The 111569-nt window shown below is 64.7% G+C and carries 107 protein-coding genes and 1 tRNA gene (2 of these 108 cut by a window edge); 47 read left to right on the forward strand and 61 right to left on the reverse strand.

Annotation, left to right across the window (positions count from 1 at the left end; all coding sequences use genetic code 11):
• Positions 1–1372 carry the 5' portion of a transglycosylase domain-containing protein gene (locus C7449_RS04125; RefSeq protein WP_108001529.1) on the reverse strand. The gene continues 857 nt to the left of window position 1, outside the view, so 1372 of the gene's 2229 nt are visible here — the first part of the coding sequence; it begins with the start codon at positions 1370–1372; the stop codon falls past the left edge of the window.
• Between the two features lie 307 nt (positions 1373–1679).
• Positions 1680–2714 (reverse strand): acyltransferase family protein, encoded by a 1035-nt coding sequence (locus tag C7449_RS04130; protein ID WP_170115792.1) that lies wholly within the window; start codon positions 2712–2714, stop codon positions 1680–1682.
• Positions 2715–2956: 242 nt separating this feature from the next.
• Between C7449_RS04130 and C7449_RS22325 the strand changes: the two genes are divergently transcribed.
• Complete coding sequence (locus C7449_RS22325) at positions 2957–3091, forward strand: hypothetical protein (protein WP_280952455.1); 135 nt, start codon at positions 2957–2959, stop codon at positions 3089–3091.
• 42 nt (positions 3092–3133) lie between these two features.
• On the opposite strand, the gene C7449_RS04135 is transcribed toward C7449_RS22325, so the two are convergent.
• The 3 genes from C7449_RS04135 to C7449_RS04145 all read right to left on the reverse strand — a co-directional run bounded on the left by C7449_RS04135 (position 3134) and on the right by C7449_RS04145 (position 6265).
• Complete coding sequence (locus tag C7449_RS04135) at positions 3134–3598, reverse strand: BA14K family protein (RefSeq protein ID WP_108001531.1); 465 nt, start codon at positions 3596–3598, stop codon at positions 3134–3136.
• An 83-nt stretch (positions 3599–3681) separates the two neighbouring features.
• Entirely contained in the window at positions 3682–4629 is a 948-nt protein-coding gene (locus C7449_RS04140; protein ID WP_108001532.1) for a lysylphosphatidylglycerol synthase transmembrane domain-containing protein, read from the reverse strand.
• A gap of 244 nt (positions 4630–4873) precedes the next feature.
• Positions 4874–6265 carry a dipeptidase gene (locus tag C7449_RS04145; RefSeq protein ID WP_108001533.1) on the reverse strand — a complete coding sequence of 464 codons (1392 nt, stop codon included), beginning with the start codon at positions 6263–6265 and terminating at the stop codon, positions 4874–4876.
• 434 nt (positions 6266–6699) lie between these two features.
• On the opposite strand from C7449_RS04145, the gene polA reads away from it, so the two are divergent.
• The 3 genes from polA to C7449_RS04160 all read left to right on the forward strand — a co-directional run bounded on the left by polA (position 6700) and on the right by C7449_RS04160 (position 12189).
• The gene (polA, locus tag C7449_RS04150) at positions 6700–9678 is read left to right on the forward strand and encodes a DNA polymerase I (RefSeq protein WP_108001534.1); all 2979 of its coding nucleotides are present in this window, start codon (positions 6700–6702) and stop codon (positions 9676–9678) included.
• 209 nt (positions 9679–9887) lie between these two features.
• Positions 9888–11120, forward strand: a complete 1233-nt coding sequence (locus C7449_RS04155) for a glycosyltransferase family 4 protein (RefSeq protein ID WP_108001535.1) — start codon at positions 9888–9890, stop codon at positions 11118–11120.
• Positions 11121–11193: 73 nt separating this feature from the next.
• Positions 11194–12189, forward strand: coding sequence for a glycoside hydrolase family 5 protein (locus tag C7449_RS04160; RefSeq protein WP_374828163.1), 996 nt, complete (start codon positions 11194–11196; stop codon positions 12187–12189).
• 4 nt (positions 12190–12193) lie between these two features.
• Here C7449_RS04160 and C7449_RS04165 read toward each other — a convergent pair whose 3' ends face one another.
• Positions 12194–13546, reverse strand: coding sequence for a UDP-phosphate alpha N-acetylglucosaminyltransferase (locus C7449_RS04165; RefSeq protein ID WP_146165043.1), 1353 nt, complete (start codon positions 13544–13546; stop codon positions 12194–12196).
• Positions 13547–13558: 12 nt separating this feature from the next.
• Positions 13559–15598, reverse strand: a complete 2040-nt coding sequence (locus tag C7449_RS04170; protein WP_108001538.1) for a GumC family protein — start codon at positions 15596–15598, stop codon at positions 13559–13561.
• A gap of 304 nt (positions 15599–15902) precedes the next feature.
• Between C7449_RS04170 and C7449_RS04175 the strand changes: the two genes are divergently transcribed.
• The 5 genes from C7449_RS04175 to C7449_RS04195 are packed head-to-tail and all read left to right on the forward strand — an operon-like array spanning position 15903 to position 21699.
• Positions 15903–16157 (forward strand): acyl carrier protein, encoded by a 255-nt coding sequence (locus tag C7449_RS04175; protein ID WP_108001539.1) that lies wholly within the window; start codon positions 15903–15905, stop codon positions 16155–16157.
• A complete protein-coding gene (locus tag C7449_RS04180; RefSeq protein WP_108001540.1) occupies positions 16154–17326 on the forward strand; it encodes an acyl-CoA dehydrogenase family protein in 1173 nt (390 codons plus the stop codon). Before C7449_RS04175 ends, C7449_RS04180 begins: the two co-directional genes overlap by 4 nt.
• A gap of 5 nt (positions 17327–17331) precedes the next feature.
• On the forward strand, positions 17332–18243 hold the full coding sequence (locus C7449_RS04185) for an amino acid--[acyl-carrier-protein] ligase (protein WP_108001541.1): 912 nt from the start codon (positions 17332–17334) through the stop codon (positions 18241–18243).
• Complete coding sequence (locus C7449_RS04190; RefSeq protein WP_108001542.1) at positions 18240–19220, forward strand: DUF1839 family protein; 981 nt, start codon at positions 18240–18242, stop codon at positions 19218–19220. Before C7449_RS04185 ends, C7449_RS04190 begins: the two co-directional genes overlap by 4 nt.
• Positions 19221–19233: 13 nt before the next feature.
• Positions 19234–21699, forward strand: a complete 2466-nt coding sequence (locus tag C7449_RS04195) for a glycoside hydrolase family 2 protein (protein WP_108001543.1) — start codon at positions 19234–19236, stop codon at positions 21697–21699.
• Between the two features lie 49 nt (positions 21700–21748).
• Here C7449_RS04195 and C7449_RS04200 read toward each other — a convergent pair whose 3' ends face one another.
• Positions 21749–23518, reverse strand: a complete 1770-nt coding sequence (locus C7449_RS04200) for an alpha/beta hydrolase (RefSeq protein WP_108001544.1) — start codon at positions 23516–23518, stop codon at positions 21749–21751.
• Positions 23508–24383 (reverse strand): glycosyltransferase family 2 protein, encoded by an 876-nt coding sequence (locus C7449_RS04205; protein WP_170115793.1) that lies wholly within the window; start codon positions 24381–24383, stop codon positions 23508–23510. Before C7449_RS04205 ends, C7449_RS04200 begins: the two co-directional genes overlap by 11 nt.
• Before the next feature lie 209 nt (positions 24384–24592).
• Between C7449_RS04205 and recF the strand changes: the two genes are divergently transcribed.
• Positions 24593–25717: a DNA replication/repair protein RecF gene (gene recF, locus C7449_RS04210; protein ID WP_108001546.1), complete on the forward strand. Its 1125-nt coding sequence runs from the start codon at positions 24593–24595 to the stop codon at positions 25715–25717.
• Positions 25718–25739: 22 nt separating this feature from the next.
• Positions 25740–26507, forward strand: a complete 768-nt coding sequence (gene moeB / locus C7449_RS04215; RefSeq protein WP_245414287.1) for a molybdopterin-synthase adenylyltransferase MoeB — start codon at positions 25740–25742, stop codon at positions 26505–26507.
• 40 nt (positions 26508–26547) lie between these two features.
• On the opposite strand, the gene C7449_RS04220 is transcribed toward moeB, so the two are convergent.
• Complete coding sequence (locus C7449_RS04220; RefSeq protein WP_108001548.1) at positions 26548–27552, reverse strand: 2-hydroxyacid dehydrogenase; 1005 nt, start codon at positions 27550–27552, stop codon at positions 26548–26550.
• Between the two features lie 176 nt (positions 27553–27728).
• On the opposite strand from C7449_RS04220, the gene C7449_RS04225 reads away from it, so the two are divergent.
• The gene (locus C7449_RS04225; protein WP_108001549.1) at positions 27729–28262 is read left to right on the forward strand and encodes an SH3 domain-containing protein; all 534 of its coding nucleotides are present in this window, start codon (positions 27729–27731) and stop codon (positions 28260–28262) included.
• A 7-nt stretch (positions 28263–28269) separates the two neighbouring features.
• On the opposite strand, the gene C7449_RS04230 is transcribed toward C7449_RS04225, so the two are convergent.
• Complete coding sequence (locus C7449_RS04230; protein ID WP_108001550.1) at positions 28270–29262, reverse strand: adenosine kinase; 993 nt, start codon at positions 29260–29262, stop codon at positions 28270–28272.
• A 72-nt stretch (positions 29263–29334) separates the two neighbouring features.
• A complete protein-coding gene (efp, locus tag C7449_RS04235; RefSeq protein ID WP_108001551.1) occupies positions 29335–29904 on the reverse strand; it encodes an elongation factor P in 570 nt (189 codons plus the stop codon).
• Between the two features lie 142 nt (positions 29905–30046).
• On the opposite strand from efp, the gene epmA reads away from it, so the two are divergent.
• Positions 30047–31111: an EF-P lysine aminoacylase EpmA gene (gene epmA, locus C7449_RS04240; protein ID WP_108001552.1), complete on the forward strand. Its 1065-nt coding sequence runs from the start codon at positions 30047–30049 to the stop codon at positions 31109–31111.
• Positions 31108–32190 carry a lysine-2,3-aminomutase-like protein gene (locus tag C7449_RS04245; protein ID WP_108001553.1) on the forward strand — a complete coding sequence of 361 codons (1083 nt, stop codon included), beginning with the start codon at positions 31108–31110 and terminating at the stop codon, positions 32188–32190. The genes epmA and C7449_RS04245 overlap by 4 nt, the downstream gene beginning before the upstream one ends.
• Before the next feature lie 20 nt (positions 32191–32210).
• On the opposite strand, the gene C7449_RS04250 is transcribed toward C7449_RS04245, so the two are convergent.
• Positions 32211–34277, reverse strand: a complete 2067-nt coding sequence (locus C7449_RS04250; RefSeq protein ID WP_108001554.1) for a HAMP domain-containing methyl-accepting chemotaxis protein — start codon at positions 34275–34277, stop codon at positions 32211–32213.
• Between the two features lie 146 nt (positions 34278–34423).
• On the opposite strand from C7449_RS04250, the gene C7449_RS04255 reads away from it, so the two are divergent.
• Positions 34424–35137: a sulfate transporter family protein gene (locus C7449_RS04255; RefSeq protein WP_108001555.1), complete on the forward strand. Its 714-nt coding sequence runs from the start codon at positions 34424–34426 to the stop codon at positions 35135–35137.
• Between the two features lie 7 nt (positions 35138–35144).
• On the opposite strand, the gene C7449_RS04260 is transcribed toward C7449_RS04255, so the two are convergent.
• The gene (locus C7449_RS04260; RefSeq protein WP_108001556.1) at positions 35145–35570 is read right to left on the reverse strand and encodes a VOC family protein; all 426 of its coding nucleotides are present in this window, start codon (positions 35568–35570) and stop codon (positions 35145–35147) included.
• Between the two features lie 84 nt (positions 35571–35654).
• On the opposite strand from C7449_RS04260, the gene C7449_RS04265 reads away from it, so the two are divergent.
• The gene (locus C7449_RS04265; protein ID WP_108001557.1) at positions 35655–36227 is read left to right on the forward strand and encodes a TetR family transcriptional regulator; all 573 of its coding nucleotides are present in this window, start codon (positions 35655–35657) and stop codon (positions 36225–36227) included.
• Positions 36228–36251: 24 nt separating this feature from the next.
• Here C7449_RS04265 and nth read toward each other — a convergent pair whose 3' ends face one another.
• Positions 36252–37022, reverse strand: coding sequence for an endonuclease III (nth, locus tag C7449_RS04270; protein WP_108001558.1), 771 nt, complete (start codon positions 37020–37022; stop codon positions 36252–36254).
• Between the two features lie 22 nt (positions 37023–37044).
• Here nth and C7449_RS04275 point away from each other — a divergent pair, with 22 nt between their 5' ends.
• Together C7449_RS04275 and C7449_RS04280 are read left to right on the forward strand one after the other, a co-directional pair.
• Positions 37045–37545, forward strand: coding sequence for a DUF2244 domain-containing protein (locus C7449_RS04275; protein WP_108002047.1), 501 nt, complete (start codon positions 37045–37047; stop codon positions 37543–37545).
• A 69-nt stretch (positions 37546–37614) separates the two neighbouring features.
• Positions 37615–38487, forward strand: coding sequence for a methylated-DNA--[protein]-cysteine S-methyltransferase (locus C7449_RS04280; RefSeq protein ID WP_108001559.1), 873 nt, complete (start codon positions 37615–37617; stop codon positions 38485–38487).
• Positions 38488–38537: 50 nt separating this feature from the next.
• Here the strand turns inward: C7449_RS04280 and C7449_RS04285 are convergent, their stop codons facing one another.
• The 5 genes from C7449_RS04285 to mepA form a co-directional block, all read right to left on the reverse strand.
• On the reverse strand, positions 38538–39173 hold the full coding sequence (locus C7449_RS04285) for a 2,3-bisphosphoglycerate-dependent phosphoglycerate mutase (RefSeq protein WP_108001560.1): 636 nt from the start codon (positions 39171–39173) through the stop codon (positions 38538–38540).
• Between the two features lie 27 nt (positions 39174–39200).
• On the reverse strand, positions 39201–40019 hold the full coding sequence (gene dapB, locus C7449_RS04290) for a 4-hydroxy-tetrahydrodipicolinate reductase (RefSeq protein ID WP_108001561.1): 819 nt from the start codon (positions 40017–40019) through the stop codon (positions 39201–39203).
• Positions 40016–41827, reverse strand: coding sequence for an ABC transporter ATP-binding protein (locus tag C7449_RS04295; protein ID WP_108001562.1), 1812 nt, complete (start codon positions 41825–41827; stop codon positions 40016–40018). Before C7449_RS04295 ends, dapB begins: the two co-directional genes overlap by 4 nt.
• Positions 41828–41939: 112 nt before the next feature.
• The gene (locus C7449_RS04300) at positions 41940–42965 is read right to left on the reverse strand and encodes a glucokinase (RefSeq protein ID WP_108001563.1); all 1026 of its coding nucleotides are present in this window, start codon (positions 42963–42965) and stop codon (positions 41940–41942) included.
• A gap of 242 nt (positions 42966–43207) precedes the next feature.
• On the reverse strand, positions 43208–44266 hold the full coding sequence (mepA, locus tag C7449_RS04305; protein ID WP_108001564.1) for a penicillin-insensitive murein endopeptidase: 1059 nt from the start codon (positions 44264–44266) through the stop codon (positions 43208–43210).
• Positions 44267–44451: 185 nt separating this feature from the next.
• Between mepA and C7449_RS04310 the strand changes: the two genes are divergently transcribed.
• From C7449_RS04310 to C7449_RS04330, 5 genes are all read left to right on the forward strand, one after another.
• Positions 44452–46305: an extracellular solute-binding protein gene (locus C7449_RS04310; protein ID WP_108001565.1), complete on the forward strand. Its 1854-nt coding sequence runs from the start codon at positions 44452–44454 to the stop codon at positions 46303–46305.
• A gap of 148 nt (positions 46306–46453) precedes the next feature.
• Positions 46454–47536 (forward strand): microcin C ABC transporter permease YejB, encoded by a 1083-nt coding sequence (locus tag C7449_RS04315; protein WP_108001566.1) that lies wholly within the window; start codon positions 46454–46456, stop codon positions 47534–47536.
• On the forward strand, positions 47536–48681 hold the full coding sequence (locus tag C7449_RS04320; RefSeq protein WP_108001567.1) for an ABC transporter permease: 1146 nt from the start codon (positions 47536–47538) through the stop codon (positions 48679–48681). The genes C7449_RS04315 and C7449_RS04320 overlap by 1 nt, the downstream gene beginning before the upstream one ends.
• An 8-nt stretch (positions 48682–48689) precedes the next feature.
• The gene (locus tag C7449_RS04325) at positions 48690–50330 is read left to right on the forward strand and encodes an ABC transporter ATP-binding protein (protein ID WP_108001568.1); all 1641 of its coding nucleotides are present in this window, start codon (positions 48690–48692) and stop codon (positions 50328–50330) included.
• Between the two features lie 27 nt (positions 50331–50357).
• Positions 50358–51317: a 2-hydroxyacid dehydrogenase gene (locus tag C7449_RS04330; protein WP_108002048.1), complete on the forward strand. Its 960-nt coding sequence runs from the start codon at positions 50358–50360 to the stop codon at positions 51315–51317.
• A 164-nt stretch (positions 51318–51481) separates the two neighbouring features.
• Here the strand turns inward: C7449_RS04330 and C7449_RS04335 are convergent, their stop codons facing one another.
• The 3 genes from C7449_RS04335 to C7449_RS04345 all read right to left on the reverse strand — a co-directional run bounded on the left by C7449_RS04335 (position 51482) and on the right by C7449_RS04345 (position 54197).
• A complete protein-coding gene (locus tag C7449_RS04335; RefSeq protein ID WP_108001569.1) occupies positions 51482–52336 on the reverse strand; it encodes a C40 family peptidase in 855 nt (284 codons plus the stop codon).
• Between the two features lie 7 nt (positions 52337–52343).
• Positions 52344–52694, reverse strand: a complete 351-nt coding sequence (locus C7449_RS04340; protein ID WP_108001570.1) for a MarR family transcriptional regulator — start codon at positions 52692–52694, stop codon at positions 52344–52346.
• Positions 52695–52805: 111 nt separating this feature from the next.
• Entirely contained in the window at positions 52806–54197 is a 1392-nt protein-coding gene (locus C7449_RS04345; protein ID WP_108001571.1) for a leucyl aminopeptidase family protein, read from the reverse strand.
• 180 nt (positions 54198–54377) lie between these two features.
• On the opposite strand from C7449_RS04345, the gene C7449_RS04350 reads away from it, so the two are divergent.
• Positions 54378–55157 carry a tetratricopeptide repeat protein gene (locus tag C7449_RS04350; protein ID WP_108002049.1) on the forward strand — a complete coding sequence of 260 codons (780 nt, stop codon included), beginning with the start codon at positions 54378–54380 and terminating at the stop codon, positions 55155–55157.
• A gap of 72 nt (positions 55158–55229) precedes the next feature.
• The gene (locus C7449_RS04355) at positions 55230–55787 is read left to right on the forward strand and encodes a fused DSP-PTPase phosphatase/NAD kinase-like protein (RefSeq protein ID WP_108001572.1); all 558 of its coding nucleotides are present in this window, start codon (positions 55230–55232) and stop codon (positions 55785–55787) included.
• A 4-nt stretch (positions 55788–55791) separates the two neighbouring features.
• On the opposite strand, the gene C7449_RS04360 is transcribed toward C7449_RS04355, so the two are convergent.
• From C7449_RS04360 to C7449_RS04400, 9 genes are all read right to left on the reverse strand, one after another.
• Positions 55792–56775 carry a type II secretion system F family protein gene (locus C7449_RS04360; RefSeq protein WP_374828145.1) on the reverse strand — a complete coding sequence of 328 codons (984 nt, stop codon included), beginning with the start codon at positions 56773–56775 and terminating at the stop codon, positions 55792–55794.
• A 9-nt stretch (positions 56776–56784) separates the two neighbouring features.
• Positions 56785–57795: a type II secretion system F family protein gene (locus C7449_RS04365; protein WP_108001573.1), complete on the reverse strand. Its 1011-nt coding sequence runs from the start codon at positions 57793–57795 to the stop codon at positions 56785–56787.
• Positions 57796–57805: 10 nt separating this feature from the next.
• Complete coding sequence (locus tag C7449_RS04370; RefSeq protein WP_108001574.1) at positions 57806–59281, reverse strand: CpaF family protein; 1476 nt, start codon at positions 59279–59281, stop codon at positions 57806–57808.
• Between the two features lie 38 nt (positions 59282–59319).
• Positions 59320–60609: an AAA family ATPase gene (locus C7449_RS04375; protein ID WP_108001575.1), complete on the reverse strand. Its 1290-nt coding sequence runs from the start codon at positions 60607–60609 to the stop codon at positions 59320–59322.
• 49 nt (positions 60610–60658) lie between these two features.
• Entirely contained in the window at positions 60659–61357 is a 699-nt protein-coding gene (locus C7449_RS04380) for a CpaD family pilus assembly protein (RefSeq protein WP_108001576.1), read from the reverse strand.
• A 14-nt stretch (positions 61358–61371) separates the two neighbouring features.
• Positions 61372–62928: a type II and III secretion system protein family protein gene (locus tag C7449_RS04385; RefSeq protein WP_170115795.1), complete on the reverse strand. Its 1557-nt coding sequence runs from the start codon at positions 62926–62928 to the stop codon at positions 61372–61374.
• A gap of 14 nt (positions 62929–62942) precedes the next feature.
• Positions 62943–63752, reverse strand: coding sequence for a Flp pilus assembly protein CpaB (gene cpaB / locus C7449_RS04390; protein WP_108001578.1), 810 nt, complete (start codon positions 63750–63752; stop codon positions 62943–62945).
• A gap of 156 nt (positions 63753–63908) precedes the next feature.
• Positions 63909–64421 carry an A24 family peptidase gene (locus C7449_RS04395; RefSeq protein ID WP_108001579.1) on the reverse strand — a complete coding sequence of 171 codons (513 nt, stop codon included), beginning with the start codon at positions 64419–64421 and terminating at the stop codon, positions 63909–63911.
• Positions 64422–64535: 114 nt separating this feature from the next.
• On the reverse strand, positions 64536–64712 hold the full coding sequence (locus C7449_RS04400) for a Flp family type IVb pilin (RefSeq protein WP_108001580.1): 177 nt from the start codon (positions 64710–64712) through the stop codon (positions 64536–64538).
• Positions 64713–65188: 476 nt separating this feature from the next.
• Here C7449_RS04400 and C7449_RS04405 point away from each other — a divergent pair, with 476 nt between their 5' ends.
• The 7 genes from C7449_RS04405 (at position 65189) to C7449_RS04435 (ending at position 70721) form a co-directional block, all read left to right on the forward strand.
• A complete protein-coding gene (locus tag C7449_RS04405) occupies positions 65189–65554 on the forward strand; it encodes a pilus assembly protein N-terminal domain-containing protein (RefSeq protein WP_245414303.1) in 366 nt (121 codons plus the stop codon).
• Between the two features lie 142 nt (positions 65555–65696).
• Positions 65697–66308 (forward strand): TadE/TadG family type IV pilus assembly protein, encoded by a 612-nt coding sequence (locus tag C7449_RS04410; RefSeq protein WP_108001582.1) that lies wholly within the window; start codon positions 65697–65699, stop codon positions 66306–66308.
• Positions 66305–66907, forward strand: coding sequence for a TadE/TadG family type IV pilus assembly protein (locus tag C7449_RS04415; protein WP_108001583.1), 603 nt, complete (start codon positions 66305–66307; stop codon positions 66905–66907). Before C7449_RS04410 ends, C7449_RS04415 begins: the two co-directional genes overlap by 4 nt.
• Positions 66908–67086: 179 nt before the next feature.
• Positions 67087–68316: a phosphopentomutase gene (locus C7449_RS04420; RefSeq protein WP_108001584.1), complete on the forward strand. Its 1230-nt coding sequence runs from the start codon at positions 67087–67089 to the stop codon at positions 68314–68316.
• Positions 68313–69281, forward strand: coding sequence for an adenosine deaminase (locus C7449_RS04425; protein ID WP_108001585.1), 969 nt, complete (start codon positions 68313–68315; stop codon positions 69279–69281). Before C7449_RS04420 ends, C7449_RS04425 begins: the two co-directional genes overlap by 4 nt.
• A 155-nt stretch (positions 69282–69436) precedes the next feature.
• Positions 69437–70066 (forward strand): uracil phosphoribosyltransferase, encoded by a 630-nt coding sequence (upp, locus tag C7449_RS04430; protein WP_108001586.1) that lies wholly within the window; start codon positions 69437–69439, stop codon positions 70064–70066.
• 127 nt (positions 70067–70193) lie between these two features.
• Positions 70194–70721 carry a TIGR02281 family clan AA aspartic protease gene (locus C7449_RS04435; protein ID WP_108001587.1) on the forward strand — a complete coding sequence of 176 codons (528 nt, stop codon included), beginning with the start codon at positions 70194–70196 and terminating at the stop codon, positions 70719–70721.
• Here C7449_RS04435 and deoA read toward each other — a convergent pair.
• From deoA to C7449_RS04470, 7 genes are read right to left on the reverse strand one after another with little or no spacing between them, the layout of a single operon-like run.
• Complete coding sequence (gene deoA / locus C7449_RS04440) at positions 70711–72030, reverse strand: thymidine phosphorylase (RefSeq protein ID WP_108001588.1); 1320 nt, start codon at positions 72028–72030, stop codon at positions 70711–70713. The genes C7449_RS04435 and deoA overlap by 11 nt on opposite strands.
• Positions 72027–72800 carry a deoxyribose-phosphate aldolase gene (gene deoC, locus C7449_RS04445; RefSeq protein ID WP_108001589.1) on the reverse strand — a complete coding sequence of 258 codons (774 nt, stop codon included), beginning with the start codon at positions 72798–72800 and terminating at the stop codon, positions 72027–72029. The genes deoA and deoC overlap by 4 nt, the downstream gene beginning before the upstream one ends.
• The gene (locus C7449_RS04450) at positions 72793–73602 is read right to left on the reverse strand and encodes a purine-nucleoside phosphorylase (RefSeq protein ID WP_108001590.1); all 810 of its coding nucleotides are present in this window, start codon (positions 73600–73602) and stop codon (positions 72793–72795) included. Before C7449_RS04450 ends, deoC begins: the two co-directional genes overlap by 8 nt.
• On the reverse strand, positions 73599–73991 hold the full coding sequence (locus tag C7449_RS04455; protein ID WP_108001591.1) for a cytidine deaminase: 393 nt from the start codon (positions 73989–73991) through the stop codon (positions 73599–73601). The genes C7449_RS04450 and C7449_RS04455 overlap by 4 nt, the downstream gene beginning before the upstream one ends.
• 2 nt (positions 73992–73993) lie before the next feature.
• Entirely contained in the window at positions 73994–74965 is a 972-nt protein-coding gene (locus tag C7449_RS04460) for an ABC transporter permease (protein ID WP_108001592.1), read from the reverse strand.
• Positions 74966–74968: 3 nt separating this feature from the next.
• A complete protein-coding gene (locus C7449_RS04465) occupies positions 74969–76102 on the reverse strand; it encodes an ABC transporter permease (protein WP_108001593.1) in 1134 nt (377 codons plus the stop codon).
• The gene (locus C7449_RS04470) at positions 76099–77634 is read right to left on the reverse strand and encodes an ABC transporter ATP-binding protein (RefSeq protein ID WP_108001594.1); all 1536 of its coding nucleotides are present in this window, start codon (positions 77632–77634) and stop codon (positions 76099–76101) included. Before C7449_RS04470 ends, C7449_RS04465 begins: the two co-directional genes overlap by 4 nt.
• A 170-nt stretch (positions 77635–77804) precedes the next feature.
• Here C7449_RS04470 and C7449_RS04475 point away from each other — a divergent pair, with 170 nt between their 5' ends.
• Positions 77805–78035, forward strand: a complete 231-nt coding sequence (locus C7449_RS04475) for a SlyX family protein (protein WP_108001595.1) — start codon at positions 77805–77807, stop codon at positions 78033–78035.
• Positions 78036–78102: 67 nt separating this feature from the next.
• Here C7449_RS04475 and C7449_RS04480 read toward each other — a convergent pair whose 3' ends face one another.
• From C7449_RS04480 to C7449_RS04490, 3 genes are all read right to left on the reverse strand, one after another.
• On the reverse strand, positions 78103–79095 hold the full coding sequence (locus tag C7449_RS04480) for a BMP family lipoprotein (RefSeq protein WP_108001596.1): 993 nt from the start codon (positions 79093–79095) through the stop codon (positions 78103–78105).
• 212 nt (positions 79096–79307) lie between these two features.
• Entirely contained in the window at positions 79308–79958 is a 651-nt protein-coding gene (gene msrA, locus C7449_RS04485) for a peptide-methionine (S)-S-oxide reductase MsrA (RefSeq protein WP_108001597.1), read from the reverse strand.
• Between the two features lie 36 nt (positions 79959–79994).
• Positions 79995–80315, reverse strand: coding sequence for a hypothetical protein (locus C7449_RS04490; protein WP_210204697.1), 321 nt, complete (start codon positions 80313–80315; stop codon positions 79995–79997).
• A gap of 225 nt (positions 80316–80540) precedes the next feature.
• Between C7449_RS04490 and C7449_RS04495 the strand changes: the two genes are divergently transcribed.
• A tRNA-Ser gene (locus C7449_RS04495) sits at positions 80541–80630 on the forward strand.
• A gap of 59 nt (positions 80631–80689) precedes the next feature.
• On the opposite strand, the gene C7449_RS04500 is transcribed toward C7449_RS04495, so the two are convergent.
• The 6 genes from C7449_RS04500 to C7449_RS04525 form a co-directional block, all read right to left on the reverse strand.
• Positions 80690–81661, reverse strand: coding sequence for a hypothetical protein (locus C7449_RS04500; RefSeq protein WP_108001598.1), 972 nt, complete (start codon positions 81659–81661; stop codon positions 80690–80692).
• A gap of 54 nt (positions 81662–81715) precedes the next feature.
• Positions 81716–81973 (reverse strand): helix-turn-helix transcriptional regulator, encoded by a 258-nt coding sequence (locus C7449_RS04505; RefSeq protein WP_108001599.1) that lies wholly within the window; start codon positions 81971–81973, stop codon positions 81716–81718.
• Positions 81974–82081: 108 nt separating this feature from the next.
• The gene (locus tag C7449_RS04510) at positions 82082–82813 is read right to left on the reverse strand and encodes a hypothetical protein (RefSeq protein WP_108001600.1); all 732 of its coding nucleotides are present in this window, start codon (positions 82811–82813) and stop codon (positions 82082–82084) included.
• A complete protein-coding gene (locus C7449_RS04515; RefSeq protein WP_108001601.1) occupies positions 82810–84132 on the reverse strand; it encodes a tyrosine-type recombinase/integrase in 1323 nt (440 codons plus the stop codon). The genes C7449_RS04510 and C7449_RS04515 overlap by 4 nt, the downstream gene beginning before the upstream one ends.
• A gap of 456 nt (positions 84133–84588) precedes the next feature.
• Positions 84589–84945, reverse strand: coding sequence for a response regulator (locus tag C7449_RS04520; RefSeq protein WP_108001602.1), 357 nt, complete (start codon positions 84943–84945; stop codon positions 84589–84591).
• An 18-nt stretch (positions 84946–84963) separates the two neighbouring features.
• On the reverse strand, positions 84964–86490 hold the full coding sequence (locus C7449_RS04525) for a sensor histidine kinase (protein ID WP_146165044.1): 1527 nt from the start codon (positions 86488–86490) through the stop codon (positions 84964–84966).
• A 227-nt stretch (positions 86491–86717) separates the two neighbouring features.
• Between C7449_RS04525 and C7449_RS04530 the strand changes: the two genes are divergently transcribed.
• On the forward strand, positions 86718–86972 hold the full coding sequence (locus C7449_RS04530; protein ID WP_170115796.1) for a DUF982 domain-containing protein: 255 nt from the start codon (positions 86718–86720) through the stop codon (positions 86970–86972).
• 72 nt (positions 86973–87044) lie between these two features.
• Here C7449_RS04530 and C7449_RS04535 read toward each other — a convergent pair whose 3' ends face one another.
• On the reverse strand, positions 87045–87941 hold the full coding sequence (locus C7449_RS04535) for a glycoside hydrolase family protein (protein WP_108001605.1): 897 nt from the start codon (positions 87939–87941) through the stop codon (positions 87045–87047).
• Between the two features lie 228 nt (positions 87942–88169).
• Between C7449_RS04535 and C7449_RS04540 the strand changes: the two genes are divergently transcribed.
• The 4 genes from C7449_RS04540 (at position 88170) to C7449_RS04555 (ending at position 92877) form a co-directional block, all read left to right on the forward strand.
• Positions 88170–89372, forward strand: a complete 1203-nt coding sequence (locus C7449_RS04540) for a glycosyltransferase (protein ID WP_108001606.1) — start codon at positions 88170–88172, stop codon at positions 89370–89372.
• Complete coding sequence (gene glf, locus C7449_RS04545) at positions 89365–90507, forward strand: UDP-galactopyranose mutase (RefSeq protein WP_108001607.1); 1143 nt, start codon at positions 89365–89367, stop codon at positions 90505–90507. The genes C7449_RS04540 and glf overlap by 8 nt, the downstream gene beginning before the upstream one ends.
• Positions 90465–91889, forward strand: coding sequence for a family 1 glycosylhydrolase (locus C7449_RS04550; protein ID WP_108001608.1), 1425 nt, complete (start codon positions 90465–90467; stop codon positions 91887–91889). Before glf ends, C7449_RS04550 begins: the two co-directional genes overlap by 43 nt.
• A gap of 406 nt (positions 91890–92295) precedes the next feature.
• The gene (locus C7449_RS04555) at positions 92296–92877 is read left to right on the forward strand and encodes a hypothetical protein (protein ID WP_108001609.1); all 582 of its coding nucleotides are present in this window, start codon (positions 92296–92298) and stop codon (positions 92875–92877) included.
• Between the two features lie 204 nt (positions 92878–93081).
• Here C7449_RS04555 and C7449_RS04560 read toward each other — a convergent pair whose 3' ends face one another.
• Entirely contained in the window at positions 93082–93462 is a 381-nt protein-coding gene (locus C7449_RS04560; RefSeq protein WP_108001610.1) for a hypothetical protein, read from the reverse strand.
• A gap of 161 nt (positions 93463–93623) precedes the next feature.
• Between C7449_RS04560 and C7449_RS04565 the strand changes: the two genes are divergently transcribed.
• From C7449_RS04565 to C7449_RS04575, 3 genes are all read left to right on the forward strand, one after another.
• Positions 93624–94136: a ferritin-like domain-containing protein gene (locus C7449_RS04565; RefSeq protein ID WP_108001611.1), complete on the forward strand. Its 513-nt coding sequence runs from the start codon at positions 93624–93626 to the stop codon at positions 94134–94136.
• Positions 94137–94234: 98 nt separating this feature from the next.
• On the forward strand, positions 94235–94588 hold the full coding sequence (locus C7449_RS04570) for a hypothetical protein (protein ID WP_108001612.1): 354 nt from the start codon (positions 94235–94237) through the stop codon (positions 94586–94588).
• A 268-nt stretch (positions 94589–94856) separates the two neighbouring features.
• Complete coding sequence (locus C7449_RS04575) at positions 94857–95675, forward strand: c-type cytochrome (RefSeq protein WP_245414304.1); 819 nt, start codon at positions 94857–94859, stop codon at positions 95673–95675.
• On the opposite strand, the gene C7449_RS04580 is transcribed toward C7449_RS04575, so the two are convergent.
• From C7449_RS04580 to C7449_RS04615, 8 genes are read right to left on the reverse strand one after another with little or no spacing between them, the layout of a single operon-like run.
• Entirely contained in the window at positions 95676–96026 is a 351-nt protein-coding gene (locus C7449_RS04580; RefSeq protein WP_374828164.1) for a c-type cytochrome, read from the reverse strand.
• Between the two features lie 34 nt (positions 96027–96060).
• Positions 96061–96954 carry a cytochrome c oxidase assembly protein gene (locus tag C7449_RS04585; protein ID WP_108001615.1) on the reverse strand — a complete coding sequence of 298 codons (894 nt, stop codon included), beginning with the start codon at positions 96952–96954 and terminating at the stop codon, positions 96061–96063.
• On the reverse strand, positions 96942–97253 hold the full coding sequence (locus C7449_RS04590; RefSeq protein WP_108001616.1) for a hypothetical protein: 312 nt from the start codon (positions 97251–97253) through the stop codon (positions 96942–96944). Before C7449_RS04590 ends, C7449_RS04585 begins: the two co-directional genes overlap by 13 nt.
• Entirely contained in the window at positions 97250–97804 is a 555-nt protein-coding gene (locus tag C7449_RS04595; RefSeq protein WP_374828165.1) for a cytochrome c oxidase subunit 3, read from the reverse strand. The genes C7449_RS04590 and C7449_RS04595 overlap by 4 nt, the downstream gene beginning before the upstream one ends.
• Positions 97805–97848: 44 nt before the next feature.
• Positions 97849–99762 (reverse strand): cytochrome c oxidase subunit I, encoded by a 1914-nt coding sequence (gene ctaD / locus C7449_RS04600; protein WP_108001618.1) that lies wholly within the window; start codon positions 99760–99762, stop codon positions 97849–97851.
• Positions 99759–100745, reverse strand: a complete 987-nt coding sequence (gene coxB, locus C7449_RS04605; protein WP_108001619.1) for a cytochrome c oxidase subunit II — start codon at positions 100743–100745, stop codon at positions 99759–99761. Before coxB ends, ctaD begins: the two co-directional genes overlap by 4 nt.
• Entirely contained in the window at positions 100745–101314 is a 570-nt protein-coding gene (locus C7449_RS04610; protein WP_245414306.1) for a c-type cytochrome, read from the reverse strand. Before C7449_RS04610 ends, coxB begins: the two co-directional genes overlap by 1 nt.
• A gap of 51 nt (positions 101315–101365) precedes the next feature.
• Entirely contained in the window at positions 101366–103765 is a 2400-nt protein-coding gene (locus tag C7449_RS04615) for an FdhF/YdeP family oxidoreductase (RefSeq protein WP_108001621.1), read from the reverse strand.
• A 210-nt stretch (positions 103766–103975) separates the two neighbouring features.
• Here C7449_RS04615 and C7449_RS04620 point away from each other — a divergent pair, with 210 nt between their 5' ends.
• Together C7449_RS04620 and C7449_RS04625 are read left to right on the forward strand one after the other, a co-directional pair.
• Positions 103976–104503: a DUF4142 domain-containing protein gene (locus C7449_RS04620; protein ID WP_108001622.1), complete on the forward strand. Its 528-nt coding sequence runs from the start codon at positions 103976–103978 to the stop codon at positions 104501–104503.
• Between the two features lie 361 nt (positions 104504–104864).
• Entirely contained in the window at positions 104865–105989 is a 1125-nt protein-coding gene (locus C7449_RS04625; protein ID WP_108001623.1) for a site-2 protease family protein, read from the forward strand.
• A 95-nt stretch (positions 105990–106084) separates the two neighbouring features.
• Here the strand turns inward: C7449_RS04625 and C7449_RS04630 are convergent, their stop codons facing one another.
• Positions 106085–106915: a universal stress protein gene (locus tag C7449_RS04630; RefSeq protein WP_108001624.1), complete on the reverse strand. Its 831-nt coding sequence runs from the start codon at positions 106913–106915 to the stop codon at positions 106085–106087.
• A gap of 583 nt (positions 106916–107498) precedes the next feature.
• Here C7449_RS04630 and C7449_RS04635 point away from each other — a divergent pair.
• Positions 107499–108338 carry a universal stress protein gene (locus C7449_RS04635; protein ID WP_108001625.1) on the forward strand — a complete coding sequence of 280 codons (840 nt, stop codon included), beginning with the start codon at positions 107499–107501 and terminating at the stop codon, positions 108336–108338.
• 45 nt (positions 108339–108383) lie between these two features.
• On the forward strand, positions 108384–109367 hold the full coding sequence (locus tag C7449_RS04640; RefSeq protein WP_108001626.1) for a zinc-dependent alcohol dehydrogenase family protein: 984 nt from the start codon (positions 108384–108386) through the stop codon (positions 109365–109367).
• A gap of 60 nt (positions 109368–109427) precedes the next feature.
• Here C7449_RS04640 and C7449_RS04645 read toward each other — a convergent pair whose 3' ends face one another.
• Entirely contained in the window at positions 109428–109901 is a 474-nt protein-coding gene (locus C7449_RS04645) for a YbhB/YbcL family Raf kinase inhibitor-like protein (RefSeq protein ID WP_108001627.1), read from the reverse strand.
• 16 nt (positions 109902–109917) lie between these two features.
• Positions 109918–110595 carry a phosphoribosyltransferase gene (locus C7449_RS04650; protein WP_108001628.1) on the reverse strand — a complete coding sequence of 226 codons (678 nt, stop codon included), beginning with the start codon at positions 110593–110595 and terminating at the stop codon, positions 109918–109920.
• A 477-nt stretch (positions 110596–111072) separates the two neighbouring features.
• Between C7449_RS04650 and arcD the strand changes: the two genes are divergently transcribed.
• Positions 111073–111569, forward strand: partial view of an arginine-ornithine antiporter gene (gene arcD / locus C7449_RS04655; protein WP_108001629.1) — the start only. 979 nt of this gene lie beyond the right edge of the window; 497 of the gene's 1476 nt are visible here — the first part of the coding sequence; it begins with the start codon at positions 111073–111075; the stop codon falls past the right edge of the window.

The raw sequence follows: 111569 nt of genomic DNA on the forward strand, positions 1-111569 counted from the left end.
TTTGATCGTAGTTCTCCGGTGTCCACTTCCCGATCCGCACCGGCGCGTCGTTTCGGACAGAGAGCGGCGAGCGTCCCATCTCCAGCGCCGCGGCAAAGACGAACGGCTTGAAGGCCGAGCCGGGCTGGCGCTTCGCCTTCGCGGCGCGGTCGAACTGGCTCGTGGCATAGTCGCGCCCGCCGACCAGTGCGCGGATCGCGCCGGTGCCGTCCACCGAGACCAGGGCCGCCTGCGAGGCGTTGAGTTTTGCCCCCTCGGTATCGAGGACGGCGGTGATCGCCTCGTCCGCCTTCTTTTCGAGGTCGAGGTCGATGGTCGTTTCGACGACAAGGTCCTCGGTGATGTCGCCGACGAGCTTCGGCACCTGGTCCATCACCAGGTCGGCGGCGTAGTGCTCGGCGCCGGACCAGTAACTCTTGGCGCGCGTCGGCGGCTGCGACATCGCGGTGGTGATTTCCCGGTCGGTGACGAAGCCCTCGTCGCGCATGGCGGCAAGGACGACCTGCGCCCGCTCTTCGGCCGCTTCCGGATCGCGGGCCGGCGACAGCCGGGACGGCGCCTTCAGCAGTCCTGCCAGCACCGCCGCCTCGCCGAGGTTCACGTCGCGTGCCGATTTGTGGAAGTAGCGGCGGGACGCCGCCTCGACGCCGTAGGCGTTAGAGCCGAAGAACACCCGGTTCAGGTACATCGCAAGGATCTCGTCCTTCGAGTACTTGTGCTCGAGCCAGAAGGCGAGAAGCACCTCCTGGACCTTGCGCTCCAGGGTGCGCTCGGGCGAGAGGAACAGGTTCTTGGCAAGCTGCTGGGTGAGCGTGGAGCCGCCCTGCACCATGCGGCCGGTCGCCACGTTGGTGATCATCGCGCGGGCCAGGCCGAGCGGGTCGATGCCGAAATGCGAATAGAAGCGGCGATCCTCGATCGCGATCACCGCCTGGGGAATGTAGGGCGACATCTGCTCGAGCGACAGCGCCTCGCCGCCCGTGGTGCCGCGGTTCGCGATCGGGCTGCCGTCGCGAGCGACGATCTTGACGTTCGGCGGGCGGGCGGGAATGGACCAGGTCCGGGCGCTCGGCATCTGCGCGCCGTAATAGAGCACCAGGGCCCCGATTCCCATGCCGCCCCAGATGCCCAGCACGATGCACCAGTAGCCGACAAAACGGACCAGCCCGAAGAAGCCGCCCCCTTGGGACCGCCGGCGCGACGGTGTCTTTCTGCGGGGTGCCGCCTTCGTTTTCCGCGCGGCGGAATTCGCCTTGCGCTTGGCCGGCCGGGTCACGCGATCATCCTCGTCGAGGCGCAGGTCATCGTCGTCGTAATCGTCGTCGCCTTCGAACGAGGGCTCGATCCGCTGTGATTTGCGCCGTCCTGCCATACCTTCGGGAATGTGCCTTGTGTGAGCGTCGCCGAGGTGGACTGTAAATACGGCGATTTAAGGGGGCGTTAAGAGGTGGCCAGATGAAGTTACGGGTTTTCAAGAGGTTAGACCGCCCGTACTCGGTCCAAAGCTGCTGATCGGGCCTGACTGTCTTTCCGGGCAAAACCGTTCACACGCCTCTCCAGCCGCCGATGCAACAATCCCGATGTCGCTATGACAGCAGTCACATCAAGAGCTCATTTGCGGCTGCCGTGTGCATCTTCGGAACGGCTGCAGGACCGAGCCGCCTGATTCATGGTGGAACTCACTGCACACGTTGAGAACGCCGTTGGCGGAGATCTGCATACCAATCGCGAATGGCGGCGCGGCAGGGGTTTTCAATCTTGTTGTTGGCAAGCCATGCTGCAAGCATCGTTGATGAAAACAGGAGTATCGTCAGCGGGATGCCTTTCAATCCGAGGTATCCAGCTTGCTGCCATAAAAACATTACGATTCTGTGTAGCAAGTATATGCCAAACGACATCTCACCAAGCTGATGCGCAATTTTGCTCGACAATATCTTTCCGGTCGTTGAGGTGGGATTTGCTACCGAAGTTAAAACTAGAACTCCGCAAACCAAGCACAATAAAAGGTCCTCGTATACATCATTTTGATCGTATAGGATAGGAATAAAAAAGTATGAGGCTATGAAGTAGGAAATTGATACCGGCAGCGCAACGCTTGATGCCGTCGCAACAACGGTCGGGTAACGTCTCCAGGCGATGGATGCTATAACGCCGATTAGAAATATATGAGCGTACCGCAAGAATGCTATTCGCCCATCTGGATAACCGGCTGCAATTACATAAATTGTACAGGCTGCAAATAGAGAAAGGATTATTTGGTCAGCCCAGTCCGGCACACGTGAGACTGCCCACCAAACCAAAACAAAAGCCGCGTAAAACTGGAACTCGACACTTATGGTCCAGATCGTCGCGCCAGATCCGGCCATCAAGAAATGTTCGGGCACGCGTTCAAAAGTCATTCCAAATGGTCCAACTCCCTTCTTGGCAAGAAGCGAAAGTATGGCCGCCAAGCAAACGACGAATATGAACAGCGGATATATTCTTGCAATCCGCGCAATCGCGTACATCAGTCCGCGCTCAACCGTGAAGCGTTCCCGTAGGTAGATGTGCCCCATCAAAAAGCCGCTGAGCACAAAGAAGAGCACCACACCTATCGAGGTCGCCAGTTGCGGGTCTGGAAATTTCGTTTGACCGCGAAAATGGCCGAACAATACAGCAAGCGCAGCGAGCCCCCGCAATCCGTGCAGCGGGGCAATGTGGACATGATCGCGCATTTTACTTTCCGATTTCACTGCGACGGGCGCTAACATATGCGCCACGATAAGTGCAACAAGGCACATCCGTTCGTCTTGAAATCGCTGGTCAAACCTGTGAACCGGAATCGCCGTTCAGGCCAAGGCAGGTCAGCAAATGCGAACGCCAGTCGCTCAGCCTACGAGCGGAAGACGGGTTCTTCCCGCACGCGCTGAGCGTGTGCCGACGTTGCGAGCTTTTGCAAACGGTCACGGAGACGATCATGAAGCGCACTCTCGTAGTCGCCTGCGCGCTTGGCCTGTCCGCTCCGATGGAATTCGCCGATTGCGCCTATCACCAGGCCAGTTCGATAGGTTGCCAGAATTCCGCCGGCGCCAGCACCACCTCACCGGCTTGACGGCTGCAGCGAAGGGGCGGCCGCGAGGCCGCCCCTTGCATCTCAGTAGTACGGCGACAGGCACTGCTGGCGCGGCCCGCTATAGGGCTGGAACGTGTTGTCGAAGGCCCGGTACGAGCGGTATCGTGCCGCGCACCAATCGAAATGGCGCGGATTAACGGCGCTGTTGGAATAGCGCGGCGGCGGGGGCGCGGCGATTGCGCCGCCGATGATCGCGCCGGCGGTGAAGGCTGCCAGCGGATACCAGTAGCCGTCGCTATAGCGCCGATAGCCATCGCGATAGTGAAGAGAGCCACGATAGCCGCGATAGTACCCGCGGCCGTGAGAGTGGCGGTCTCTACCGCGGTAGTGGCGGCGGCCGTCACGATAGTCGACGTTCTCGATGTTGCTGGGAGCGGTAACGCCGGCACGCGGCATCGCGGATGCCTCGGCAGCCGGCAGCATGCCGGTGGTGAGCGTGGCTGCGGTCAAAGTGGCCGCCATGAGACCGCGGACGATCTTTTTCATCTGTCTACTCCATTCTGACTACTCGGAACACGATGCGGATCATGAACCATCGAGACTGAACGGACGATGAACCATTTCGTACACTACCCCTGGTCGTCCTTGCCGGTGCTTGCCTCTACATAGCGCGAGTGCTCGAACACGAGCACGGCGCCCAGTCCGAGCACGAACGGCACAAGCAGGTAGAACACACGGAAGACGGCGAGCGCCGCAAGGACGTCAGCGGGATCGAGCTCGGGCAGGGCGGCGATGAAGATGAGTTCGAGCACGCCGATTCCGCCCGGCGCATGCGAAAGAAGGGCGGCCGTAAACGAGGCCAGGAAAATGCCGAGCACGACAAGATAGCCCGGATTTTCCGCCGGCAGCACGAAATAGATGATTGCGGCGGCGGCAAGCAGTTCGACGGGAGCAATGAGCAACTGCCGCAGGGCGACTGACGGGCGCGGATATTCCAGATTCAGCCAGCGGGTGCGAATCGGCCGGAAGCCGACGAGGCTGCCGATTACATAAAGTGCGACCAGCAAGAGGATGACGATGCCGGTGGAAAAGGCCGCCTCGATCGGCAGGAAGCTGGCGAACCGCTCGATGATTTCCGGCTCGATGATCAGCACAAATCCGAACAGGACTGCGGTGCCGAGCGCGAAAGTGAAGGAGCAGAAGGCGACGAGTATGCCCACCTCGGTTGCCGACAATCCCTTTGACGTATAGGCGCGATAACGCACCACCGCTCCGGAAAAAACCGACGCGCCGATATTGTGCGCCAGGGCGTAGGCGGTGAACGAGGCAACGGTGATGAACCACAGCGAGACGCGGCGGCCCAGGTGCTCGAGCGCGAGGTGATCGTAGGCGGCGAGCGCGGCATAGGCGGCGATCGTTGCGGCTCCGGACAGCAGCCAGCCCGAGGGCGGGATCGCAAGCAGGCTTTGCCGGAATTCGTGGAAGGACATGCCCCTCAGTTCGTGATACAGGATCCAGAGGGAAAAGATGATCGCCGCAGCGCCAATCAGCGGCCAGACAAGGTTGTGAAGCTTCATGCGTCCGACGTCCGTACGCAGCGGTCCAGGCAGCTCAAACCCGAACGTAACAGGCATTCCGGACCGTAGTTCATCCGATGGGTCCCACCTCACATTTTCTCAGCCCAACCGTGTCGAACGGGCCTTCATCCGGCTTGTTTCGGATGAAGGTAACGCCATCGCCTGACCGGGACAATCGCAGCCGTTCCCGCCCGCGCAGGTTTGATCGATCGTGATCGCAGCTGCGCGGGGCGGGCGGCGTCATTCAGCGCGCCGCAAGCGCGGCCAGGATGCGAACCCAGGAACGGATACCCTTTTCAAAGGAACGCAGCTCGTATTTCTCGTTCGGCGAATGGATGCGATCGTCCGACAGGCCGAAGCCGACGAGCAGCGATTCCATGCCCAGCATCTTCTGGAAGTCGCCGACGATCGGGATCGAGCCACCCATGCCGATCATGACGGCCGGATTCGGCCACTCGTCCGACAGCGCTTCCTTCGCCTTGTTGAGCAGCGGCGAATCGTAGGGAAGCTGAATGGCCGGCGAGCCGCCATGAGCGTGAAACGTCACCGAGCAGTCCGCCGGAATTTTTGAGCGTACATAATCGCGGAACGTGTCGCGGATCTTCGCCGGGTCCTGCTTGCCGACCAGGCGGAAGGACACCTTGGCGCTGGCCTCCGCGGCAATCACGGTCTTGAAGCCGTCGCCCGTGTAGCCGCCGGTGATGCCATTGACCTCGGCTGTGGGCCGGGCCCAGGTCAGTTCCAGGACCGAGCGATTCTTCTCGCCCGCGGGGATCGAAAGGCCGATCTCGCCCAAGAATTTGTCCGCCGTCTGGCCGAGCTTGTCCCAGGTCGCCTTCACGTCGTCCGGGGTCTCCTCGACGCCGTCATAGAAGCCGTCCAGCCTCACGCGGCCGGTCTCGTCGTGCAGGCCGGCGAGGATGTCGGCGAGGATGTGGATGGGGTTGGCGGCGGCGCCGCCGAAATATCCGGAGTGCAGGTCACGGTCGGCGGCCTTGACGACGATCTCCTCGCCGACCAGACCGCGCAAGCCCGCCGAAATCGCCGGCGTGTCCGCGTCCCACATGTTCGTATCGCAGACCAGCGCATAATCGGCCTTGAGCTCGGCGGCATTGGCCTCGAGGAAGGGCTTGAGCGAAGGCGAGCCGGATTCCTCCTCGCCCTCGAACAGGATCGTCACCTTGCAGGGAAGCTCGCCGGCGGTCTCCTTGAAGGCGCGGCAGGCCTCGACGAAGGTCATCAGCTGGCCTTTGTCGTCCGATGTGCCGCGGCCTGTGATGATCCGCCGCCCGCCGCCGATGTCGCGCACCGCCGGCTCGAACGGGTCGTTCTCCCAAAGCTCGAGCGGGTCGACCGGCTGGACGTCGTAGTGACCATAGAACAAGACGTGCGGTGCGTCGGCGGTTGCGCCCTCATGGTGGGCGACCACCATCGGATGGCCAGCCGTATCGCGCACGGTTGCGTCGAAGCCGAGTGCGCGCAGCTCCGTCACCAGCCATTCCGCGCCGCGCCGAACCTCCGCCTTGTAGGCAGGGTCGGTGGAGATCGATTTGATGCGGACAAGCTCGAACAGGCGCTCCAGGCTGGCCGGAACGTTGGCGGCGGCGCGATCGAGTACGGGTAACAGATTGGTCATGGTCGAATCCCTCTTTGCCGGCGGACCTTAGCGCATGGCCCCGCAGTTCGGAATCAATTTCGAACAGAACAGCATCGGTACGCAGGCCACGACCGCCCTGAAAGGAGATGCATGAGAAAGAGAAAGCCGTTGCGGACGGGAGGCGCGTCCGCAACGGCTTTTGCGAATTGTGGACAAAGGCCCGGAGAGGGGGGATAAGGCCTTTGTCCTATAGTCTGGCGCGGCGGGGGACAGGCCGGGATGCCAGACCACGGCTTGATCAGGTGCCGATGGGAAACATTTGGGCCCGGGAATATGGCTTTTCAAGGGAGCCCGGACAGGGCCAGAATTACAAATTGGTAACGTTTGTGTGAGGCTTTCAACCCGGTAGAGAGGCAGCGCTAACCGGCAACGGACGATGGACGCCGGCACCTCGGCGCGCTATCCATGGCGCCATGAAAAACGGTGATCATCTCTTCCTCGTCGACGGTTCGGGCTTTATCTTTCGCGCCTTCCATGCGATCCCGCCGCTCAACCGCAAGTCGGACGGCCTGCCCGTCAATGCCGTGTCCGGCTTCTGCAACATGCTGTGGAAGCTGCTCAAGGACGCGCGCAGCACCGATGTCGGCGTGACGCCCACCCACTTCGCGGTCATCTTCGACTACTCTTCGAAGACCTTCCGCAACGAACTGTACGACCAGTACAAGGCCAACCGCACCGCGCCGCCCGACGATCTCATCCCGCAGTTCGGACTGATCCGCCATGCGACGCGTGCCTTCAACCTGCCCTGCATCGAGAAGGAGGGCTACGAGGCCGACGACCTGATCGCGACCTATGCCCGACTCGCCGAGGAGGCCGGCGCAGACGTCACCATCATCTCTTCCGACAAGGACCTCATGCAGCTCGTGACCTCAAAGGTCTCGATGTACGACAGCATGAAGGACAAGCAGATCGCCATTCCCGAGGTCGTCGAGAAATGGGGCGTCACCCCGGACAAGATGATCGATCTGCAGGCGATGACCGGCGATTCGACCGACAATATCCCCGGCATCCCGGGGATCGGACCGAAGACGGCGGCCCAGCTCCTGCAGGAGTTCGGCGACCTCGACACGTTGCTGGCGCGGGCCGATGAGATCAAGCAGCAGAAGCGTCGCGAAAACATCATTGCCAACCGCGAGCAGGCGCTGCTGTCGCGCCAACTGGTTACGCTGAAGACCGACACGCCGCTCGACACCCCGCTGGATGAGCTGCAGCTCGAGCCGCAGGACGGCCCGAGGCTGATCGCCTTCCTGAAGGCGATGGAGTTCAATGCGCTGACCCGGCGCGTCGCCGAGGCGTGCAACTGCGACGCATCGGCGATCGAGCCGGCTTTCGTTCCTGTCGAATGGGGCACCGATGCGCACGGTCCGGATCTCGACATCGTAGCCGGCCGACCACTCACCGACGACGCGCTGAGCGCAGCGCAAGCGGCCGGGACGTTGTTGCCGGACGCCTCTCCGGACGCGCCGACCCCGGCCGCCCTGGCAAAGGCGCGCGCCGCTTTCTTCTCCGGCCGGCCGTTCGACCGCTCGGCCTATGTGACGATCCGCGACCTTGCAACCCTCGACCTCTGGCTCGCCGCTGCGCGTGAAACAGGTCTTGTCGGCTTCGCCGCCGCGACCACGACGGCCGACGCCATGCAGGCAGAACTGTGCGGCTTCTCGCTGGCGATCGCCGACAACGCCAAGGATCCGGCCGGCGCGTCCATCCGGGCCGCCTACGTTCCAATGCAGCACAGGACCGGCGACGGTGACCTGCTCGGCGGCGGACTTGCGGAAGGGCAGATCCCCATTGGCGAGTCGCTGGCGCGGCTGAGGCAGCTGGTCGAGGATCCTTCCATCCTGAAGGTCGCACAGAACCTCAAGTTCGATTACCTGGTGCTGAAGCGGCACGGGATGGCCATCCAGAGCTTCGACGACGCCATGCTGATCTCCTATGCGCTCGACGCCGGCGCAGCCGCCCATGGCATCGACTCGCTTTCGGAGCGCTGGCTCGCCCACAAGCCGATCGCCCTGAAGGACGTGGCCGGCAGCGGCAAGGGGGCGCAGAGCTTCGATCTGGTCGACATCGACCGCGCGACCGCCTTTGTGGCCGAAGACGCCGACATCACGCTGCGCCTCTGGCACGTGCTCAAGCCGCGGCTTGCGGCCGAAGGGCTGACGACCGTCTACGAGCGGCTGGAGCGGCCGCTGGTGCCCGTGCTCGCCCGCATGGAGGAGCGCGGCATCACGATCGACCGGCAGGTGCTGTCGCGCCTTTCGGGCGAGTTGGGCCAGGGCGCAGCCGCGCTCGAGGACGAGATCTACCAGTTGGCAGGCGAGCGCTTCACCATCGGCTCGCCCAAGCAGCTCGGTGACATCCTGTTCGGCAAGATGGGGCTGCCCGGCGGCGCCAAGACGAAGACCGGCCAGTGGTCGACATCGGCGCAGGTGCTGGAGGATCTCGCCGCCGAAGGCGTGCCGCTGCCGCGCAAGATCGTCGACTGGCGCCAGCTGACGAAGCTGAAATCCACCTATACGGACGCGCTGCCCGGCTACGTTCATCCGCAGACCCGGCGCGTTCATACCTGCTATTCGCTGGCATCGACGACGACGGGACGGCTTTCCTCGACCGAGCCGAACCTTCAGAACATCCCGATCCGCACTGGCGAGGGGCGCAAGATCCGGGCTGCCTTCATCGCCTCGCCGGGACACAAGCTCGTTTCGGCCGACTACAGCCAGATCGAGTTGCGCGTGCTGGCGCATGTCGCCGACATTCCGCAACTGCGGCAGGCCTTCGCCGAGGGGATCGACATTCACGCCATGACGGCGTCGGAAATGTTCGGCGTGCCGGTCGAGGGCATGCCGGCGGAGGTGCGCCGCCGCGCCAAGGCCATCAACTTCGGCATCATCTACGGCATTTCGGCCTTCGGTCTCGCCAATCAGCTCTCCATCGAGCGCTCCGAGGCGGGCGACTACATCAAGCGCTACTTTGAGCGTTTCCCCGGCATCCGGGACTACATGGAGTCGACCAAGGCCTTTGCCCGTGAAAACGGCTATGTCGAGACGATCTTCGGCCGCCGCGCCCATTACCCGGAGATCAGGTCGTCCAATCCCTCCGTTCGGGCCTTCAACGAGCGCGCCGCAATCAACGCCCCCATCCAGGGCTCGGCCGCCGACATCATCCGCCGGGCCATGATCAAGATGGAACCGGCGCTCGAGGCCGGAAAGCTCTCCGCCCGCATGCTCCTGCAGGTGCACGACGAACTGGTGTTCGAGGTCGAGGAGACCGAGGTCGAGCGCACTCTGCCGGTCATCGTCGAAGTGATGGAGAATGCGGCGATGCCCGCACTCGCCATGAAGGTCCCGCTGAAAGTGGATGCGCGGGCGGCCGACAACTGGGACGAGGCGCACTGAGCCGGCGGCCGCCTTCTCCCGATCCGTTGCGGGACCGTTTACCACGCCGGGACCTTTTGAAAGGCGCGATCGTGCGATCCGTCGCGCCTTAACCCGCCCTTAAACCCCTGACTGCCTACCTGCGGGGACGCTTGGGGCGTGCTCTGCCGATCGACGGCCGCGCCTGAAACGATGCGGGTTTCCCGCGATCAAGCGGCACGGACGATCGCATGGATGCAATTCGACCACTCAGCCCTTCCACCAATACGGCCCGGCGCGCGCCGCTGGTCGTGCAGGTGGTCCGCCAATACGCCCCCAGCCGGGGCGGGCTGGAGGACGTCGTCGCCAACCTGTCGCGACGGCTCCATCATCACGGCTACCGGGTGCGGGTCGTCACGCTCGACCGCGTCTTCACGGCACTCGACCGGACCTTGCCGACCAGCGAGACGATCGACGGGATCGAGGTTGTTCGAATACCCTTCAGGGGCAGCACGCGCTATCCGCTGGCACCCGCGGTGTTCCAGCATATTCGGGATGCCGACCTCGTGCATGTTCACGCCATCGACTTTTTCTTCGATGCGCTGGCCTGGGGCAAGCTCCTGCATCGCAAGCCGATGGTCGCGACCACCCATGGCGGCTTCTTTCACACGCCAAGGCACGCGACGGTCAAACTGGCCTGGTTCAACGTGCTGACGCGCCTGTCGGCCCTTGCCTATCACCGGCTGATCGGCTGCAGCGCGCAGGATGCGCGGCGCTTCCGCAGCATCGCAGGCCGTCGTGTGGTGGAGATCGACAACGGGGCCAATGTCGAAAAATTCCGGGACGCCGGCTCGAAGAAGCCGCTCCGGCGGATCGTCACGATCGGCCGCTTCTCCTCCAACAAGCGGCTGGAGCGCCTGCTTGACGCCCTGTCGCGACTTGTCGTGCACGAGCCGGACTGGCGGCTTGCGATCGTCGGCGTGCCCGGCGACCAGTCCGAGGCCGCACTGTATCGGATGATCGGCGAGCGGGCGCTCGAGGACCATGTCGATGTTCACATCGGGCTTTCCGACGGCGCCATCCGTGACCTGCTCGGCCAATGCTCGCTGTTTGCCTCGGCCTCGGAATATGAAGGTTTCGGTCTCGTTGCCGTCGAGGCGATGAGTGCCGGCCTCATGCCTTTGCTGCATCCCAATCCGGCCTATCGGGATCTGGCATCCAGGCACTGCGAGGTGCGTCTCTGCGACTTCGAGAACGCCGAGATGGCGGCCCGAACGATCAACTCGGCCTTTCTGTCGCTGGCGAGCGATGTGGCAGGCCACCGCGTTGCGGCGATGCGCGCGTCGGAGCCTTACTCGTGGGACCACGTCGCCGGGCGCTACGCAGAGATCTACGAAGACATTCTTGGCGTCGCGGCGCCGGTTGCCGAGGATCAGCCGGTCAAGAGCGGTATGCGGAATGAAATCGCGGTTGGCGGTCGATAGGCACGTGCCCCACGGCAATCGCTCGCCCCGGCGCAAGGCGCTGCCGGCGGCTCTGCTGGCGGTTGTCCTCGCGATGCCCGGCGAACTCTCCGCCGCCTGCCTGCGCGGCATCAATCTCGCCGGCGCCGAATTCGGGACGCGGTCCGGCACTCATGGCCAGGACTACATCTTCCCCGCCGACGAGACGATCGGTTACTTCGCCGCTAAGGGCTTCAACGCCGTGCGCCTGCCGTTTCGCTGGGAGCGGCTGCAGCCGCGCCTCAGTGGAGCCTTTGATCCCGCCGAGCTCAACCGGCTGGTCGATGCGGTCGATCGCCTGCGTGGCGCAGGCCTGGCCGTTGTCCTCGATCCGCACAATTATGCCTACTACGACGACGGGCGGATCGGTTCGCCCGAGGTGCCGGTCGAAGCGTTTGCCGATTTCTGGCGGCGCTTGGCAGCCGAGTTCAAGGACGATTCCGGGATATACTTCGGACTGATGAACGAGCCGCACGATGTCGCGGCAGCCGATTGGCTGACGGCGGTCAACGCGGCGATTTCCGCCATACGCGGTGCCGGCGCCGGCAACCTGGTCTACGTCCCTGGAACGGCCTGGACCGGAGCGCACAGCTGGGAAGCTGACCGGCCGGGCGGAGCAAACGGCGCGGTGATGCTGGGGGTGGTCGATCCCACCCGCAACTACGCCTATGAGGTGCACCAGTATCTCGACGAGGATTTCTCCGGCACCCATGCGAGCTGCGAGGGCGCCGATGCCGCCGTGGCGGCGCTGCAGCGGTTCACCGCCTGGCTGCGCCAGCACAACGAGCGCGGTTTCCTGGGCGAGTTCGGCGCTCCGGCCACGCCGGTGTGCCTGGCTGGGCTGACACGCATGGTGGCGGTGATCCGTGCGGCGCCGGATGTCTGGACCGGGTGGACCTACTGGGCCGCCGGCGAATGGTGGCCCGAGACCGAGCCGCTCAATATCCAGCCGACCGCAAGCGGGGACCGGCCGCAGCTGAAGGCCCTGCAACTCGAAAGCGCCGGGGCCGAATCGCGGGGCAGATCCTGCCCGGCCCTCGAAGGCGGATGAGCAATCACGAGCGCCCGATCGCTCCGCGACGGCTGCCGAGCACCTCCGCCGGCGCTCGTGCCCCGACGCTCTCGGCGGGCTGAAGTCGCCGCGACTGCGCCGCGGTCCGGCACGCGCCGGCGGTGCCGACCAGGAACCACATCAGCGCGGCCGTCTTGATCGAATAGAACGAGTCGCTGATCAGCATCAGAAGCAGCAGGTAGACGATCATCATCGAATGGAACAGCCAGGCCCGCGCCTCGGCAAGCGGCGCATGGACGAAGACCGTCCAGAGCGCGACGAAGCCGAAGATGCCGAAAGCGGTGAGCGAATAGGCGAGGCCGGAATCGGCGGTGAACTGGTCGGTGGTCCCGATGCCCAGCACGACGCTGAGATCGAGCCGGGTCAGGATATGCGCCGTCACGGCAAATCGGCCGGCAAGGTCGTTGGGTCCCCCTTCCGAAAGCGAGGTAATGCCCCAGCTTGCCAGAACGGCAAGCAGGAAGAAGGGCAGGACGGTCCAGACGATCCGGGGCAGGAACCTGTAGAACGGATACAGAAGGGTGATCACCACGCAGGTGTAGAGGCCGAACCGCGCATCGGCGAGCGCGATGACGGTAAACGCCAGGGCGACCGCCAGCCACCGCCCGGCAAAGTCCCGGCCGCGGAACAGCGCCCAAGCATAGACGATCACGGCGAAGTTGCCCATCGACACCGGCTCCAGGAATACCGACGAGACCCGGTGCTGGCCGAGGAAGGGCAGGATGGTGCGCGGTTCCGGGCGCTGGCCGGAAATGAACAGGCCCTTCGTCTGCCCGAACACCTGGTCGAGCGTGACCGTTCCGCGTGCGAGGTAGTAGCCGATGACGTTGAAGTAGTCGAGGAACGTATCGAGCGCCAAATACTCGAAAAACCCGAAGCCGACGACGATCAGGGCACTTGCAAGCACCAGCCGGTCCGCAAGCCTGATATCGGCAAGCCGTATGGCCATGAAGTAGAAGGCGAGCGGGACGAGGATGTCGCGCACCGCCTTCGGATTGACCTGCCCGCGCAGCATGAATAGCATCAGCATGTAGCTCACGAACACCGCGACGAACACATAGAGCGCGGGCTTGCGCGTCATTGCCGCGAGAAAGGCGCACCCGACGATTGCCATTTCGGTAAGGATGACGTGCCGGTCGGCAGTGCCCATGAAACGGGTGTTTACCAGGCAGAGGAAAGCGTTGAAGACCAGCGCGCCGATCACCGTGGCGATCGCAAGAAGCCGGACATGGGTGGCGCAAGGGGCGGCCGCCTCCACTTCGGGTACAGGGCGGCCATCCCAAGTCCCGCTTCTAGGGGGGATGCCGCCAGGTACGGTCGATGCGCTCCGGGCCATCGCAAGCCTCCCTTATGGGGCCCGCCCGCAAAGGAGCGCGCTTCCCACCAGCTTGTCCCGCCAGGGACCGATGTCGGTCATGAGGATGTCGAGCGCGTCGCCGTGCGTGACGCCGGCGGCGGCGACGATAACGATGCCATCGACGTGCTTCAGAACGGCAGGCAAGACGGTGCGGGCCGGGGTGTCGCCGCAATCGACAATGCGGAAGTCCGGCGCCGCCAGTTGGAGCGCTGTGCTGACGCGTGAGGAGGAGAGCGCCGAAATCCGCTCCAGGATGCCGGAACCGATCCGTTCGAAATGCAGGACGTCCTCGATCGTCTCGGCCCGGGAGCGCGCCTGAGAGCCATGCAGCGGGATCGCGCCCTCGGTCCTGATGCGGACTGTCGGCGGCTTCGCCCCCCGCCGCAGGTCGCCGCCAGAGTAGAGCACTTCCTCGCCGAGCAGCCCCATTTCGCGGCCGAGTTCCGCCGCGATACCGTCGCTATCCCTGCTGTCGGGCGACAGGATGGCGATCGTCGCCGGCCGGGCCGCACCGAACTCAGCCTGCAGAAGCTGCGCGAGGCGGCGGATGCCCGTTGCGCGCGGCATCGCCTGTTGTTCTGGCCGCCTGGCCAGGGGGAAGAAACGGGATAGCCGTTGTGAGAGGGCCCGCTCGACGACCTTTTCCGCATCGCCTTGCATGGTGACCAGCACCGGCACGCCGGTCTTGGCCACAAGCATCCGTTCGAGACGGGTGACGCCGCCGAACAGTTCCCGGGCGACCGCGAGACTTGCACCGGCGGCAGCGCCGAACAGGATGGCGGCGATCAGGACCAGCATCCTCGGCGCCCGGACGGGCTTTTCGGACGGAACGGCCTCGGAGATGACGCGCGAGTTGCCGCTTGCCAGCCCCTGCTGGCGGCTGAGTTCCTCCGAGCGGGTCAAGAACGCCTTGTAGACGGCGTCGATCGCCTCCGCCTCGCTGACGAGCTGCGCCAGCTGGAAACGGACCGTGCCGTCGTCCTTGACCGAGGCCGCCTGCGAATCGAAGCGCTTTTCGAGCGATGCCAGGTTCGTCTTGGCCCGTTCGTAGGTGTTGGCGGTCAACTGCCGGATACGGCCGAGCTCCTTTTCGATCGCGCTGCGGACGCTGGCGATCTGCGAGCGCGCGGCGCGCATCTGCGGATGGCCACTGCCGAGGTTGGCGGAGAGCTCTGCCTGTCGGTCCAGCGCCTGGGCGTAGCGGCTGCGCAGCCCCGATAGCGTCGCGGAATTCAGCGCTTCTGGAATCGCGCCGGCCTCGACGTCGGATACGTTCAACTGCCGGGCCTGGTCATAGATCGTCCGCTGCTGCTCCACCTGCTGCTGTGCCGTGAGCAGCTGCTGGTTCAGGCCGACGAGCTGCTGGTCGGCGATCAGACCCTGGTCGCCGACGCTGATCAGACCATTGTCGGAACGGAACTTTTCCACCGCCGCCTGCGCGTCAAGAACCCGCTTGCGCAGTTCCTCGGCCTGCTCTGCGATTGTGTGCGTGGTCCGCATGTTGAGGTCGAGCCTCGCCTTGTCGGCGATGCGCAGATAGCTCTCGGCGAGCGCATTGGCGATCTTCGCGGCCATCGCGCTGTCGCCGTGTCTGGCGGTGATGGTGAAGACGAAGCTGTCGCCGTTGCGCTCGACGACGAGGTTCTGAAGCAGCGCATCGACGACGGCATCGGTCGCGTCCGCGGTGCTCGCGGCGCGGCCGAGAAGGCGTGCCGCCAGGCCGGGCGGCCGGTTGAAGTACGGATCCTTCACGAGGTCGAGCTTCTGCACGACGTCGCGCAGCACGTCCCGGGACTGGATCAGGTAGAGCTGGCTGCCGAGCAGCTGCTGCATGTTGAGCGTGGCGCCCGTGTCGTTTCCGACAACCGGACCGCGCCCGATGTCGACGAACAGTTCCGCAGTCGAGCGATAGAACGGCTTCTGGGTCAGCACAAAGCCGAGCGCCAGGACGGCGCAGGCGAGGGAAGCGAGAACCACGTAGTGGAGTCTCTTCCTCACGATCCCCGGCAGCTGAAATACGTCTATGTCCATCAAATGTCCGCCCCCGTCATGCGGCGCCCTGACTTGCACATGCAGCGCCCTCCGGCCGAGGGACTTGACCGGCTCTGGTCTGCGCAACCTCTCAGATCATGGTTAACAACGTCTCAACCCGACTCCGGAAAATTCGCAAGGCACGAGGACGAGGCACTCGCGACGGCGGCTGGTTTGCCCTTCACCGAATCTTATCCATTTCCCTTCAACCGTTCTTATCTCCCCTCCTGTATCCCTCTGGTTGAATTTGGCGCGATGCGGTTTTCCGCGTCGCGAGGAAGCAAGACGAGCTGGAGAGAATGCTATGAAACAGAAGATCCGTGAGCTGCTGGCCAAGCATGGCGGCCTGGCCGTCGCTGCCGACCAGATTGCCGACGATGCCGATCTCTACGCGGCAGGCATGTCGTCCTTCGCATCGGTCCAGATCATGCTGGCAATCGAGGAGGCCTTCGACCTCGAATTTCCGGACAGCCTTCTCAATCGCAAGTCGTTCCAGAGCGTTGCTGCGATCACGCGCACCGTGGAGGGGCTCGTGAGCGGGGCGGAGGCGGCCGAATGAACGTTTCCACCGGCACAAGCCTGGCGGAACGGGTGGCCCGCGTTGCCGCCGTAGCGGAGGCCCATGCCGATGAGGTCGACGTAAAGGGCCGCTTTCCGGCGGAAGCGGTCGCAGCCATGCGCGCTGAGCGGCTGCTGTCGATCCAAATCGCGCCGGAGCTCGGTGGCGAGGGCGCGGCACTTGCCGAGATCGCGGAGGTCTGTTCGCGCATCGGCCAGGCCTGCTCGTCCGCCGCCATGGTCTTCGCCATGCACCAGATCAAGGCATCGAGCCTCGTCTCCCATGGCGGGGACAGCCCCTGGCATCGCGCCTTCATGGAGCGGATCTCTGCCGAACAGCTCCTGCTCGGTTCGGCAACGACGGAAGGTGGCATCGGCGGCAACCTCAGGAACAGCATCTGCGCCATTGAGGTCGAGGGCGGCCGCTGCCGGCTCGAGAAGGACGCAACCGTCATCTCCTATGGCGCCAACGCCGATGCGATCCTGATCACCTCGCGCAGCCGTCCGGACGCCGCTTCGACCGACCAGGTAATGACGGTGTTCACCAGCGACCAGTACACGCTCGAGCGCACCCATGTCTGGGATACGCTCGGCATGCGCGGCACCTGTTCGGACGGCTACCTGTTCAGGGGCGAAGCGCCGGCGGAGCAGATCCTGCCGAAGCCGTTCGCCGAGATCGCCGCCCAGTCAATGCTGGCGACCTCGCATCTGCTCTGGAGTGCGGTCTGGTACGGCATTGCGGTCAACGCGATGGCCCGTGCGCAGGCCTTCGTCCGGACCGCTGCGCGCAAGACGCCCGGCCAGACACCACCCGGCGCGCTGCGGCTGGCGGAGGCTTCCAATCTCCTGCAGCTGCTCAGATCCAATGTGGTCGCGGGCCTGAAGGAGTTCGGGGCCGCCAAGACCGAGCCCGACAGGCTTTCGTCGATGGGTTTCGCTGTCGCCATGAACAATCTGAAGGTCGGCTCGTCGGAGACGATCCTGACGATCATCAACCACGCCATGCTGATCTGCGGCATCATGGGCTACAAGAACGGCACGCCCTACAGCCTCGGCCGACACCTGCGCGACGCGCATTCGGCTCAGTTGATGATCTCCAACGACCGGATCCTCGGCAACACGTCAAATCTCCTGCTCGTCCACAAGCAGGACACCAGCCTCCTGGGGTGAGCAACATGGACATGCAGACATCGTTTCTCGACCGGCTTTTCGATGCCGGCCTGCTGATCGATACCGGTGTTGACGGGCTCTACGGCCGCGGCGGCCGGTTTGAGGACGTGATCGTCGCCTTCGAGCGGCTCATCGACCGGGTCGGCGGCGCCGACGGCGCGGAAGCCATGCGCTTTCCGCCGGGCATGAACCGCGCCTTCTTCGAGAAGAGCGGCTACATGAAGAGCTTCCCGCAGCTTGCCGGCACCGTGCATTCCTTCTGCGGCAACGAGCTCAACCACATGAGCCTGCTGAAATGCATGGAGGTCGGCGAGGAGGACTGGACGAAGGGCCAGAAGGCGACCGACATCGTGCTGACGCCGGCAGCCTGCTACCCGCTCTATCCGACGGTGGCCCGGCGCGGCCGGATCCCAATGGACGGCGCGCTCTTCGACCTTCAGTCCTACTGCTTCCGCCACGAGCCGTCGCAGGACCCGGCCCGCCAGCAGCTGTTCCGGATGCGCGAATATGTCTGCATGGGCACCGAACAGCACGTCACCGACTTCCGCCAGCGCTGGATGGATCGCGGCGTGAAGATGATGCAGGACGTTGGGCTGGACGTTACGATCGATGTTGCCAACGACCCGTTCTTCGGCCGGGCCGGCAAGATGCTTGCCAACAACCAGCGCGACCAGAACCTGAAGTTCGAGCTGCTGATTCCGATCACCTCCGTCGCCCGGCCGACCGCCTGCATGAGCTTCAACTATCATCAGGACGCCTTCGGCGCGAAATGGGGCCTCCATCTGGAAGACGGCCGCGTCGCACACACCGCCTGCGTCGGCTTTGGCCTAGAGCGCATCGCGCTGGCGCTGTTCCATACTCACGGCCTGGACGTCGCCGCCTGGCCGGCTGACGTCCGCAACACGCTGTGGGGATGACATTGCCGGTGCGTTCCGTCATTTCCGGGCTCGATCCAGCCAGCTATCGGCCACATCCGCTCCACGACAGCGAGCGGATGTGGCCGGAGACTAATTGCTACGTGGACCTGTGGATCGAGGTCCTCAATGCGCTAGGACTGCCGCCCGAAGCGATGCTCGGCTTCACGCTGACGCAGGATTTCGAAGGCGACCAGTTCACCTTCTTCAAGGTGCCGCTGGAAGACCTCGAAGCGCTGTATGGCATTCGCTGCACCGAGCTTGCGATCTACGATCGCGTCGAGCGGCATGTTGCCGAGCAGATCGACCGCGGGCGGCTGTGCCTCATCGAGGTGGACAGCTTCTACCTGCCCGACACGCGCGGCGTCTCCTATCGGCTGGAACACGGCAAGACGACGGTCGCGATCAACAGGCTGGACCTCGATAGCCGCACCATGGACTATTTCCACAATGCCGGCTTCTTCCGGCTGGAAGGCGAGGATTTCGACGGGCTCTTCCACCTGCACGATGCGCAGGGTGCGCCGCCGTTCCTGCCCTACGCGGAGTTCGCGAAGTTTCCGCATGCCTACCCGTCCGAGGCGCACATGCGCGTCGAGGCCCGACGCCTGCTGCGCTTCCATCTCGGCCGGCGACCCAGGGAGAACCCGATCGCCGCCTTCGCCGCCGCCTTTCCGGCTCAGGTCGAACAGGTGGCGGAGCGGCCATTCGGCTTCTTCCACAAATACGCCTTCAACACGCTGCGCCAGCTCGGCGCGAATTTCGAGCTGGCGGCCAGCCATTTGGACTGGATCGCACCGGACGGTGCGCTGTCGGAGGCCGCCGCCGCGGCGAGCCGCATTGCCGAGGTCGCCAAGTCGGTCCAGTTCCAGCTCGCCCGCGCGGTAACCCGCAAGCGCTTTGATCCGCTCGCCACCTCCCTCGACCCGGCCGTCGAGGCCTGGGATGAAATGATGCGGATGCTTGCCGCCCGCATCGATTGAGGCCGGAGGGGCCATGGATCATACGGACGAGACTGGTCTGCGGCACAGCAGGAGACTGGATCGCGGCTGGCGCCTCTGCCTGACGGAAGCCGGTGCCTGGACGGACCCGACGATGCGCTCCGACGATGTCGAGGTGCTGGACGCGCCCGTGCCCGGTACGGTGGCGGGCGCACTTGAGCGGGCCGGCCGCTTCGACCGCGCCGACCCCCGGCCGCTGAACGATCTCGATGCCTGGTATTTCCTTGACCTCGCCGGTGAGGAACCCGGCCCGGCGGTGCTGCTTCTCGAAGGCCTGGCGACGATCGCGGAAGTCTACTGGAATGGCGAGAAGCGGCTCGTCTCCGATTCGATGTTCGTCGCCCATGATCTGGACGTCGTCCTCACCGGCAGCGATCGGCTCGCCATCTGCTTCCGCGCGCTTGCACCGCATCTGGCGCAGCGGGGCCCGCGGGCCCGTTGGCGGCCGGGAATGATCGTCCCGCAGGGACTGCGGCTCGTCCGCACGACGTTGCTCGGACACATGCCCGGCTGGTGTCCGCCCGTGCATGCCGTCGGCCCCTATCGCCCGCTGCGGCTGGAAAGGCCGAAGCAGGCCGTGCCGGGCGACGTGGCGATCCGTGCGACCCTCGATCCGGACGGCACCGGCCGGCTGGCCGTCTCGTTTCGTGCAGATGCGCTTGAAGGACCGGCCGAACTCCATTGCGCCGGAGCCAGCGTCAGGCTGGCACGGGCGGGCGACGGCCGCTGGAGCGCCGACCTCGCGATCGCTGGTGTGGAGCCGTGGTGGCCGCACACGCACGGCAAGCCGGCCCTGCATCAGGTCGAGGTTCGCGCCGGCGGGCAGGTCCATGTAATCGGCCGCACCGGCTTCCGGCACCTGCAGGTCGATCGCGGCCGGGATGGCAACGATTTTTCGCTGCAGGTGAACGGTATTCCGGTCTTCTGCCGCGGCGCAGTCTGGACGAGCGCCGACATCGTCGACCTGCCGGGGGAGCGTGAGCGATACGAGCCGCTGCTGCAACTCGCCGTCGAAGCCGGGATGAACATGCTGCGCATCGGCGGCACGATGACCTACGAGGCAAGCCCCTTCTACGAGCTGTGCGACGAGCTCGGCATTCTCGTCTGGCAGGATTTCATGCTAGCGAACTTCGACTATCCGGCTGCCGACCCGGAATTCGCCGCGCTTGTGCGGACGGAAGCCGAACAATTTCTCCGCCGCACCGCCGCCTCTCCGTCGCTCGCCGTGCTCTGCGGCGGCAGCGAAATGTTCCAGCAGGCTGCGATGCTCGGCCTGCCGCAGGCGAGCTGGAGCGGAACGCTGACGGATGCCGTCCTGCCCGAGGCCGTCACGGCCCTGCGCCCCGATGTGCCCTACGTCCCGAATTCGCCGTTTGGCGGGGCCATGCCGTTTTCGCCGAATGCCGGGGTGACGCATTACTACGGCGTCGGTGCTTATTGCCGTCCCATCGAGGATGCGCGCCGGGCGGGCGTGCGCTTCGCCGCCGAATGTCTCGCCTTCGCCAATGTGCCCGAACGGGCGACGCTCGACGCGCACCTGCCGGTTCCCGCCGTTCACGATCCGCGTTGGAAGGCGCGGGTTCCCCGCGACCGCGGCGCCTCCTGGGACTTCGAGGACGTTCGCGATAATTATCTGGAATTGCTTTATGGCTGCGACCCCACCCGGCTGCGACGCGAGGATGCTGCGCGCTATCTCGATCTGTCGCGCGCGGCGATCGCCGAGGTGATGGAGGAGACCTTCGCCGAATGGCGGCGGCCGCAATCGAGCTGCAACGGCGCACTGGTCTGGACATTCCTGGACCTGCTGCCGGGCGCCGGCTGGGGCCTAATCGATTCCACCGGACTGCCGAAATCGGCCTGGCACGCCCTTCGTCGCGCCTTCCGGCCGATCCAGGTTCTCCTGTCGGACCAGGGCACGAACGGGCTGGACGTCCACGTCCTCAACGAGAACGGCACTGCCCGGGATCTGGTTCTCGAACTGGCGTGCCTGCGTGACGGGCGGCAGCCGGTCGTCAGCGGACGGCGCACGCTGTCGCTCGGCGCGCGGCAGAACGTGACGATCGCCGCCACCGATCTGTTCGGCGCCTTCTTCGACACGACCTACGCTTTCCGCTTCGGTCCGGCCCCGCACGACGTGACGGTGGCGACGCTGCGTGAAGCCGGGACGACCTCTATGGTCGCGCAAGCCTTCCACTTTCCGCTCGGGCGTGACGGGGCGATGCAGCGCGGCAACGCCAGCGTGGCGCTGGAAGGGTCGGATGTTCGTTGGGCGCTGCGGATCGCCGCCGATCGGGTGCTGCAGTCGGTGCACATTGACTGCCCGGGGTTTCTGCCGTCGGACAACTGGTTTCATCTCGCGCCCGGCGAGGCGCGTGTGGTGGATCTGGTTCGGACAGACGGCCCGGAACGGCCGGCGGGCGAGGTGAACGCGCTCAACCTGGCTGCGCCCGCAAGCTTCTGACACTGCTGTCGGTTCGACAGCAGGCGTCATTCGGCACGAGACGGCCGCATCAATCGCCGGGACGTGCGTGCAGCGCCGCCTCGAGAACCCTCTGCCGCAACGCTTCTCGCGCGTGCGGCGGCGACATGTTGTGGTCGGCATCCGCTACGATCTCGACGGACACGTTCGGAAATTTCCGCATCCCCGAGCCGTCGACGCCGAAATAGGCGTGGTAACGCTCGAGGCCAACGTCGCCGTGGCTGTAGATCAGCCGCATCGGCACGCCGCGTTCGCAGAGCGAGCTGAAGGCGGCATGCACCGCATGCCTGAGGCGTCCGTCCTTGGTCAGACGCCCGAGCGTGCCGGGTGCAGCAAGCGCGATGCGGCGGCCTAGCTGCTTGCCGATGCTCCCGGCCGCACGCCGCAGGTCGATCTGGCCGGATGCCAGCCGACGGAAGGTTTCGAGCCGGAATGCGCGGCGGCGGTAGTCTTCCAGCGAGCGCGGATTGTGCCGCAGTGCCTCGTCCACGCTCATGTCTTTGTCCCACACGAAGGTGAAGGGATTGACGGAGACGACGCCCCGGCATCGGTGATCGTTGACCGCGGCCTGGAACGCCAGGTAGGCGCCGCTGCAGCGGCCGGCCAGCACCGCGGGCGCTAGTCCCCGCTCCGCAAGCAGGTCGAGCGCTGCGCGCACGTCGTCCTGTTGGCTTTCAGAGAACAGAACCTGACGGGGCGCTCCTGCAACCGGCGGACTGTCGCCGACATTGGCGCCATCGAAACGCAGTGACGCGACACCCTCGCTGGCGAGATAGCGCGCGGTCTCGACCGTCGAGCGGGCCCAGCCGGCCTGTCGATCATAGGCGGTGCCGAGCAGGATGACGCTTGCGCCGCGCCGCGCACCGCGCGGGCTGCAGAGCACCCCGAAAAGTCGGTTTCCGGGGCCGAAGCGCAGCGCCTCTTCGCTGAAACGTTCACCCTGCAACACCGCGGATACTGTTGTGGATGCGCTGCGAGCCTTTGGCCCCGGTTGCAGGGCGATCGACCCGACCCATTGCACGACGGCGTCGATGGCCACGTCCGGCTGGACGGCGATGGTCGGGTTCGACACCAACTCGTCGTAGCCAGCATAGGGCTCGTAAGCGATCCGTGCGCCGAGGTCTTTCAGGTGCTGCGCGAATTGGGTCTCCCTGTCGCGTGCCGGCCGGCCGACGACGAGTATGGACGCCGCCGGTGCCGTCGCGATGCCCATGAGATCGATCTTCCGCACCGCAGCGGCGACCGCCTCCGGCATCACCAGACCGGCAACGGAAACGACCGAGGCGAGACGCTGGTCTTCGGCGAGGCCGAGGCCGGCGTCGACCATCTTCGACCAGGCGGCCGTCTCGCGCAGGTAGGACCGACCGGTGATTACCGGGGCCATCAGCACGATGCCGTCGACGGCTCCCGCCAGAGCGGCATATTGCGCGGCAAAGGTGGCGCCCAGGCCATGGCCGACCAGGATCAGGCGCGATGCGCCCGACAGCTGGCGAAGCTCGGCGGCGGCGGCCGCGATGGCCGCTTCCCAGACCGGCAGCCCACCGGAAAAATCCATCCTGTCCAGGGAATCGCCTGTTCCGGGATAGTCGAAGCGCAGGCTGGCCACGCCACGTAAGGCGAAGCGTTCGGCCAGCTCGCGCCAGAGCTTGCGCGTGCACATTTCCTCAAAGCCCCAGGGGCTGAGGAACAACACCGCGGTGGCCGATGTGCCGGTGCCCTGTTCGGGCGCCGTGTAGAGGCCGATGGTCCGGCCGAAGGCGACCGGCTGCGCCGCGGATCCGGCAATCCAGTCAAGCGGCATCGGTAGCCTCGCGCCAGCCTTCCCAGCGTCCGAGCAGAATCTGGTGCGAGCGCCGCGCCATTCCGGGCCGTCCCGTCAGGGCATAGAAGCCGATCCCGGCGATCGGGCGGAGCAGGCGCGGCAGAAAGGCGCCAAAGCTGAAGCCGTGCTTGCGCATGACGTAGCCGAGCCCTGAGCTGTAGATCCGCATCTTTGCGATCTTGGCCGTCGTGGTCTGGTCGGCGATGTCTTTGGGATGATGGCCAACCAGCGCCGGATCGTAGTATCCGGAGCTGCCGCGCGCGACCAGCGCCAGGGCGAGGTCCTGGACCTCGTAGGCGCCCCGGCGCGTGCCGGAGCCCGGCCCGATGCTCTCGTCGAAGCCGCCGACGGCCTCGAATGCGGTGCGCCGCACCAGCAGCATCCATTCGACCAGCGTCGTCCAGACGTTGTCGCGCCCGATGTGCACCGGTGCCGCTTCGAACTTGCCCATGATCGTCCTGCCGCCCTCGTCGGCGGCGCGGCCGCAATAGAAGTCGCCGGCTCTGTTCTCCGTCATCTCCTGATAACGAGCCAGGAGGCCGGCCGGGTACCAGCAGTCGTCGTCCGGAAACATCAGCCAGTCGCCGCGCGCCTGCGACGCACCGAGATTGCGCGCGCGGCACACGCCCTTCAGCGGCGTTCTCAGATGATGGATCTCCAGCGTGCCGCGATACTGTTCGATGGGAGCGACCAGGCGATCGTCGTCGTTCTGGTCGACGATGATGACCTCGAAATCCCGCCAGGTCTGGGCGGCAAGCGACGCCAGCAGCCGGGCGGGTTCGTCCGAACGGCCAAGCGTGGCCACCACGAGGGAGAAGCGGATTTTGCGGGCAGGCAGCGACATGGAGAGCCTTGACGGATGCGCCGCTTCCCTCGGTTCGTCTGCGGCGGCCGCATTGTGGAGATCAGGCGTTAAAGTGTCATGAATCGTAAGGGCAAGCTGCCGCGTGGCAGGAGCAGGCGAGCCGATCTCGCGAGGTTGCGGGGCATCCGGCCTTGCCATCAGCGCCGCTTCGACATAGCTCTCTGACACAGCCGAACCCGGATTGCCGCATGCCCCGCAAAGTCACCATCTTCAATCTGAAGCTTCACGATTTTCGCAACTATGCGTCGGTCGGTCTCGGGCTCGATGGCCGGAACGTGGTGCTCACCGGGGCAAACGGTGCCGGCAAGACGAACCTGATGGAGGCGGTATCCTTCCTGTCGCCGGGCCGCGGCCTGAGGCGAGCCGCCTATGGCGACGTCGCGCGCGAGGGTGCGGCCGGAGGCTTCGCCGTCTTCGCGGCCCTTGACGGCATGCAGGGGGAGGTCGAGATCGGAACGGGCACGGAGACCGGCGAGGAGGGACAAACGCGCCGGCTTCGTGTCAACGGCACGCCCGCCCGGTCCCTCGATGAACTGCTGGATCACCTTCGCGTTCTCTGGTTGACCCCTTCGATGGACGGGCTGTTCACCGGTGCCTCGTCCGAACGTCGGCGGTTCCTCGATCGCCTTGTCCTGTCCCTCGATCCCGACCACGGCAGGCGCGTGGCCGATTTCGAGAAGGCAATGCGCGGACGAAACCGGCTGCTGTCGGAGCCGCGCCCCGACCCGCAGTGGCTCGACGCCCTCGAGCGACAGATGGCCGAGCTTGGCGTCGCGATGACGCTGGCGCGCCGCGAACTGGTCGGGCTGCTTTCGGGAATCGTGGAGGCGTCGCGCGACGAGGGGCCGTTCCCGTCGGCAGCCATGTCGCTGTCCGGCTTCCTCGACGATGCGCTCGAGCAGCCGGCATACGAGATTGAGGAAACCTACGCGGCGGTTCTGCGCGACGGCCGCTACCGCGACGCGGCCGCCGGCCGCACGCTGGATGGCCCGCACCGGGTCGATCTGCTCATCCGCCACCGCGAAAAGGACATGGACGCGGCGCGCTGCTCGACGGGCGAGCAGAAGGCCCTGCTGGTCGGCCTCGTCCTTGCCCATGCCGGCCTCGTCGCCGGCATGACGGGCTACGCACCGGTGCTGCTGCTTGACGAGATCACGGCTCATCTCGACGAGGGCCGCAGGGCCGCGCTGTTCGATCGGGTCGATGCACTGGGCGGGCAGGCCTTCCTGACCGGGACGGACCGTGCGATGTTCGAGGCACTGGGAGATCGTGCACGCTTCCTGACCGTCGCGAACGGAACGATCGCGGGCTGACGATGAACGACGGAGAAGAGTGGTGACGACGGCTGAACCCCTTGGCCCTGACGAGATCGAACGGTACCGGCGGCATATCGTGCTCGCCGAGATCGGCGGTGCCGGGCAGCAGAAGCTCAAGAATGCCGCCGTGCTCGTCATCGGCGCCGGCGGCCTCGGGGCGCCGGTCCTGCAGTATCTCGCCGCTGCCGGCGTCGGCCGCATCGGCATCGTCGACGACGACACCGTCTCCCTCTCGAACCTGCAGCGCCAGGTGATCCATAACACCGCCGCGATCGGCCGAAGCAAGGCGGAAAGTGCGGCCGAGGCGATCGCTCTGCTCAACCCGCATGTCGCGGTGAGCGGCTTCGAGACGCGCTTCACGCCGGAGAACGGCCCGACGCTCTTGCAAGGCTTCGATCTTCTGATCGACGGGACGGACAATTTCGCGACACGCTATGCGGCGGCGGAGGTGGCAGAAGCCGTGCGCGTGCCGCTCGTCTCCGGTGCCCTCGGGCGCTTCGATGGTTCGCTGACGGTGCTGAAGCCGTGGGAGACGGCCCCTGACGGCCGGCAAAATCCGCGTTATCGCGACCTTTTTCCCGCCCCGCCGCCGCCCGGCGTCGTTCCCTCCTGCGCCGAAGCCGGCATTGTCGGCGCCCTCGCCGGCGTCATCGGCACGCTCATGGCCATGGAGGCGATCAAGGTGATCACCGGCGCCGGAGAACCGTTGATCGGCCGACTGTTGCTCTATGACGGGCTTGCGGCCCGGTTCGAGGTGATGCGCTACCGCCGCCGTGAAGCGGTGTAGCCGTCCGGGTCGGATTCAGCCGAGCCTTCTCAGTCGCGTCTCAGGTGCGCCCCGGCAACACGCGGTCCGGTGGGCGATGGCCATCGAAGAAGGTGCGGATGTTGATCACCACCTTCTCCCCCATGTCGATGCGGCCTTCGAGGGTCGCCGATCCCATATGCGGCAGCAGCACCACCTTGCCCTCCATCGCAAGGCGCACCAGCTTCGGATTGACCGCTGGCTCGTGTTCGAACACGTCGAGCCCGGCGCCGGCGATCTTGCCTTCCCGCAGGCACTTGATCAGCGCCGCCTCGTCGATGATGCCGCCGCGCGCGGTGTTGACGATGTAGCTCGACGGCTGCATCAGCGCCAGGCGCCGCGCGGACAACAGATGGTAGGTGGCGGGCGTCGAGGGACAGTTGACCGAGACGATGTCGACGCGCGCCAGCATCTGGTCGAGGCTGTCCCAATAGGTCGCCTCGAGCGCCTCCTCGGTGGCCGGGCTGACGCGGTGGCGGTTGTGGTAGTGGATCGACAGGCCGAAGGCCTTGGCGCGGCGAGCGACCGCCGTGCCGATGCGTCCCATGCCGACAATGCCGAGCCGCTTGCCCCAGATGCGGTGGCCGAGCATCCAGGTCGGCGACCAGCCGGCCCATTCCCCCTTGCGGTCGGTCAGGAGGTGAGCACCCTCGGCGAGCCGGCGCGGAACCGACAGGATCAGCGCCATGGTCATGTCGGCGGTGTCCTCGGTGAGCACGTTCGGCGTGTTGGTGACGGTGATGCCGCGACGGGCGGCCGCGTCGACGTCGATGTGGTCGACGCCATTGGAAAAGCTGGCGATCAGCTTCAGTTGCGGACCCGCCTGCTCGATGAGCGCGGCGTCGATCCGGTCGGTGACGGTCGGCACGAGCACGTCGTAGGTCTTCACCGCGGCGACGAGTTCCGGCTGGCTGCGCGGCGCGTCCTCGATGTTGAGCTCGGCGTCGAACAGTTCGCGCATGCGCGTCTCGACAACGTCGGGCAGGCGGCGGGTGAGGTAAACCTTCGGCTTCTTCCTGTTCGTCATTGTCCGTGCGGGCGTCCTGTTGACGGGTTTTTAACCAAGTTGGGCAAGAGTTGCTTCATCAAGGGCATTTTCTACCAGACCCCGTCGCGAACACAATCCGCTCCGAAAGCCGGTCCCGTGATTTGCGCCGGCGAGGTCCGGCTGCCATTGCTCCAGGTTGGAAGTGGGATCCTGTCATGCGTCGCTTACGTTTCCGCGGTTTCTCCGTCGCCCTCGCTGCTCTTGTCGTTGCCGGCGTACCGGCCGCCTTCGCGCAGGTCGCCAAGGGGCCGAGCGGCCTTCCCCTGCCACGCTTCGTCAGCCTGAAGGCCAAGAGCATCAATCTGCGGGTGGGCCCGAGCGTCGACTATGCGGTTGCCTGGCGCTACATGAAGTCCGGCGTGCCGGTCGAGATCATTCAGGAGTATGACAACTGGCGGCGCATCCGCGATGCCGACGGAACCGAGGGCTGGGTAAACCAGGCCCTGCTTTCCGGGGAGCGGACGGCCATCGCCGCGCCGTGGATGCGTGGCAAGGGGACCGACGTCTTCGTCGAGATGCGCAGTGCGCCGCAATCGTCGAGCGCAATCGTCGCCCGGCTGGAGCCAGGCGTGATGATCAAGATCGACGAATGCAATGGCGACTGGTGCCATGCCAACGCGCAAGGCACCGAAGGCTGGGTGCCGCAGGGCGAGGTCTGGGGCGCCTATCCGGGCGAAGCCTTCAAATAGAGGCCGTTCAGGCCAGCCCCGCCTCGGCTGCCGCCTCGGCGAGCGAAACCATCGGCCGCGGACCGATCTGCTCGATGACGATGCCGGCGGCGAGGCTGCCGAGCTTGCCGCAGACCTCCAGCGAACGTCCCTGCGTATAGCCGTAAAGGAAACCGGCCGCGTAGAGGTCGCCGGCCCCGGTCGTGTCGATGACGCGCTCGATCCGGCTCGCGTGCACGCGGGTCCGCTCGCCGCCGGCAAGCACAATCGAGCCTTCCTCGCTCATCGTGACCGCGGCCAGACGACAATCGGCGGCGATCATCGAGAGCGCCTGCTCGAAATCTTCGGTCTGGTAGAGCGCCAGCAGTTCGGCCCTGTTGGCGAACACGATGTCGACGGTGCCCGAGCGCATCAGCTCCAGGAATTCGTCGCGGTAGCGGTTGACGCAGAAGCTGTCGGACAGCGTCATCGCCATCTCGCGGCCGTTGGCGTGGGCGATGCGGGCGCAGGCGCGGATCGCCTCCTTGGCGCGCGGCGGATCCCAGAGATAGCCTTCGAAATAGGTGACCTTGGCGGCCGCCACGACCGCTTCTTCCACGTCCTCCGGCCCGAGTTCGACACAGGCGCCGAGATAGGTGTTCATCGAGCGCTCCCCGTCCTCGGTGACGAAGATCATCGAGCGCGCGGTCGGCGGGTGCCGGTCGAGCGGTCTCGTGGCGAAATGGACGCCCTGGGCGTGGATGTCGTGGGTGAAGATCTCGCCGAGCTGGTCGCTGGCAACCTTGCCGAAATAGGCGGCGCGCCCGCCGAAGCTCGCAATCCCCGCCGCCGTGTTCCCGGCGCTGCCGCCGGAGGCTTCGACCGCCGGGCCCATCCGCGCATAGAGCAGTTCGGCGCGCTCCGCATCGATGAGATTCATCGCGCCCTTGATGATGCCGTTGTCGGCGAGGAAGCGATCGTCGCAGCGGGCGATGATGTCGACGATGGCGTTGCCGACCGTCAGCACGTCGAATTGGGTCATGCGGATTCGTCCGTTTTCAGGGGGCGCCGATTAGAGTTCCGCCCGGCCGGTGGGCCAGGCGGCAGGGGCATGTCAGTCCTTGGCGCGCTCGACGTAGGAGCCGTCTTCGGTGGCGATGACGACGCGGGTGCCGGCGGTGATGTGCGGCGGGACGAGCGTGCGCAGGCCGTTCGAGAGCATGGCGGGCTTGTAGGACGAGGATGCGGTCTGACCCTTCACGACAGGCTCTGTCTCGACGATCTCCAGGACCACGTTGCGCGGCAGATCCAGCGCGATGGCGACGCCCTCGTGGGTGGACAGGATGACAGCCATGCCTTCCTGCAGATAGGCCTTGGCATCGCCGACGTCCTCGGCCGACATCGTCAGCTGGTCGTAGTTTTCCGGGTTCATGAAGTGGAAGCCGTCGCCGTCTTCATACAGGAAGGTATGCTCGCGGTCCTCGACATGGGCGCGCTCGACCTGCTCGGTGGTGCGGTAGCGCTCGGAGACCTTCACGCCGTCGGAGATGCGGCGCATGTCGATCTGGGTGACCGGGGTGCCCTTGCCCGGATGGAAATTCTGCGCGGTGAGAACTACGTAGAGTTTGCCGTCGACGTCGAGCACGTTGCCCTTGCGGACGGAAGAAGCGATGATCTTTGCCATAAGTCTTCCTTGTAACTGGAGCGGCCGCGTCGTAGAGGACGGTCAAGTTATCCCCGGGCCGCAAAAAGCGGGATCGGGCCGCAACTAGCCTAATTTCCGGCAAAACGCCAGCGCATCCGCCGGAATCCGATAGAAACTTGCCATGACCAAGAGCAGTCTCGCCCCGTCTCCCTGGTGGACGCCCGATGTCCATGCCGACCGCCGCCCCTTCCTTCTCGCCCGCAACCGCATCCAGGTGGCGCTGAGGGGCTACTTCGCCGAGCGGGACTTCATCGAGGTCGATACCGCAACACTGCAGGCCTCGCCCGGCAACGAGGCGCATCTCCACGCCTTCCGCACCGAGGCGATCGGGCATTCGGGCGCCGTGACGCCGCTCTACCTGCACACCTCGCCGGAATTCGCCTGCAAGAAGCTGCTATCGGCCGGCGAACGGCGGATCGCCTGCTTCGCCCATGTCTATCGCAACCGCGAGCGCGGGCCGTTGCACCATCCCGAGTTCACCATGCTGGAATGGTACCGGGCACACGAGGGGTACGACGCGCTGATGGACGACTGCGCCGCGATCCTGGCGCTTGCCGCAAGGACCACCGGCACGAGCCGGCTCATCTACCGCGGCGGCGAATGCGATCCCTTCGCCGCTCCGGAGCGGCTGACGGTGGCTGACGCCTTCATGCGCTATGCGGCTCTCGACCTGCTCGCCACGATCCGGCCGGACGGCTCGACCGATCGCGATGCGCTGGCGCATGCGATGGTGGCCGGCGGCTTGCGGGTCGCCGCAGACGACACCTGGGCCGACCTGTTCAGCCGCGTCCTCGTCGAGCGCGTCGAGCCAAATCTCGGCTTCGGGCGGGCGACGATCCTGTGCGAGTATCCGGTTGCCGAGGCGGCGCTGGCACGCCCCGCGCCGAACGACCCGCGCGTCGCCGAGCGGTTTGAGCTTTACGCTTGCGGCGTCGAACTGGCCAATGCCTTCGGAGAGCTGACGGATGCGGCCGAGCAGCGCCAGCGCTTCGGCCTGGAGATGGCCGAAAAGCAGCGGGTCTACGGTGAGATCTACCCCCTCGACGAGGACTTTTTGGCGGCCCTCGAAATCATGCCCGAAGCGAGCGGCATTGCGCTCGGCTTCGACCGCCTGGTGATGCTGGCGACCGGTGCGGCACGCATCGACCAGGTTATCTGGGCGCCGGTGGTGGAGACCTCGCCATGACCCTTGCGCGCACGCTGCGTTCGGTTGCCGAGCTGGAGAAGGCGAGGCTGATGCCCGCGGGATCCTCCGGGAGCCCGGTCGCGCGTGTCGGCGAGCGCTACGCGGTTGCGGTCACGCCCGCGGTCGCCGCCCTGATCGATGGTAATGATCCCAACGACCCGGTCGCGCGACAGTTCATTCCGGACGTCGCGGAGTTGACGGTGCTGGCGGAGGAACGCGCCGATCCGATCGGCGACCTCGCCCACAGCCCGGTCGAAGGCATCGTCCATCGCTACCCCGACCGGGTGTTGCTCAAGGCCGTGCACGTCTGCCCGGTCTACTGCCGGTTCTGCTTCCGCCGCGAGATGGTCGGTCCAGCGGGACTTGGCACGCTCACGCCCGAGGAGCTGGACACTGCGATCGGCTACATCGCCGCACACCACGAGATCTGGGAGGTGATCCTGACCGGCGGTGATCCGCTGGTCCTGTCCGCTCGCCGGCTCAGGGAAATCATGGAGCGGCTCGCCGCGGTCGATCACCTGAAGGTCGTCCGGTTCCACACCCGCGTGCCGGTCGTCGAGCCGGAGAGGATCGATGCGGACCTGATTGAGGCTCTCAAGGCATCGGGCAAGACGACCTATGTCGCCCTGCATGCCAATCATCCGCGCGAGCTGACCGCGCCGGCGCGTGCCGCCTGCGCCCGCATGATCGATGCGGGGATCGCGATGATCAGCCAGACGGTCCTGCTGAAAGGCGTCAACGACGACGCAGGTGTGCTGGCCGAACTGATGCGCGCCTTCGTCGAGAACCGCATCCGGCCCTATTACCTGCATCATCCCGACCTTGCGCCCGGCACCAGCCACTTCCGGCTGGGTCTCAACGAGGGCAGGGCGCTGGTGGAACAACTGCGCGGCCGGATTTCAGGCCTGTGCCAGCCGACCTATATCCTCGATATACCGGGCGGTCACGGCAAGGTGCCCGTGCTTTCGCCGGCCGTGCAGGACAGCGGTGACGGCTGTTTTCGCATTGTCGACTTCCGCGGCGGACAGCACCTCTATCCGCCGCAGCCGGTGAGTGAACCGTACGAGGCGCAAGGCTAGCGCCTCCCGCCGGCAAGGGATCAGAATTCCTCCCAGTCCGCGTCCTTGCTGGCTTCCGCGCGCGCGCCGAGCGCACCGAGCAGCTTCTGCTTCAACAGGTTCGCCGGTGAGGTGACGGCCCGCGATGTCGCGCTGGCGGCCTTCACGTTCCATTGGCCGCCGGACTTGCGCGGCAGCTGCGTGACGGTTCCAGCCAGAGGCCTCGCCGTCGAGCCCGCTTTCGCTGTCGTGACCGCGGCCGGCACAGTCTCAGCCACCGGCATGGCCTGATGGCTGGGTGCGCGTGCCGCATCGCCGTTGGCGACGCCGACGTTGAAGCGCGCGATCAGGGTGTTCAGCGCCTGCACGTCGTCGGCCATGCCGTGGCTCGCCGCAGTCGTCTCCTCTACCATTGCCGCGTTCTGCTGCGTTCCCTGGTCGATGCTGGCGACAGCGGTGTTTATCTCCGACAGGCCGCTCGCCTGTTCGCGAGCCGCCACCACGATCGCCTCCACGTGGCCGTTGATTTCCTGGACCTCCTCGACGATCGTTTCCAGTGCCTGTCCGGTCTGGTCGACGAGTGCGACGCCGTTCTGGACCTGTCCGCTCGAGGCGGTGATCAGCGCCTTGATCTCGCGCGCAGCCGTGGCCGAACGCTGGGCGAGTTCGCGCACTTCCTGGGCCACCACCGCAAACCCCTTGCCGGCCTCGCCTGCACGGGCAGCTTCCACGCCGGCGTTCAGCGCCAGGAGGTTCGTCTGGAAGGCGATGTCGTCGATTACGCCGATGATGTTGCCGATCTCGCCGGAGGAGCGTTCGATCTGCTGCATCGCGGAGATCGCGCGGCGTACGATATCGCCGGATCTTTCCGCCCCGTCGCGGGTGCGCGCTACAAGGGCGCCCGCTTCCTCCGCGCGGCGGGTCGAATCCTTCACCGTCGTCGTCACCTGCTCCAGCGCGGCCGCGGTCTCCTCGACCGAGGCGGCCTGGTGTTCGGTGCGGCGGGCGAGCGCGTCCGCCGCTTCCCGGATCTGGCGGGCGCTTGCATCGATCGTGCGGGCATTGTCGCCGACCTCGCAGAGCGCCTCCCTGAGGCGTGCAACCGAAATATTGAAATCCTGGCGGAGCCGGTCCAGATCGCCCTCGAACGGCGTCTCGATGGTGCACGTCATGTCGCCCGAGGCCAGGCTTTCGAGTGCATGCGCCAGCGACGCCATGGCGGCCTGGACCCTGGCGCTTTCCCGGTTGCGCTCCGCCTCGTGCGCCATGCGCTCGCCCTCGGCCAGCGCCCGGTCGGATGCGGCCTGCCGTTCCAGGCGCATGCGCTCGCCCGCGTTGTCGCGGAAGACGGCGACCGCCGCGGCCATTTCGCCGATCTCGTCGCGCCGCTCGGAATAGGGGATGTCCTGGCCGATGTTGCCGTCCGCCAGTTGCTTCATCGCGCCGGAGATGCCGTTCAGCGGCCGGACGACGCGGCGGTTGACGATGAAGATCGCCGCCGTGGCGAGTCCGACGGAGAGCAGAAGAGAGGCGATCGTCAGCTGGTACGCCAGCGCCTGTTCGGCGAGCGCCGCTTCGAGACCGCTCGCCGTGGTGCGCTCGTTGCTGGCGATGAGGCTCGCCAGCGCCGTCTTGATCCGGTCGGCCTCCTGTTTCATCGCGCCGTGGAAGATCTCAGCGGCCACGCCCTTGGCGGCCATGGCGGAGGCCTGCTTCAGCTTCTCCGATTCCGCCAGGTAGGCGGCGAAGATTTCCTTGATGGTGCCGACCACGCTTGCCGCCTCGCGATCATCGGCAATCGTAGCCGCGTAGCTATCGAACTGTCTCGCCAGTGCGTCGGCGCGCTCGGTGATTGTGGCCTCGATCGCCGTCAGTTCATCCGGGGTTCTCGTCAGCATGTGATCGGAGTAGCTGCTTTGCAGTTCCGCAAAGTCATGATTGATCTGGAGGATCATACGCAACTGCGGCATGCGTTCATCGCCGATGCGCTCGAACTGGTCGGTGATGGTCGAGAGCGAGCGGAAGGCAATCGCACCTTGCAAGACACCGAGCACCACCATCAAAACGAAGAGCGCGGGAAGAAGCCTGCTGATCCTGATCGTGCGCATGAAGTGTCCCCAAATATGCCTGTATAAACGTTTGCGCGGATTCTAGTTTCGGTTGTTTAACACGCACTTAATCGCCGGGCCCCGACGTCGGCTTGCGGGCCGGTCCTCCGGACCCTACATCGGCGCGACCAACAGGGAGAATACGGATGATTCTCGATGCGGCGCGACTGGCGCTTGCCAATCTCTTCGCGCCGGAAACCCGGCGGGTGTTCTGGAAGGTGCTTGGGCTCACCCTGTTGGCCTTGGTGCTGCTGTGGTTCGCCTTGCGGGAGAGCTTTGTCGCCTTCGCGCTGCCCTGGTTTTCCGGCTACCTGCCCGCCTTTCCGGACTGGGCCAGCTGGCTGACTGTCGTCGCCGGCATTTTCGCAAGCGTCGGCCTTGCGCTCTTGCTTGCGCTGCTGCTCGCCCCCGTCACGGCCGTCATCGCCGGGTTTTTCCTCGATGACGTGGCCGACGTGGTCGAGCGGCACGACTATCCGGCCGATCCGCCCGGCCGGGCGCTGCCGCTCGGCGCGGCGATTGCCGGCTCCGTCAAGTTTCTCGGGGTGGTGCTCGTCGGCAATTTCGTCGCGCTGCTGTTGCTCTTCGTTCCGGGCATCAACCTGGTCGCCTTTTTCCTGGTGAACGGCTACCTGCTCGGGCGCGAGTTCTTCGAGTTCGCCGCGATGCGCTTCCGGTCGCCGCAGGAGGCGCGGCTCTTCCGGGCCAAGCACGCATCCAAGGTGTTTCTAGCCGGCCTCGCCGTCGCCGCCTTCCTGGCCGTTCCGGTCGTCAATCTGCTTACGCCGCTGTTTGCCGCCGGATTGATGGTGCATTTGCACAAGCTGCTGTCGCGCGCCGATCCGGATTTTCGCGGCTAGCGTGAGCCTAGTCCGGAAGCGCCGACGGCTCGTAGTGCCCGGCAAACTCCTCGCTCGGCGGGATCGGCTTGATCACGTCGATTAATACGCCGTTTGGATCGGCCGTGATGAAATGGCGCTGGCCAAAGGCCTCGTCGCAGATCGGCTTCAGGATGGGCAGGCCGGCGGCGCGGCAGGCAGCGTAAATGGCGTCGGCGTCCTCCACCTCGAAGTTCAGAAGCAGGCCCGAGACTTTCCCTCGGGCGACCGCGGGGATCGTTTCGTGCTGTCCGTCCAGGACCGCCAGCGTCACGTGTTCGTCTTCGGTCGACTGGAGATGGACGTACCAGTCGCTGGTGAACAGGGGTTGGAAACGAAAGTGCGTGCAGTAGAAGGCGGCCGTGCCGGCGAGGTCGTCGGTCATGATGACGGGATAATAGCTGGTGGTCCGCATGGCTTCTCGTCCTCGTGGGGATGACATACAATCTGATTGTTTTTCATTTAGCGTGCGTGCAGAATGTATGTAAAGGGGTGAATTGTGAGCCGCAACAAGGAACGGACGGAAGCGACGCGCACGGCTCTGCTCGACGCCGCGCAACGGCTTTTCGTCGAGAGGGGTTACGCGGAGACGGCGACCCCCGACATCGTCGCCGCGGCTGGCGTCACGCGCGGCGCACTCTACCACCACTTCGAGGACAAGAAGGCGCTCTTCCTGGCGGTGGCCGAGCGGGAGGCGGCCGCCGTCGCGGCAGAGATCGAAACGACGGCCGCACCGGAGATGGACGCGCGCCTGGCGATCCTCAGCGGTGCGCGCGGCTACTTCGACGCGATGGCCGTCAATGGCCGCACCCGGCTGCTGCTCTTGGAGGCACCCGCCGTGCTCGGCGCGGATGCGGCCGCGGCTGTCGACCGGGACAACGCGGAGCGTTCTCTTCGCGCCGGACTTTCCGCCTTTCTGCGAAGGGATGATGGCCGGGATGCTCTTGCCGGGCAGTTGACCACGTTGCTCTCGGCAGCCTTCGACCGTGCCGCCCTGGAGATCGCGGCCGGGGCCGACCGAAAAGCCTATGAGGCCGCCCTTGCGGAACTGATCGACGGTCTTGCCCGGTAGATCGCCCCGGATCCCGGGGCCTCGTTACTGCGCCGCGGCGATCGCCTGCGGCGGCAGTTCCACGAGCGGGGCGGGGATATCGCAGGTCTTTTCCGGCGACTTGCAGATGTCGGCGATCACGCAGCGTTCGCATTCGGGCTTGCGCGCCTTGCAGACATAGCGGCCGTGCAGGATCAGCCAGTGGTGGGCGCGGTAGAGGTAGTCGTCCGGAATGATCCGCATCAGCCGGTCCTCGACCTCGTCCGGGGTCTTGCCGGGGGCCAGCAGGATCCGGTTGGCGATGCGCAGGATGTGCGTGTCCACCGCGATCGTCGACTGGCCGAAGGCCATCGACAGCACGACGTTGGCGGTCTTGCGGCCGACGCCGGGGAGCGTCACCAGCTCCTCGCGGGTGCGCGGCACCTCGCCGCCGAAATCGTCGATGAGCTTCTGGCTGAGCGCGATCACGTTCTTCGCCTTGTTGCGGTAGAGGCCGATCGTCTTGATGTAGTCGCGCACCTTCTCCTCGCCGAGCGCCAGCATCTTCTCCGGCGTATCGGCGACGGCGAAGAGGGCGCGGGTCGCCTTGTTGACGCCGGCGTCGGTCGCCTGGGCCGAAAGCGCCACCGCGACGACGAGGGTGAACGGATTGACGTGCTCCAGTTCGCCCTTCGGTTCCGGCCGCTGGATCGCGAAGCGGCGGAAGATCTCGCGGATCTCGTCCGGCGAATAGGCACTCCGGGTCTTGGCGCTGCGGCGCTTCGGTGCCGCGCGCGCGGGGACAGCGGCAGGTGATTTCGGTTTCGCGTTCTTCATGATCCCTCTATATTCGTCGGCCATGAGCGATGGCAACGACGATATCAACCTCAACGAGCGGCCTGTGTTCTTCGCCGAACTGAGGCCGCATCGTTCGCTCGGCCGCAAGGGGCACCTGATCTTCTTTCTCGTCGCCGGTGCGCTGACCATCGCCCACATGGCCGTCTTCCTGATATCCGGTGCCTGGCCGATCATGATGTTCTTCGGCGCCGATTTCCTCATCCTGTTTATGGCCTTCTGGTTCAACAATCGCGCCGCGCGTGCCCGCGAACTGGTCGCGCTGTCGCGGACCAGCATCCTGGTCCGCAAGCTGGCCCCCTCCGGCCGCGAGACCGCGCACGACTTCAACCCGTTCTGGGCGCGCTTCCATGTGTCGCGACGCCGGGAGGTAGGCATCACCGACATGGCGATCAGCGGGCAGGGTCGGCGAACGGACGTCGGCGGATTTCTGCACCGGGAGGATCGCGAGCGCTTCGCGACCGAATTTGCCGGCGCCTTGGCCCGCGTCAAGCGCGGGCATTGAGAATGCCGCAGGTTTCGGGTGGCGTAGCAGCGCGCGGCGTGTTTTCCTGATGGCAACAGGAGAAGACCGATGAACATCGCCGCCACGCTGAAATCCGACATCACTCCCGAAGGGTCGGACTACGAGACCGTCCGCAAGGTCATCGAAATGATCACCGAGGACTATCGCCACCAGCCCTCGCTTGATGATGTCGCCATGCGCCTGGGGCAGTCGCCCACCCAGTTGCAGAAGACGTTCACACGCTGGGCCGGCCTCTCGCCGAAGGCCTTCCTCCAGGCCGTCACCCTCGACCACGCCAAGCGCCTGTTGCGGCAGGAATCGATGCCGCTGCTCGAAACCAGCTTCGAGGTCGGCCTGTCAGGTCCCGGCCGCCTGCACGACCTGTTCGTCACCCACGAAGCGATGTCGCCGGGCGAATGGAAGGCGCGGGGGGCGGGGCTGACGATCCGCTATGGGTACCACGTGTCGCCCTTCGGGCTGGCGCTGGTGATGGCCACCGACCGCGGCCTTGCCGGCCTTGCCTTCGCCGACGACAGCGACGAGGAGGCGTGCCTTGCCGACATGACCTGCCGTTGGCCGAACGCCGTCTATGTCCACGACCAGGAGGCGACAGCCGCCTATGCGCTCCGCATCTTCGACTCCGCGCGGTGGAACCCGCAGCAGCCGCTGCGCATCGTCCTGATCGGTTCGGACTTCCAGATCCGCGTCTGGGAGGCGCTGCTGCGCATTCCGATGGGCCGGGCCGTCACCTATTCGGATATTGCCGGGCAGGTTGGCCAGCCGACGGCGTCGCGCGCGGTGGGCGCTGCCGTCGGCCGCAACCCGCTGTCCTTCGTCGTGCCCTGCCACCGCGCCCTCGGCAAGGGTGGCGCACTCACCGGCTACCATTGGGGCCTCACCCGCAAGCGGGCGATGCTCGGCTGGGAAGCGGGCAGGGCCTGAACGAAAAAGGGCCGCAGCTTGCGGCCCTTTTCATCGGATTGACCGAGCGTTCAATGGGCGCCGGACATGTCGCCCAGCACTTCCTTCGAGGCGACGGTGGAATCGGCGTTCAGCTTGTAGATCATCGGCACGCCGGTCGCGAGGTTGAGGTTCAGCACCTGCTCCTTTGTCAGCCGGTCGAGAACCATGACGAGGGCGCGCAGCGAGTTGCCGTGGGCGGCGACCAGCACCTTTTCTCCCCGCAGCACGCGCGGCAGGATCTCCGTCAGGTAGTAGGGCCAGACGCGGGCGCCGGTGTCGCGCAGGCTTTCGCCGCCCGGCGGCGGCACGTCGTAGGACCGGCGCCAGATATGCACCTGCTCCTCGCCCCACTTGGCCCGCGCATCATCCTTGTTGAGACCGGAAAGATCGCCGTAGTCGCGCTCGTTGAGCGCCTGGTCGCGGATCGTTTCGAGATCGGGCTGGCCGACATTGTCGAGCACCATCTGGCAGGTCCGCTGCGCCCGGATGAGGTCCGAGGTGAAAGCGATGTCGAACTTGATGCCGTAGTCGGCGAGCGCCTTGCCGCCGGCATTGGCCTCTTCCACGCCGAGCGGCGTCAGGTCGGGGTCGCGCCAGCCGGTAAACAGGTTCTTCAGGTTCCATTCGCTCTGGCCGTGGCGAACAAGGACAAGGGTGCCGCTCATGTGGTCTTCGCTCCTCGATTGGGGATGTCAGTTGAGCCCGAGCACGTCGAGCATGGAATAAAGGCCCGGCTTCTTGTCGCGGGCCCACAGCGCCGCTTTCACCGCGCCGCGCGCAAAGATGCTGCGGTCGGCCGCGCTGTGCGAGAGCGTCACCAGTTCGCCCTCGCCGGCAAGAATGACCGAGTGATCGCCGACGACGGAGCCGCCGCGGAGCGTGGCGAAGCCGATCGTCCCGGCTTCCCGTGGTCCGGTATGGCCGTCGCGCACCCGCACCGAATGGCCAGCAAGCGCGATGCCGCGGCCGCGAGCGGCCGCCTCGCCAAGCAACAGCGCAGTCCCGGATGGCGCGTCAACCTTGTGGCGATGGTGCATCTCGACGATCTCGATATCCCAGTCGGCCGGCCCGAGTGCACGGGCGGCCTTCTCGGCCAGCACCGCCAAGAGGTTGACCCCGAGGCTCATGTTGCCGGACTTGACGACCCGGGCGTGACGGGCGGCGGCGGCGATCTTCGCATCGTCGTCGGCGGAGCAGCCTGTCGTGCCGACCACGTGGACGATGCGTGCCTGTGCCGCCAGCCCGGCGAATTCGATGGTGGCGGCCGGTGCCGTGAAGTCGAGGACACCCTCGGCATCGACAAAAGCCTCCAGCGGCCGGTCCGTGATCGTTACGCCGATCGGGCCGAGCCCCGCCAGTTCGCCGGCGTCCTTGCCGACGAAGGCCGAGCCGGTGCGCTCTACCGCAGCATAGAGCGTCACCCCATCCATCGCATGGATCGTGCGGATCAGCGTCTGCCCCATGCGGCCGGCGGCGCCGACCACGACCAACTTCATGTCCTGGGCCGTCATTCGCCCGCCTTTCTATCTTCCTCCTGCAGGGAGCCGCTCGGCTGCTGCAGATTGTTCAGCCGAGCGTAGAGGCCGTCCGGACGGGCGGCAAGCGTATCGTGCGTGCCCTCCTCGACCACCGTGCCCTCCTGCATCACGACAATCCGGTCGGCATTGACGATCGTCGAGAGGCGATGCGCGATGACGACGACGGTGCGCCCGCTCATTGCATGTTCCAGCGCCTGCTGCACCGCCTGTTCCGATTCCGTGTCGAGCGCCGACGTCGCCTCGTCGAGCAGCAGGATCGGCGCGTTGCGCACCAGCGCGCGTGCGATCGACAGCCGCTGGCGCTGGCCGCCGGAAAGCGTCACGCCGTTCTCGCCGACCGGCGTGTCGTAGCCCTGCGGCTGCGACAGGATGAACTCATGCGCATAGGCGAGCCGTGCCGCTTCCTCCACTTCGGCATCGGTCGCCTCGGGCCGTCCATAGCGGATGTTGTCGCGGATCGTGCCTTCGAACAGATAGGGCTGCTGCGAGACATAGGCGATGTTGTTGCGCAACGATTGCTTGGTGACACCGGCAATGTCCTGCCCGTCGATGAGGATCTGCCCTTCGGCTGGATCGTAGAAGCGCGGAATGAGGCTGATGACGGTCGATTTGCCCGCACCCGACGGGCCGACGAGGGCGGTCGTCCTGCCGCCTTCCGCAACGAAGCTGACGTTCCGCAGGATGGCGTTGCCGGTAGCGTAGGCGAACGATACGCCTCTGAACTCGATCTCCGCCTTCGTCACGGCGAGGGTCGTCGCGCCCGGCCGGTCGCGCTGGTGCGGCTCGATGTCGAGGACTTCGTAGATCATCCGGGCATTGACGATGGCACGTTCGAGCGAAACCTGCAGCCTGGCGAGGCGGCGGGCCGGATCGTAGGCCATCAGCAGCGCCGCGATGAAGGCGAAGAATGCGCCGGGCAGAACGCCGCCGTAGATCGCCTGATAGGCCGAATAGCCGAGCACGGCCGCAATTGCCACGCCCGCAAAGGTCTCGGTCATCGGCGCGGTGCGCTCCGACAGCCGGGCGATGCGGTTCGAGCGCTTCTCCGCCTGGTCGATGATGCCTTCGACCTTCGCGCGCAACTGGTCCTCCATCGTGAAGGCCTTCACGATGGTGATGCCGTGGATCGTCTCCTGCATGGCGCCGAGCACATGGCTGTTGATGAGGACCGCTTCGCGCGTGGCCAATTTCAGCCGCTTTGATATGTAGCGCAGGCCGAGCAGCAACGGCGGCGCGACGAGGAACACGATCGCGGTCAGAAGCGCGTCCTTCGAGATCATCACGCCGATCAGCGCGATCAGCGTCAGCAGGTCGCGCGCAATCGACGTCACGGTCATGTTGAGGACGTCGCGGATGCCGTTGATGTTCTGGCTGAGCTGCGCCGCAAACCGGGCGGAGCGGGCCTCGCTGTAGAAGCCGACGCTGAGCGCCATCAGGTGGGAATAGAGGCGGCGCTGATAGCGCGCGACGATGTTGTTGCCGATCTTGGAAAGCGTCACCGCCTGCCCGTAGGTGGCGAAGCCGCGCAGCACGAAGGCGATAAGGATCGCCAGGCAGATCCAGGCGACGAGATCGGCGCGCCGGTTGGCGAAGGCCTCATTGATGACCGCTTCCATGATCCACGCGGTGAAAGCGGTCGAGGCTGCGACGACGACAAGGCAGAAGATCGCGAACAGGTAGCCGCGAATGTGGTCGCGCCCGTTTTCCGCCACGACGCGCTTCAGAACGCCGGTGATCGTTTCGGCACTGACGTGACGATCGGTTCGGCTGTTCTTGCTCAATGCACCATCTTTCCTGCAGCGGCATGACACCCGACATGCGGACGCCCGTTGCGGGGCTCTATAGAGCCTCACTCATTGTTTGGCGAGTCTGCGCTTGCGGCGACGCCGAAACCTATTTCTGCCAGCGTCGTCCCTCGGTCGCCACGCCGAACCGATCCGGCATGCGGGCAAACGCGGCAAGGCCCGCAAGGGCAGCCATCGGATGCGTGACGACGAAGGTCGGGATCGACCGCAGCAAGTCGCCGTGCGGGGCCTTGTCCTCGAAGGCGGCACGGAATTCGGGGCCACGCAGCGCCGGCAGGATCTTTTGCGGGATGCCGCCGGCCAGATAGACACCGCCCCTGGCGATGAAGATCATTGCCATGTCGCCGGCGATGCGGCCGAGATAGGTGGAAAAGAGCGAAAGCGTTTCAACGGCCGCCCGATCTGTGCCGGCGAGCGCCGCCGAGGTGACTGCGGCCGGCACCTCGATCGGGGCATCCCGCCCGTCCGCGGCATTGATCGCGCGATAGATGTTGACGATGCCGCGGCCGCTCAGGATCTCCTCGGCCGAGACGCGGCCGTCGATCGTCTCAAGGAACGGCCAGATCTGATAATCGCGGTCGGTGCGCGGTCCCATGTCAATATGGCCGCCCTCGCCGGGAACGGGAATCCAGGTGTGCTGCGCGTGGATCAGACCGGCGACCCCAAGCCCGGTGCCGGGGCCCAGGACTGCCCGCGAGGCCGCAAAAACCTCGTCTCCGCCGCCGATCTGCTCGCGGTCCTTGTCGGAGAGCGCGGCTATGGCCAGGGCCTGAGCCTCGAAGTCGTTGACGAGCAGCACGTCCTCGAAGCCGAGATTGGCGATCATGTCGCATGGGCGGACGATCCAGTCGCAGTTGGTCAGCGGCACCTCGTCTCCCTGGATCGGGCCGGCCAGCGCCAGGATCGCCGATCGCGGCTGGATCGACGTCTTATCGAGAATGCAGCGTTGCAACGCGTCGTCGATGGTCGCGAATTCCGCCGTCTGGACCACCGGGAACTCCTTCGGCGCGCCGAAGGCATCGACCAGGAGCGCGAAACGGGCGTTGGTGCCGCCGATGTCACCAATCAGGACCGGAAAGTGCAGGGCTGTTTCGCCGTCATTCGACCTGGCCATTGTCTTTCGCTTTCATGCCCGCCGTTTGTGTCGATCCCGTTGTCGAACGGCAAGCTTGCGCCACCATTGCGTCAGGCGCGCGCCAGCAGCCGTCGGCGGTAGCCTGGTTCAATGCCATGGCATGTCATAGACGCCCGCAAGACAAATCAGCGCCTGCCGTCTACGTCGGCATCGCCATCAGCGGCTGCCGAGCATATCAGCATGCCGATCTCTCACGTCGCGATCAAGCGAGGCTGCGCCGCTTACTGCAACGGCCGTGGCAGCGGAACCGGGATGACACCGGCCGGCCCGCCGGCCGCATTGACGATCGCGGCTGCGGCTGCATCTTCGCCCGAGCGCGCGGTAAAGGCGAGCGCATTTCCGCCTCCGCCATAGGTGGCTTCCATCTCCGATGCCGGCGAAGGACCTGAGAGGACCGCGGCGCAGGCTCTGGGCAGGTCGGAGAGCTGGGTCTGCCTCGGCTTTACCGGCGGCGTCTTCTCCTGCTTCGGCGTCGGCTTGGCCCAGGGCTCGTCAGTGAACCACCAGGCAAGCGACTTGTCACAACCGTCGCCGACGGGAACCGCAGCCTGGCCCTTGCAGTCGCTCGAACCGGGCGGACACTTGATGCGGATATGGAAATGGTAGTCGTGGCCGTAGATCGGCCGGACCTTGCCGAGATCGGCCCGATCGCCGGTCCACGTGTCGCAAAGTTTTTTCTTGATCGCCGGGTTGACGAAGATCCGTTCGACCTGGGGATAGCTGGCCGCGAGCATGATCAACTGCGCGTGCCGGTCGCTCCAGGCGTTGGGGTCGATCGTCAGGAACTTGTTCTTCTGCAACATCGACGTTGCCTGGATCGTCTCACGCTCCGCATAGGTCAGGGTGCGGTCGGGCATGGGCGTCAGCCAGATGTCGGCGTCGAGGCCGATCTGGTGCGACGAATGACCGTTCAGCATCGGGCCGCCGCGGGCCTGCGCGATGTCGCCGAGAAGCAGGCCATTCCAGCCGACCCTGGCGCGGGCATCCTGCGAAAAGCGCTCGAGAAGTGCGATCATGTCCGGGTGCCCCCAGCGCCGGTTGCGCGACAGCCGCATCGCCTGCCAGGTCGGACCGTCGGTCGGGATCGCCACGCCGCCGGCAAGGCAGCCTTTCGCGTAGAAGCCGTGGGCCTGGGCCGGCATCGCAGCCGGCAGCGCCCTGGCTGCGAACAGCTCCTTGGCGGGGCGCTCCTCGGCCTGGAGTGGAGCCGCCGCAAACGCGGCGAGCAGCGCGGCAGCGGCACCGAAACGGCAAAGGAGGGAATTGAGCGTGGCAAACATGTCGTCGTCCGAGATCGGGGGTAGCAATCGGTCCAAGTAGCACGAAGCGCTTTCGCGGGGATGGATATTCGGCCGCAGGGTGGTCGCAAAAAATCGCCGCTTTCATGGCGGCTTCTGTCAATTGCCCGGAATTCGTCTAATCTTTCCGGCAGGTGAGTTTCGAAAACAACAATAAGGGACTTGGCATGCGGTTCGGATGGCGTGGGACATTTGCGGGCGTGATCTTCGTGGCTGCGGGCGCAACGGTGTCGACCGGAGCGGCAACCGCGCAGGAGGTTCCGCAGCAGTGGCATCACGGGATCTCGACCGTCGGGGAGCTCAAGTACCAGCCCGGCTTTGCCCGTTTCGACTACGTCAATCCGCAGGCGCCGAAGGGCGGCACGCTCAGGCTGTCCAACGACGGGACGTTCGATTCGTTCAACCCGCTGCTGGCTAAGGGCGAGGCGGCGGTGGGCATCGAACGTGTCTTCGATACGCTGATGAAATCGTCGGAGGACGAGGTCACAACCTCCTACGGCCTTCTGGCCGAGGGCGTCTCCTATCCGGACGACATTTCCTCCGCCACGTTCCGGCTGCGCGCCGGGGCGAAATGGGCCGACGGCCAGCCCGTCACGCCCGAGGACGTCATCTTCTCCTTCGAGAAGGTGGTCGAGCACAACCCGCTCTACACGAACTACTACAAGCACGTCGTCTCGGCGGAGAAAACCGGCGAACGCGACGTGACCTTCCACTTCGACGAGAAGAACAATCGCGAGCTGCCGCAGATCCTCGGCCAGTTTTCGATCGTGCCGAAGCACTGGTGGGAGGGCAAGGACGCGAACGGCAACCAGCGCGACATCTCGAAGACGACGCTGGAGCCGGTGATGGGGTCTGGTCCCTACAGGATCGCCTCCTTTTCGCCGGGCTCGGCAATCCGCTACGAACTGCGTGACGACTATTGGGGCAAGGACCTCAACGTCAATGTTGGAGAGAACAACTTCGGCCGCATCGAGTATTCCTTCTACGGCGACCGCAATGTCGAGTTCGAGGCGTTCCGGGGCGGCAATGTCGATTACTGGTTCGAGAACCAGGCCAGCCGCTGGGCGACCGGCTACGACTTCCCCGCCGTCAAGGACGGCCGCGTCAAGCGCGAGGAGATCGAAAATCCTTATCGCGCCACCGGCATCATGCAGGCGATGGTGCCGAACATGCGCAAGGCAATCTTTCAGGACGAGCGGGTGCGCCAGGCCCTGAACTATGCCTTCGACTTCGAGGAACTGAACAAGACGGTCTTTTATGGCCAGTACAAGCGGGTCAACAGCTACTTCTTCGGCACCGAGCTCGCCTCGTCCGGCCTGCCAGAGGGCAAGGAGCTGGAGATCCTCAACGAGTTGAAGGACAAGGTTCCCCCCAGCGTCTTCACCGAGCCCTACGAGAATCCGGTCGGCGGCGATCCGGCGAAGGCGCGCGAAAACCTGCGCAAGGCGGTCGCGCTGCTGAAGGAAGGGGGATACGTGCTCAAGGGCAACCGGATGGTCAACGCGGAGACGGGCGAGCCGCTCTCCTTCGAGATCCTGCTCTCCAGTCCGACGCTCGAGCGTGTCGCGCTTCCCTATGCCAACAACCTGAAGCGCATCGGCATCGACGCGCGGGTTCGCACCGTCGATGCCTCGCAATACACCAATCGCCTGCGGTCCTTCGACTACGACATGACCTGGTCCGTCTGGGCCCAGACCCTTCATCCCGGCAACGAGCAGGGCGACTATTGGGGATCATCATCGGTCGGGCGCGAGGGGTCTCGGAACTATGCGGGCATTGCCGATCCCGCCATCGACGCGCTGATCGACCGCATCATCTTTGCCAAGGACCGGGAGGAGCTTGTGGCGGCGACGCGGGCGATGGATCGCGTGCTGCTGGCCCACCATTACGTGGTGCCGATGTACTACCGCATGGCGGCGCCGATCGCCTATTGGAACCGGATCACCCGTCCTCCCGAACTGCCGAAATACGGGCTCGCCTTCCCGGATGCCTGGTGGTCGACCGAGGTGAAACAGCAATGAGAGCTTGCCTTGGGGCGCCGCGGCGCTCCAAATTGCCGGAACACGAATCACCGCCATCGCGGCGCGACACATCGGGATCTGGCGGATTGACGGCTTACAGCGGGACAGACGACGGCAAGGCACCCGTGCCTGAGCGGAGGCCTGGCTGATGGGTGCCTATATCCTGCGTCGCCTGCTGCTGATGATCCCGACGATCGTCGGCATCATGGCGATCTCCTTCGTCGTCGTGCAGTTCGCGCCGGGCGGCCCGGTCGAGCAGGTGATCTCCGACCTGACCAGCCAGGGCGGCGGCGACCGGCTGTCGGGTTCGGGCGACATGCTGCAGGACTTTTCGCAGGACGCGTCTTCCGGTTATCGCGGCGCCCGCGGCCTTGATCCCGAATTCATCGCCAAGCTGGAGAAGCAGTTCGGCTTCGACAAGCCGCCGCTCGAGCGCTTCCTGACGATGATGGGCAACTACCTGCGCTTCGACTTCGGCGAGAGCTTCTTCCGCAACACCTCGGTCGTCGACCTCATCAAGCAGAAGATGCCGGTGTCGATCTCGCTCGGCATCTGGATCCTGATCCTGTCCTACGCGATCTCGATCCCGCTCGGCATCAAGAAGGCCGTCTCCGACGGCTCGACCTTCGACGTCTGGACCTCCGGCGTCATCGTCGTCGGCTATGCGGTGCCGAGCTTCCTGTTCGGAATCCTGTTGATCGTCGTCTTTGCCGGCGGCTCGTTCTTCGACTGGTTCCCCCTGCGCGGCATCGTCTCGGACGATTTCTGGCAGCTGCCGTGGTGGCAGAAGCCGCTCGACTACCTCTGGCACATGACGCTGCCGATCATCACGCTGCTGCTCTCGGCCTTCGCCACGACGACGCTTTTGACGAAGAACTCGTTCATCGACGAGATCAAGAAGCAGTATGTGGTGACGGCCCGCGCCAAGGGCCTGACCGATCGCCAGGTGCTCTACGGGCACGTCTTCCGCAACGCCATGCTGATCATCATCGCCGGCTTCCCCGGCGCCTTCATCTCGGCCTTCTTCACCGGCTCGCTGCTGATCGAATACATCTTCTCGCTCGACGGCCTCGGCCGCCTCGGCTACGACGCCGTCGTCCGGCGCGACTATCCGATCGTCTTTGCGACGCTCTACATCTTCTCGCTGATGGGCCTGTTCGTCAGCCTGATCTCCGACCTCATCTACACCTGGGTCGATCCGCGCATCGACTTCGAGCGGAGGGACGTCTGATGGCCGCCCTGCGCGAGGCGGACACGGCGCCGTTCGAGGCGCCGCCGAAAGGCTTCCTGTCGCCCACCAACCGGCGGCGCTGGGAGAACTTCAAGGCGAACCGCCGCGGCTTCTGGTCGCTCTGGATCTTCCTCGTTCTGTTCGGGCTCAGCCTCTGCGCCGAGTTCGTCGCCAACGACCGGCCGATCGTCGCCTCCTACAAGGGCGAGATCCTGTTTCCGGTGCTCGTGACCTATCCGGAAGAAAAGTTCGGCGGCTTCCTGGCGGAGACTGACTACAAGTCCGACTTCATCCGCGACGAGATCGAGGCGAACGGCTGGATGGTCTGGCCGCCGATCCGCTATTCCTACCGCAGCACCAACTCCAACATCCCCCATTCCGCGCCGACCAAGCCCTTCTGGCTGATGAGCAAGCAGGAGCGCTGCTCCGGCTATCCGATGGGCGCCGACGATCCGGGCTGCATCGTCGGCAACCTGAACTGGCTCGGCACCGACGACCAGGCGCGCGACGTGCTCGCCCGCGTCATCTACGGCTTCCGCATTTCGGTGCTGTTCGGGTTGGCGCTGACCATTGCGTCGGCGATCGTCGGCGTCTCGGCCGGCGCCGTGCAGGGCTATTTCGGCGGCTGGACCGACCTTCTGATGCAGCGCTTCATCGAGATCTGGTCGTCGATGCCGGTGCTCTACATCCTGCTGATCATCTCGGCGATCCTGCCGCCCGGCTTCTGGATCCTCCTGTCGATCATGCTGCTGTTCTCCTGGGTCGGCTTCGTCGGCGTCGTCCGCGCTGAGTTCCTGCGCGCCCGCAACTTCGAATACGTCAACGCCGCCCGGGCGCTCGGCGTCGGCAACGGCACGATCATGGTCCGGCACCTGTTGCCGAATGCGATGGTGGCGACGCTGACCTTCCTGCCCTTCATCCTGTCCGGCTCGATCACCACGCTGACCTCGCTCGACTTCCTCGGCTTCGGCATGCCGCCGGGCTCGCCGTCGCTCGGCGAACTGATCGCCCAGGGCAAGCAGAACCTGCAGGCGCCGTGGCTCGGGCTGACGGCCTTCGCCATCATGTCGCTGATGCTGTCGCTTCTGATCTTCGTCGGCGAGGCGACTCGCGACGCCTTCGACCCGCGAAAGACCTTCCGGTGAGCGCCGCCATGAGAGATCAAAAGCCCGATCCGATCCTGACCGTGGAAGACCTCTCGGTCGCCTTCCACCAGGGCGGCAAGACGTCGCTGGCCGTCGATCGGGTCTCCTTCGAGATCGGCCGCGGCGAGGTGGTGGCGCTCGTCGGCGAGTCGGGGTCGGGCAAGTCGGTGACGGCGAACTCGATCCTCAGGCTCTTGCCCTATCCGGCAGCGAGCCATCCCTCGGGCGCGGTGACCTTCAACGGTCGCGACCTGATGGCGGCGTCCGATGCGGAACTGCGCGCCGTGCGCGGCAACGACATCACCATGATCTTCCAGGAGCCGATGACCTCGCTCAATCCGCTCCATTCGATCGAACGCCAGATCGGTGAGATCCTCGAGCTGCACCAGAACATGAAGGGGGCGCCGGCGCGGGCACGCATCCTCGAGCTTCTCAACCAGGTCGGCATCCGTGAACCCGAAAAGCGCCTCTCCGCCTACCCGCACGAGCTCTCCGGCGGGCAGCGCCAGCGCGTGATGATCGCAATGGCGCTCGCCAACCGGCCGGAGTTGCTGATCGCCGACGAGCCGACCACCGCCCTCGACGTCACCGTGCAGGCACAGATCCTCGAGCTTCTGAAGGCGCTGAAGGACGAGCACGGCATGTCCATGCTCTTCATCACCCACGACCTCGGCATCGTTCGCAAGTTCGCCGACCGGGTCTGCGTGATGACCGGCGGCAAGATCGTCGAAAGCGGGCCGGTGGAGGCGATCTTCACCGCACCGCAGCACGAATACACCCGCCATCTGCTCGCCTCCGAGCCGCGGGGCAGGCCGCTGCCGCCGGACGACACCAAGCCGGTGATCATGGAGGCGGACGACGTCAAGGTCTGGTTCCCGATCAAGGCCGGGTTCATGCGCAAGGTGGTGGACCATGTGAAGGCGGTCGACGGCATCGACCTGAGCCTGAAGGCCGGTCACACCCTCGGCGTCGTCGGCGAATCCGGCTCCGGCAAGACCACGCTCGGCCTGGCGCTCACGCGGATGATCGCCTCGCAAGGGCGCATCGCCTTCGTCGGCAAGGATATCGCGAGGTATTCGTTCAAGGATATGCGGCCCTTGCGGAACCGCATGCAGATCGTCTTCCAGGACCCTTACGGCTCGCTGTCGCCGCGCATGTCGGTGGCCGACATCGTGGCGGAAGGCCTGGAAATACACGAGCCGTCGCTCACCGCCGGCGAGCGCGACCGCCGGGTCGCAGCCGCGCTCGAGGAGACCGGCCTCGATCCCGCCACCCGCTGGCGCTACCCGCACGAATTTTCCGGTGGCCAGCGCCAGCGCATCGCCATTGCGCGTGCCATGGTGCTCAAGCCCCGCTTCGTCATGCTGGACGAGCCGACCTCGGCACTCGACATGAGCGTGCAGGCGCAGGTGGTCGATCTGCTCCGCGACCTGCAGGCCAGGCACGATCTCGCCTATCTCTTCATCAGCCACGATCTGAAGGTCGTGCGCGCGCTCGCCAACGACATCATCGTCATGCGCGCCGGTAAGGTCGTCGAGAAGGGGCCGGCCGCGCGCATCATCGCGGCGCCCGAGATGCCCTACACCAGGGCGCTGATGGCCGCCGCCTTCGATCTGGCCGCCGTCACCTCCGAGGTCGTCCATCAGTAACCGTTTTCCAGCAGTACAGGTTTGAGCATGAAATCGAAAAGCCCCGTCATCATTGACCTGAAGTTCGATCGCGAACAGGTCGCCGCCGCCCTCAAGGGCGCCTTTGCCGATCGCGAGGTGATCGACCTCGCCCACCCGGCAAACAAGACCCGGGATCTTTCCGGCATTGATTATGCGGTGGTCTGGAAGCCTGCCGCCGACCTGTTTTCGCGCGCGAAAGACCTCAGGGCTGTGTTTTCCGGAGGTGCCGGCGTCGATCACGTGATGACCCTGCCGGGATTGCCGGAGGTGCCCGTCGTGCGCTTCGTCGACCAGACGCTGACGACCCGGATGAGCGAATGGGTGGTGCTGCAATGCCTGCTGCACCTTCGCCAGTTCAGGGCCTACGAGGCGCAGAACCGGAAGCGCATCTGGCGGGAGCTCGACCAGCCGGAGGCGCGCGAGGTGACGGTCGGCATCATGGGCCTCGGCGTGCTCGGCGCCGATGCGGCCAGCAAGCTGAAGATGCTCGGCTTCGACGTCGTCGGCTGGTCGCGGCGCAAGAAGGCGATCGACGGCATCGAGACCTTCGACGCCGCCGGCCTGGACGATTTCCTCGCCCGCACCGACATCCTCGTCGGCCTGCTGCCGCTAACGGCTGAGACCCGCGGCCTCTTCAATGCCGGCCTCTTTGCGAAGCTGCGGCGCAATGGCGCGCTCGGCGCCCCGGTCTTCGTCAACGCAGGCAGGGGCGGCAGCCAGGTCGAGGCGGACATTCTTGCGGCGCTCGATAGCGGCGTGCTCGGCGGAGCCTCGCTCGACGTGTTCGAAAAGGAACCACTGCCGCTGGAAAGCCGGCTGTGGACGCACGAAAAGGTGTTCATGACCCCGCACGCCGCTGCCGCGTCCGACGTCAGGGCGCTGTTTGCCCATGTCGGCCGGCAGATCGAGCGGCTTGAGAACGGTCAGGCGCTGGAAAACGTCGTCGACCGCCAAGCGGGTTACTGAAGCATCCTGCGAAAGAGCGGCTCCGACAAACGTGCGAGGAACCAAAGTTCCGACGCATCGCAACCGGGTCTGAAGAATCGCGCAATGCTCCAGTGCGCGCCTGCAATATTTCGGATGCCGGCCTGAGCCGGTATCCGGCAAGCGCCCGCTCTGCGGCGCAAAAGTCAGGGCCGCCGATAGCCGGTCGGTTGCTGGTACAGCCAGCCGATGCGCGTGATGGCCTCCTCCAGGCCTTCGTGCGCGACGCTCATCGTGTGGCCGTTGGCGTGCAGGATGGTCTTCTCGTCCTGCATGATCGCCACATGGCCCTTCCAGAACACCAGGTCGCCGCGCACGAGTTCGTCGCGGCCGATCGGCGTGCCCAGCCCGGCGGCCTGCATGTCGGAATCGCGCGGTGCCCGGCGCCCGACCATCATCATCGCAAGCTGGACGAGGCCGGAGCAGTCGATCCCGAAGCCGCTGCGGCCACCCCAGAGGTAGGGCGTTTCCAGAAACCGCTCGGCGATCGCGACGTAGTCGTCGCCGATCGGATGGTCGACCGGCGCGCAATGGCCCGCGACGACAGACTGGCCGCTCTCCAGCGTGAGGTAACGCGTGCCACGGGTTTCGCTCTCGCCAAAGACAGTTAGCCGGCTACCAAGGGAGAGCGCAAAGGCCGCGGGTGTCCGAAGGTCGGCGCCGGTGTAGGCGAAAGTCCGTGGCGTGGCGATGACGTGGGTCGGCGCGGGGGCGCGCTCGGAGAGAGCCGTTTCCGGCAGATAGCCGACGTAGCCGTCGAAATCCGCCTTGACCCAGGCCCAGCCGCCGGCTCGGTCGAGCACCCGCACGGTCTCGCCGTACAGGAGTTCGGTGTCGATCCCGGCCGCCGCATCGGGGCGTGGCCTCAGCCCGATCACCGGCAAGGTGACCCGCGCCGGCGTCCCCATCGTGTAGCGAGGCGCGTCGACCGTGCCGCGCAGCGCCTCCTCTGCGAGGTCTGCACGATAGGCGTTCAGGCGGCGGTCAGGCGGAGCGTTCATGGCCTTCTCATGATGTCAGCGCCCGGCCCCGACCGATGATCAGGTCGCCGAGCTTTTCCAGATAGAGCGCGCCGTCGACGGTGCGCTTGACGAGGACGTTGCGCCGGTCGCGCTCATCGCGGCTGCGGTCGACCAATCCTTGCTCACCCATCGTGTCGAGCGCGCGCGTGATCACGGGCTTGGTCACCCCGAGCCGCTCGGCCAGTCCCCGCACCGTGTGCGGCGGCGGCACGAGATAGACTTCGAGCAGGATCGCCAGCTGGCGCAGGCTCAGATCCCGGCCGTCGTGGCGCACTTGTTCCAGCGAAACGGCATGCCAGAGGCCGAGCGCCTGCGAGGCCGTAAGTTCCACTGGCAAGTCAGCCTCCGCAAGGACAGGACGATGTCGTTACGCTAGCGTATCGTTGCACGCTTTGAAAGTCCGCAATGCATTTGGCCGCGTTCGCCGGTACGCCTGTCGGCGATGCTGTTAGCCGGCTGTCGATTTCAGGCTGTGGTAAAGGGCCCGGATCGCCTGTGCCTCGCCGCCGATCGGCGCATGCGGACGCTCGGCCGGCGTCCAGCCGTAGATGTCGAAATGCACCCAGCTCTTCGTTCGCGTCACGAAGCGCTTGAGGAACAGGGCAGCGGTGATCGAGCCGGCCATGCCGCCGGCTGGCGCATTGGTGAGGTCGGCGATGCGGGCCGAGACGTCCTTGTCGTAACCCATGTAGAGCGGCATGCGCCATATCGGATCGTCGACGGAGAGGCTCGCGTCGACCAGGTCATGCGCCAGGTCCTCGTCGTCGGTGAAGAACGGCGGAAGGTCGGGCCCGAGCGCGACCCGGGCCGCGCCCGTCAGCGTCGCCATGTCGACCAGCAGGTCGCAGTCCTCCTCGTCGGCATAGGCGAGCGCATCGGCCAGGATGAGGCGGCCCTCGGCGTCGGTATTGTCGATCTGCACCGTCAGCCCCTTGCGGCTGCGATAGATGTCGCCCGGCCGGAAGGCGTTCGAGGAGATGGAGTTCTCGACCGCCGGCACCAGCACGCGCAAATCGACCTTCAGCTTGGCGTCCATGATCATCAGCGCCAGGCCCATGACGTTCGCAGCACCGCCCATGTCCTTCTTCATCAGCAGCATCGAGGCGGATGGCTTGATGTCGAGGCCGCCGGTATCAAAGCATACCCCCTTGCCGACCAGCGTCACCTTGCGATGCCCTTTCTTGCCCCAGCGCATCTCCAGCAGGCGCGGTGCTTCGGCGGCGGCGCGGCCGACAGTGTGGATCAACGGGAAATTCTCCTTCAGGAGGTCGTCGCCCTGGATGACCGAGACCTTCGCCTTGTAATGCTCGCCGAGCGCGCGGAAGGCTTCCTCCAGTGCCTGCGGTCCCATGTCGTTCGTCGGCGTGTTGATCAGGTCGCGGACCAGGAAGACGCCGGCGAGCTGGCGCTTGACGTCGGCGGCATCGGCGTCCGTCGGAATCAGCAGGGTCGGCGCGTCGTTCGTTGCCGCCCGGTAGCGGTCGAAGCGGTAGCTTCCCATGCCGTAACCGAGCGACAGCCGGTTGGCCGTCAGCGGCGCCGTCTCGATGTGCCACTGGCCGGCCGGCAGGGCACGGGCGAGCTTTCCGGTCAGGAACGGCGCTTCGGAGGGCGACTTGCCGAGGCCGAACAGGGCTCCCCCGAGATGCCCGTCCGCGGTCGGAATCAGCAGCAGCGCGCCCGCTTCCGCCTTGAAGCCCGCCTTCCTGGCCCAGTCGAGCGCCACCGGGTCGATCGTGCCGGTCTCGATATGCGCCGGCGTGATCGCGAAGATCGGCAGGGTCTTTCCGGCACGGGTGGTGAACGGGGAGGGGCGATCGATGAACTGGTAGGGAGCCATGGCAGAGCCTTTGCGGTCGGTCCGGGATTCGGCGGATTAACGGTCTGTTAGGGTTAACAGAATATTTCTGGCGTGAGGATTGCGGCGTGATTCCGTCACACTCGCCGCAACGGTGCTCTGGGGAACATTTTCATGCTCTGCTCCACCCATGCAGGAACGTCTGGCCGCAAGCTGCTTTCAATGGTCACGGCCACGCTTTTGGCCGTGACACTCGCCGGCTGCGCCGGCGGCGGTCGTGACAATCTGCAAACGGGATCCATTCCGATGCAGTCGAAGCCGGTTTCGGAAATGAACGCCAGCGAACTGAGCCGGGCGGCGGAAAGGATCGGAAAGGCCTACGAGAAGAACCCCAAGGATCGCCGAGCCGGATTGGAATACGCCAATCTTCTGCGCATGACAGGCCGCAACGAGCAGTCGCTCGCCGTCATGCAGCAGGTCGCGATCTTCCACCCGACCGATCGCGAGGTGCTCGCCGCCTACGGGAAGTCGCAGGCCGCAGCCGGCCAGCTGCAGCAGGCGCTCGCCACCATCCAGCGGGCGCAGACGCCGGACCGCCCTGACTGGCGGTTGCGATCGGCCGAGGGCGCGATCCTGGACCAGCTCGGCCGCTCCGCCGAGGCGCGGGTGCGCTACCGCGAGGCTCTTGACCTGCAGCCGAACGAACCCTCCGTGCTGTCCAACCTCGGCATGTCCTATGTACTCACCCGCGATCTCCGCACGGCGGAGACCTACCTGCGATCGGCCGCGCAGCAGCCCGGCGCGGAGTCCAGCGTCCGGCAGAACCTCGCCCTGACGGTCGGCCTGCAGGGCCGTTTCGAGGAGGCCGAACAGATCGCACGGCAGGAGCTGAGCGCCGAACAGGCCGAGGCCAACGTCGCCTATCTGCGCGGCATGCTTTCGCAGCAAAACGCCTGGAAGCAGCTGGCAGATCAGGACAGGCCGACCTCCGCCACCAATTGAACGGTCGGGCCCACTATCCTAAAATCGCACAACCGCATATGATGACAGCCTCCACGAGCGAGGGGGTGTTCGATGCGCCGTATTCTGTTGCGAGCGAGTGCCCTGGCCGGCGCCGCCCTGCTGTCCATCGGACTGTACCTCGGCTACCTGAAGCTCTCCGGGAATTTCCACGAGGTCATCGCCGGCGAGTTTTATCGCTCCGGCCAGCCCACTGCAGCGCAGCTCGCCGATTACGCAAATCGCTATGGCATCAAGACGGTGATCAACCTGCGCGGTACCAGCGACGACGATTGGTACAGCCAGGAGATCGCAGAGTCCAAGCGCCTCGGAATCCGGCACGTGGATTTTAGGATGTCGGCCCGGAATCAGCTTTCGCCAGAACGAAGCAAAGCGCTGATCGCGATCATGCGCAACGCGCAAAAGCCCATACTCGTTCATTGCCAGGCAGGCTCGGACCGCTCCGGCCTGGCCTCGGTCATGTATCTGCAGCAGATCGCCAAGGCGGACGAGCAGACTGCCGAACGGCAGCTGTCTCTGATCTATGGCCACATCGGCCTGCCGTTCCTCGGTCCCTATGCGATGGACGAGACCTGGGAAAATCTGGAGAAGCTTTTCGGGCTTTCGAACTGACCGATCAGAAATTGTCGGCGACCTGGATGCCGGCGGGGCCCAGAATCACGGCGATCAACACAGGCAGGAAGAACACGATCATCGGCACCGTCAGCTTCGGCGGCAGGGCGGCGGCCTTCTTCTCGGCTTCGTTCATGCGCGTGTCGCGGCTCTCCTGTGCCAGTACGCGCAGCGCCTGGGCGATCGGCGTGCCGTAGCGCTCGGCCTGGATCAGCGCCTGCATCACCGCCTTGACGGTGTCGAGGCCGGTGCGCGTGCCGAGATTTTCATAGGCGACCCGCCGGTCCTGCAGGAAGGAGAGCTCCGCCGTCGTCAGCACCAGCTCCTCGGCAAGTTCGGGCGATGCCATGGCGATCTCGTCGGCCACCCGCCGCAGCGCCACCTCCATCGAGATACCGGATTCGACGCAGATCAGCAGCAGGTCGAGCGCATCCGGCCAGGCCCGGCGGATCGACAGCTGGCGCTTGGAAACCCGGTTGGAGATGTAGATGTTCGGCGCATAGAAGCCGAGATAGGCGATCCCGACGGCTGCCAGGATGCGGATCGACAGCGGCTTTTCGCCAAGATAGCCGAGGTAGAAAATGTAGAAGGCGCCGACGGCGAAGAAGGCGAACGGCAGCACGAAACGGGCGAACAGGAAGATGTTAAGCGCGTTCTGCGACCGGTAACCTGCCTGGCGCAGGCGGTTGACGGTGCCGGCGTCGACGAGTGCCTCGCGCAGGTTCAACCGTTCAACGATCTGGCGAACCGAGGTGTTGTGCTGCGCCCGCAGCGAACCCTTCCCCGTCCCTTCGGCGCTCAGCCGGGCGCGTTCGCGGGCCCGGATCTGGTCGCGCTCCAGCGCCACCGATTTCATTCGCTTGCCGAGGTCGCTGCCCTCGAAATACGGCGCAGCAAGCGTGTAGAAGGTCGCGAGCACCGCGACGGCGACGAACACCGGCAGCAGGAGGTCCGGATCTGTCAGCATCCTGGCAAAGTCCAACATCATGCCGCTCCTTCAGATATCGAAGTTGATCATGTTGCGCATCATCAGAATGCCCATGGACATCCACACGGCCGAGCAGCCGAGGATCAGATGTCCACGCGGATCGGTGAAGAGGATCATGATGTAGTCCGGCGAGGTCAGATAGACGAGCAGCATGACGATGAACGGCAAGGCGCCGATGATCGCCGCCGACGCCTTGGCCTCCATCGACATCGCACTGATCTTGGCGCGCATCTTGCGCCGTTCGCGCAGCACCCGCGACAGGTTGCTGAGCGCTTCGGAAAGATTGCCGCCCGCCTGGCTCTGGATCGCGATCACGATCGAGAAGAAGTTCACCTCCTGCAACGGGATGGAGGTGAACATGCGTGCGCAGGCGTCAGGCACGCTCAGACCCATCTGCTGCGATTCGATGACGCGCCGAAACTCCGACTTCACCGGCTCCTGGCCCTCCGCCGCGATAAGACGCAGCGCGTCGGTGAGCGGCAGGCCCGACTTGATCGACCGCACCATCACGTCGAGCGAGTTGGGGAACTCCTCGAGGAACGAGTTCATGCGGCGCTTGACCAGAAAATTGAGGACCCAGCGCGGAATCCCAAAACCAGCGATGACGAAGATTCCGGCCGCAAGAAACAGCGGCGCGCCGGCGACGAAGGCCGCGATCATCAGGAAGAAGCCGAAGGCGATGCCGATCGCCACAAACTTCGCAGGCGACAATGGCAGACCTGCCTGTGACAGCTTCGCCTTCAGGCTCGGAGAAGTCTTCTTGTGATGTTCCTGCTGCTTCTTCTCCAGATCCTTGAGCGAATCCTGCAAGGACTTCCGCCGCTTCGACATCTCCTGCATGCGGTCGCGCGCCGCCTTGACCTTGGTCTGGTCGGTCTCGGCGGCCTTCACCCGCTTGACGCGACTTTCCGCCTTCTTCTCGGTTTCGATGCTCGAAAACAGCAGGGCATATCCGAGCGTGCCGGCGGCCAGTGCCGCCAGGCCTATGATCGCGACGATGGTGATATCCAGTCCGAACATCCGCGCCCCGCTATTGCGGCTTTTCCATCATGTCGAGCGTCGCCGCCAGACGCTTGTCCTCGTTGAAGTAGCGCGCCCGGTCCCAGAAATGCGGCTTGCCGATGCCGGTGCCGGAATGGCGGCCGATGATCCTGCCATTGGCGTCCTCGCCTTCGATCTCGAAGCGCATCAGATCCTGGGTGACGATGACGTCGCCCTCCATGCCGACCACCTCGGTGATGTGGGTGATGCGGCGCGAGCCGTCGCGCAGGCGCGAGGCCTGGATGATGACGTCGACCGACCCGGCGATGATCTCGCGCACCGTCTTGGCGGGCAGCGTGTAGCCGCCCATCGCGATCATCGATTCCATGCGGCTCAGGCACTCGCGCGGCGAGTTGGCGTGGATCGTGCCCATCGAGCCGTCGTGGCCGGTGTTCATGGCCTGCAGCAGGTCGAAGACCTCCGGTCCGCGCACTTCGCCGACGATGATCCGCTCCGGCCGCATGCGCAGGCAGTTCTTGATCAGATCGCGCATGGTGATTTCGCCCTCGCCCTCGATGTTGGGCGGGCGAGTTTCAAGGCGCACGACGTGCGGCTGCTGCAGCTGCAGTTCGGCCGAGTCCTCGCAGGTGATGACCCGCTCGTCGGCGTCGATGTAGCGGGTCATGCAGTTGAGCAGGGTGGTCTTGCCCGAGCCGGTGCCGCCCGAGATGACGAGGTTGCAGCGCACGCGCCCAATGATCTGCAGCAGCGTCGCGCCCTCCGGCGTGATCGAACCGAACTTGACGAGCTGGTCGAGCGTCAGCTTGTCCTTCTTGAACTTGCGGATGGTGAGCGCGGTACCGTCGATGGCGAGGGGCGGGGCGATCACGTTGACGCGCGAGCCATCCGGAAGGCGCGCGTCGCAGATCGGGCTTGATTCGTCGACGCGGCGGCCCACCTGGCTGACGATGCGCTGGCAGATCGAAAGCAACTGGGCGTTGTCGCGGAACCGGATCTCGGACTCCTGGACCTTGCCGGCGACCTCGATGTAGGTCTTGCCGGCGCCGTTGACCATGATGTCGGCGATGTCGTCGCGGGCCAGCAACGGCTCCAGCGGACCATAACCGAGGACGTCGTTGCAAATGTCGTCGAGCAGTTCCTCCTGCTCGGAGATCGACATCGCGAAGTTCTTGATGGTGATGATGTCGTTGACGATGTCGCGGATTTCCTCGCGCGCGCTCTCGGTATCGAGCTTGGCGAGCTGCGACAGGTCGATCGTGTCGATCAGCGCCGAAAAGACCTGTGACTTGGTGTCGTAATAGTCCTCGGTGCGCGGCGAACGCTTGCGGGCGATCGGCGAAGGCGGCGGTGCCGACGGCGCCACTGCTACGGCGATGCTTTCCCGCACCGGCGCAGCCGCGTCCGTTACCGCGCGCTCGACGGGAACGGTCGCAGGCATGGCCTGCGGCACCGGGCTGTGCCCGCCACTCTTTCCGAAGCCTTCGTTTCCGCGTCTACCAAACATGCCATTTCATCCAGTTGTCTGCCGGGGCCTGGGTGGCCTCACTTTCGGCCGAGCATGCCCAGCATCTTGCCGAGGCCGCCCTTCTTCGGTTTCTTGACGGTCGCCCGTCCCGTGACCACGTGCGCGATCTGCGCGAAGGTCTCCGCCGCGGGCGATTTCTTGTCGACCTCGGCGATCATCCGTCCGCTGTTGGCAGCCGTTCCGAACAGCTGCGCATCAAACGGGATGATCGCGATCGGCTGGATCTCCAGGGGCTCGCAGAAGTCGCTGGGCGCGATCTCCGGCCGCTTCGGCATGCCGACCTGGTTGAGGATCAGGTGGGGCGGACGGTCGTTCGGGCGGAGCTTCTTCAGCGCGTCGAACATGTTCTTCGTGTTGCGCAGGTTGGCGAGATCGGGAACGGCGGTCACGACCACCTCGTCGACCTCGCCGAGCAGCGCGCGGGTCCACTCCGACCAGGCGTGCGGCACGTCGAGAACATTGACGGGGGCGCTGCGCTGCAGGACCTCCAGCATCGGCTGGAAGGATCCGCGCTCGAGATCGTAGCCGCGGTCGAGCGTCGAGGGCGCCGCCAGCAAGGACAGGTGTTCGGAGCATTTCGCCAGCAGCCGGTCGAGGAACACCTCGTCCAGCCGCTCGGGCGTATAGACGGCCTCGGCCATGCCCTGCGCCGGATCCTGGTCGAAGTCGATATTGGCCGTGCCGAATGGAAGGTCCAGGTCGGCGAGCACCACTTCGGTCGAAAACAGATTGGAGATGTCCCAGGCGCAGTTGTGGGCGATGGTCGACGAGCCGACCCCGCCCTTGGCGCCGATGAAAGCTATGGTGCGGCCGAGCGGCTCGGAGTCGGGATCGACGAAGATGGCGGCAATGGTGTTGAGGATCTCGGCCATGCTCACCGGCGCCACCAGGTATTCCGAGATGCCGTTGCGGATCAGCTCGCGATAGAGCGCGATGTCGTTGTGGTGGCCGATGATCACGACCTTGGTGCTCGGGTCGCAAACCTCGGCAAGCGGCGCCAGCTCGCCCAGCAGTGCGGCGGGATGGCTCGAGGTTTCCAGGACGATGAGGTTGGGCGTCGGCGCCGAGGCGAACATGTTGGCTGCCGCCTGGATACTGCCGTTGTTGATGCGCAGGCTGACCTTGGCCATGCGGCGATCGCCCGCGCAACGCTCCATCGTCTGCTGCATCTCCTCGCTCTCGCAGAACGCGTGGATCGAGATGCGCGGCAGCGGGCGCACGTGGTCGAGCTCGCCGGAGCGGCCGCCTTCGTCGGGGTAGGCGTCGAATGAAAGCCGCGCCTCAATGCCGTATTCGATGCTCGTCATCTCTCAAGCCCTATCCTCGTCGCCAGAACGATCGTGGCGACCGGTTCCCTCAGAAGCGCGTTCCGTCATCGCGGTAGTCCTGGATCGCCGTCGCCCGTCGCTCGGCGTCGATCGGCGTCATGCCGCGCGGGCCGACGAGATCCATCGGATTGGCGATCTGCGCGGCCAGGTTCGCCTGGGTGGCGCAGCCGAAATTGTAATACTGCCGGTTCTCGATCGTGTTGACTGCCAGATCCTCCGGCCACTGGCCGCAGGGGTTGGTCACGGCGGTGGTCGATACGAAGGCGAGCCGGATCGGGGCCGCGTCGCCCGAGCCGGCGGCTTGATAGCCCGTCTCGATGATGCGTCGGTTCGGCACACCCGCGTTCACCAGGGTCGCGCGGACATCCTTGCGCAGCACGGCGGCAGCCCCGGCATTCGCCGAACCCCTCGGCACCATGATCTGCACCGTTCCCTTCGATTTCGAGGCGTAGTCCTGGGCGAAGCCGCGAATGTTATCGCGCACCGACATGGTCAGCGCGCGGTCGCCGGAAGCGACCGGCACGTCCAGCACATGTTCGGCCTCGGTCAGCACGATCGGATGCCGGGTGCGGTAATCGTCGGGAATGGCCGCGGTCGTGACCGCATCCTTCGAGGCGCAGCCCGCCAGCAAGGCCGCCGAAAGGACGATTGCCGTCGGCAGCAGGCGGTTGAGGGACTGGCGGCGGAGCCTTTCGAGGCGGCCCTGGAAGCGTCTGGGTGCGGTCATGTCCTTGTCCCCGGTCACTTGTAGATGAAGCCGACGGCGCCGGCATAGTTGCCAACCGGCACGCCGGCTTCCCTGCGGCCATAGATTTCATTGACCCGACCGAGGAAGAAGCTCGCGGCATCGTTCGTCGGGTTGAAATTGTCGTCCGGGCGGTTGAGGGCGCTGCGGGCGACCGGGCGGACGAGATACGGCGTGGCGATGATGACCATTTCCGTCTCGTTGCGCACGAAATCCTTAGAGCGGAACAGCGTCCCGAAGATCGGGATCTTGGAGAGCCCCGGCAGGCCGGACATCGCCTGGCGGATGTCGTCCTTGACGAGACCGGCGATCACGATCGAGCCGCCCGAGGGCAGTTCGACGCTGGTGGAGGCCTGGCGGCGCCGGACGCCGAGCGCGGTTGCCCCGGGCACATTCAATTGCCCGAGCCAGGTGGCCGAACCTTCGAACGTCGGCTCGGAGACCTCGGTGTCCACCCTGAGGCTGATACGGCCGGCGGAAAGCACGACCGGCTTGAAGTTCAGGCGGATGCCGTAGTCGATCGTCTCATATTTGCGCTCGATCTCGGTCTTGCCGGACTTGTCGTCGTTCTTGATCGACTGCTCCTCGAGCAGCTTGAAGTCGCCGCCGACATAGAAGTTGGCCGACTCGCCGGATATTGCCGTAAGGCTCGGCTCGGCGAGCGTGCGCATGACGCCGGCCTGCTCCATGGCGCTCATGAAACTGGCGATCGCGGTGCCGCCGATCGTGCCGGACAGCGAGGCGTTGGCCGCCCAGTCGACGGCGCCGCCGAGATTGGTGGGGTTGCGGAAGGAGATGCCGCCGTCGTTGCCCTGCACCAAGCCGCTGAAGCCGAGCTGCTTGAGCACCTGGCGGCTGACCTCGGCAACGGTGATCTTCAGCGTGACCTGGTCCTCGCCGTCGATCTTCAGCATGTTGACGACCTGCGAGCGCTGGCGCTCCTCGCCGAAGATGGCGGCGTCGCCGTTGTTGCCCTGTGCCGTCACGGTTCGCGTCGTCGCCTCGCCGCCGGTGAGGAAGATATCGGCAAGCCGCGCCGCCTGCAGGGCATCCTGCGGCGTGCGCACCGTGCCGGTGAGCACGATGTTGTCCGAGATGATCTCGACTGAGATGTCCGAATCCGGAATGAAGCGGCGCAGATGCGCCTGGAGACCGGCGATGTCGCGCTCCACGGCGAGATCCAGGCTGACGATCTCCTCGCCGTTCGGACCGAAGATGAAGATGTTGGTCTGGCCGATCTGCTTGCCGAAGACATAGATGCGCCGCGAGGTGCGGGTGACGGCGTCGGCCTTTTCAGGATCGGCGACCAGAATGTCGTGAGCGTCGCTCGGCAGATCGATCACGATCGCCTTGTTGAGCCCGAGCTTCAATGCCCTGCGTGCTCCCGGGCCGGCCTGGGTGATTCGGATCACCGTGGAGGAGCTGGAGGCTGCCTGAGCGGCGGAGAAGGCGCTGGCACCGGTGACAACCGCCGCCGGGGTGCCAGAGAAGGCCAGGCAGAACGTCAACCCGCCGGCGACAGAGGCCCTAAATTTCTGACCGAATCCACGCACCTTGCGCCCCCGCATCATTGTTTGCCGGCGGACGAACCCGCCTTGACGATTTCGCCGGACTTGATGACCTGCACGATCGGGTTGCCGTCCCCGCCGCTAAGGAGATAGTCCGCGGCGCCGGTGTCCTGTTCCTGCGCGTCGGCGACGCTGCGCAACGCCAGCTGCAGGCGTTCGGCCATCTGCTGGGCGACGGTGATCACCTTGCTCTGGTCGGGTGTCAGCTCGAGCGTCGCCGTGGTGCCGACCACGCTCTTGGAGCCGTCGTCCTTCTCCTCGATCTGCTGGTCGATCGCGAGTACGCGGACATTGCTGAGGATGGTCTCGGTGAGCATGGCCGAATCGCTGTCGCCCTTGCGCACCATGATCACGTCGACCCGGTCGTTCGGCAGGATGAAACCGCCGGCGCCGGTGGCGACAGAAATCTCGGTCGACACCGCCCGCTTTCCGGCCGGAAGCAGCGACGACATGATCTTGCTGCTTGAATCGGCGATTTTCTCCTGGCGGATCGGCTCGCCGCTGAACATCGGCATGCGCACGACCGCGCCGTCGAGCTTCTCCATCGCATCGGGGCGGTTCCGGTCGGTGATGAAGCCGTCGACGACGCTATGTTCCGGCCAGGAACTCCAGCCGAGCGAGCTGGCGTTGATCCGGGCCCCGACCGGCAGGCTCTGCGTCGCCACCAGCACGTTGACGGTCGGCTCGCGCTCGACCACAGGCGCGCCCTGGGCAACCGATTTGCCGCGGGCGAGCTGCATGGCGAGGTAGCCTGCGCCGCCGGCCGACAGGACGGCCACTGCCAGAATGATCAATCGCGCCGGTTTCATGGTTGGCCCCTGGACGTGCAAGAATGCGTAGCGTCACGTTGACCACCAATTGGTGTATTTATGGTTAATGAGTTGCTTACGCTCGTGGTTAACGAATTCTGTGCGCGCACGCGGTGGGGGCGCGCCGACATACGCGCGAGGCGGTTGATCACGGTTTCAGTGAAGAGATGAGAGCGCGGCCTGCATCAGCGGGGAGGAGGGGTAGGCGGCAAAGGCCGCAAAACCGATGGCGATGCCATAAGGTACCTTTTTCGCCATGAGAATGTGAGCGGGAACCGGGACACCGGACGCTAGGATCGTATTCTCATTCCGGCGCAGCATCAGAATTGCAAGCGTCAGCACGCCACCAAAGACCGACACGTAAACGAGAAAGGTGACGAGCGAAGGCGTCAGCCCGAACCAGACGGCGCTCGCCGTCAGCACCTTGGCGTCACCGCCGCCCATGACGTTTGCCGCGAAGAGTGCAAAGCAGACGGCGAACACGACCAGGCCAGCCGCCAGGTGCAATCCAATGTCGGCGAGCGGGAGGCCGGCGATCGGCGCAACCAGAAGGAAGCTGGAAAGCAGAACCGCGGAGACGCGATTTGGGATGGTCATGGTGAACAAGTCAGAGAAGGCGGCGATCGCCAGGCACAACGGAAAGATGACGAAGATTGCAGCTACGGTCATTGCATCCTTCCGTTTCTGATTGTTGCTTCGCGGCGTGAATCGAGAATTGGGATGACTGCTTAAAAAACTAGAGCCGCTCAGGGGCGGCTCTAGTTTTTTCGTAAAAGTTGCAAGTTACTTGGCGGTATAGTCGATTTCCTTGGAGATTTCGCTGAACTGCTTATCGAGTGCGCCACCCAGAGCGGTCGCACCGGTGATCAGGGCAACGGAGATGAGGGCGGCGATCAGGCCGTATTCGATGGCGGTCGCGCCGGATTCGTCCTTGAGGAAGCGGGCGAAGATCTTGGTCATGGGAATTCTCCTAACTCCACGGTGTTGGTTCAGCACGTCCGACAACTGTTTGCCGTTGTTCGGATGACTGCAACCTACAGACGCCGCATTGCTGCCCGCTTAAGGAAGGCGGTTACCATTCTGTTAACGTTGGTTGCCAGATGTTGTGGTAAACAAAGGGCCAACACAGCGGATGATGGCGCAAAGCCGCAGTGGCCGGAATTGCAGGGCGGTGACCGTGCTTCCCAAGCGCCCAATCTCGGGACAAGCGTCGTGCCCTCCTTTTCACGCGAGCGACTCATGCCGGCCTGCGTTGCTGATTCGTCATCCGGCCAGGGGAGCCCAGCAATGGTGGCGCGAACTCGTTCTTCCCGTCTTAAGGCTTCATTCACCATTCCCGGCCATGCTGATTAGAGCGACAGCTTCAGGATATCGGGATGACGACCGTCGGAACACCTGCCTCCCCCATGACCGCGCTGGCCATCGGCATTCTGCTCATGCCATCGGTACTGGGCGCCGGCATGGCGCGTGCCGACGATAGCACGATGATGCGCGTCTACATGGATCACGCGCGCGTGCTCAAGCTCGACCGTCCGGTCAGCAAGGTGATCGTCGGCAATGCCGAGGTCGCCGACGCCACGGTCGCCGATGCGAAAACCATCGTGCTGACCGGCCGCAATTTCGGCACCACCAACCTCGTCCTGCTCGATGCCGACGGCAATGCGATCGTCGACGAGCGCATCCTAGTTTCCATCGACGAGGGCAACACGGTCCGTGTCTTCCGCCAGACGGAACGCTCGGTGCTCTCCTGCACGCCGATCTGCGAACAGCACGCCAAGCGCGCCACCGATACGGGCCCCTGACGGCCGGTCGAGTGGGCGATCGTGCGAAAGTGAGAAGCCGCTAAATTGCGGCGCTTCCCGCATACGAAAAATAAACGGTCTGCGAAGTAACCTTGCCGGGCGTCCTGTCTCGAGGGCGTGAAGCGGAAGGTGCATCGCTGCCATGAAGACAGTGAAGGATCACAAGCACGGGCGTTCCTGGTTCAGGCGCGTTCTCCGCGAACGGAGCGGTGCTGCGGCGCTGGAATTTGCAATTCTCGCACCGATGTTCTTCCTGATCGTCTTCGCCACCATCGAGACCTTCGTTGCCTATACCGCCGAGCAGATGCTGGTGAACGCCAACGAAGCCATGGCGCGCAGGGTCCGGATGGGCGAGATCACCTTCAACATGGGGCGCCCGACCGACATGAACGAAGCGCAGTTTCGCGCTGCGTTCTGCGCCGAACTGACCGTTCTTCTCTCCTGCTCGTCGACCGAACCGACAAAACCGTCGCGCCTTTATCTCGACGTCCGCAGCGCCGCTTCCTTCAGCGCCCTGCCGGCGAACACGATTCCGCGCATCGGCAACTCGAAGACGGGCCCGCTCGACACCAGTGCCTTCCGCTTCTCGCCCGGCGGCAAGAGCTCGATCAACGTCGTCCGCGCCTATTACCGCTGGCCGGTGATCGTGGACTACCTCCGGCCGATACTTGCCAATCTGCAGTCCGCCGACGGGTCGCTGCAGGACCACCTCATTGTGGCCGCGGCCGTTATTCAGAGCGAGGACTTCAAATGACGAAGCAGCGCAACGAAGGCAGGCATCGTATTTCCGGCATAACCGGCATTGGCGCGCAGTTGCGGCGCCTCTTCGGTGCGCGCGAGGGCGCCGGCGCCGTCGAGTTCGCCATCGTCGCGCCCCTGCTGATCGTCGGTTATCTCGGCGCCTACGAGATTTCGGTCGCCTGGTCGTTCGCAAACAAGGTCGGCCGCTCCGCAGCCACCATCGCCGACGCGATCGCACGCAGGACCAACGTCACCGGTGCGGTCATGGACGACATGACGAAGATTGCCTCCAACATCATGGCACCGTACACGGCCGACAATTACCGGTTGAAGATCACCGGCATCCAGGTGGACAAGGACGGCAACGCCACCGTCGCCTGGTCGCGCGACGAGCAGCGGGCTGCGCCCTATGTCAAGGGCAGCCCCGTGTCGCTGCCGGCGGCGATGCGCGAACCCGAGACCTTCATCGTCAGGGCCGAGCTGTCGCTGCCCTATAGAATATTGACGCTTATCCCCGGCGCCGACGCATCGGGAGAACGGATCTTCATCGACCGCACGAACTTCAGTCTGGAGCGACAGGGCAAGTCGATCACCTGCTCCGACTGTGGCTGACGGCCCCGATCTTCGCCACGTGTGCGACCGGCCCGCGGGCTGTGCGGCGACGATTCCGCTTGAGCGGACGTGCTTTTCCGTGTCATTTCCGAAATCCGCTGCTGCGCCCGCGTTGCATTACGGCGCGTGATCGTCCCGGCGGGCGAACCGGTTGTGGCGGCAGGATCGGCAGGTAACGGATGCCCAGAGCGTTTCTTTTCGTACTTGATTCCTTCGGCATCGGCGGTGCGCCCGACGCAGCCGCCTTCGGCGACGACGGTGCCGACACGCTCGGGCACATCGCGGAATTCTGCGCCGCCGGAGCCGCCGATCGGGCCGGCCTGCGCCACGGCCCTCTGAAACTACCCAACATGTCCGCGCTCGGCCTGGTGCACGCCGCCCGCGCTTCGACCGGCCGCTTTCCCGCTGGCATGGAAGTCCCTGCCCGGGTGTTCGGTCACCATGGCGCAGCGAGCGAGGTCTCGCATGGCAAGGACACGCCGTCCGGCCACTGGGAGATCGCCGGAACGCCGGTCATGTTCGACTGGGGCTATTTTCCCGCCGAGGGCGACGCCTTCCCGTCGGACCTGGTCGCCGCCATCTGCGACATCGGCAGGGTGCCGGGCATACTCGGCAACTGCCATGCCTCCGGCACCGACATCCTCGCCCGCTGCGGCGAGGAGCACATCCGCACCGGCAAGCCGATCTGCTACACCTCTTCCGATTCCGTCTTCCAGATCGCCGCGCACGAGAACCATTTCGGCCTGGACCGGCTGCTTGCCTTCTGCCAGGCGGTGCGGCTCATCCTCGACGAATGGCCGGGCGGCCGTATCGGCCGCGTGATCGCGCGGCCGTTTGTCGGCGAGACGGCGGCGAGCTTCGAGCGGACCGGCAACCGCCGCGACTTTTCCGTCCCGCCGCCCGAGCCGACGCTGCTCGACAGGTTGACGGAGGCCGGCCGCACCGTGCACGCGGTTGGCAAGATCGGCGACATCTTCGCCCACAAGGGCATCGGCCGGCTGACCAAGGCCAACGGCAACATGGCGCTGTTCGACGCGACCCTGCAGGCAATGGACGAAGCCAAGGACGGCGACCTGGTCTTCACCAACTTCGTCGATTTCGACATGCTCTACGGCCATCGCCGCGACGTCGCCGGCTACGCCGCAGCGCTCGAGGCCTTTGACCGGCGCCTGCCCGAAGTGGATCGCAAGCTGCATGCCGGCGATCTCGTGATCCTCACCGCCGATCACGGTTGCGATCCGACCTGGCGGGGCACGGACCATACGCGCGAGCGGGTTCCGGTCATGAGCTTCGGCCCCGGCATCCGCTCGCGCCTGCTCGACACCCGCACGACCCTCGCCGATATCGGCGAGACGATCGCCAGGCACCTCGGCATTGCGCCCGGCCCGCACGGAAGAAGCTTTCTGTGACCGCGAACCTGAAAAAGGCCGAGCTGCATTGCCACCTAGAAGGGGCGGTGCCACCCGCGCTCACCCTGTCGCAGGCCAGAAAGTACAACGTCGATACCGATGCCTTCCTGCGCGACGGCACCTATGTCTGGCACGACTTCACCAGCTTCCTCGCAGCCTATGACGCCGTCGCAGCCCTGTTTCGGAGCGAGGACGACTATGCGCTCCTGACCGAGACCTATCTCGACGAACTGGCCGCGGCCGGCGCGATCTACAGCGAGCTCTTCGTCTCTCCCGATCACGCCGAGACGGTCGGGCTCGGTGCCGACCGCTACATGGCCGGCATCGGACGCGGCATCGAGGCGGCGAGGGCGCGCACCGGCATCGAGTGCCGAATGGTGGTGGTCGGTCTCCGGCACCGCGGCCCGGAGCGCGTCGAATGGGCGGCGCGCTATGCCGCCAGCTGCGGGAACCCGTTTGTGACCGGCTTCAACATGGCGGGCGAGGAACGGGTCGGCGCCGTCGCCGACTACGCCCGCGCCTTCGCGATCGCCCGCGACGCCGGCCTTAGCATCACCGTTCACGCAGGTGAACTTTGCGGTGCCTCCAGCGTGCGCGACGCCCTCGACATCCTCCGTCCCGCCCGCATCGGCCACGGCGTGCGGGCGATCGAGGACGCCGAGCTCGTGGCGCGGCTGGCCGGGGACGGCATCGTGCTGGAAGTCTGCCCAGGCTCGAATATCGCCCTCGGGGTCTTTGCGGACCTTACCGCTCCCCCGCTGCGCCGGCTTCATGCAGCCGGCGTGAAGGTTACGCTGAACTCCGACGATCCACCGTTCTTCGGGACCTCGCTGCAACGCGAGTACGAAACGGCGTCCCGGGTGATGGGGTTCACCGATGCCGAACTGAACGAGATGACGCGAACGGCAATAGAGGCAGCGTTCGTCGACGAGAGGACCCGCGCGGATCTGCTCGCACGGCTCTGACGACGACACTGCCCGAGCCCGGCCGGCCAGCATGGCTCGGCTTGCGGTGCCCGGCCGGGGATGAAACGCTGCCGCCGCCGGCAATCCCTTGCAGCAGGCCGTGGGATCGTGGAAAAAGAGTTGGGGTTCAACACCAAGAAACGGAAGGTTTGTCCATGGACGGCGTCACAGTCATCGATCACCCGCTCGTGCAGCACAAGCTGACCATCATGCGCAAGAAGGAGACCTCGACCGGCAGCTTCCGCCGGCTCCTGCGCGAGATTTCGACGCTGCTCTGCTATGAGGTGACCCGCGATCTGGAACTGACGACCGAGCGCATCGAGACGCCGCTGCAGGTGATCGACGCGCCGATCCTCGAGGGCAAGAAACTGGTCTTCGCCTCGATCCTGCGCGCCGGCAACGGCCTGCTGGAGGGCATGCTCGAACTGGTTCCCTCCGCCCGCGTCTCGCATATCGGCGTCTACCGCGACCATGAAACGCTCGAGGCTGTCGAATACTTCTTCAAGGCGCCGGATCTTTTGGGCGAACGCCTGGTCATCGTCGTTGACCCGATGCTGGCGACCGGCAACTCGGCGATTGCGGCGATCGAAAAGCTGAAGGAGCGCGGCGCAACCAACATCCGCTTCCTCTGCCTGCTGGCCGCCCCCGAGGGCATCCGGAACTTCCGGACGGCGCATCCGGATGTGAAGATCTATACCGCGTCGATCGACAGTCACCTGAACGAGAAGGGCTACATCATGCCCGGCCTCGGCGATGCCGGCGACCGCATGTACGGCACCAAGTAGGCGATCTTAACGGACCGTTAGCCACTGCGTCGATTCGCTGTGGCAATAAAGAGCGGGCGGGACGGATTTTTCCGTTCCATCAACCGGACTGTGGTGTGGTCTGGGCGCTTCCTTGAAGGAGATGCCCATGCTCGCCCGCAGTCTGTTCGTGGTCGCCGCCGTCGCCGTCGCCGCGGTCTTCGCACCCGGCCTTACCGGCACCTTCCTTGCGACCGCGCCTGAAACCAAAAAGAGCGCCACTGTTGAGCAACCGCAACCGGTTTCGACGGCTCGCTACACCGGCAATCGCGGGGTGGTGCTCGAGGCGGACGGCACCGGTCATTTCTCCGGCCAGTTCACCATCAACGGTCGCAAGGAAAAGGGCATGGTCGACACCGGCGCCAGCATGGTGGCGATCAATGTTTCAACCGCCGCACGGCTCGGCATGGCCCGCAATGACCTTGATTTCCGCTATGCGGTCGACACCGCCAACGGCAAGACGCGGGCGGCCTATGTCCGCCTCGACAGCGTCGTGATCGGCTCCATCAGCGTCCCAAACGTCGGGGCCATGGTGCTGGAGGACAAGGCGCTTTCCGGAACGCTGATCGGCATGACCTTCCTGAAAGGCCTCAAGTCCTATCAGGTCGACGGCAATCGGATGCGGCTCATGCGCTGATTCTGTCGATGATCGGACTTTCCGGTACCGGTGCAGTATTGGCGATCGTATAAAGGCTGCGCAGGCGCAGGACGCCCGCCTGGGCCTCGTCCAGCGTCCGAGCGTGGACCCGGCCGATCTCGTCGCCCCTTTCGACCCAGGTGCCGAGGGGGCGAAGCCGGTCGAAGCCGACGCGATGGTCAATGGGCTGGTCCGGTGTTGTCCGGCCGCCGCCGAGCTCGATCATTGCCATGCCGATACCGCGCGTATCGCAGGCGACGAGATAGCCCGTGTGGTCCAGCGTGACCGGCAAGATGACCGGCGCCCTGACGAGCGTCGAACCGGGATCGTCGAGCAGGTTGCCCGGACCGCCGAGCAGAAGGACCATGCGCGAGAATGCCTCCGCGGCGCTGCCGTTCGAAAGCGCGCGCTCCGCCCTGGCATGCCCGGCGGCGGCATCCGGCTCGATTCCCGCGGCGACCAGCATCTCCGCAGCCAGCGCCAGCACGACTCGTTCGAGCCGCGTGCCCGCCTTCTCGCCCTTCAGGAACGCGATGCAGTTCTCGACCTCCACGACATTGCCGACCGCGTCAGCGAGCGGCTGGTTCATGTCGGTGATCAGTGCGGTGGTGGGCAGCCCTGCGCCATTGGCGACCTCAACGAGGGCGCGGGCAAGACGTTCGGCGTCGGGGCGGCTCGTCATGAACGCGCCATTGCCGAGCTTGACGTCCAGCACCAGCGACTGCAGCCCGGCCGCCAGCTTCTTCGACAGGATCGACGCGGTGATCAGTGGCGCCGAGTCGACGGTCGCGGTGACGTCGCGGATTGCATAGAGCCGCCGGTCTGCCGGCGCCAGATCGGCGCTCTGGCCGACGATCGCACAGCCGGCTTCCTTGACGGCGCGCCGGAACAGCGAGGCAGGCGGGTTGATCGTATAGCCGGGGATGGATTCCAGCTTGTCGAGCGTGCCCCCGGTGTGCCCGAGACCGCGGCCCGAGATCATCGGCACCGCCAGTCCGCACGCCGCGGCGAGCGGTGCCAGCATCAGCGAGACGTTGTCGCCGACGCCGCCCGTCGAATGCTTGTCGGCGACGGGGCGATCAAGGTCACGCCAGTCCAGTACCTCGCCGGAATCGCGCATCGCCTGCGTCAGCGCCACGGTCTCGCGCGCGTCCATGCCGCGAAACCAGACGGCCATGGCGAAGGCTGCGACCTGTCCCTCGCTGGCGCTGCCGTCGGTCAGCGCCGCGATGAAAGCCGAAATCTCATTCGACGTTAGCTCCTCACCATCGCGTTTGCGCCGGATGATTTCCTGCGGCAGCATCGTCAATAGGCCGCGCTCGAGCCGCCGGAGCCGCGGCCGTCGAGCACCGCGAGAATGTCGCCCAGAAGACCGGAGGCGCCGAATCGGAAGGTGGAGGGAATCGCCCAGTCCGGCCCGTGGATGGTCGCGGCAAGCCTGAGGTGGAGGGCGGCGTCTCCGACCGTGCGCACGCCGCCGGCCGGCTTGAAGCCGACCTTGCGCCCGCTCTCGCGGATGGCATTCAGCATGATGTCGGCGGCTTCCAGCGTGGCGTTGACCGCGACCTTGCCGGTCGAGGTCTTGATGAAATCGGCGCCGGAGGCGATCGCCAGGTGCGAGGCGTTGCGGACCAGGTCGGGGTTCTTCAGTTCGCCGGTTTCGAGGATCGTCTTCAGCAGCACCGGCGGTGCGCAGACCTCGCGTACGGCGCGGATCATCTGCCGCACCGCCGCCTCGTCGCCTGCCATCAGCGCCCGGTATGGGATGACCAGGTCGATCTCGTCGGCGCCATCGGCGATGGCCTGCCGGGTTTCGGCAACGACGTCGTCGACCGGCAGGTCGCCGGACGGAAAATTGACGACGGTCGCGATCCGGATCGGGCTGTTCTCACCCAGCAACGCACGCGCCTGCTTTACGAAGCGTGGCCAGATGCAGATCGCGGCGGTGTGCCCATGCCGCGTGGCCGCCTGCCGGCACAGCCGCTCGATGGCGGCCTCGTCGCAATTCTCGGTCAGGTCGGTCAGGTCGAGGAGCGACAGGGCCTTCGCGGCGGTCTGCCGGGGCGTCGTTTCATTCATCGTCCGTGCCTCCGGCCGCTATCATCTCGGCGATGATGGCGGCGAGCCGCGCCCCGCCGATCGGCGCCATGTCCTTGGTTTCGTGATGGCTGAGTTCGGCGCCGGTCATGCCCGCCCCGTAATTGGTAATGACGGAAGCGGCCGCCACCTTCAGCCCGAGGTAGCGGGCGATCAGCACCTCCGGCACGGTCGACATGCCGACCGCGTCGGCACCCAGGATGCGTGCCATCCGGATCTCGGCTGGTGTCTCGAAGCTCGGCCCCGAGAACCACATGTAGACGCCCTGGTGCAGCGGCGTTGCCGTCTTCTGCGCCGCCGCCTCCATCCGGTCCGCCAGGCCGGCATCATAGGCATTCGTCATGCCGACGAAGCGATCGTCGCCCTCGATGCCGATCAGCGGATTGGCGCCGGAAAAATTGATGTGGTCCGAAATCCGCATCACCGATCCCGGCGGCATGTCCTCGCGCAGCGAGCCCGCCGAGTTCGTCAGGATCAGCGAGCGCACGCCGAGGCCCTTGAGCACCTCGATCGGTCCGCGCATGGCATTGGCGTCGCCCTGCTCGTAGTAGTGGACGCGACCCGAAAGCAGAATGACCGGGACGCCGTTCAAAAGGCCGATGACCAGTTCGCCGGCATGGCCGGAGACGGAGCTTGCGGGGAAGCTCGGCAGTTCCGAATAGGGGATGCGCACGGCGCCTTCGACCGCCTCGACCAGCGAGCCAAGCCCGGAGCCGAGCACGATGCCGTATCGCGGCGAAAGCCCCCCGAGCCTCGGGGCGAGATGGTCGACGGCGGCCTTCATCCGATCACCTCCGTGGCGAAGCTGTGGGGCAAAAGCTCGTCCATCGTCATGGTCTTCTTCACGCCGGTCTCGTCGCACAGATAGATGCGCGTCGAAGGCGATGCGAACTCGGCGATCTTCTGCCGGCAGCCGCCGCAGGGCGAGCAGAGCGGCAGCTTCTCGGCGATGACAGCCATTTCGACGATCTTCTTAGCGCCGGCCATGATCATGTGGCTGATCGCGGTCGGCTCGGCGCACCACCCTTGCGGGAACGAGATGTTCTCGATGTTGGCGCCGGAATAGATCCTGCCGTCCTCGGCGCGGATGGCCGCGCCGACCGGGAACTTCGAGTAGGGCGCATAGGCAAATCCCATGGCACCGCGCGCCGCTTCGAACAGGTCATGCGACATTCTCAACGCTCCTTCACATAGGGCACGCCACCGGCCTTGGGCGGGATCGCCTTGCCGATGAAGCCGGCGAGCAGGATGACGGTGAGGATATAGGGCAGGGCCTGCATCAATTGTACGGGCACCTTGCCGACGAGCGGCAGCGGCGTTCCCTGGTAGCGTATCGCGAAGGCGTCAAGGAAGCCGAACAGCAGGCAGGCGAACATCACCGGGACCGGACGCCACTTGGCGAAGATCAGCGCCGCAAGCGCGATATACCCCTTGCCGGCCGTCATGCCCTTGGTCCAGCCGGCATTGGCGGCGAGCGACAGGTAGGCGCCGGCGACGCCGCAGAGAATGCCGCAGCAGATCACGCCGCGATAGCGCATCCACACGACGGAAATGCCGGCGGTGTCGACGGCGCCGGGGTTCTCGCCGACCGCGCGCAGGCGCAGGCCGAAGCGGGTGCGATAGAGGATCCACCAGGTGACCGGCACCATGAGAAACGCGAAATAGGTCAGCGCCGCATGGCCGGAGATCAGGTCGGCATAGATCGGGCCGATGAGCGGCACGCCGCGGAGCGCCTCGGCGAAGGGCAGGTCGATCTCCTGGAAACGGGCCGCTTCGGCCAGCGCCGGCGTGCGGCCGCCTTGCCTGAACCAGGCTTCGCCGAGGATGACGGTGGAGCCGGCCACGATGAAATTGATGGCAACGCCCGAGACGATCTGATTGCCGCGCTGGGTGATTGAGGCGTAGCCATGAACGAGCGAAAGCAGGATCGACACGACCACGGCCGCCAGCAGCCCGGCCATTGCCGATTGCGCGATGAAGGCGACGGTGCCGGCGGCAAAGGCACCGCCGAGCATCTTGCCCTCGAGACCGATGTCGAAAACGCCGGCGCGCTCAGTGAAGAGGCCGGCGAGGGCGGCAAGTATCAGCGGCGTCGAGAGGCGGATGGTCGACTGGGCAAGTTCAAGGAAGAGCTGGAGGAAATCCATCGGTCAGGCTCCCTTGACGGCCGCTTCCGTGCGCTCGCGCCCGGAGAAGGCCAGGACGGCGGCGGTGATCGCCGGGCGGAACATGTGCTCAAGCGCGCCGGCAAAGAGGATCACCAAACCCTGGATGATGACGATCATGTCGCGCGAGATGGAGGGCATCTCGAAGGAGATTTCCGCCCCGCCCTGGTAGAGAACGCCGAACAGGATCGCGGCGGGAATGATGCCGGCCGGGTGCGACCGGCCCATCAGCGCCACCGCGATACCGACGAAGCCGGCCCCTTGCACGAAGTCGAGCTGCATGCGGTAGGTCTCGCCCATGATCGGGTTCAGCGCCATCATGCCGGCGAGCGCGCCCGAGATCATCATGGTGATGACGATGATCCGCGCCTCCTTGATGCCGGCATAGCGCGCCGCCGCCGGGCTGTGGCCCATGGTGCGCATCTCGTAGCCGAGGCGGGTTCGCCAGATCAGCACCCAGACACCGAAGGCTGCTGCGAGCGCCAGGAGAAAGGTGACGTTGAACGGCGAGGTTCCGACGCTGAGGCCGAAGATCTTCATCAGCCAGTCGAGCTTCGGCAATTGCCCGCCGGTGTCGAAGGTGCGGGTCTCCAGCGACATCGAGCCGAGCGGCTTCATCACCCGGTTGAGCATGTAGTTCATCAGGCTCGCGGCGATGAAGTTGAACATGATGGTGGTGATGACGATGTGGCTGCCGCGCTTGGCCTGGAACCAGCCGGGAAGGAACGCCCAGGCGGCGCCGAACAGCGCAGCACCGAGGATCGCCACCGGAAAGACGACGTACCAGGGCATGATCCGGTCCAGCCACAGGCAGGCCAGCGCCACGCCGATGCCGGCGACATAGGCCTGTCCCTCGCCGCCGATATTGAAGAGCCCGGCATGGAAGGCGACGGCGACCGCAAGCCCGGTGAAGATGAAGGTCGTGGCGTAGTAGAGCGTGAAGCCGATGTACTCGCCGCGCCCGAAGGCGCCGTTGACCATGTGGTAGGCCGCTTCCAGCGGGCTTTCGCCCACCACCAGCACGACCAGCCCGGCGACCATGAAGGCCACGATCAGGTTGACGAGGGGGATCAGCCCGTATTCGACCCAGCCCGGCAGCTTTGCATAGGGTACGCTCATTCCGCGGCCTCCTTCCGGCCTTCCACGCCGGCCATCAACAGGCCGAGCTCGCCTTCAGTGGCATCGGGGCCGCGCTCGCCGACGATGCGGCCGGCAAACATGACGAGGATGCGATCCGACAGCGCGCGGATCTCGTCCAGCTCGACGGACACCAGAAGCACCGCCTTGCCCTGGTCGCGCATCTCGATGATGCGCTTGTGGATGAACTCGATCGCGCCGACGTCGACGCCGCGGGTCGGCTGCCCGATGATGAGCACATCCGGGTCGCGTTCCATTTCGCGCGCCAGCACGATCTTCTGCTGGTTGCCGCCGGAGAAGTTGGCGGTCTTCAAACGGGTATTCGGCGGGCGGATGTCGTATTTTTCGATCTTCTCCTCGGCATCGGCGCGGATCGCGTCAATGTCGAGCAGCAGTCCGCGGCGGTATTTCGGATCGTCGTGATAGCCGAGGATGGCGTTCTCGCTCTCCTCGAATTTCAGCACCAGGCCGACGTGATGGCGATCCTCGGGCACGTGCGCGAGACCGCGCCGGCGCAGCTCGGCCGGGTCGGCGTGGCCGGTCACGTCGATCGCCTCGCCGTTCAGCGCTACCGATCCCGAAACGGCCCGCCGGATGCCGGCGATCGCCTCCAGCAGTTCCGACTGGCCGTTGCCGGCAACGCCGGCGATGCCGACGATCTCGCCGGCACGCAGATCGAACGAGACGTTGTCGACCATCGTCACGCCGCGGCTGTCGCGTACCGTGAGATTGCTGACCGAGAGCTTGACGTCGCCCGGCTGTGCCTCGCCCTTCTGCACCCGCAGCAGCACGCGGCGGCCGACCATCAGTTCGGCCAGTTCCTCCACCGAGGTCTTATCGGTCTCGCGCGTCGCCACCATCTCGCCGCGGCGCATAACGGAGACCTCGTCGGTGATCGCCATGATCTCGCGCAGCTTGTGGGTGATGAGAATGATCGTCTTTCCCTGCGCCTTCAGCTGTTCGAGGATGCGGAACAGGTGGTCGGCCTCCGCCGGCGTCAGGACGCCGGTCGGCTCGTCGAGGATCAGGATGTCCGCCTTGCGGTAGAGCGCCTTCAGGATCTCGACGCGTTGCTGGAGGCCCACCGGCAGCTCCTCGATCACCGCGTCCGGATTGACCTCGAGTGCATATTCCTTTTCGAGCCGCTTCAGTTCGGCCCGCGCCTTGGCAATGCCGGCGTTGAGAATCCGGCTTTCCTCGGCGCCGAGCATGACGTTTTCCAGCACGGTGAAATTCTCCACCAGCATGAAGTGCTGGTGGACCATGCCGATTCCGGCGGCGATGGCTGCGTTCGGATCGCGAATCTGCACCGGGCGGCCGTCCACCAGGATCTCGCCGCTGTCGGCTTGATAGAAGCCGTAGAGGATCGACATCAGCGTCGACTTTCCCGCGCCGTTCTCGCCGATGATGCCGTGGATGGTGCCCTTGCGCACCTGCAGATTGATGTCCCGGTTGGCGTGGACGAGTCCGAAGCTCTTGTCTATGCCCTTCAGTTCTATTGCCAATTCGCCCATGAGGATCCAATTTTCACGAGATTGGAAGGCCGCGCGCCGACGGCGGATCGCTTTTGCGCAGTCTTGTTGCTTCGGCCCCGCTTGTCCAGCACCATTGCGGTCGGTTCCGCCGTTCGATAAACCCGCCGCAGGAGGCGAAAAGACGCCGTCCGATGGAGCCTGATCGAACCATGACCGATACTTCGACCCGGGATGACGACAGTGCCGGCCGCATCGCCGCGCTGGAGGAACATGTCGCCCATCAGGCCCGCACCATCGAGGAACTTTCCGACCAGCTGGCCGAGCAATGGAAGGTCGTCGAGCAGATGCGGGCGAAGCTCAACCAATTGGCGGAGCGCTTCCTTATCCTCGAGGAGAATTCGCTCGAGGCGCCGCCGATCACCCGTCCGCCGCATTACTGACTGCGCGCAGCATCAAACGGAAAGCCCGCCCGCTCGTGCGGACGGGCAGGCTCTCCTCGCATTATCGTCAGTAGGGGCAGTTCTCGTCCGACATGTAGTCATGGACGGTCACGGTGCCGGCGATGATGTCGGCCTTTGCCTTCTCGATGGCTGCCTTCATCTCATCGGTGATCAGAGAAGCATTGTTCTCATCAATCGCCACGCCGACACCGTCCTCCTTGAGGCCGAGCACGTTGATGCCGGGCTCGAAGGTGCCGTCGTTGGCGGTCTTGAATGCGTCGTAGACGGCGACGTCGACGCGCTTGAGCATCGAGGTCAGAACCTTGCCCGGGTGCAGACCATTCTGGTTGGAGTCGACGCCGATGCCGAGCTTGCCGGCATCCGCTGCCGCCTGCAGGACGCCGACGCCGGTGCCGCCGGCGGCGTGGTAGACCACGTCAGAGCCCTGGTCGAACTGCGACTTGGCGATCTCGGCGCCCTTGACCGGATCGTTCCAGGCGTCGGGGGTCGTGCCGGTATAGGCCTCCAGCACCTTCACCTCCGGGCCGGTCGACTTGGCACCGCCGATATAGCCGCAGGCGAACTTGTGGATGAGCGGAATGTCCATGCCGCCGACAAACGAGACGGTCTTCGTCTTGGACGCCATGCCCGCGAGGATGCCGGCGAGCCAGCCGCCTTCCTCTTCCTTGAAGACGACCGAGCGCACGTTCGGCTTGTCGACGACCATGTCGATGATCGCGAATTTCGTGTCCGGATATTCGGTGGCGATCTTTTCGAGCGTGGCGGCCCAGGAGAAGCCGGCCATGACGATCGGGTTGTTGCCGTCGCCGGCAAAGCGGCGCAGCGCCTGTTCGCGCTGGGCGTCGTTGGCGATCTCGAAGTCGCGATAGCCGATGCCGGTCTCGGCCTTGAACTTCTCCGCGCCGTTATAGGCTGCTTCATTGAAGGATTTGTCAAATTTGCCGCCGAGATCGTAGATGATCGCCGGCTTGATGTCGGCCGCAAGCGCCGTCGCCGACATGGCCGCAGTGGCAAGAAAAGTCAGTAAGGTTTTTTTCATCGTGCAGCCCTGTTGCTTTGATTATGTCGGGTCCTCCCGCACGTCCCCGAAACAACGGGTTTTTTGCGGAGCTGCCGACCCGGTTCCCCCCGGGTCAGGCGGCCGCGATCCTTGCACGGTTGCAGGAAAAATTCACCAGAAATTATTCAGGTGGTAAAGAAACGCTGGTTGCCCGCCTAGGCTGGCCTCTTCGGACGGCTTCGTCGTATCCGTCACCCGGCCGCGCAGGTGACGCCGGTGCCGCGCAGACCGCAGTAACCGCCGGGATTCTTGGCGAGATATTGCTGGTGATAGGCTTCCGCGAAATAGAAGGGGCCGGCCGCCGCGATCTCGGTGGTGATGCGATTGCCGTGCCCGGCCGCGTCGAGCGCCGCCTGGTACTGGTCGCGCATCCGCAAGGCCGTCTCAAGCTGATCCTCGTCGGTCGTGTAGATTGCCGAGCGATAGGTCGTGCCGATGTCGTTGCCCTGGCGCATGCCCTGCGTCGGATCGTGCTCTTCGAAGAAGACTTTCAGCAGTTCCTCCAGCGACACGATCTGCGGGTCATAGACGACCAGCACCACCTCCGCATGTCCTGTCAGTCCGGTGGTCGTCTCCTGATAGGTCGGGTTGGGGGTGTGGCCGCCGGCGTAGCCGACCGCCGTGACATAGACGCCGGGAATCTGCCAGTAGAGCCGCTCGGCCCCCCAGAAGCAGCCGAGCCCGAGCAATATCGTGCGGGTGCCATCGGGATAGGGACCCTTGAGCGGCCGACCATTGACGAAGTGGGCCTCGGCCGTCGGGATCGGCTCGGGACGGCCCGGAAGTGCGTTCTCCGGCGTGGGCATCGCGGTCTTCTTGTTGAACATGTCGAGCAAGAACATGTGAAACTCCTCTTGAGCTTGGCCGAGGCTGCCGCCTCAGGCGGTGAAGCGGCCGGCGGGGCGATGCCGGCGGTAGCCCGCCATCCACAACAGCAGCGAGACGCCGAGAAGAACGACCGAAGCCGGCTGCGACAGGAGCCACAAGGCCACCGGGTCCCACAGCTTCGGATGCAGCCGGTTCATGATCGTGTCGGCCACGAATGCGAGGCTCTCCGGGCTTGCTGCGCTCCAGGTGACGGCGAGCGGTGTGAACACCGGCTCCGAGGAGGCGACCGACTGGATGACATCCAGTGTCGCCGCCATGACGGCCATCGTCAGGACGGCCAGGCTCAACAGCCGCAGAAAGAAGCGCAACATCGACGCCTTGCCTCCAGGCCCAACAACACGGGCCAATCCACCCATATCTAGGATCGTCGGCGGTTCCTTGCAATCCGGCAGCCCCTGGCCAGTACGGGAGGACGTAGAAATTCTGTCAGAAAGCGGTTGATCCGGCCGCGATCATCGGTATATATCGCGCCGTCCGCTGACTGGAACCAGCACGGCGGACCGCACCGGATTGACCACCGGTCGTGTTTTGCGGACGGACAGGTGGCCGAGTGGTTGAAGGCGCACGCCTGGAACGCGTGTATAGGGGCAACTCTATCGAGGGTTCGAATCCCTCTCTGTCCGCCATTCATCATTAATTTATAACCATAATTTTCCAATCGGATCGTTTGGGCACTAATTGGGCACTAAGTCGTCGTGTGGTGGGCCATGGTTTCGCCGGTCGGCAGCGCCACGCTGGGCGCGGCTTGGTCCGCAGCTGCGCGCCCCTTACCGGGAAGCCCCAGCTGCCCCGCGATGCCGTCCAGCGCCGCGCACACGTCCGCCGCGGTGCGCAGTTCCCCCTGCCGGGCGTTGCGCTTGAGCTGCCACTCCGGCTCGGGCGCGGCCATCCGCAGAACCGCGCCCCGCTCCCGCTTCGTTGCGTTCGGCACGTTCACGGTGAAGGGCAGGCGGGCGATCCGCGCCGGGTCCGCCATGTTGTCGGCACCCAGCCGCGACATGGACGCGCCCAGAGGACCGGCAGAGGAAAGCACGTCGGCGGCGGACAGGTCTTGAATGGGCAGCCAAACATGGTAGCCGTTGCCGCTGTCAACGATGAGCATCGGGTCCAACCCCACCGACAGCGCGCTCACTGTCCGCGTCCAGTCCGTGTCCGTGGGCGGCGCGTCCTTCCGGTCCAGGTCAATTACCACGGCACGGCGCGCCACCACGTCCGCAGCCTTCCCTGGCCGGGACGATCCGGCCAAATCGGCACGACGTGGGTTGATGCCCGCATAGAGGTTCCGCTTTCCGTTATGCTCACGGATGAAAGCCTCCAAGGCTGCGCGCTGGGTGGGATTGTCCAGCGCGCCAGACAGGGACACGCCCCGCCCCCCTGCCGGGTCCAACGCGCGCAACTCGATCACATCGCCGGGTTTGAACGCTATGGAGATAGCGTCAAGCGCCATCGAGGGCGCGGGGCCATCGGCCAGCAGTGCGTTGAGTTTGTCCCGCAGCCCTGCGTCGGAGACCAAGCCGACGCGGTATTCCATACACGCTATCTCCGCCCGCTCCGGTGTGATTAGTTTGCGCGAGGCGCTGTCTTGCGCCAGGGCAAGCAGCTCGTTGCCAAGGCAGGCAGATTGCACCGCCGGGGCGGCTGGGGTAGTGATATTCATGTTGGTAATTCCTTTTCAGGGGCCGTTTCGCGTCGGGTGCGGAGCGGCACTTTGCTATGAGGGCATCCAGGCGGAGAGCCGGCGTTCCGCCTGCCGGTCAAACCACTCCTGAACTTCATCCGCCCGCCAGAAAGTCGCGCGACCAATCTTGAACGGTGCGGGGAGGCGGCGCGTCGTGTCCGGGTGGCGCAGCAGGTGGTAGACATAGCGCCGCGTCACCCCCAACCGGTCCGCCAAGTCTTGCGGGCGAATGGCGATTGGGTGCGGGTGTGGGTGCTTCTTTTCGCGATTGCGCATGTTGTCATTGGACATTTGTTGCCCCTTTCGTGTCTCGACTGTTCACGTCGAGAACATCGCAGGGGCGCGCGCATTCCACGGTATCAGAAACTGCCCGACTTTCTGATACCGCCAAAAGCCGTTCTAGTCGCGGTTGCGGCTACCGGGCCGGCCAAGCGCCAGCGCGATAATGTGCACCAATTCCTCGTTGGACTTGGCCCAAGGGATATCCATGACCCCAGCTTGCCCCGCCGCGAATGCCTCCGTGTAAAGCTCCCCGCCAGTGCCCCCAGCCTCCTTCTGCCAGCGGTTCAAGGACGCGATTTCCCGGCGTGTGCCCATGAGGTCGTGCCAAACCGCGTTGCGGGTCGCACCCGTTCGGCCCATGCGCCAGCGGATCACGCCAACCAGCTGCCGGCAGGCAGCCCCACGCAGGGCGGCGTTGCCATCCCTGGCGCTGAAGAGAATTTGCGGGTGACCTGCTCCCATGCCGTCGGACCCGCCAAGCATCACCCGGAGGTCATGTACAATAGCGGCCTGCCGGAAATTCCCCGGCAGCAACGACCCCAACTCCGACGGCATCAATCCTTGCCCCTCCGAGCGGCCCATGCTCAGCAGAAGCGCGTCCAGCAAGCCCAAGTGATACGCTCGGCGCTGCCGGTCGTTGAAGGTGTTGCGTGGACTGTCCGGTACGGCCCGAACGGCTTTCAGCCCGGCGTCGTGCAAGCCTTCGGTGATGCCCCGGCCAGCCGCCAGCATCCCGGCGAAATCCCAAAAGGCGTCCGGGTTCAGTCGCCCGTTGTCCTCCTCCCCGGTGTCCAGAAGCTTGTCCAGCGCATGGTGTAGCGCGGCCCGGCCAAACAATGACGCTGTCATGCCGTCCCCTCATCGCCATCGGTTACGAGGTCATCCCCCATGTCCCCTGCCCGGGTGGCCCCGGCACAGAGAGCGGCCCACGCCTCCATCATTGGCCTGCGCCGCTCATAGGCGGATTGGCGCATGTACGCACGTTCGACCGCGCCTAGTTGGTGCGCCAGTTGTTCCTCGATCAGTTCGCGCGGGAAGTCGGTGGCGGTGGCGGCCCAGCCCTTGAACGTCGCCCGCAGCCCGTGTGCGGTGTAGTCCTTGTAAGGCTCCATGCGCCGCATCAACATCAGCGCCGCCATTTCCGTGAGGGGCTTACCTTTGGGGGATGAAAACACATAGTCAGTGGGCTTCACATCGTGGCGGCGGATCTTGGCTTCGGCAAGGATTTCTGCCATGCGCGCCGTGATCGGCACTACATGGTCACGCCGCATTTTCATGCGCCCTGCCGGGACCGCCCATACGCGCCGCTCAAGGTCGATTTCATCCCATGTCGCAAAGCGGGCCTCACCTGTCCGGCAGGCGGCGAGGGTGATCCACTCCAGCATGAGCGCCGCCATGCTGTCGGCCTGCTTTGCGCGGACCGCCGCAACGAAGTCGGCAAGTTTGTCGTGGGGCACAGCTGGGTGGTGCCGGACCAATGTTTTGGGCGAGGGGAGGGTGGCGTCGAATTGCCGCCATGAGGCGGGATTGTCCCCCCGGTAGCGCCCGTTCTGGATTGCATGGGCGAAAAGGCGTTCGATCCGCTGGCGGCTGCGGCTGGCCGTCACCCCCTTTGTCGTCCATATCGGGTGCAGCACCGCCAGAATGTCCTCGCGAGTTATCTCCGCCAGCGGCTTCTCCCGCAAGGTTGCGGCGTGTGTGGCGAAGGTCGCCTGCCATTGCTGGATGTGGGCGGCGTTTGAAAAACCCGTCAGTGCGTAGGGCAAGAAGTGCTCGTCCGCGTACCGCCCGAATGTCATTGCCTGGTCGGACGCGGCGCGGGCGAGTTCGGCCCCCCGCTGCCGGGCCGACGCTTGCGCACGGCGGTCTGCTTCAATGGGGTCCACGCCCTTCGCCAGCAGGCCACGCGCTGCCGCAGCCTTGTCCCGTGCAGCTGCCAACGTGATGCTGGGGAATGCCCCCAGGCCCATCGCCCGCTGGAAGGAATTGCTGCCCTTCGCGGCCTGTTCGGCCCGGTAGTCCAGGTCAGGGCTCACGAACTTGAAGGACCATTTCCCGGCACCTCTGGCCGTGGATCGGTAGAGAAGGCCGCCCCCATCAGCGAGGGCGCTGCCGGGGGTGGTGGCCTCAATCTGCTTGACGGTCAGGCGGTGCAGGGACTTCGACATTACATTCCTCCATTAGTTCAGGCGGTGCGGATCGACCGGAGCGCGGCCCGGCAGGCGGCTGCATCAAGTCGTATGGCCGCAATCGCGCAGCCTCGGGGCAATGCAGGTCATGCCCGAAAGTTGGTCGGGGTCAGCGGCGGTAAGGCTGGTCGTTGTGGTGTGTGGGGCCGTCATCCATTTTAGTGCCTTGCCTTTCCAGGGCACTACATGGGCACTAAAATTGGGGTAGCTGTCAATGCCCAATTGTTCCCGCTAGATCCGTGCGCGTTAGATAATTTGTTGAAAAACAAATAGAAATTAGGATGCTAGTTCCGCGGGGTTCATGCCTGTTCCTATGAGTTAGGCGGCCTCTCTGTCCGCCATTCCTTTACCGCCATAGTTTATCAGCCATAAGCCGCCGACCGGATGCTCGACCACATAGTCAGGCTCTTCGCCAGGAACGGCTGAAGCGCGAGCTTATGGATGGCTGTTCAATTGGTGCAGGATCTCGATCAGCTTGGCGGGATCGAAGGGCTTGCTGAGGACCGGGGCAGCGTGGTGCTTCCCAATCGCCGCCTGGCCATAGCCGCTCATGACGATGAACGGAATAGCCTTTTCGGCAGCCGCATCGGCGATCGGCATGGCGTTTCTGCCATTAAGATTCATGTCGAGAACGATCGAATCCACGGGCTCGTTCTCAAGGATCGTCAATGCCGCCTCGACGGCTGCGACCGGGCCGACCACCTCCATGCCGGCATCGGTCAGCGCGTCCTCGATCAACATGGCGATCAGCATCTCGTCTTCGACCACGAGAACTCGGCGTCCTGTTGCCATGGTAGAGCGTGTCCCTTGCTATGATATTGTAAGGCCTGCACCTTGGCCGACAAAATCCATGCGGAGCGTGCATGTGACGCCGGCCGGCTGGAACTGCAGATCCACCGGGTACCCCAGCTCATTCGCCAGCGCCCGGTTCAGCACGCGGACACCGAAGCCCTGCCGGTGAGGGGAGGCGACTGGAGGACCGCCACGCTCTTCCCACCGGATCAAGCAGCCGTCGTCACACTCCCACGAAATGACGACCCGCCCTGCGGGAGATGAAAGCGCCCCGTATTTGATGGCGTTGGTCAACAACTCATTCAACGCCATGGCGAACGCCAGAGCCTGCTTGGGACTGACCAGCACATCGGGGCCCGTCAACGTCATTCGGCCGTATTCCACCCATGCTCCCAGGACCGAGTCGGCAACATCGGCCAGATGAACCGGTTCCCATGCAACGCGGGTCAGCAGATCGTGCGCCTCGGCCAGTGCGAGCAGTCTGCCGGTGAATGCGTTCGCAAAGGCTTTGGGAGACTCGGCGGTCTTCAGGGTTTGCTCTGCAAGCGACTGCACGGTTGCGAGCGTGTTCTTCACCCGGTGGTTCAGTTCGCCGATGAGCAGCTTCTGGCGTTGCTCGGCTTTGCGTTCCTCGGTGCGGTCCCGGAAAATTTTCAGATATCTGTCCGGGCCGCCTCCGTCCTTTACCGGAAGCATGACGCCCGACCCCCAGAAGCGCGAGCCATCCTTGCGATAGTGCCAACGCTCATTGTCCGCTCGGCCATCCTCTCGGGCCGCCCGCATTTCCTTTTCAGGCACGCCTTCGGCCCGGTCGTCCGGGCTGAAGAAAATCTCGCCGGACTGGCCGATAACTTCAGCTTCACTGTAGCCGAGAAGACGCTCCGCACCGTTGTTCCAGCTTGCAATGCAGCCATTGTCGTCAAGTGTGATGATGGCGTGTTCGTCGGCGCTGTCGAGGATGGCCCGCAGCCGCTCTTCACTCCGGCGGAGCCGTCCTTCGGCATGCTGATGCGCCTCGTTGATCCGGTTCCGCTCTATGCTGAAGCCCAACTGGCGAGCGATCGTAAGCGAAAGGGTCGCCTCCTCGTCTGTAAAACGGTGGGGCGCTTCATGATAGGTCATGAACTTCCCGATGACGACGCCAAAGGACGTGAGCGGAATAAATGCAAGCGCGCTGATTCCCTCGGCCTTGATGACTTGCTTGAGAGCCTCCGGTTGATCGGAATTGTCGATGTCTTCTATGAAGATCGGGACAGCATTCCGATCGCCCGGTTTCCACGGTGAGTGCCCGTCGACGGCGCTACAATAGGTTTCCGATAAGCCGCGCGAGGCCACAAACCGCATTACGCCCGCTTTGTCGAACAACAAGATTGACGCCCGCTCACATCTCAATGCAGTTCGGATCGCCTCGAACGTGGCGTCATACACGTCCGTTGTGGAGTTCGCGCGATACAATGCATCTGTGAACTGGAACAGGGCTGCCAGTTCATCGGCTTTGGTTATCGACGATTTGCCATGGCCGGCTGGGTTTCTGGTCACCTTCACCTCACATCCAGCGGAAACGAAGCCTATCACAAAGCGGGCGGCCGACGAAAGCGGGATGCAGTTGAGGCGTAGCAGCCTCCATTCCGACCGGCCGTGAGCGCCGGAATGCCGAGTTGCTGGGCAGCGGCTGACGTTCGCACAAAATTTTCCGAAGCGCCGCCTATGCGCGGAACCTCGAGGCTTTTGACCCGTTCCCCGCCTGTTGACCCTACGTGAGGAGAAGTGTGGTGACGGCGGCTTCCGAATGGGCTTTGGCAGTCCCGATCGACCTCAAGGGTGGGGGCGGCTTCTCCGTGATCCGAACGACGTTCGAGGCGGCGTTGGTCCTGACGAACTGTTGGCCCGTCAGCAAAGGGCCTGCATTCGCGCAGGCCTTGACGCTGGTGCCCTTCGCATTTCGAGGAGAGATCGGGGACGAAGCGATGCGGGTGGCCTTCACAGCGGCGGCCAAAGAAGCGGAGGTGCTGGTTCAGTTGCACTAGGAACAACGAGCCCGCTGTCGGAGCTTGGTCCCTTTGACAGCGCCGTGACCAGCACCTGCCGCCATTTCACCGCTAGAGATCGCAACGCGCAATGCCATAGCGCCAGCGGTGGCTCGTCGCTTCGATGCGACTTTGGTACAGAAGGACCAATTCGTTGCCCTGTATTATCACCGTCGAATGCCCGTTCTCTCCGCGCTGGGAAGGGTCAAGCACCGGGCCGACGGTCGTATAGGGCCCTTCCACGTTATCCGCCACGGCAAAGAACACCCGCTGACGCGTGCCGCGCTCTCCCGTCGGTAGGAAACACGTGGCGTTCAGAAGAACGCGTCCGTCAGGAAGTTCCACAAGCTGGCCGCCTTCGATGCCCCATTCGTAATTCGGGTCGTCGCGGTGGTTGTGGTGGGGAACGTCCGTGTGATCAAGGATCTTCCCGACGCGCTCCCACGGTCCGAACCACGTGTTGGAGACGCTGCGCGCCAGGTAGATATCCGGTTGCGGCACCCGGTCGAATTTCGGCATCGCCGAATAGACCAGATACTTGTGCCCCCTGATCTCTGCGGGGTGCGGGTCGTAGATACCATGTTCAGCGCTATCCTCGATTGCCAGAATGGCAGGCTCCAGGACCACCCAGGTGAACCCGTCGTTCGACACCGCGTGCTCGACCCGGCCGCCGGCTCGCATGAACTCGGTCTGAACGAACATATGGAAAACGCCGTCTGCGAAGATCACGCCAGGCGCTGCGATCCCTGATCCGTTGATCGGAAGTTCGATCGGCCTCTGTTCTGTCCAGGGCCCATCCAACTGTTCCGCGGTGGCGTGAAACAGCGTCCAGGTTTCTGTCGTCACCGTGCCGGCCGAGCCATACAGGTGCCAGGTTTTACCGTCGAACACCGCACAGGGATCTTTCAGGTCGTCCGTCTCCTGGGGATGGAACAGCGGAAACACGTTACTTTGGAATGCGATTTTCATTTTCCCTCTTTCGTTGGAGAGTTCTAGCTGAGAGGGCCCCCCGGGTTATCCCGGGGTTGCGCGTGCCATGCGCGCTTTCTGGGGCGGCCGGACGAATAACAAGTTGAGCCATAATCGCAATCCCTAAATTAGAATTTTACGCTTTAGAGCGGGCGATAGGGGAACTTTCCTCTTCACAATGCCGTTCGGCGGCTGAGAACGCGGACTTTTCCGCGCTGGAGAGGTTCGATGCTCTATATCGGCGATGGCACCAGCAGACGCATCCCGGGATCCGACAGAGACTGTCTACTTTGCTTTTCGCACCTGCGCTGGAGGTTCGTGTTCCAACGGCCGCAGCACTTGATGACCCTGGCGGCGAGACAGTACCGGGTGCTGTACATCGAGGAACCGATCTACGAGCCGAACGCCGAAGCCGGTCTGCGTGCGGAGCTTGATACCAGTGGTGTGGAGATACTGACGCCGGTCTTGCCCCTCGGCCTTTCAGAAGACGAAGCGGTGCGGGAGCAGGCCAAACTGACACGCCGGCTGTTGGGAGCGCTTGGTGGCCGGGTACGCGTATGCTGGTACTACACCCCCATGGCGTACGAGTTCAGCGATATGGTCGTCGCCGATATCCGTGTGTATGACTGCATGGACGAACTGTCAGCCTTCAAGGGCGCACCTCGCCGGCTTTCCGACAACGAACGCAGGCTGCTTGCCGCCGCCGATCTCGTCTTCACAGGTGGACAGAGCCTGTTTCAGGCCAAGCGACGGTTGCACCCTGCGGTCCACGCTTTCCCGAGTAGCGTCGACCAGCGCCACTTCCGCAAGGCCCGGCGCACCGACCTTTCTGATCCCAGCCCTCAGGCTTGTCTGGAAAGGCCTCGGGTCGGCTTCTTCGGCGTTATCGACGAGCGGATGGATCTCGAGCTCGTCGAGGCGGCCGCAAGGCTGCGCCCGGACTTCGAGTTCGTCCTGGTCGGGCCGGTGACCAAGATTTCCGAGGCCTCCCTTCCGCGGCTTGCAAACCTTCATTGGCTGGGGCGGCAGGAATACCGCGACCTGCCCGACTTCGTGTCAGGCTGGGACGTCGCATTCATGCCCTTCGCGTTGAACCGGTCCACGCGCTTCATCAGCCCGACGAAGACGCCGGAGTTCCTGGCTGCCGGCGTTCCCGTGGTCTCGACACCCGTGCCCGATGTTGTGCGGCCATACGGAGAGCTCGGACTGGTTAGGATCGCCCATTCGCCGGAAAGTCTGGTGACCGCGGTCGAGGCCTGCCTGAATGAGCCACGGCAGGCCTGGCTGAGAAAGGTCGATGATTTTCTTGCCGGCATGTCCTGGGAAAAGACCTGGGCCCAGATGCACAAGCTCGTGCTCTCAGCCCCGTCGGCGCTTGAAGAGGATCGCAGCAGCGCGATAGCCGCCTCGGGTCGAGCCGGCCATGCTTGATTGGTTCGTCGTTGGGGCTGGCTTCGCCGGCAGCGTCATCGCCGAGCGCCTCGCCAGTCAGCGGGGCGACAGCGTGCTGGTTATCGACAGACGCAGTCATCTCGGTGGTAATGCGTATGATCGCCTGGACGCCAGTGGGATACTCATCCACCAGTATGGGCCTCACATTTTCCACACCAACTCGGATGCGATCGTCCAGTACCTTTCCAATTTCACCGAGTGGCGGCCCTATGAACATCGGGTGCTTGCGTCGGTAGACGGTCAGCTCCTGCCGATTCCGATCAATCGCACCACCATCAACCGCCTCTACGGGCTTTCGTTGACGACCGAAGAGGATGTCGAGGCCTTTTATGCAGCCCAGGCCGAACAGGTCGCCGACATCGCAACATCCGAGGACGTGGTGGTCTCGCGTGTCGGCCGCGACCTCTACGAGAAATTCTTCAGAGGTTATACTCGGAAGCAGTGGGGACTGGATCCGTCGGAACTGGATAGGTCGGTGACCGCAAGGGTGCCCGCAAGGACCAACGACGACGACCGCTACTTCCTCGACAAGTTTCAGGCCATGCCACTGCACGGCTATTCCCGCATGTTCGATCGGATGCTGAACCACCCGAACATCGCGGTGATGCTTGAAACCGATTACGAGGAAATACGGCGCTCCATCCCCGCAAGAAACGTGATCTATACCGGCGCGATAGACGAATATTTCGGATATTGCTTCGGAAGATTGCCCTACCGTTCACTGAGATTCGAGCATCTTACGTGTGATTGCGAGTGGTACCAGCCCGTGGCAGTGGTGAACTATCCGCAGGACAAGCCCTTCACCCGTATCACCGAGTACAAACATCTGACCGGGCAGAATCATCCGCGGACAAGCCTGACATTCGAATATCCGTGCGACAGCGGTGACCCTTACTATCCCATCCCACGGCAGGATAATCAGGAGCTATACAACCGCTACAGACAACTCGCCGAGCAGACTGAAAACGTCCGCTTTGTCGGGCGGCTGGCGACATATCGCTATTACAACATGGATCAGATCGTAGGGCAGGCGCTGGCAGAGTTTCGACGCATCCAGGGAGAGTTTCCCCCATGCGCAGAACCGATCCTTCAGACGGGCACGAGCAGCCCGTAAACCGCGACGCTTATTCTGGCGCACCGAAACCCGGCAGATTGCGACCCGAATTGTGGGGAGGCATCGAGTGCTCGGTCGTGCGGGTAGGCGGCACGATCCGCAATCAGGTGGTAGAAACCGGCCATCATCTCCGCGACGATGATCTGTCGCGGATCGCCGAACTCGGGATAAGGACGCTCCGCTATCCTGTCGTCTGGGAGACCGTCTCGCCGAGGCACGCCGAGGAGGACGGCTGGGCATGGCACGACGAACGGCTTTTGCGAATGCGTCAGCTGTCGTTGGAGCCGATCCTTGGTCTGGTGCATCACGGCAGCGGCCCCGGTTACGGGCAGCTGCTGGGCGGCAACTTTGCCGAAGGGCTTGCGCTACATGCAAGAAGAGTGGCCGAGAGATACCCTTGGGTGAGGTGCTACACACCAGTCAACGAGCCGCTGACCACCGCCCGGTTTTCGGCGCTTTACGGGTTCTGGCACCCACATCTGCGCGATCACGACGCATTCTTGCGGGCTGTATTCGAGCAATGCATGGCGACAGTTCTGGCCATGTCCGCCATCAAGACCATCAACAGCGATGCCACTCTGGTGACGACCGAGGACATGGGCAGGTGCTTCAGCACGCCGCGCTTGAGCTACCAGGCAGACTACGAGAACGAACGGCGATGGCTGAGCCTTGATCTTCTATGCGGGCGTGTAGACCCGCATCATCCTTTTCATCAACCGCTGATAAGGGCCGGCATCACGGCAAGCGAGCTTGCGTACATGCGCGACCGGGAGCCGGTTGTCGACGTCATCGGGATCAACCACTATCTTACCAGCGACCGCTATTTGGACGAACGTCTGTCCCTGTTCCCGCCGGCAAGTCACGGGGGCAACGGCAGGGAGAGCTATGCCGACTTCGAGGCGTTTCGGTCGATTCTTAACGACGAGGATCTCGGTCCGTCCGCCCGCCTTGCCGAGGTGTGGCAGCGCTATCGGCTTCCGATCGCCGTCACCGAGGTTCACAACGGCGCGCCGCCGGAAGAGCAGGTGAGATGGCTGATGGAGGTCTGGGAGGCGGCCGGCGAACTGCTGTCGCGGGGAGCAGACGTTCGGGCCGTCACGGTGTGGTCGATCTTTGGGGCCGTGGACTGGAACAGCCTGCTCACCAAAGCGGAGGGTTCATATGAAAACGGTGTCTTTGACGTTCGCGGCGATAACGTAGAGCCCACCCTTCTAACGGACGCGGTAACCGCATTGGCCTCCACCGGACATTGGGACCATCCGGTCCTTCGTGAGCCGGGATGGTGGAGGCGTCCGCAGCGCATCTGCCCGTCGCTTCACCAGCAAGCTTCCTATTTCCGGCCAGTAAGCGCGGGAGCCGGCGTCAATATGCGCTCAGGTTGAGGCGGTCGGGGGCACCGTTGAGACAAGCGGCGCCTTTATGATTCCAATATCACTCCAGTGCGATCTGGAGGGCGGTGACAGCCACCAAGATCAAGATCCAGATTACGAACAGGGCATTGATTGCCGTTTCTTCAGTCATCGTAGCACACTTCAAAGCAAGCCGAATTCGCCCCAACAGCGTAGCAATTGTTTGGTTCCGACGAGCGGCTTGGAGGCAAGTGCTTCTTCAGAAAATCGCGTCAGCACGCTTGTGAGTGGCAATGGATCGGCCGCAGTTGCCAACTGCGTGCATTGAGCAGCGCTGCGAGAGAATTGCGCCAAGAAACGTATCGGCTCCGTGGAACCCGTCGAGCCGCGACAGGTTCGGAACCTGCCGTACAACTGCGGCCTATCCAAGGAGAAGACGATGAAGAAGATTATTGCAATCACGGCGCTTGCCGTATGTCTCGGCACGGCGGCGTTCGCGCAGAGCGGCGGCGGCGGCTCTGGAGGCTCTGGTGGGGGAGCCGGCGGTTCAGCCGGCGGCGGTGCAGCCAGCGGCGGAGGCGGCACTGGGGGAATGAGCGGCGGCAGCGCCGGCGCCAGCGGCGGGGGCGGCACTGGAGGAATGAGCGGCGGCAGCGCTGGCAGCATGGGCAGCGGTTCGGCCGGCATGTCCGGGTCTGGCGGGGGGGGCGCGGGCGCGCAGATGCCGAATGGCTGGTCCGGTAACATCGGGAGCGCCTTCTTCAAAGATCAAAACGGCTCCACTGCCCGCTCGGCCCGTGACATCAGGAAGAATTGGAACTCGTTGAGCCAGCAGGAGCAGGCTCAAGTGAGGTCCGACTGCCAGAGAATTGGCTCAGCCGGCTCGGGCAGCACCACTGGCACGGGCAGTAGTGCCGGAGGTGCCGTCAGCAACGAGACCACGTCCAGCACAACTCCGGGCACCGCACGCGGAAGCGGCGCGTCCATGAGGAAGGTCTGCGGCGTCGTCAACGGCATGTAAGTCGATGCGGACAGGCGGGTACGCAACTCTCGTTCCCGCCAGAGTCGGGCTGTCTTTCGTCGGCTTCTAACCATCACGTCGACGGAGCGCAGCCCGACTCAGCGTCAGCTGGTGCACCGGGGTGACAGTGGCTGACAGGAAAGTTTTTAGCGCGCTTTCGGGGGGGCAGCGCACCCCCTGGCACACAGCGTCTGGTTTAAAAAGCTACTGCTGGCCGGGCAGGGCACCTTTGTCGGCAGGGCCGGCCGGTTGCGTGTTTCGGTCTTCCTTACCCTCGACCGAAGGTGAGGGGACGGTGGACCGCGTAGCCACATAGTAGCCGATGGTGCAGCCGATCACTACGAACACGAGCGCAAAGACGAGCGGGCCGATCTTCGACCGGCGCCGATCGGCCGCTGCCGGGGATCGAACGCCGGCGGATCGGCTCTCGTTGCCATAGAGGCTTCGGACCCCTCTGTCTTGCCGGTCCCGTTCTGATGCCGAGAGCGGCTTTTGGCGCAGGATTCCGTAGGCGAGTGCTATCCCAAGAATGAGCACCCCACCCGCGATAGCAAACAACCAGAAATAATCGGCCATCGATCCCATCAGCCTTCCTCCAGCAATCTGAGCCTTCGAACAGGCCGAATGCGGCAAACGTTCCGAACCTGGTTGGCATCGGCGAAACAGGAGTGCCGGGTACCAAGAGGAGGGAACCTCACAGCCTCTCGAAGGTTCGCAACGCCGGAGCCCAACCGAAAGGAAGTCCAATGGCAGAAGAGATCGTTCGCGAGGTATTCGTAACCGGGTTGCGCAATGCCCATGCAATGGAAAGTCAGGCACTCTCGATCATGAAGCCGCAACTGGAGCGCATCGAGAACTATCCGGAACTTGCGGCCAAGCTGAACCAGCACATCCGCGAAACCGAGGGTCAGATCGCCCGCATCGAAGACGTTCTGGGCGGTCTGGACGAGGATCATTCCACTCTGAAGGATGTGGCCCTGTCGTTCACGGGGGCGATGGCAGCCATGGGCCATACGATGGCAGGCGACGAGGTTCTGAAGAACTCGTTCGCCAACTTCGCCTTCGAGAACTTCGAGATGGCGGCCTACCGATCGCTGATCACGGTGGCCGATGCCGGCGGCTTCACACAGGAGGTGGATGCATTGCGGGCCAACCTGGCGGAAGAGCAAGGGATGGCCGCCTGGCTCGAGGACAACCTTGCTGCTGTCACAAAAAAATTCCTGGCGTTGAAGACGACGGGGCAGTCCGCGAAGGTCTGACCGAGCACACCTATGCGGCACCTCTCGCGCAGCAGCGGGATTGGGGCAGAGGTGCCGCGGCGAAACAAGCGAGACCCGGGTCTGGAACGGGAGAGTCGATGAAGAAGACAGTCGCTTCAGGTCGGTCCAATCCCACCCAGGTCCGCGGCGATATCCAGGCAGGTCTGACGGGCGACAAGCGACCGGGCTTCGACCCGGCCCTTGCGCCTCTTGAAACGGATGCGGAAGCCGCCGGCACTCCCATGACCGCCGAGCAGGTCGAAACCGCTCGCCGCACCCAGCGCGCCGGCCGGCACCCAGAGGTTTCCGGGGATGAGGGCTCGGCGATGCGGCCGGTCTTTCCGGCCAATCACCCGCTCCAGGCGCGCATTCCGGTCCTTGCCATCGTGCTGGGCCTCTGCGCGATTGCATTCTTGCTCGTGGCCGTCCTGGGTGGTTTGGGGATGTTGTAAAAACCTCGCGGATGCAGCCTCGTTTCCTCCGGTCGCGTATGCCCTCCCTGGCATGGTTACGCGCCCTATCTATGCAAGCATAGGACCCGTTTCAGGCGAAGCGGCAAGGAGAGGCAAGCATCCCACCATGTCCACCATCACGTTCAAGCGGGTCAATCGCTCAGGCGTATTTTGGTCGCGGGCGCTCTGGTTGCTGTTCGGCGGGTTGCTCGTCGCAGCATTGTTGGGTCTGGGCCTTTGGAAGGTCACGCAGGCCGTCCCGCGCTTCATGCCGGGTGACGCGCGCCTGAACGGCGGTGATCCGGCCAAGGGCGCACTGGTTTTCGCCGCCGGAGATTGCGCCTCCTGTCATGCCACCCCGGGGCAACCGGATCGCCTGAAGCTCGGCGGCGGCCAGGCGCTGGCGTCGCCATTCGGCACGTTCAGGGTGCCGAACATTTCCCCCGACCCGGTCGACGGCATCGGCTCCTGGTCGCCATCCGACCTGGCCAATGCGCTGATCGCCGGCGTCTCCCCCGATCGCCAGCACTATTATCCGGTCTTTCCCTATACCAACTATACCGGCATGACGCTCGCCGACGTGCGGGACGTCTACGCCTATCTGCGGACATTGCAGCCCGTGCCGGGGCGCCCGCCGCCGCACGATTTGCCGCTCCTGTTTCGCTTCCGGCGCGGTCTGGCATTCTGGAAGCTGCTGTTCTTCAAGGAAGGGCAGTCGGAAGCTGTAGTCACCGGCGAGCCTGTCCATGACCGCGGCGGCTATCTCGTGGAAACGCTCGCACACTGCGCCGAGTGCCATTCGACGCGCAATCTGCTCGGCGCGATCAAGCCCTCCACCCGTTTCGCAGGCGGACCCGATCCGGAGGGCACCGGCTTCATTCCCAACATCACGCCAAGCCGGATCGGCGGCTGGTCGGAGGGCGATATCGTCAGGTTGCTCGAGACCGGGCAGACCCCGAACCACGGCCGGGTCGGCTCGTCGATGTCGGATGTCGTGACGAACACGGCCAAGTTGCCGCGCAGCGACCGGGAGGCGATTGCCCGCTACATCAAGTCGCTGCCGCCGCGGCCGACCCCGCACCCTTGATCAGTGGGCGTAAAGGTAGGCCGCCAGATGTCGCGCCTCGGCTGCGCTGACGCCCGTCGCCGGCATTGCGCAATTCGGAGAGAATTGTTGCGGCATGACGATCCAGGCAACCAGGTTTTCGGCCGAATTGTTCGCCACGCCCCCGATATAAACGCGTTGCGAAAGCCCTTGCAGCGGCGGGCCAACTTTGCCGTCGGCTCCCGGTATGCCGGGGATGGTGTGGCAGCCGCCGCAGCCATAGCGGCGAAAGATGGGTGGGGCCAGCGCGGGATCGCCACCCGTCATCGCCATGGCCATCGCCTGGTGTTTCGACCGCTCCTTGGCCGAATAGACGATAACGGCGACGAGCATCGAGGCCACCCCGATCAGCACAACGCCCGCAATTCTATACCAGGCGGAAACGGTGGGCATCCTCGCCTCCCTTGCTTGCGCCTTGAATCCAGGTGGCGAGGAACCACAGCGTCGCACCCGCATAAACGATGCCGCCCGGGACCCACATGATGACCCCGGCGAGCTGCTGGTCCTCCAGCGCGGTCAGGCCCCATTCGCCGGCGTATCGGGTCTGGGCGAGGTATAGCACGCTCGGCGCAACCGCGATCAGCGCGCCAAGGATGCTCGTATGCAGCATCGTGACGAACAGGAGCCAGGCGGAGGCGCCACGGCTGCAGCGCCAGATCACCGCCCACCAGAACAGAAGTCCGGTCAGGAAAAAGCTCAGGTGCTGCAGGCGGTGCAGCAGGACATCGCTGACCGTCGCATCGAACAGCGCCGGCGCATGCCAGACCCAGATCGCCAGGCCATGCAGCACTGCCGCGACGACCGGGATCGTCAAGGTCTGCCACGCCAGCCGGACGCCGCGGCTGGCAAGCCCGCTTCCGACGCGCCGGCGAACTGCCCCAGGCAGGCCCCACAGCAAAAGGGCGACCGGCCTCGCCAGCACCAGAAGCGGCGCGGCCAGCGCCATGATCAATTCGTGCTCGACCATGTGGACGCTGAACAGGTGCTCGCCAAGATCATGCAGAGGCGAGACGAGCGCGACCGCAAGCGTTGCAAGGCCGGCCCAGAACAGGACGGCCGACCGGATCGTCCAGGGCGGGAAACCATGACGCCGACGCGATAGCCGGATCGAGCCCAGCGCATGGAAAACGGCGATCGTGACGAGCGGAGCGAGGATCCAGGGATCGAATGTCCATCGAAGGGCATCGTGGCCTTCGTTGCCGTGCGCTGCCGCAGCGGGCGCCTCAAGGATCAGCAGGCAGATGGCGATCAATACAGGCATGGACTTATCAGCACGGTGGCTGCCCCCTGCATGAGGAGTGCGAACGCGAAGCACAGGCCGAGCAGGAAAGACATCCGGCTCAGGAACAACGCGGTGCGTGACGCGGTCACCACAGCACCCCGTCGCGACAACAATGCGCCGGCCGCCGCGAACGCTGCCGCAGTGAAAGCTGCAACCGCGGTCCAGCCTGCTCCCGCGCTGCAATCGCCATATGGCAGGATCTGGCCGAGCTGCGTGTTGATCGCCCAGGCTGCCGGGGGCACATACAGCCCCGCATATCGTGCAAGCGCAAAGTTCATAGGCGCGGGACCCAGTAGATGCAGGCGTAGAGCGGCAACCAGGTGACGACGACGAAATTCCAGTACATCGCATTGTCCTGCACGTCGCCGTAGCGGCGGGTATTGTCCGCATGGCGTGAGAACATCAGTACCGCCAGGACGATCGTATCGACGACGTCGGTCAGGATGTGGGTCGTATGCAGGCCGAGCATGGTCCAAACGATCGATCCGTAGCCGTTGTGGTCCCAGGTCAGGTGAAGCGCCGGGAACTCGAAGATGCGGAAGACCAGCGGCGCGATCCCGAAGAGCGTCATCACGATCAGGCCGACCTGCACGCGCCGCAACTGCCTCCGCTCGGCCCACCGCGAGATGAGGATATTCGGGACGACGCTGGCGAGGAGGATGGCCGTTACCCACGTTCCCGCCCACAGATCGGGCGGCGGCGCGTCGATGGGCCAGTGCGGCGCCAGACTCATCAGATAAAAGTACACCGCGATCACCAGCGCGAAGCCGGTGCCCTCGATCAGCATGAACGCGCATGTCCCCCACCATGTGGGACTCACCATGCCCATGCCGTGGAGCGGCAGCTTGGAGACGTCCAGTATGACGTTATCCCTCACGACTCGTCCTCCGGTGTTCCCTTCGGCCAGAACCAGCCGATCAGGGCGACGGCAATGGGGATGGATCCCCATACGACCGCCCAGGGCGAGAAGATCGACCAGATCAGCATGATCGCGGTGGCGATCGCCGTCCAGAACGGCCAGACGGAATCGCTCGGCGACGACTCTCTCGCCTGTGGCAAGGCTTCAACCATGCTGGTGACCAGAAGTTCGCGACGATGGGTTCGCATCCCCGCCGCGACCGGCAGGTCAGCGGCCTCCGACCAAAGAGGGTCCCGGCTGCCGACAACGGGGATGCGGCGGAAGTTGTAGGCGGGCGGAGGCGAGGAGGTCGCCCATTCGAGCGTCGATGCCTTCCACGGATTGGGGCCGGCCGGCAGTCCGTTTTTCCAGCTGCGCAGCGCGTCGATGAAGAACACCAGGAACCCGGCCGCCAGAATAACGGAGCTCAGGCTGATGAACAGGTTGAGACCGGCCCAGGGCAGCTCCGGCTGATAGGTATAGACGCGCCGCGGCATGCCCCAGAGCCCGAGGATGTGCATCGGAAAGAAGGTGAGGTGAAAGCCGGTGAAGATGAGCCCGAACGCCCAACGTCCAAGCCGTTCGCTCATCATCCGCCCGGTCATCTTCGGGAACCAGAAGTACACCGCGCCGATCAGCGGGAACACGGCGCCCCCAATCAGGACATAGTGGAAGTGGGCGACGACGAAATAGGTGTCGTGCACCTGGCTGTCGAGGGGAACCGAGGCCACCATGACGCCGGTCAGGCCGCCGATGACGAAGGTGACGATGAAACCCAGCACGAACAGGAGCGGCGTGCGGAAGACCGGCCGCCCGGCCCAAAGGGTTGCCAGCCAGCAGAAGATCTGCACGCCTGCCGGCACCGCAATGGCCATGCTCGACGCGGTGAAAAAGCTTTCGCCGACGCGCGGAAGCCCGACCACGAACATGTGGTGCACCCACAGCCCGAAGGAGAGCACGCCGGTGGCGATCAGCGCCATCACCAGCAGCAGATAACCGAAGAGTGGCCGCCCGACGAAGCTCGGCAGGATGGTCGACACCATCCCGACGGCGGGAAGGAAGATGATGTAGACCTCGGGGTGCCCGAAGAACCAGAACAGATGCTGCCAGAGCAGCGCGTCCCCGCCGAGCGCCGGGTTGTAGAACTGGGTTCCGACCAGCCGGTCGAGGATCAGCGTCGAACTTGCGACCATGATCGCCGGCATTGCCATGATGACGAGAAAGGACATCACCAGCATTGCCCAGACCAGTACCGGAATGCGATCGAGCGACATGCCCGGCGCCCGCTGCTTGAACACCGTGACCACGATTTCCACCGCCACGGCGAGTGCCGCGAGCTCGGTGAAGGTGATCATCTGCGCCCAGAGATCGGCGCGCTTGCCGGGCGCATACTGCGGGCCGGACAGCGGAACGTAGGCGAACCAGCCGACGTCCGGGCCCGTGTCGAGCGCGAAGGACAGCCAGAGCAGGAGGCCGCCGAACAGGAATATCCAGTAGGAGAAGGCGTTGAGCCGCGGAAAGGCGATGTTGCGGGTGCCGACCATCAGCGGCACGAGATAGACCGCCATGGCCTCCATGACCGGCACCGCGAACAAAAACATCATGTTCGAGCCGTGCATGGTGAAGATCTGGTTGTAGCGGTCCGGGCCGATGAAGCACGCCTCGGGGCGGGAGAGCTGCAGGCGCATCGCCATCGCCAGCAGGCCGCCGAGAATCAGGAAGACGAAGGCCGTGACAACGTAGCGACGCGCGATGACCTTGTGATCGACGGTGGCGATCGCCCCCCAGAAGCCGGGGCGGGAAGCCCAGGTCTTTTCGAGTTTCGCCGCCAGTTCGGCATCGTCGAGATCGACGTCAAGCGGCTCCTGTGTGTCGCGATCCCGCATCATCGCAAGCCTTCCATGTAAGCGGAAAGCTGCCGCAACTCCTCGCCGGTCAGCGGCACGAGCGGCATGTTGTTACCCGGCTTCAACGTCTGGGGATCGGCGATCCAGGCGGCAAGCGAGCCCCGCGTCGTCTCAAGCAGGCCGGCGCCGATGGTCTGTCGTCCGCCGACATGCGTCAGGTCCGGGCCCGACGAGCCGGTGGCCGGCGTTCCACGAACGGTGTGGCAGGCTGCGCAAGGCTTGCTCATGAACACCGCCTTGCCGGCCGCGGCTTCCGCGTCGGACGGCTCTGCGGCCGGCGCGGCCTGCGCCGCCACCCACTGCCGGTAACTGCTGTCGTCCTGCGCGATCACCAGGAGGGCCATGTGGCCATGCTGCAATCCGCAGAATTCGGCGCATTGGCCGCGATAGGTTCCCGGCCGATCGGCCCGCAGCGTCAGGACGTTCTTGCGGCCGGGGATCAGGTCCAGCTTGCCGGCGAGGCTGGGGATCCACAGCGAGTGGATGACGTCGATCGATTCCAGTTCGAGGCGGACGTCCTTGCCAACCGGAATGTGGATCTCGTTGGCGGTCTGGAACAGCGGCGCCTGGTTTCCGTCCCTGTAGGTGAACTGCCACCACCACTGCTGTCCCTTGACGCTGACGAACACGGGCGCGTCCGCGCCGCTGTGCAGGCTCTGGGTCGTATGGAAGCTTGCCACCGTCAGCCCGGCGACGATGACCACGGTGGCTGTCATCGATGCCCTGACCGCCACAGTCATCCTTCGCTCCGCCGCCGGGTCGCGGCGCGCCTCCGCCCGGCGGCGCATCACCGCCCAGAGGAGAAAGCCGGTGACGAGCAGCCAGATGACGGAACAGATGAGCGCGAAGAGGACGATCAGGTCCTTCAGCGCCACAGACGATGCGCCGTGCGGATCGAGCGCGGACTGGTTGCCGCCGCATCCGGCAAGCAAGGCGGCGATGATGATGACGACCGCGGCCTTCATCAAGGTGACGGCCCCTGCTTAGGATGGACCGGGATCGGCCCTTCATCGAACAATATGGCGGCCGGCGCACGATTTTCCGCCGGCCGGCTGGTCTTGTCATCGTTGCGGCTCGGCGCCACCACGCTGGCGGAATAGGCGCCCATCGACCTGACGTATCCGGCCAGCTGCCAGATCTGGTCGCTCGTCATCTTGTCCTTGAAGGCAGGCATGCCGTGCGGCCGCCCGTTGCGGATCGAGGCAACGATTGACACCATGGAAGGGCCATAGAGCCACCAGCCGTCGATGAAGGACGGACCTTTGCCGCCCCGCCCGTCCCCATGACATTGCGAGCAGCCGAACCACGAATAGAGCCGCTTGCCCTGGCTGAGGTCGAACCCCGTGCTCTCGTAGGGCTTTCCCATTGCGAAGTAGACCTCGGGCGACGTGCCGCCGATACCGTCCGGCATGAGCCGCAACTGGTCGAGTGCAGCAGAGACCGGGGGATCGGCGCGGTATTGCCGGGGCTCTCTTGCCCAGCCGATAACCGCGGCGATAGCGACGAGGCAGATCGCACCGAGCACGGTCAGCATCTTCACCGGCGCAACGCTGTCCATGGCCTACCCGCCATTCTGATGCGACGCCTATTGGATGGGTACAGTATGCGAGCGACTGAAGCGGATCGGCAAGAGCTTGTATGACGGCGTCTTGGCCTTCGGGTCATGATGAGAGAGCGGAAACAGTGGATTGGCCTCCGGGTAATAGGCCGCGCAACAGCCTTCGGGGATGTCGTAGGCGACGAGGCGGAAGCCGCGCACCTGGCGCTCCGTCTGCGGATCGATCGCCGTCGTCAGGTCGACGAGATCGCCGGGTGCAAAACCGAGCCGCGCAATATCTGCTTCATTGACGAAGACCACCTGGCGCGTTCCGTCGACGCCGCGGTAGCGGTCGGTGTAACCATAGATCGTCGTGTTGAACTGGTCGTTCGAACGCAGCGTCGCGAGGTTGAGCACACCATCCGCGACTGCTCCTTCGCCGAAGTCCGGAAACAGCCGCGGCGGCGTGATGAAATTGGCCTTCTTGTTGGAGGTGACCCACTTCCGCTCCCGCGCCGGCACAGGCCGCGGGATACCACCCGGCTGGAAAAGCCGTTCGTTGAACGCCTTCAAGGTTTCCGGATAGGTACGCTCGATGGCATCCCTTATCCGAGAGTAATCGGCCACCCACTGGTCCCATGGCACGGCGCCACGGGTCAGCGTGGCCTTTGCCATTCCGGCGATGATCGCCGGCTCGGAGAGAAGATGAGGGCTGGCGGGGGCGGCACGGCCCCGCGATCCGTGGAAATGCGCCACCGAACTCTCGATGGAAACCGCTTGCGGTCCGGTCGCCTGCTGGTCGATTTCCAGCCGGCCAAGGCAGGGGAGCAGGTAGGCTACCTCGCCATGGATCAGGTGGCTGCGGTTGAGCTTCGTTGCGATCTGCACGGTCAGGCGAAGTGTCTGCCAGGCAGCCTCCATCGCCTCCGTGTCGGGGATTGCCCGCACGAAATTGCCGCCGAGGCTGACGAAGCCGCGTGTTTCGCCCTTCAGGATCGCCTCGCACGCATCGACCGTCGAATGGCCCTCCCAGCGGGGCGGTTCGAATTGATAGAGCTCGGCCAGCTTGTCGAGCGGCACGAGGGACGCCTTTTCGGTGATGCCGACCGTTCTCTGGCCCTGCACGTTGGAGTGGCCGCGGACGGCGCAGATGTTGGCGCCCGGCTTGCCGATATTGCCACGCAGCAGCGCCAGGTTGGCCACCATCTGGACATTCTGGACGCCCATGACGTGCTGCGTCAGTCCCATGCCGTAGATCAGCAGCACCGCGTCCGACGCCGCATAGGTGCGGGCGGCCTGCGTCATCTGCCGCCGCGTCAGGCCAGAAACCCGCTCCAGCTCGTCCCAGGTATGAGCCCGCGCTGCAGCGGCGAACTCTTCGAAGCCCGCCGTGTGCTCGGCAATGAAATCGTGGTCGAGGACGTGTTTCTTGTCGGCTGCGGCCATGGAGGCCGCGAAGGCGACGGCAGCGGCACTTTCGTCCTTCGGCTCCGCGTCGGAGCCCGACACGTTTGTAGCGTGAACTGCACTCTTCGCGTCGTCGGCCTCGATCAGGGCCTTGCAGACGCCGAACAGCGCGGCCACGTCTCCGCCGTTCCTGACCTGGTAGTATTCGCTGGAGATCGGCGTCTCCTTGCCGGTCAGCATCTGGCCCGGCGCCTGCGGATTGACGAAACGCTCCAGCCCCGGCTCGCGCAGCAGATTGAAGGTAACGATCTTCACGCCCCGATCGACTGCGTCCTGTAGATCATGCAGCATCCTCGGCGAGGATGTCGCGACGTTCTGGGCGATATAGAAGATGCAATCGCAGTTTTCGAAGTCGGAGAGGACTGCGGTGCCGACCGTCGCACCGATGCTCTCCGGCAGGCCGACGGACGAGCTTTCGTGGCACATGTTGGAAGAATCCGGCAGGTTGTTGCTGCCGTAAATGCGCGCGAACAGCTGGTACATGTAGGCGGCCTCGAGGGAGGCGCGGCCGGATGTGTAGAATTCGACGGTCGCGGGATCCAGCTGCCGCAGCTCTCGGCCGATCTCTTCGAAGGCCGTTTCCCAGGTGACCGGCACGTACTTGTCGGAAGCGGGATCCCAGCGCATCGGCCGGGTCAGGCGGCCCTGTTCCTCAAGATTGTGATCCAGCCATCCCTCCAGTTCGCGCAACGTGTGTGCGGCAAAGAAGGCCTCGTCCGTGCGACGGTTGGTGATCTCCCAGGCCGTCGCCTTGGCGCCGCTCTCGCAGAATTCCAGGGGATGGGTTTTGGCGGGCTTCGCCCAGGCACAGCTCACACACATGTAGCCGTCGGGCTTGTTCTGCTGGAGCAGCAGCGAGGGACCGGATAGCGGTATATGTTCGCGAAGGACAATCCCGGTGACCGACTTCGCCGACCCCCACCCTCCGGCGGGGCCACTATCGAAGCCGATCCTCGGCTCAGCGCGCGGCTTCTCGGTCATGCCCTCCTCCTGCGACGGCGGGATGAACAGCTACATTAACATTGTTGCGCAGATTAAGTTCCGAGACCGCAGAGTTACATCAGCGTCCGGAGGCATGTCGTTCTTCCCGATCATGCCCCCGAAGCGGACCGGCCCAACCGGCTTGCCTTCGAGCGCGGCGGGAACAAGCTCTGGGCTCCTTTGTTCGACGGGTTTTCAAAGGAGAGAGCGATGCGACAGATAGGTTTGGCGGTCGCCGTCATGATGGCGGCAACATCCGCATTGGCGCAATCTGCCACCGAGAAAACCGGTGTGAACTCTTTGCTGGGAGTGGCGCCAAGCACGCAAGACTTCGTGAACGAGGCTTCCATGAGCGATATGTTCGAGATCGCATCGAGCAATCTCGCGCTGGAGCGAGCCGATGGCGCAACCAAGGATTTCGCACAGGAAATGGTGCAGGACCATCAGAAAACCACGACGGAACTGCAGCAACTCATCAAAGACGGCAAAGTTAAGGCTACCCCCGCGTCGGCCATGTCCGACGATCAGAAGAGCAAGCTGGACAACCTGAAGCAACTCCAAAGGTCGGATTTCGTGAAGCGATATCAGGACGACCAGGTCAAGGCACACAAGGATGCCGTCGATCTCTTCAAGCGCTATGCCGACGGCGGCGACAATCAGGATCTGAAAGCTTGGGCTGCAAACACGCTCCCGACCCTGCAGCACCACCTCGCGATGGCTCAAGACCTGGAGAAATGAACGTAAGTGAAGTACTTGGAGATGTCACCCTGAACCTGCCCACGCCCGGCCCGGTCGCATTCATTCGACCGGCTCGGGTGAAGGGGCTGCCGCCCGGCGATGGCGACACCCTCCGGGCGAGGATCAAGGCAGAAAGGTTTTTCCGATCGCCATCCGGGACCTTGGTCGGTCTTGCTCACCAGTTGCTCAGTTTCAATGTTTGACAACGAGCATCCGGGCGGACTGCGCGGCCGTTTTCCGGGCCGGTGCAGATTGCCGGTTTGACGTAAGGCAGAGGTCAAGCCACACTTGAGCTACGGTCGGTCTTCATCCGGCAAGAATGATCTTCGCCGGTGGCGCCGGGGCTGCAAGGTGAGAAGCAATGGAATGGTCCGTCAAGCTTGGAACCGTCGCCGGAACCGCCATCCGTTTACATATGACGTTCGTGCTGCTGCTGATCTGGATCTGGTTCATGCATTATCGGATCGGCGGGGCGCCGGCCGCCTGGGAGGGCATCGCCTTTATCATCTGCGTGTTCGGATGTGTCGTTCTGCATGAGTTCGGGCACATTGCCGCCGCGCGCCGATTTGGTATCAGGACGCCCGATATCATCCTCCTGCCGATTGGCGGCGTGGCGCGGCTGGAGCGCAACCCGAGCAAACCGCTCGAGGAGTTGCTGATCGCGGTTGCCGGCCCGCTCGTCAATGTGGTGATCGCGGCTCTGCTCGTCACAGCTATCGGCGGCGTCGTCGGCTGGGAGCAGCTGACGACGCCGCAGGACCCCGGCCTCGACTTCATGGTCCGACTGGCCGGCGTGAACATTTTTCTCGTCCTGTTCAACCTGATACCGGCTTTCCCGATGGATGGCGGCCGTGTGCTGCGGGCGTTGCTGGCCATGCACTGGTCCTGGGCGCATGCCACGAAGGTTGCGGCAAGGATCGGGCAGGGGGTCGCCTTGGCGATGGGCATCGCCGGCCTGTTCTACAATCCGCTCCTCATCCTGATCGCGGTTTTCGTCTTCCTCGCGGCACAGGCAGAGGCGCAAGGCAGCGATTTGCAGGCAATCTCCAAACAGGTGGCAGTTGGCGACGTCATGTTGACCGAATTCTCCGTGCTCGGCGGTTCGGCGAGCATCGACGAGGCGGTCGCACTCCTGCTCGCGACCAGCCAAAACGAGTTTCCGGTTGTCGGCCCGGATGGGGTAATCGAGGGCCTGCTGACCCGCGACGGCATCATCGGCGCGATGAAGGAGAGCGGGCCGCAAACGTCCGTCCGTGGCGTGATGCGGACTGACATTCCCCTCATTGCGGGAGATACGCCGATCGACGAAAGTCTCCGCATCATGCAAGCCGCAGGCGCGCCGGCCGCAGCCGTGGTCGACCGCAACAAGCGGCTGGTCGGCCTGATGAATCGGGAGACGATAGGCGAATTGCTGATGCTACGCGCGGCCGTCGAGGACTTCCGCTTCGATTCCCTCCGTCGCCACAAAAAAGGTTGGCGCGGTTGATGAGCGATCGGAACCGCGCCTGCTTCAAAGCTTCTGTGCAGCCGGGGGCGAGTACTACTTGATCGCCGCATTCGCGCCTTTGCCGGACGACCCGTTCAATGGGCCATCAGAACCGGGACCTTGGTTTCGTCCAGCATCGTGCGCGTGGCGCCGCCAAAGACGAATTCTCGCAGTCTCGAATGCCCGTAAGCACCCATGACGATCAGGTCGGCGCCGATTTCCAGGGCGTGTTTCTGGAGCACCGCGGCGACAGGTCGGCCGGTACTCGGCAGAACGTCAAGCGTAACCTCGATACCGTGGCGTGCCAGGTAGACGGCAACATCTGCGCCCGGCTCTTCCCCGCTGGCTCTCGGCGTGGAGACGGGGTCGATCATGGTGACATGAACAGCGCTCGCTCCTTTCATGATCTCCAACGCGTCGCGGACGGCAGCGGCCGCCTGCGGTCGAGAATCCCAGGCAAGCAGAACGGTCTTCGGTTTCAAGGTCGCTGCCCTGCCCGGCGCACAGAGGAGGAGCGGCCGCCTGGATTGGAACAGCCCCCCGAGAACGATCTGACGCTTCAGGTCGTCATCCTCGTATGTAGCCGGACCGATCAGCACCAGGTCGGCGTAAAGGGCGCGCTCGCCGATATCGTAGGCCACCCCCGCCAGCTCCGAAAAGATACTCTCAACGTCAAAGGATAGTCCGGTAGAAGCGAGCTGGGTCGCGACCTGTGCGACTAGTGTGGCGAGATCCTCGATGCACCGGTCCCGATGCTCAAGCCAGGCCGGTGCCAAGGTCTCGTAGCGCCCGGTGGGGGTGGGTGCCATCGCAACGATGAAGATGCTGAGATGAGCGCCGACCTCGCTGCACATCTCCGTGGCAGTCCTCAGATCCCGATCGCTTTGCGAGGCGCCCATGACGGTGAGAATGGTCTTGAACGACATTGCTTCCTCCATTTTTCGCGGATTCGATGCGGCAAACGCGATCTGCAAATGTCAGACGGCTCGGCGGACCGTTTCATGCGGCGCCTCGGATGAAGCATCCGTCCCCCGGTCGCCGATGCGCCAGCTATGGCGCGCCTGAGCTGAACCTGGCCGGCGGGCACGCGGGGGGATTATCTTTGTCAAACGGGGCCGCGGTGCTTGCTTTTGCCCGCTGCAGGTCGCCTCGGCCAAGTTCCGGTTGGCGTTGCTCAGGGTCGCAGATCGGAAGGCCGCGGATGCGATGAATGGTGGCGTAAGCCGGGCGCGGCGGCATTGATGCGCATCAAGGATGGGATGCCCACATGGGCTAGAATACACCAATCTTTTTCCAAGCATGGTGCGCAGGATATACTGTGAGAACTGGCGCGGCTCCGAGATCGGTGGGGCTCCGGATTGTCAAAGATCCGCGTTCGATGGTCGACCGGCTTTTGAGGAACTGATCCAGGAGGATGTCGAGATCAGCGCTGAACGCCGCAGTTGAGACATGTTTCAGGGACACGCCGCCTCCCGCAGATGAAGGCGGCACAATGGAGGGAACATCGCGATGAGCTGGAAGACCGTTCTGTATGTGACTGCGCCGGGTGAAGGCGACGCGGACCTGAAGGCTGCCATCGCCCTCTGCAATTCCACCGGGGCCCATCTGTCGGTGCTGGTGATGGCCACCGCAGCGCCGCCTCCGATCGGCGAATACGCTGCCGTGGTGTCCGAAGCATGGAACGAGGAGCGCCAGCTCGACATGAAGGCCCTGTCGGAGAGAGTGGCGCACGTATCATCCGTCCTCGGCGCATCCGAGGTTTCCCATGACGTGACCTCGACATATTGCGAGCTCGCATTGGCCGACGGCGAGGTCGGCGCTCATGCGCAATATGCCGACCTTCTGCTTGTCGGCGCCGGCCTGCCGGACGAGCGCAGGGTGCGGACCAGCGTGCTGGAGGGTGGTCTATTCCGCTCGCCGGCGCCGGTTCTTCTCGCTCCGTCCGACATGCCGGTCCGTGTCGATCCCGAGGTGATCGTCCTGGCATGGAACTCCAGCCTGGAAGCCTCGCGCGCCGCCAGACACGCGATCGATCTGATGAAGGCCGCCAGAGAAGTGCGTGTCACCCTCGTCGATCCCGATGCATCAGAAGGTGCCAATGGAGAAGAACCCGGCGCGGACATTGCCAGCTTTCTTGCCAGGCACGGTATCAACGTCACCGTGGACCTGCTGTCCAGCGGCCAGCGGCCGGTTGCCGCGGTATTGAAGCAGCACGCCATGGATGTTGCGGCCGGCATGATCGTCATGGGCGCCTATGGCCATTCGCGGCTGCGTGAATGGATCTTTGGCGGCGTGACCAGGGAGATGCTGAAACAACCGCCATCCGTTCCGATGCTTGTCTGCCATTGATCCTGCAGTGAGTGTTGCGTCGGCGGGATTTGAATCGAGGCTACAATGAGGGCGATGGTTCTTCGAAAGGTCCGAACGCCCCTGGTAGAAGAGGAGCGGCCGGACCCGCAGCCCGCGGCGGGCGAGATGCGGATGCGCGTCGAAGCCTGTGCGGTCTGCCGCACGGACCTGCACGTGGTGGACGGCGACCTCGACCAGCCCAAGCTGCCCCTGGTGCCGGGCCATGAGATCGTCGGCATCGTCGATGGCGTCGGAGCGGGGGTGGGCGTGGCGCGGCTTGGCTGTCGCGTCGGCGTGCCGTGGTTGGGGCATACCTGCGGGCGCTGCGCCTACTGCCGTTCCGGCGCCGAGAACCTTTGCGATGCACCACTGTTTACGGGCTACACCCGGGATGGCGGGTTCGCGACGCACGTGGTGGCGGATGCCGGCTTTGCCTTTGATCTCGACCCGCGGGCCGATCCGGTCGCGTTGGCGCCGCTGCTCTGCGCCGGCCTGATAGGCTGGCGTTCGCTGAAGAGGGCCGGGGAGGCGCGGCGCATCGGCATCTACGGCTTTGGCGCTGCCGCCCACATCATCGCCCAGGTCTGCAGCTCGCAGGGCCGGGAGACTTTTGCCTTTACGCGGCCAGGCGATGTGGACGCGCAACGCTTCGCCAAGGAACTGGGGGCGGTCTGGGCGGGCGGATCGGACGAAACGCCGCCGCAACCCCTCGACGCGGCGATCATCTTCGCGCCGGTGGGCGGCCTTGTGCCGGTTGCGCTGCGTGTCGTTCGCAAGGGCGGGCGCGTGGTATGCGGCGGCATTCACATGAGCGACATCCCGGCCATGCCCTATTCGATCCTCTGGGAAGAGCGGGAGCTCGTCTCGGTCGCCAACCTGACCCGCAAGGATGCCGAGGAGTTCTTTCCGGTCGCGCGGCGGGCGGGCGTCCGGACACGGACGACGACATTTCCGCTCGATCAGGCCAACGAGGCGCTCGCGGAACTGAGGGCAGGCCGGATCAGCGGCGCGGCGGTACTGGTGCCCTGACCCCAATTAACGCTTTTCATTGGCGCCCGTTGCGACACCGGTCCTGTCAGACTGGCCATGTCACTTCCCCGCCTTGCGATACGTACCAACGAGCTCCGTATTGGCGATGATATGGTTGTGCATCGTCGCTACGATCTGGTCCTTGCCGGCCGCCGGCGACACCTTGAGCCGTTCATTCAGCGCATAGAGCTTGAAGAAGTAGCGATGCGTCCCGATCGGAGGACAAGGACCGCCGTACGCCTTGCGATCCCACCCGTTCCTGCCTGCCTCGGCCCCTGATGGCAGGTGAGTGGTTGCCTCCGGCAGGCCTGGCAGGTCGGCGGGCAGGTTGAAGACGACCCAGTGCACCCATGTCGTCTTCGGATGCGCCGGATCAGGCGCATCCGGGTCATCGACGATCAGGGCAAGGCTCTTTGTTCCCGCCGGGACATCCGCCCACGCAAGGGGCGGAGAAATATCCTGGCCTTCGCACGTGTAGAGCCTGGGAATGGTTCCGCCGTTTTCAAAGGCGGGCGAGGTGATGGTGAAAGGCATGGGCGCCTCCGCAGGTTCAGTCTCGTTGCGGTGCTTCAGGACCTGGGCCGTTCAGGGCCTTCACCTCTTCAAGGGCATCCAGCACATTCTCGTCGGAAAGCTGAGGGAATTGCCGATAATACTGTCCGACGGCACGGAAGTCCGCAGGCACCTCGAGGCAAACGACAGCGTCGGCCTCCTTGCGCAATGTGTCCAGCGCTTCGACGCTTGCAACCGGGACCGCGAGCACGATCTTCCGGGGATGCCGCTTGCGCAGGCCGGCGACTGCGGCGCGGGCAGTCGCGCCGGTCGCCAGGCCGTCATCGACAATGATGACCGTCTTTCCGGCGAGATCCCGGTCAGCCCGGTCTCCGAGATAGAGGCGCCGGCGCCGGCGGATTTCCTCCAGCTCGCGCTGGCAGCATTTCTGAAACAGGGGCTCGGTGATTCCAGTGGCGCGGATCACCTCCTCATTGCGGACGATGGCCGGCGTCTGTCCATCGATGACCGCGCCCATCGCCAATTCGGGATAGGAGGGAATGCCGACCTTGCGCACAAGTGCAAGGTCGAGAGGCGCCTGCAGCGCCTTCGCGATCTCTACTGCAACCGGCAGCCCCCCTCGCGGCAGAGCATATACGATAACCGCGGCACCGGAGTATTCCTGAAGCGCTTGGCCGAGCATCCTGCCGGCCTCGGTGCGATCCTGGAAGGACATGGCACACCTCCAGATCGGTTTCGATCGTCTGAGGAGCAAACGCCAATGCGGTGCATCGATGCGCCTTGATAATGCCACGCCTGCAGGGTCGCTTTCAATAAATCAGCAGTACCGGGGACTAGTGCGCATCAAGATTTTTCTCCGGACGGGATTTTCGTCTGCTGCATGCGCCACACTGAAACGTGATCTGCCACGCTGAAATGCCGTGCGGATGATGGACGGCGAGGGTGCGGGAAAGTGCAGCTCAACGCCACATGACTTCCCGGCAATCCCTTGCGCCTGCAAGGTCTTACGCGTTCGGCAGTGGCGTCGATCATTCTGGTTTGCCCCTGCTTCGCCGGCAACGCGGGCGATCGGCCACGCAGCCGCCAATGCGGAAACAGCCTTTCCGCGTAGCATCCGGTAAGTTACGTCCGCCAGGGCCAAAGGCGTTGCAAAGTGGTGATTGGATGGGACACAGGCTCGATCGGAACGCCAATGGCTATCGCACAAGAGCATGTCTTTGTGGCGGAGGAACCCTCCGACAAGCTCAGCTTGTTGCCGCTGACGGCCCTCGTTGTCGGCTCGATGATCGGTGGCGGCGTCTTCAACCTGCCGTCTGACATGTCGCGCGCTGCCTCTGCGGGCGCCATCCTTATCGGCTGGACGATCACCGGCCTCGGCATGCTGATGCTGGCCCTGGTGTACCAGTCGCTGGCCAACCGCAAGCCCGACCTGAACGCCGGCCCCTATGCCTATGCCAAGGCGGGCTTCGGTCCCTTCATCGGCTTCAACAGCGCCTGGGGTTACTGGTTGAGCGCCTTTCTCGGCAATGTCGCCTACGCCGTCGCCATCTTCTCTGCGCTTTCTTTCTTCGTGCCTGCCTTCGGTGACGGGAACAACCTCCCCTCGATCGTGGGTGCCTCGCTCTGTCTGTGGCTGATTCACGCCCTTGTCCTGAAGGGAATCAAGCAGGCCGCGTTCGTCAACATCGT

This window comes from Mycoplana dimorpha, from assembly GCF_003046475.1.
Classification (GTDB): Bacteria; Pseudomonadota; Alphaproteobacteria; order Rhizobiales; family Rhizobiaceae; genus Mycoplana; species Mycoplana dimorpha.

What these genes read in the sequence shown, in the direction of transcription:
- C7449_RS04130 (WP_170115792.1), bottom strand. Translation starts at nt 2,714, where the DNA reads ATGCGCGATCATGTCCACATTGCCCCGCTGCACGGATTGCGGGGGCTC.
- C7449_RS22325 (WP_280952455.1), top strand. Translation starts at nt 2,957, where the DNA reads ATGAAGCGCACTCTCGTAGTCGCCTGCGCGCTTGGCCTGTCCGCTCCG.
- C7449_RS04135 (WP_108001531.1), bottom strand. Translation starts at nt 3,598, where the DNA reads ATGAAAAAGATCGTCCGCGGTCTCATGGCGGCCACTTTGACCGCAGCC.
- C7449_RS04140 (WP_108001532.1), bottom strand. Translation starts at nt 4,629, where the DNA reads ATGAAGCTTCACAACCTTGTCTGGCCGCTGATTGGCGCTGCGGCGATC.
- C7449_RS04145 (WP_108001533.1), bottom strand. Translation starts at nt 6,265, where the DNA reads ATGACCAATCTGTTACCCGTACTCGATCGCGCCGCCGCCAACGTTCCG.
- polA (WP_108001534.1), top strand. Translation starts at nt 6,700, where the DNA reads ATGAAAAACGGTGATCATCTCTTCCTCGTCGACGGTTCGGGCTTTATC.
- C7449_RS04155 (WP_108001535.1), top strand. Translation starts at nt 9,888, where the DNA reads ATGGATGCAATTCGACCACTCAGCCCTTCCACCAATACGGCCCGGCGC.
- C7449_RS04160 (WP_374828163.1), top strand. Translation starts at nt 11,194, where the DNA reads ATGCCCGGCGAACTCTCCGCCGCCTGCCTGCGCGGCATCAATCTCGCC.
- C7449_RS04165 (WP_146165043.1), bottom strand. Translation starts at nt 13,546, where the DNA reads ATGGCCCGGAGCGCATCGACCGTACCTGGCGGCATCCCCCCTAGAAGC.
- C7449_RS04170 (WP_108001538.1), bottom strand. Translation starts at nt 15,598, where the DNA reads ATGGACATAGACGTATTTCAGCTGCCGGGGATCGTGAGGAAGAGACTC.
- C7449_RS04175 (WP_108001539.1), top strand. Translation starts at nt 15,903, where the DNA reads ATGAAACAGAAGATCCGTGAGCTGCTGGCCAAGCATGGCGGCCTGGCC.
- C7449_RS04180 (WP_108001540.1), top strand. Translation starts at nt 16,154, where the DNA reads ATGAACGTTTCCACCGGCACAAGCCTGGCGGAACGGGTGGCCCGCGTT.
- C7449_RS04185 (WP_108001541.1), top strand. Translation starts at nt 17,332, where the DNA reads ATGGACATGCAGACATCGTTTCTCGACCGGCTTTTCGATGCCGGCCTG.
- C7449_RS04190 (WP_108001542.1), top strand. Translation starts at nt 18,240, where the DNA reads ATGACATTGCCGGTGCGTTCCGTCATTTCCGGGCTCGATCCAGCCAGC.
- C7449_RS04195 (WP_108001543.1), top strand. Translation starts at nt 19,234, where the DNA reads ATGGATCATACGGACGAGACTGGTCTGCGGCACAGCAGGAGACTGGAT.
- C7449_RS04200 (WP_108001544.1), bottom strand. Translation starts at nt 23,518, where the DNA reads ATGCCGCTTGACTGGATTGCCGGATCCGCGGCGCAGCCGGTCGCCTTC.
- C7449_RS04205 (WP_170115793.1), bottom strand. Translation starts at nt 24,383, where the DNA reads ATGTCGCTGCCTGCCCGCAAAATCCGCTTCTCCCTCGTGGTGGCCACG.
- recF (WP_108001546.1), top strand. Translation starts at nt 24,593, where the DNA reads ATGCCCCGCAAAGTCACCATCTTCAATCTGAAGCTTCACGATTTTCGC.
- C7449_RS04220 (WP_108001548.1), bottom strand. Translation starts at nt 27,552, where the DNA reads ATGACGAACAGGAAGAAGCCGAAGGTTTACCTCACCCGCCGCCTGCCC.
- C7449_RS04225 (WP_108001549.1), top strand. Translation starts at nt 27,729, where the DNA reads ATGCGTCGCTTACGTTTCCGCGGTTTCTCCGTCGCCCTCGCTGCTCTT.
- C7449_RS04230 (WP_108001550.1), bottom strand. Translation starts at nt 29,262, where the DNA reads ATGACCCAATTCGACGTGCTGACGGTCGGCAACGCCATCGTCGACATC.
- efp (WP_108001551.1), bottom strand. Translation starts at nt 29,904, where the DNA reads ATGGCAAAGATCATCGCTTCTTCCGTCCGCAAGGGCAACGTGCTCGAC.
- epmA (WP_108001552.1), top strand. Translation starts at nt 30,047, where the DNA reads ATGACCAAGAGCAGTCTCGCCCCGTCTCCCTGGTGGACGCCCGATGTC.
- C7449_RS04245 (WP_108001553.1), top strand. Translation starts at nt 31,108, where the DNA reads ATGACCCTTGCGCGCACGCTGCGTTCGGTTGCCGAGCTGGAGAAGGCG.
- C7449_RS04250 (WP_108001554.1), bottom strand. Translation starts at nt 34,277, where the DNA reads ATGCGCACGATCAGGATCAGCAGGCTTCTTCCCGCGCTCTTCGTTTTG.
- C7449_RS04255 (WP_108001555.1), top strand. Translation starts at nt 34,424, where the DNA reads ATGATTCTCGATGCGGCGCGACTGGCGCTTGCCAATCTCTTCGCGCCG.
- C7449_RS04260 (WP_108001556.1), bottom strand. Translation starts at nt 35,570, where the DNA reads ATGCGGACCACCAGCTATTATCCCGTCATCATGACCGACGACCTCGCC.
- nth (WP_108001558.1), bottom strand. Translation starts at nt 37,022, where the DNA reads ATGAAGAACGCGAAACCGAAATCACCTGCCGCTGTCCCCGCGCGCGCG.
- C7449_RS04275 (WP_108002047.1), top strand. Translation starts at nt 37,045, where the DNA reads ATGAGCGATGGCAACGACGATATCAACCTCAACGAGCGGCCTGTGTTC.
- C7449_RS04280 (WP_108001559.1), top strand. Translation starts at nt 37,615, where the DNA reads ATGAACATCGCCGCCACGCTGAAATCCGACATCACTCCCGAAGGGTCG.
- C7449_RS04285 (WP_108001560.1), bottom strand. Translation starts at nt 39,173, where the DNA reads ATGAGCGGCACCCTTGTCCTTGTTCGCCACGGCCAGAGCGAATGGAAC.
- dapB (WP_108001561.1), bottom strand. Translation starts at nt 40,019, where the DNA reads ATGACGGCCCAGGACATGAAGTTGGTCGTGGTCGGCGCCGCCGGCCGC.
- C7449_RS04300 (WP_108001563.1), bottom strand. Translation starts at nt 42,965, where the DNA reads ATGGCCAGGTCGAATGACGGCGAAACAGCCCTGCACTTTCCGGTCCTG.
- mepA (WP_108001564.1), bottom strand. Translation starts at nt 44,266, where the DNA reads ATGTTTGCCACGCTCAATTCCCTCCTTTGCCGTTTCGGTGCCGCTGCC.
- C7449_RS04310 (WP_108001565.1), top strand. Translation starts at nt 44,452, where the DNA reads ATGCGGTTCGGATGGCGTGGGACATTTGCGGGCGTGATCTTCGTGGCT.
- C7449_RS04315 (WP_108001566.1), top strand. Translation starts at nt 46,454, where the DNA reads ATGGGTGCCTATATCCTGCGTCGCCTGCTGCTGATGATCCCGACGATC.
- C7449_RS04320 (WP_108001567.1), top strand. Translation starts at nt 47,536, where the DNA reads ATGGCCGCCCTGCGCGAGGCGGACACGGCGCCGTTCGAGGCGCCGCCG.
- C7449_RS04325 (WP_108001568.1), top strand. Translation starts at nt 48,690, where the DNA reads ATGAGAGATCAAAAGCCCGATCCGATCCTGACCGTGGAAGACCTCTCG.
- C7449_RS04330 (WP_108002048.1), top strand. Translation starts at nt 50,358, where the DNA reads ATGAAATCGAAAAGCCCCGTCATCATTGACCTGAAGTTCGATCGCGAA.
- C7449_RS04335 (WP_108001569.1), bottom strand. Translation starts at nt 52,336, where the DNA reads ATGAACGCTCCGCCTGACCGCCGCCTGAACGCCTATCGTGCAGACCTC.
- C7449_RS04345 (WP_108001571.1), bottom strand. Translation starts at nt 54,197, where the DNA reads ATGGCTCCCTACCAGTTCATCGATCGCCCCTCCCCGTTCACCACCCGT.
- C7449_RS04350 (WP_108002049.1), top strand. Translation starts at nt 54,378, where the DNA reads ATGGTCACGGCCACGCTTTTGGCCGTGACACTCGCCGGCTGCGCCGGC.
- C7449_RS04355 (WP_108001572.1), top strand. Translation starts at nt 55,230, where the DNA reads ATGCGCCGTATTCTGTTGCGAGCGAGTGCCCTGGCCGGCGCCGCCCTG.
- C7449_RS04360 (WP_374828145.1), bottom strand. Translation starts at nt 56,775, where the DNA reads ATGATGTTGGACTTTGCCAGGATGCTGACAGATCCGGACCTCCTGCTG.
- C7449_RS04365 (WP_108001573.1), bottom strand. Translation starts at nt 57,795, where the DNA reads ATGTTCGGACTGGATATCACCATCGTCGCGATCATAGGCCTGGCGGCA.
- C7449_RS04370 (WP_108001574.1), bottom strand. Translation starts at nt 59,281, where the DNA reads ATGTTTGGTAGACGCGGAAACGAAGGCTTCGGAAAGAGTGGCGGGCAC.
- C7449_RS04375 (WP_108001575.1), bottom strand. Translation starts at nt 60,609, where the DNA reads ATGACGAGCATCGAATACGGCATTGAGGCGCGGCTTTCATTCGACGCC.
- C7449_RS04380 (WP_108001576.1), bottom strand. Translation starts at nt 61,357, where the DNA reads ATGACCGCACCCAGACGCTTCCAGGGCCGCCTCGAAAGGCTCCGCCGC.
- cpaB (WP_108001578.1), bottom strand. Translation starts at nt 63,752, where the DNA reads ATGAAACCGGCGCGATTGATCATTCTGGCAGTGGCCGTCCTGTCGGCC.
- C7449_RS04395 (WP_108001579.1), bottom strand. Translation starts at nt 64,421, where the DNA reads ATGACCGTAGCTGCAATCTTCGTCATCTTTCCGTTGTGCCTGGCGATC.
- C7449_RS04400 (WP_108001580.1), bottom strand. Translation starts at nt 64,712, where the DNA reads ATGACCAAGATCTTCGCCCGCTTCCTCAAGGACGAATCCGGCGCGACC.
- C7449_RS04405 (WP_245414303.1), top strand. Translation starts at nt 65,189, where the DNA reads ATGCCATCGGTACTGGGCGCCGGCATGGCGCGTGCCGACGATAGCACG.
- C7449_RS04410 (WP_108001582.1), top strand. Translation starts at nt 65,697, where the DNA reads ATGAAGACAGTGAAGGATCACAAGCACGGGCGTTCCTGGTTCAGGCGC.
- C7449_RS04415 (WP_108001583.1), top strand. Translation starts at nt 66,305, where the DNA reads ATGACGAAGCAGCGCAACGAAGGCAGGCATCGTATTTCCGGCATAACC.
- C7449_RS04420 (WP_108001584.1), top strand. Translation starts at nt 67,087, where the DNA reads ATGCCCAGAGCGTTTCTTTTCGTACTTGATTCCTTCGGCATCGGCGGT.
- upp (WP_108001586.1), top strand. Translation starts at nt 69,437, where the DNA reads ATGGACGGCGTCACAGTCATCGATCACCCGCTCGTGCAGCACAAGCTG.
- C7449_RS04435 (WP_108001587.1), top strand. Translation starts at nt 70,194, where the DNA reads ATGCTCGCCCGCAGTCTGTTCGTGGTCGCCGCCGTCGCCGTCGCCGCG.
- deoC (WP_108001589.1), bottom strand. Translation starts at nt 72,800, where the DNA reads ATGAATGAAACGACGCCCCGGCAGACCGCCGCGAAGGCCCTGTCGCTC.
- C7449_RS04450 (WP_108001590.1), bottom strand. Translation starts at nt 73,602, where the DNA reads ATGAAGGCCGCCGTCGACCATCTCGCCCCGAGGCTCGGGGGGCTTTCG.
- C7449_RS04455 (WP_108001591.1), bottom strand. Translation starts at nt 73,991, where the DNA reads ATGTCGCATGACCTGTTCGAAGCGGCGCGCGGTGCCATGGGATTTGCC.
- C7449_RS04460 (WP_108001592.1), bottom strand. Translation starts at nt 74,965, where the DNA reads ATGGATTTCCTCCAGCTCTTCCTTGAACTTGCCCAGTCGACCATCCGC.
- C7449_RS04465 (WP_108001593.1), bottom strand. Translation starts at nt 76,102, where the DNA reads ATGAGCGTACCCTATGCAAAGCTGCCGGGCTGGGTCGAATACGGGCTG.
- C7449_RS04470 (WP_108001594.1), bottom strand. Translation starts at nt 77,634, where the DNA reads ATGGGCGAATTGGCAATAGAACTGAAGGGCATAGACAAGAGCTTCGGA.
- C7449_RS04475 (WP_108001595.1), top strand. Translation starts at nt 77,805, where the DNA reads ATGACCGATACTTCGACCCGGGATGACGACAGTGCCGGCCGCATCGCC.
- C7449_RS04480 (WP_108001596.1), bottom strand. Translation starts at nt 79,095, where the DNA reads ATGAAAAAAACCTTACTGACTTTTCTTGCCACTGCGGCCATGTCGGCG.
- msrA (WP_108001597.1), bottom strand. Translation starts at nt 79,958, where the DNA reads ATGTTCTTGCTCGACATGTTCAACAAGAAGACCGCGATGCCCACGCCG.
- C7449_RS04490 (WP_210204697.1), bottom strand. Translation starts at nt 80,315, where the DNA reads ATGTTGCGCTTCTTTCTGCGGCTGTTGAGCCTGGCCGTCCTGACGATG.
- C7449_RS04500 (WP_108001598.1), bottom strand. Translation starts at nt 81,661, where the DNA reads ATGAATATCACTACCCCAGCCGCCCCGGCGGTGCAATCTGCCTGCCTT.
- C7449_RS04505 (WP_108001599.1), bottom strand. Translation starts at nt 81,973, where the DNA reads ATGTCCAATGACAACATGCGCAATCGCGAAAAGAAGCACCCACACCCG.
- C7449_RS04510 (WP_108001600.1), bottom strand. Translation starts at nt 82,813, where the DNA reads ATGACAGCGTCATTGTTTGGCCGGGCCGCGCTACACCATGCGCTGGAC.
- C7449_RS04515 (WP_108001601.1), bottom strand. Translation starts at nt 84,132, where the DNA reads ATGTCGAAGTCCCTGCACCGCCTGACCGTCAAGCAGATTGAGGCCACC.
- C7449_RS04520 (WP_108001602.1), bottom strand. Translation starts at nt 84,945, where the DNA reads ATGGCAACAGGACGCCGAGTTCTCGTGGTCGAAGACGAGATGCTGATC.
- C7449_RS04535 (WP_108001605.1), bottom strand. Translation starts at nt 87,941, where the DNA reads ATGAAAATCGCATTCCAAAGTAACGTGTTTCCGCTGTTCCATCCCCAG.
- C7449_RS04540 (WP_108001606.1), top strand. Translation starts at nt 88,170, where the DNA reads ATGCTCTATATCGGCGATGGCACCAGCAGACGCATCCCGGGATCCGAC.
- glf (WP_108001607.1), top strand. Translation starts at nt 89,365, where the DNA reads ATGCTTGATTGGTTCGTCGTTGGGGCTGGCTTCGCCGGCAGCGTCATC.
- C7449_RS04550 (WP_108001608.1), top strand. Translation starts at nt 90,465, where the DNA reads ATGCGCAGAACCGATCCTTCAGACGGGCACGAGCAGCCCGTAAACCGC.
- C7449_RS04555 (WP_108001609.1), top strand. Translation starts at nt 92,296, where the DNA reads ATGAAGAAGATTATTGCAATCACGGCGCTTGCCGTATGTCTCGGCACG.
- C7449_RS04560 (WP_108001610.1), bottom strand. Translation starts at nt 93,462, where the DNA reads ATGGGATCGATGGCCGATTATTTCTGGTTGTTTGCTATCGCGGGTGGG.
- C7449_RS04565 (WP_108001611.1), top strand. Translation starts at nt 93,624, where the DNA reads ATGGCAGAAGAGATCGTTCGCGAGGTATTCGTAACCGGGTTGCGCAAT.
- C7449_RS04570 (WP_108001612.1), top strand. Translation starts at nt 94,235, where the DNA reads ATGAAGAAGACAGTCGCTTCAGGTCGGTCCAATCCCACCCAGGTCCGC.
- C7449_RS04575 (WP_245414304.1), top strand. Translation starts at nt 94,857, where the DNA reads ATGCCGGGTGACGCGCGCCTGAACGGCGGTGATCCGGCCAAGGGCGCA.
- C7449_RS04580 (WP_374828164.1), bottom strand. Translation starts at nt 96,026, where the DNA reads ATGCTCGTCGCCGTTATCGTCTATTCGGCCAAGGAGCGGTCGAAACAC.
- C7449_RS04585 (WP_108001615.1), bottom strand. Translation starts at nt 96,954, where the DNA reads ATGCCTGTATTGATCGCCATCTGCCTGCTGATCCTTGAGGCGCCCGCT.
- C7449_RS04590 (WP_108001616.1), bottom strand. Translation starts at nt 97,253, where the DNA reads ATGAACTTTGCGCTTGCACGATATGCGGGGCTGTATGTGCCCCCGGCA.
- C7449_RS04595 (WP_374828165.1), bottom strand. Translation starts at nt 97,804, where the DNA reads ATGGGCATGGTGAGTCCCACATGGTGGGGGACATGCGCGTTCATGCTG.
- ctaD (WP_108001618.1), bottom strand. Translation starts at nt 99,762, where the DNA reads ATGATGCGGGATCGCGACACACAGGAGCCGCTTGACGTCGATCTCGAC.
- coxB (WP_108001619.1), bottom strand. Translation starts at nt 100,745, where the DNA reads ATGAAGGCCGCGGTCGTCATCATCATCGCCGCCTTGCTTGCCGGATGC.
- C7449_RS04610 (WP_245414306.1), bottom strand. Translation starts at nt 101,314, where the DNA reads ATGCTGACCGTGCTCGGTGCGATCTGCCTCGTCGCTATCGCCGCGGTT.
- C7449_RS04615 (WP_108001621.1), bottom strand. Translation starts at nt 103,765, where the DNA reads ATGACCGAGAAGCCGCGCGCTGAGCCGAGGATCGGCTTCGATAGTGGC.
- C7449_RS04620 (WP_108001622.1), top strand. Translation starts at nt 103,976, where the DNA reads ATGCGACAGATAGGTTTGGCGGTCGCCGTCATGATGGCGGCAACATCC.
- C7449_RS04625 (WP_108001623.1), top strand. Translation starts at nt 104,865, where the DNA reads ATGGAATGGTCCGTCAAGCTTGGAACCGTCGCCGGAACCGCCATCCGT.
- C7449_RS04630 (WP_108001624.1), bottom strand. Translation starts at nt 106,915, where the DNA reads ATGTCGTTCAAGACCATTCTCACCGTCATGGGCGCCTCGCAAAGCGAT.
- C7449_RS04635 (WP_108001625.1), top strand. Translation starts at nt 107,499, where the DNA reads ATGAGCTGGAAGACCGTTCTGTATGTGACTGCGCCGGGTGAAGGCGAC.
- C7449_RS04640 (WP_108001626.1), top strand. Translation starts at nt 108,384, where the DNA reads ATGAGGGCGATGGTTCTTCGAAAGGTCCGAACGCCCCTGGTAGAAGAG.
- C7449_RS04645 (WP_108001627.1), bottom strand. Translation starts at nt 109,901, where the DNA reads ATGCCTTTCACCATCACCTCGCCCGCCTTTGAAAACGGCGGAACCATT.
- C7449_RS04650 (WP_108001628.1), bottom strand. Translation starts at nt 110,595, where the DNA reads ATGTCCTTCCAGGATCGCACCGAGGCCGGCAGGATGCTCGGCCAAGCG.